General features: G+C 47.7%; 94 protein-coding genes, 2 pseudogenes and 1 riboswitch. Of the genes and pseudogenes, 80 read left to right on the top strand and 16 right to left on the bottom strand.

All coding sequences use genetic code 11. The features are described from left to right. Positions 1–457 precede the first annotated feature (457 nt). From CJP46_RS26435 to CJP46_RS26385, 11 genes are all read left to right on the top strand, one after another. On the top strand, positions 458–1,270 hold the full coding sequence (locus tag CJP46_RS26435) for an SDR family NAD(P)-dependent oxidoreductase (RefSeq protein ID WP_179281346.1): 813 nt from the start codon (positions 458–460) through the stop codon (positions 1,268–1,270). 402 nt (positions 1,271–1,672) lie between these two features. Beyond that, positions 1,673–2,701 carry a LacI family DNA-binding transcriptional regulator gene (locus CJP46_RS26430; RefSeq protein ID WP_179281345.1) on the top strand — a complete coding sequence of 343 codons (1,029 nt, stop codon included), beginning with the start codon at positions 1,673–1,675 and terminating at the stop codon, positions 2,699–2,701. A 2-nt stretch (positions 2,702–2,703) separates the two neighbouring features. After that, complete coding sequence (locus tag CJP46_RS26425) at positions 2,704–4,995, top strand: helix-turn-helix domain-containing protein (RefSeq protein WP_094598611.1); 2,292 nt, start codon at positions 2,704–2,706, stop codon at positions 4,993–4,995. A gap of 160 nt (positions 4,996–5,155) precedes the next feature. Next, positions 5,156–6,067 (top strand): ABC transporter permease, encoded by a 912-nt coding sequence (locus tag CJP46_RS26420; protein ID WP_256992539.1) that lies wholly within the window; start codon positions 5,156–5,158, stop codon positions 6,065–6,067. An 18-nt stretch (positions 6,068–6,085) separates the two neighbouring features. Continuing rightward, positions 6,086–6,982, top strand: coding sequence for a carbohydrate ABC transporter permease (locus CJP46_RS26415; protein WP_094598610.1), 897 nt, complete (start codon positions 6,086–6,088; stop codon positions 6,980–6,982). A gap of 31 nt (positions 6,983–7,013) precedes the next feature. Further along, the gene (locus CJP46_RS26410) at positions 7,014–8,657 is read left to right on the top strand and encodes an extracellular solute-binding protein (protein WP_094598609.1); all 1,644 of its coding nucleotides are present in this window, start codon (positions 7,014–7,016) and stop codon (positions 8,655–8,657) included. Positions 8,658–8,694: 37 nt separating this feature from the next. Beyond that, complete coding sequence (locus CJP46_RS26405; protein WP_094598608.1) at positions 8,695–10,125, top strand: sulfatase family protein; 1,431 nt, start codon at positions 8,695–8,697, stop codon at positions 10,123–10,125. Positions 10,126–10,328: 203 nt separating this feature from the next. Beyond that, the gene (locus CJP46_RS26400) at positions 10,329–11,771 is read left to right on the top strand and encodes a sulfatase family protein (RefSeq protein ID WP_094598607.1); all 1,443 of its coding nucleotides are present in this window, start codon (positions 10,329–10,331) and stop codon (positions 11,769–11,771) included. Positions 11,772–11,948: 177 nt separating this feature from the next. Further along, on the top strand, positions 11,949–12,926 hold the full coding sequence (locus tag CJP46_RS26395; RefSeq protein ID WP_094598606.1) for a glycoside hydrolase family 43 protein: 978 nt from the start codon (positions 11,949–11,951) through the stop codon (positions 12,924–12,926). Beyond that, entirely contained in the window at positions 12,926–14,449 is a 1,524-nt protein-coding gene (locus tag CJP46_RS26390) for a sulfatase family protein (protein WP_094598605.1), read from the top strand. Before CJP46_RS26395 ends, CJP46_RS26390 begins: the two co-directional genes overlap by 1 nt. Before the next feature lie 117 nt (positions 14,450–14,566). Continuing rightward, a complete protein-coding gene (locus CJP46_RS26385) occupies positions 14,567–15,031 on the top strand; it encodes a VOC family protein (protein ID WP_179281344.1) in 465 nt (154 codons plus the stop codon). A gap of 175 nt (positions 15,032–15,206) precedes the next feature. On the opposite strand, the gene CJP46_RS26380 is transcribed toward CJP46_RS26385, so the two are convergent. Together CJP46_RS26380 and CJP46_RS26375 are read right to left on the bottom strand one after the other, a co-directional pair. Further along, positions 15,207–15,698 carry a CPBP family intramembrane glutamic endopeptidase gene (locus CJP46_RS26380; protein WP_179281343.1) on the bottom strand — a complete coding sequence of 164 codons (492 nt, stop codon included), beginning with the start codon at positions 15,696–15,698 and terminating at the stop codon, positions 15,207–15,209. A gap of 395 nt (positions 15,699–16,093) precedes the next feature. Next, positions 16,094–16,942, bottom strand: a complete 849-nt coding sequence (locus CJP46_RS26375) for an SDR family NAD(P)-dependent oxidoreductase (RefSeq protein ID WP_094598602.1) — start codon at positions 16,940–16,942, stop codon at positions 16,094–16,096. A 166-nt stretch (positions 16,943–17,108) separates the two neighbouring features. Between CJP46_RS26375 and CJP46_RS26370 the strand changes: the two genes are divergently transcribed. Further along, the gene (locus CJP46_RS26370; protein WP_094598601.1) at positions 17,109–17,612 is read left to right on the top strand and encodes a MerR family transcriptional regulator; all 504 of its coding nucleotides are present in this window, start codon (positions 17,109–17,111) and stop codon (positions 17,610–17,612) included. Between the two features lie 228 nt (positions 17,613–17,840). On the opposite strand, the gene CJP46_RS26365 is transcribed toward CJP46_RS26370, so the two are convergent. The 3 genes from CJP46_RS26365 to CJP46_RS37660 form a co-directional block, all read right to left on the bottom strand. After that, positions 17,841–18,302: a hypothetical protein gene (locus tag CJP46_RS26365; RefSeq protein ID WP_094598600.1), complete on the bottom strand. Its 462-nt coding sequence runs from the start codon at positions 18,300–18,302 to the stop codon at positions 17,841–17,843. Next, complete coding sequence (locus CJP46_RS26360) at positions 18,277–19,098, bottom strand: hypothetical protein (protein ID WP_094598599.1); 822 nt, start codon at positions 19,096–19,098, stop codon at positions 18,277–18,279. The genes CJP46_RS26365 and CJP46_RS26360 overlap by 26 nt, the downstream gene beginning before the upstream one ends. A gap of 63 nt (positions 19,099–19,161) precedes the next feature. After that, entirely contained in the window at positions 19,162–19,614 is a 453-nt protein-coding gene (locus CJP46_RS37660; RefSeq protein ID WP_094598598.1) for a CBO0543 family protein, read from the bottom strand. A 386-nt stretch (positions 19,615–20,000) separates the two neighbouring features. On the opposite strand from CJP46_RS37660, the gene CJP46_RS26350 reads away from it, so the two are divergent. Then, positions 20,001–20,405, top strand: coding sequence for a hypothetical protein (locus tag CJP46_RS26350; RefSeq protein ID WP_094598597.1), 405 nt, complete (start codon positions 20,001–20,003; stop codon positions 20,403–20,405). A gap of 150 nt (positions 20,406–20,555) precedes the next feature. Here the strand turns inward: CJP46_RS26350 and CJP46_RS26345 are convergent, their stop codons facing one another. Continuing rightward, on the bottom strand, positions 20,556–21,575 hold the full coding sequence (locus CJP46_RS26345) for an alpha/beta fold hydrolase (RefSeq protein ID WP_094598642.1): 1,020 nt from the start codon (positions 21,573–21,575) through the stop codon (positions 20,556–20,558). 143 nt (positions 21,576–21,718) lie between these two features. Between CJP46_RS26345 and CJP46_RS26340 the strand changes: the two genes are divergently transcribed. The 3 genes from CJP46_RS26340 (at position 21,719) to CJP46_RS26330 (ending at position 24,889) form a co-directional block, all read left to right on the top strand. Beyond that, entirely contained in the window at positions 21,719–22,618 is a 900-nt protein-coding gene (locus tag CJP46_RS26340) for a LysR family transcriptional regulator (protein ID WP_094598596.1), read from the top strand. Positions 22,619–23,005: 387 nt separating this feature from the next. Then, on the top strand, positions 23,006–23,398 hold the full coding sequence (locus CJP46_RS26335; RefSeq protein WP_179281342.1) for a hypothetical protein: 393 nt from the start codon (positions 23,006–23,008) through the stop codon (positions 23,396–23,398). 63 nt (positions 23,399–23,461) lie between these two features. Next, a complete protein-coding gene (locus CJP46_RS26330; protein ID WP_094598594.1) occupies positions 23,462–24,889 on the top strand; it encodes a vWA domain-containing protein in 1,428 nt (475 codons plus the stop codon). A gap of 237 nt (positions 24,890–25,126) precedes the next feature. Here the strand turns inward: CJP46_RS26330 and CJP46_RS26325 are convergent, their stop codons facing one another. Then, positions 25,127–26,005, bottom strand: coding sequence for an aminoglycoside phosphotransferase family protein (locus CJP46_RS26325; protein WP_094598593.1), 879 nt, complete (start codon positions 26,003–26,005; stop codon positions 25,127–25,129). A 141-nt stretch (positions 26,006–26,146) separates the two neighbouring features. Between CJP46_RS26325 and CJP46_RS26320 the strand changes: the two genes are divergently transcribed. Next, positions 26,147–26,932: an alpha/beta hydrolase gene (locus CJP46_RS26320; protein WP_094598592.1), complete on the top strand. Its 786-nt coding sequence runs from the start codon at positions 26,147–26,149 to the stop codon at positions 26,930–26,932. 76 nt (positions 26,933–27,008) lie between these two features. On the opposite strand, the gene CJP46_RS26315 is transcribed toward CJP46_RS26320, so the two are convergent. After that, positions 27,009–28,472, bottom strand: a complete 1,464-nt coding sequence (locus CJP46_RS26315; protein ID WP_256992537.1) for an alkaline phosphatase family protein — start codon at positions 28,470–28,472, stop codon at positions 27,009–27,011. A 131-nt stretch (positions 28,473–28,603) separates the two neighbouring features. Here CJP46_RS26315 and CJP46_RS26310 point away from each other — a divergent pair, with 131 nt between their 5' ends. Both CJP46_RS26310 and CJP46_RS26305 read left to right on the top strand, forming a co-directional pair. Continuing rightward, positions 28,604–29,497 (top strand): phosphotransferase enzyme family protein, encoded by an 894-nt coding sequence (locus CJP46_RS26310; RefSeq protein ID WP_179281341.1) that lies wholly within the window; start codon positions 28,604–28,606, stop codon positions 29,495–29,497. Positions 29,498–29,754: 257 nt separating this feature from the next. After that, entirely contained in the window at positions 29,755–30,651 is an 897-nt protein-coding gene (locus CJP46_RS26305) for an RCC1 domain-containing protein (protein WP_094598640.1), read from the top strand. Positions 30,652–30,660: 9 nt separating this feature from the next. Here the strand turns inward: CJP46_RS26305 and CJP46_RS26300 are convergent, their stop codons facing one another. Then, positions 30,661–31,539, bottom strand: coding sequence for a LysR family transcriptional regulator (locus CJP46_RS26300; RefSeq protein WP_094598590.1), 879 nt, complete (start codon positions 31,537–31,539; stop codon positions 30,661–30,663). A 367-nt stretch (positions 31,540–31,906) separates the two neighbouring features. Here CJP46_RS26300 and CJP46_RS26295 point away from each other — a divergent pair, with 367 nt between their 5' ends. The 3 genes from CJP46_RS26295 to CJP46_RS26285 all read left to right on the top strand — a co-directional run bounded on the left by CJP46_RS26295 (position 31,907) and on the right by CJP46_RS26285 (position 34,779). Continuing rightward, positions 31,907–33,091, top strand: coding sequence for an alpha-D-ribose 1-methylphosphonate 5-triphosphate diphosphatase (locus tag CJP46_RS26295; RefSeq protein ID WP_094598589.1), 1,185 nt, complete (start codon positions 31,907–31,909; stop codon positions 33,089–33,091). 189 nt (positions 33,092–33,280) lie between these two features. After that, positions 33,281–33,850, top strand: a complete 570-nt coding sequence (locus CJP46_RS26290; RefSeq protein ID WP_094598588.1) for a YdhK family protein — start codon at positions 33,281–33,283, stop codon at positions 33,848–33,850. Positions 33,851–34,173: 323 nt separating this feature from the next. Continuing rightward, positions 34,174–34,304: riboswitch (cyclic di-AMP (ydaO/yuaA leader) on the top strand. Positions 34,305–34,308: 4 nt separating this feature from the next. Beyond that, positions 34,309–34,779, top strand: a complete 471-nt coding sequence (locus CJP46_RS26285) for a C40 family peptidase (RefSeq protein WP_094598587.1) — start codon at positions 34,309–34,311, stop codon at positions 34,777–34,779. Between the two features lie 77 nt (positions 34,780–34,856). Here the strand turns inward: CJP46_RS26285 and CJP46_RS26280 are convergent, their stop codons facing one another. After that, positions 34,857–36,467 carry a multicopper oxidase family protein gene (locus tag CJP46_RS26280; RefSeq protein WP_094598586.1) on the bottom strand — a complete coding sequence of 537 codons (1,611 nt, stop codon included), beginning with the start codon at positions 36,465–36,467 and terminating at the stop codon, positions 34,857–34,859. Positions 36,468–36,644: 177 nt separating this feature from the next. On the opposite strand from CJP46_RS26280, the gene CJP46_RS26275 reads away from it, so the two are divergent. From CJP46_RS26275 to CJP46_RS26245, 7 genes are all read left to right on the top strand, one after another. Next, positions 36,645–36,845: a copper ion binding protein gene (locus tag CJP46_RS26275; protein WP_094598639.1), complete on the top strand. Its 201-nt coding sequence runs from the start codon at positions 36,645–36,647 to the stop codon at positions 36,843–36,845. Between the two features lie 130 nt (positions 36,846–36,975). Next, the gene (locus tag CJP46_RS26270) at positions 36,976–37,668 is read left to right on the top strand and encodes a response regulator transcription factor (RefSeq protein WP_094598638.1); all 693 of its coding nucleotides are present in this window, start codon (positions 36,976–36,978) and stop codon (positions 37,666–37,668) included. Next, on the top strand, positions 37,665–38,744 hold the full coding sequence (locus tag CJP46_RS26265) for a sensor histidine kinase (protein ID WP_094598585.1): 1,080 nt from the start codon (positions 37,665–37,667) through the stop codon (positions 38,742–38,744). Before CJP46_RS26270 ends, CJP46_RS26265 begins: the two co-directional genes overlap by 4 nt. Before the next feature lie 258 nt (positions 38,745–39,002). After that, entirely contained in the window at positions 39,003–40,448 is a 1,446-nt protein-coding gene (locus CJP46_RS26260; RefSeq protein ID WP_094598584.1) for an MFS transporter, read from the top strand. A 181-nt stretch (positions 40,449–40,629) separates the two neighbouring features. Next, entirely contained in the window at positions 40,630–40,980 is a 351-nt protein-coding gene (locus CJP46_RS26255; RefSeq protein WP_094598583.1) for a metal-sensitive transcriptional regulator, read from the top strand. Between the two features lie 239 nt (positions 40,981–41,219). Further along, positions 41,220–43,655, top strand: coding sequence for a heavy metal translocating P-type ATPase (locus CJP46_RS26250; RefSeq protein ID WP_094598582.1), 2,436 nt, complete (start codon positions 41,220–41,222; stop codon positions 43,653–43,655). A gap of 117 nt (positions 43,656–43,772) precedes the next feature. Then, a complete protein-coding gene (locus CJP46_RS26245) occupies positions 43,773–44,021 on the top strand; it encodes a glutaredoxin family protein (RefSeq protein ID WP_094598581.1) in 249 nt (82 codons plus the stop codon). Between the two features lie 335 nt (positions 44,022–44,356). Here the strand turns inward: CJP46_RS26245 and CJP46_RS26240 are convergent, their stop codons facing one another. Continuing rightward, a complete protein-coding gene (locus CJP46_RS26240; protein ID WP_094598637.1) occupies positions 44,357–45,574 on the bottom strand; it encodes an MFS transporter in 1,218 nt (405 codons plus the stop codon). A gap of 292 nt (positions 45,575–45,866) precedes the next feature. Between CJP46_RS26240 and CJP46_RS26235 the strand changes: the two genes are divergently transcribed. Further along, positions 45,867–46,397, top strand: a complete 531-nt coding sequence (locus CJP46_RS26235; protein WP_094598580.1) for a GNAT family N-acetyltransferase — start codon at positions 45,867–45,869, stop codon at positions 46,395–46,397. A gap of 62 nt (positions 46,398–46,459) precedes the next feature. Continuing rightward, positions 46,460–46,921 carry an MEKHLA domain-containing protein gene (locus CJP46_RS26230; protein WP_094598579.1) on the top strand — a complete coding sequence of 154 codons (462 nt, stop codon included), beginning with the start codon at positions 46,460–46,462 and terminating at the stop codon, positions 46,919–46,921. A 53-nt stretch (positions 46,922–46,974) separates the two neighbouring features. Here the strand turns inward: CJP46_RS26230 and CJP46_RS26225 are convergent, their stop codons facing one another. Continuing rightward, on the bottom strand, positions 46,975–47,877 hold the full coding sequence (locus tag CJP46_RS26225; RefSeq protein WP_094598636.1) for a dihydrodipicolinate synthase family protein: 903 nt from the start codon (positions 47,875–47,877) through the stop codon (positions 46,975–46,977). A 306-nt stretch (positions 47,878–48,183) separates the two neighbouring features. On the opposite strand from CJP46_RS26225, the gene CJP46_RS26220 reads away from it, so the two are divergent. The 17 genes from CJP46_RS26220 to CJP46_RS26140 all read left to right on the top strand — a co-directional run bounded on the left by CJP46_RS26220 (position 48,184) and on the right by CJP46_RS26140 (position 66,939). Then, entirely contained in the window at positions 48,184–48,540 is a 357-nt protein-coding gene (locus CJP46_RS26220; RefSeq protein WP_094598578.1) for a winged helix-turn-helix transcriptional regulator, read from the top strand. A 99-nt stretch (positions 48,541–48,639) separates the two neighbouring features. Then, positions 48,640–48,939 carry an antibiotic biosynthesis monooxygenase family protein gene (locus tag CJP46_RS26215; protein ID WP_094598577.1) on the top strand — a complete coding sequence of 100 codons (300 nt, stop codon included), beginning with the start codon at positions 48,640–48,642 and terminating at the stop codon, positions 48,937–48,939. A 3-nt stretch (positions 48,940–48,942) separates the two neighbouring features. Beyond that, positions 48,943–49,569, top strand: coding sequence for an NADPH-dependent F420 reductase (locus tag CJP46_RS26210; RefSeq protein WP_094598576.1), 627 nt, complete (start codon positions 48,943–48,945; stop codon positions 49,567–49,569). Positions 49,570–49,957: 388 nt separating this feature from the next. Next, positions 49,958–50,287 (top strand): PadR family transcriptional regulator, encoded by a 330-nt coding sequence (locus CJP46_RS26205; protein ID WP_036714822.1) that lies wholly within the window; start codon positions 49,958–49,960, stop codon positions 50,285–50,287. A 14-nt stretch (positions 50,288–50,301) separates the two neighbouring features. Further along, entirely contained in the window at positions 50,302–51,165 is an 864-nt protein-coding gene (locus CJP46_RS26200; RefSeq protein ID WP_094598575.1) for a pentapeptide repeat-containing protein, read from the top strand. 182 nt (positions 51,166–51,347) lie between these two features. Further along, on the top strand, positions 51,348–52,592 hold the full coding sequence (locus tag CJP46_RS26195; RefSeq protein ID WP_094598574.1) for a serine hydrolase domain-containing protein: 1,245 nt from the start codon (positions 51,348–51,350) through the stop codon (positions 52,590–52,592). Positions 52,593–52,864: 272 nt separating this feature from the next. Continuing rightward, the gene (locus CJP46_RS26190) at positions 52,865–53,650 is read left to right on the top strand and encodes a nucleotidyltransferase domain-containing protein (RefSeq protein WP_094598573.1); all 786 of its coding nucleotides are present in this window, start codon (positions 52,865–52,867) and stop codon (positions 53,648–53,650) included. A 603-nt stretch (positions 53,651–54,253) separates the two neighbouring features. Next, positions 54,254–54,742 carry an NUDIX hydrolase gene (locus CJP46_RS26185; RefSeq protein WP_094598572.1) on the top strand — a complete coding sequence of 163 codons (489 nt, stop codon included), beginning with the start codon at positions 54,254–54,256 and terminating at the stop codon, positions 54,740–54,742. Between the two features lie 331 nt (positions 54,743–55,073). Next, a complete protein-coding gene (locus CJP46_RS26180; RefSeq protein ID WP_094598571.1) occupies positions 55,074–56,084 on the top strand; it encodes an aldo/keto reductase in 1,011 nt (336 codons plus the stop codon). 214 nt (positions 56,085–56,298) lie between these two features. Continuing rightward, positions 56,299–57,525 carry a copper amine oxidase N-terminal domain-containing protein gene (locus CJP46_RS26175; RefSeq protein ID WP_094598570.1) on the top strand — a complete coding sequence of 409 codons (1,227 nt, stop codon included), beginning with the start codon at positions 56,299–56,301 and terminating at the stop codon, positions 57,523–57,525. Positions 57,526–57,821: 296 nt separating this feature from the next. Beyond that, the gene (locus tag CJP46_RS26170) at positions 57,822–58,295 is read left to right on the top strand and encodes a DinB family protein (protein WP_094598569.1); all 474 of its coding nucleotides are present in this window, start codon (positions 57,822–57,824) and stop codon (positions 58,293–58,295) included. A 159-nt stretch (positions 58,296–58,454) separates the two neighbouring features. After that, positions 58,455–59,318 (top strand): alpha/beta fold hydrolase, encoded by an 864-nt coding sequence (locus tag CJP46_RS26165; protein ID WP_094598568.1) that lies wholly within the window; start codon positions 58,455–58,457, stop codon positions 59,316–59,318. Between the two features lie 835 nt (positions 59,319–60,153). Continuing rightward, positions 60,154–61,746: an extracellular solute-binding protein gene (locus CJP46_RS26160; RefSeq protein WP_094598567.1), complete on the top strand. Its 1,593-nt coding sequence runs from the start codon at positions 60,154–60,156 to the stop codon at positions 61,744–61,746. A 70-nt stretch (positions 61,747–61,816) separates the two neighbouring features. Continuing rightward, the gene (locus CJP46_RS26155; protein ID WP_094598566.1) at positions 61,817–62,779 is read left to right on the top strand and encodes an ABC transporter permease; all 963 of its coding nucleotides are present in this window, start codon (positions 61,817–61,819) and stop codon (positions 62,777–62,779) included. A 13-nt stretch (positions 62,780–62,792) separates the two neighbouring features. Then, positions 62,793–63,674 (top strand): carbohydrate ABC transporter permease, encoded by an 882-nt coding sequence (locus CJP46_RS26150; protein ID WP_094598565.1) that lies wholly within the window; start codon positions 62,793–62,795, stop codon positions 63,672–63,674. A 94-nt stretch (positions 63,675–63,768) separates the two neighbouring features. Beyond that, positions 63,769–66,135: an AraC family transcriptional regulator gene (locus CJP46_RS26145; protein WP_094598564.1), complete on the top strand. Its 2,367-nt coding sequence runs from the start codon at positions 63,769–63,771 to the stop codon at positions 66,133–66,135. 165 nt (positions 66,136–66,300) lie between these two features. Continuing rightward, positions 66,301–66,939 carry an HD domain-containing protein gene (locus CJP46_RS26140; RefSeq protein ID WP_094598563.1) on the top strand — a complete coding sequence of 213 codons (639 nt, stop codon included), beginning with the start codon at positions 66,301–66,303 and terminating at the stop codon, positions 66,937–66,939. A gap of 34 nt (positions 66,940–66,973) precedes the next feature. Here CJP46_RS26140 and CJP46_RS26135 read toward each other — a convergent pair. Then, positions 66,974–67,897 (bottom strand): annotated as a pseudogene (locus CJP46_RS26135) (AraC family transcriptional regulator). A gap of 279 nt (positions 67,898–68,176) precedes the next feature. Between CJP46_RS26135 and CJP46_RS26130 the strand changes: the two are divergent. The 15 genes from CJP46_RS26130 (at position 68,177) to CJP46_RS26060 (ending at position 89,009) form a co-directional block, all read left to right on the top strand. Continuing rightward, complete coding sequence (locus tag CJP46_RS26130; RefSeq protein ID WP_094598562.1) at positions 68,177–69,160, top strand: aldo/keto reductase; 984 nt, start codon at positions 68,177–68,179, stop codon at positions 69,158–69,160. A 24-nt stretch (positions 69,161–69,184) separates the two neighbouring features. Next, positions 69,185–70,036, top strand: coding sequence for an aldo/keto reductase (locus CJP46_RS26125; RefSeq protein WP_094598561.1), 852 nt, complete (start codon positions 69,185–69,187; stop codon positions 70,034–70,036). A gap of 235 nt (positions 70,037–70,271) precedes the next feature. Continuing rightward, positions 70,272–73,334, top strand: coding sequence for a 3-keto-alpha-glucoside-1,2-lyase-like domain-containing protein (locus tag CJP46_RS26120; protein WP_256992536.1), 3,063 nt, complete (start codon positions 70,272–70,274; stop codon positions 73,332–73,334). A 211-nt stretch (positions 73,335–73,545) separates the two neighbouring features. Next, positions 73,546–75,300 (top strand): cache domain-containing sensor histidine kinase, encoded by a 1,755-nt coding sequence (locus tag CJP46_RS26115; protein ID WP_094598560.1) that lies wholly within the window; start codon positions 73,546–73,548, stop codon positions 75,298–75,300. Beyond that, positions 75,287–76,921: a response regulator gene (locus CJP46_RS26110; RefSeq protein ID WP_094598559.1), complete on the top strand. Its 1,635-nt coding sequence runs from the start codon at positions 75,287–75,289 to the stop codon at positions 76,919–76,921. The genes CJP46_RS26115 and CJP46_RS26110 overlap by 14 nt, the downstream gene beginning before the upstream one ends. A gap of 129 nt (positions 76,922–77,050) precedes the next feature. Beyond that, positions 77,051–78,466 (top strand): ABC transporter substrate-binding protein, encoded by a 1,416-nt coding sequence (locus tag CJP46_RS26105; protein ID WP_094598558.1) that lies wholly within the window; start codon positions 77,051–77,053, stop codon positions 78,464–78,466. 93 nt (positions 78,467–78,559) lie between these two features. Further along, positions 78,560–79,459, top strand: coding sequence for a carbohydrate ABC transporter permease (locus tag CJP46_RS26100; RefSeq protein WP_094598557.1), 900 nt, complete (start codon positions 78,560–78,562; stop codon positions 79,457–79,459). A gap of 18 nt (positions 79,460–79,477) precedes the next feature. Continuing rightward, complete coding sequence (locus CJP46_RS26095; protein WP_094598556.1) at positions 79,478–80,380, top strand: carbohydrate ABC transporter permease; 903 nt, start codon at positions 79,478–79,480, stop codon at positions 80,378–80,380. Positions 80,381–80,637: 257 nt separating this feature from the next. Continuing rightward, the gene (locus tag CJP46_RS26090) at positions 80,638–81,648 is read left to right on the top strand and encodes a glycoside hydrolase family 130 protein (RefSeq protein WP_094598634.1); all 1,011 of its coding nucleotides are present in this window, start codon (positions 80,638–80,640) and stop codon (positions 81,646–81,648) included. 46 nt (positions 81,649–81,694) lie between these two features. Further along, positions 81,695–83,083: an FAD-dependent oxidoreductase gene (locus CJP46_RS26085; RefSeq protein WP_094598555.1), complete on the top strand. Its 1,389-nt coding sequence runs from the start codon at positions 81,695–81,697 to the stop codon at positions 83,081–83,083. Beyond that, the gene (locus tag CJP46_RS26080) at positions 83,080–84,087 is read left to right on the top strand and encodes an SGNH/GDSL hydrolase family protein (RefSeq protein WP_094598554.1); all 1,008 of its coding nucleotides are present in this window, start codon (positions 83,080–83,082) and stop codon (positions 84,085–84,087) included. The genes CJP46_RS26085 and CJP46_RS26080 overlap by 4 nt, the downstream gene beginning before the upstream one ends. 405 nt (positions 84,088–84,492) lie before the next feature. Next, complete coding sequence (locus CJP46_RS26075) at positions 84,493–85,029, top strand: DinB family protein (RefSeq protein WP_094598553.1); 537 nt, start codon at positions 84,493–84,495, stop codon at positions 85,027–85,029. 304 nt (positions 85,030–85,333) lie between these two features. Next, on the top strand, positions 85,334–85,600 hold the full coding sequence (locus tag CJP46_RS26070; protein ID WP_094598552.1) for a CD3324 family protein: 267 nt from the start codon (positions 85,334–85,336) through the stop codon (positions 85,598–85,600). Between the two features lie 135 nt (positions 85,601–85,735). Further along, a complete protein-coding gene (locus tag CJP46_RS26065) occupies positions 85,736–86,590 on the top strand; it encodes a GNAT family N-acetyltransferase (RefSeq protein ID WP_179281340.1) in 855 nt (284 codons plus the stop codon). 430 nt (positions 86,591–87,020) lie between these two features. Further along, entirely contained in the window at positions 87,021–89,009 is a 1,989-nt protein-coding gene (locus tag CJP46_RS26060) for a Na+/H+ antiporter (protein WP_094598550.1), read from the top strand. A gap of 98 nt (positions 89,010–89,107) precedes the next feature. Here the strand turns inward: CJP46_RS26060 and CJP46_RS26055 are convergent, their stop codons facing one another. Further along, the gene (locus CJP46_RS26055) at positions 89,108–90,322 is read right to left on the bottom strand and encodes an MFS transporter (RefSeq protein ID WP_094598549.1); all 1,215 of its coding nucleotides are present in this window, start codon (positions 90,320–90,322) and stop codon (positions 89,108–89,110) included. A 295-nt stretch (positions 90,323–90,617) separates the two neighbouring features. Here CJP46_RS26055 and CJP46_RS26050 point away from each other — a divergent pair, with 295 nt between their 5' ends. The 6 genes from CJP46_RS26050 to CJP46_RS26030 all read left to right on the top strand — a co-directional run bounded on the left by CJP46_RS26050 (position 90,618) and on the right by CJP46_RS26030 (position 95,233). After that, positions 90,618–91,145 carry a GNAT family N-acetyltransferase gene (locus tag CJP46_RS26050; RefSeq protein WP_094598633.1) on the top strand — a complete coding sequence of 176 codons (528 nt, stop codon included), beginning with the start codon at positions 90,618–90,620 and terminating at the stop codon, positions 91,143–91,145. Between the two features lie 64 nt (positions 91,146–91,209). Beyond that, positions 91,210–91,341 carry a hypothetical protein gene (locus CJP46_RS37440; RefSeq protein WP_306431092.1) on the top strand — a complete coding sequence of 44 codons (132 nt, stop codon included), beginning with the start codon at positions 91,210–91,212 and terminating at the stop codon, positions 91,339–91,341. Next, complete coding sequence (locus tag CJP46_RS26045; RefSeq protein ID WP_306431091.1) at positions 91,292–91,540, top strand: iron-sulfur cluster biosynthesis family protein; 249 nt, start codon at positions 91,292–91,294, stop codon at positions 91,538–91,540. Before CJP46_RS37440 ends, CJP46_RS26045 begins: the two co-directional genes overlap by 50 nt. 302 nt (positions 91,541–91,842) lie before the next feature. Then, the gene (locus CJP46_RS26040) at positions 91,843–92,520 is read left to right on the top strand and encodes a response regulator transcription factor (RefSeq protein ID WP_094598548.1); all 678 of its coding nucleotides are present in this window, start codon (positions 91,843–91,845) and stop codon (positions 92,518–92,520) included. Continuing rightward, entirely contained in the window at positions 92,517–94,334 is a 1,818-nt protein-coding gene (locus CJP46_RS26035; protein ID WP_094598547.1) for a sensor histidine kinase, read from the top strand. Before CJP46_RS26040 ends, CJP46_RS26035 begins: the two co-directional genes overlap by 4 nt. A gap of 188 nt (positions 94,335–94,522) precedes the next feature. Beyond that, complete coding sequence (locus tag CJP46_RS26030) at positions 94,523–95,233, top strand: N-acetylmuramoyl-L-alanine amidase family protein (protein ID WP_094598546.1); 711 nt, start codon at positions 94,523–94,525, stop codon at positions 95,231–95,233. 109 nt (positions 95,234–95,342) lie between these two features. Here CJP46_RS26030 and CJP46_RS26025 read toward each other — a convergent pair. Together CJP46_RS26025 and CJP46_RS26020 are read right to left on the bottom strand one after the other, a co-directional pair. Beyond that, positions 95,343–95,486: pseudogene (locus CJP46_RS26025) on the bottom strand (TipAS antibiotic-recognition domain-containing protein); the annotation flags it as partial. Positions 95,487–95,510: 24 nt separating this feature from the next. Further along, on the bottom strand, positions 95,511–96,356 hold the full coding sequence (locus tag CJP46_RS26020) for an SDR family oxidoreductase (protein ID WP_094598544.1): 846 nt from the start codon (positions 96,354–96,356) through the stop codon (positions 95,511–95,513). Positions 96,357–96,450: 94 nt separating this feature from the next. Between CJP46_RS26020 and CJP46_RS26015 the strand changes: the two genes are divergently transcribed. The 11 genes from CJP46_RS26015 (at position 96,451) to CJP46_RS25965 (ending at position 107,447) form a co-directional block, all read left to right on the top strand. Then, the gene (locus CJP46_RS26015; protein ID WP_256992535.1) at positions 96,451–96,690 is read left to right on the top strand and encodes a MerR family transcriptional regulator; all 240 of its coding nucleotides are present in this window, start codon (positions 96,451–96,453) and stop codon (positions 96,688–96,690) included. A 377-nt stretch (positions 96,691–97,067) separates the two neighbouring features. Beyond that, complete coding sequence (locus CJP46_RS26010) at positions 97,068–97,970, top strand: nucleoside hydrolase (RefSeq protein ID WP_094598543.1); 903 nt, start codon at positions 97,068–97,070, stop codon at positions 97,968–97,970. 261 nt (positions 97,971–98,231) lie between these two features. After that, positions 98,232–98,888 (top strand): response regulator transcription factor, encoded by a 657-nt coding sequence (locus CJP46_RS26005; protein ID WP_094598542.1) that lies wholly within the window; start codon positions 98,232–98,234, stop codon positions 98,886–98,888. A gap of 2 nt (positions 98,889–98,890) precedes the next feature. Continuing rightward, on the top strand, positions 98,891–100,327 hold the full coding sequence (locus CJP46_RS26000; protein ID WP_094598541.1) for a sensor histidine kinase: 1,437 nt from the start codon (positions 98,891–98,893) through the stop codon (positions 100,325–100,327). After that, positions 100,327–101,106 carry a hypothetical protein gene (locus CJP46_RS25995; protein ID WP_094598540.1) on the top strand — a complete coding sequence of 260 codons (780 nt, stop codon included), beginning with the start codon at positions 100,327–100,329 and terminating at the stop codon, positions 101,104–101,106. The genes CJP46_RS26000 and CJP46_RS25995 overlap by 1 nt, the downstream gene beginning before the upstream one ends. 280 nt (positions 101,107–101,386) lie before the next feature. Beyond that, positions 101,387–102,787: an ABC transporter substrate-binding protein gene (locus CJP46_RS25990; RefSeq protein ID WP_094598539.1), complete on the top strand. Its 1,401-nt coding sequence runs from the start codon at positions 101,387–101,389 to the stop codon at positions 102,785–102,787. Positions 102,788–102,855: 68 nt separating this feature from the next. Then, complete coding sequence (locus CJP46_RS25985) at positions 102,856–103,749, top strand: carbohydrate ABC transporter permease (RefSeq protein ID WP_094598538.1); 894 nt, start codon at positions 102,856–102,858, stop codon at positions 103,747–103,749. Positions 103,750–103,767: 18 nt separating this feature from the next. Further along, on the top strand, positions 103,768–104,637 hold the full coding sequence (locus CJP46_RS25980; RefSeq protein WP_094598537.1) for a carbohydrate ABC transporter permease: 870 nt from the start codon (positions 103,768–103,770) through the stop codon (positions 104,635–104,637). Positions 104,638–104,659: 22 nt separating this feature from the next. Next, positions 104,660–105,796 (top strand): efflux RND transporter periplasmic adaptor subunit, encoded by a 1,137-nt coding sequence (locus CJP46_RS25975; RefSeq protein ID WP_179281339.1) that lies wholly within the window; start codon positions 104,660–104,662, stop codon positions 105,794–105,796. Between the two features lie 38 nt (positions 105,797–105,834). After that, positions 105,835–106,716, top strand: coding sequence for a polysaccharide deacetylase family protein (locus CJP46_RS25970; RefSeq protein ID WP_094598535.1), 882 nt, complete (start codon positions 105,835–105,837; stop codon positions 106,714–106,716). A gap of 14 nt (positions 106,717–106,730) precedes the next feature. After that, positions 106,731–107,447 carry an N-acetylmuramoyl-L-alanine amidase family protein gene (locus CJP46_RS25965; protein WP_256992534.1) on the top strand — a complete coding sequence of 239 codons (717 nt, stop codon included), beginning with the start codon at positions 106,731–106,733 and terminating at the stop codon, positions 107,445–107,447. The last annotated feature ends 175 nt before the right edge of the window (positions 107,448–107,622 follow it).

The following is a 107,622-nucleotide window of genomic DNA, read 5'->3' as shown; positions in this document are numbered from 1 at the left end:
ACTGCCTTTTGCTTAAACTCAACGGAATATGTCTTCCGAATTTCGCCCATGAAAAATCCCCTCCAAGTAAACTTTAGTGCGCTTTCTTAGCACTTGTCTACTCGAAGGGGATAATATCAATTCTGGGGTGGCTTTTATTTTTATTCGTGAAGAATTTCTCGGCTAAGCACGTATAAGGCGGATGCGAATGATTAGTGAGTCGACATATATGAGAACGATCAGTAAAAATTATTCTTTACCATCCGTTCTCAATATGTTATAAATAATTATCGAAGGAGGGACTGAGGGAAGTGCCCAGAAACATGGAATATGATAAGGACGAGTTATTGCTGAAGGTGATGCTTAATGCCTAATTGGAGCGGCCGTTTTTTGTAAATATTAGAATGAACATTCTCGAATGTAGGAAACCAGTATCGAAGGAACTTCAACAAATTATCTAATGGGAGAGATGACAACGATGAGTAAAGTATGGTTTATTACAGGAACCTCGACAGGGTTTGGGCGGCAATTTGTGGAGCAGCTGCTCCAAGCGGGAGATAAAGTGGTTGCAACGGCACGGAAACTCGACGCGATCCAGGATTTTAAAGCGCTAGCGCCAGAACGTGCTCACCTTGCTGCTTTGGACGTCACTAACAAGGAACAAATACAATCCGCTGTTCAAGAAGCCGTTGATGTATTTGGAAAAATCGATATTGTCGTGAATAATGCCGGTTACGGATTGTTTGGCATGTTGGAGGAGTACACGGATGAGCAAATTCGGAAGCAGTTCGACGTCAATGTGCTTGGCGTATTGAATGTCATTCGTGCGACACTCCCCGTTTTCAAGAGCCAGGGATCGGGACATTACGTTAATTTTTCGTCCTTCTTTGGAGCTTGGTCCATGCCGCCATACAGCATTTACGCTGCATCCAAGTTTGCCGTGGAAGGCTTCTCCGAAGCTTTTGAGACGGAGTTCGCCAGCTTCGGGATCAAGACGACGATCGTGGAGCCATCCGTGTACGCTACCGCGTTTTTTGCAGATTCGTTGGATCAAACCGAAAAGAAGCAAGAGTACGCACCTTTGTATGAAGCTTACGAGAATGGTTTTTCGAACATGAAGATCGGCGACCCGGCCAAAGCGGTGCAATTTATCATTTCAGCTGTCAATAGTGGCAACCCGCCGCTTCGTTTGCCAGTTGGCTCTCAGGCTGCATACACGATTCGCGATGCATATACTAAACGGCTTGAAGAGATCAACACATGGATTGAGCGTTCTGCTGAAGCGGACTAATCAAGGAAAAATGCTCAGAACCAAAAGCATCGGTATACAGAATATCCCCGAATAAATTTTTGGGGATTTTTTGTTTTGGTGTTTTAGTCTGAAGTTCTGTATCACTCTTCTAGCAAATAATCCATACTCTCTAGTGGGTTTATATGGTAGAATTCTATGGGACTTCAGTGCCTCAGGTATCTAAGGAATCCAAAATTCTAATTTGATTTAACGTTAAACTAATCAAACTGACAACAAAAGAAGAACAACCCTCAGCAAGCCAATTCATCTACATTCCTTTTTCGAATTTTCCTGATGAATGTTTATTCATTGTCAATCGTCGTTCAATACGTGGTGGATTGGGCATTGTCAATTCCGAAAGCCGGTTAGCAGCCGGTCATGTCTTACTGTACTGGAGGGTCTATGGTAAAACTTAAGGATATTGCCGAACGGGCGGGCGTTTCCATGATGACGGTGACGCATGCCTTGCGCGGAACGGGCCGCATGTCGGAAGATACGCGCCGTTTAATCCGCGAAATCGCCGACGAGCTTCATTACTTGCCGAACGAAGTGGCGCGCGGCCTGCGCAGGAGAGAGACGAAGACCATCGCCTTTATCGTGCGCCATCTGAGCAACCCCCATTTTGCCTTGATGGCGGAAGCGGTTGAGGAGGCTGCCTGGAAGGCTGGCTACCGTGTCTACCTGTGTCAGTCGAGCGACCGGCTGGAACGGGAGGAGGAATATGTCCGCACGGCCATATCATCCAAGGTCGACGGAATTGTGATGACGCCGGTACAGGAGGCGGACCATCGGCATCTTCATTTGCTGCGCAAACTGGGCATTCCCTATGTGACCATCGGCCATCGTCCCGATCCGGACAACTTCCCGGGAGATCATGTCGCTACGGACAATCGGCAAAAGGCGGCCGAGCTTGCAGCCCATCTGTTTCGGCAAGGCCATCGGCGCATCGTTGTTGCCGATAACCGGGACAATTCCGTCACCTCACAGCGGTCGGACGGCTTTGTGGAGGAACTGCGCCGCGTCGGCTGCTTTGATGAAACCCTTCGAATCCGGGAGAAGCACGGACAAAAGCTGGTAGAGGAGATTTTGAAGCGAGGAAAGCCCTATCCAACGGCGATGCTGTTGACGCAACCATTCGCTGCGATCGAAGCCATCGAAGAGCTCTATCGCCGCGGGATGCAGGTTCCAGACCACTTGGCGCTCGCCTGCTTTGACGACTTTCCGCTGCTTGCCCGGATTCAGCCGCTGCTGACGGTGATGTCCCAGGATTCGGCGGGAATGGGCTCGCTCGCCGTAGAGCTCCTGCTGAAGCGCATTCGCGAAGGCATCCCATCCACATTCGAAACCATCGTCGTGCCGGCGCAATTGACGGTTCGCCAATCCTGCCGCTTTCCGAGCCAGGAGCTGCAAGCGGACAAGGAGGAGCGGTAAAGGTGCGCGCGTTGTTGAAGCCCCATACAAGGATTCTGCTCGATAACCTGATGCCATTTCTGATCATTATGGTGTTGTCGTCCGGGGTCGGCTATCTCATCTATCAGAAAACTTCCATCGTTTTGGAGAACGAAACCAAGCAATCGAATCAAGTGTTGCTACGCCAAAGCATGCAAGCGGTTGACAGCCAGCTCCGTTCGCTGGACGGCGTCTTGCAAAAAATCGCCGATGAGCCCGGGATTCAAAATTTGAATCGTCTGAACAATCCGTTGCAAGGCGAGCATCTGATCAAGGTGCTCCGAGCGAAGAAACAGCTGCAGGATTATTGGACGACAAGTGACTACGTACTCGATTTTTTTCTCTTTTTTCCCGACAACGGGCTGGTTCTGAACAACAATTTCGTCGGCAGCATGTCCAGGTTTCCGCAGATCTTCTCTTATCCCGAGGACAAGGATTTCTTCGACAAGCTTTTGGAGAACTACTATTTCCGTCAAACGCTTCCTGTCTCGAAGGTTGTTCTGGAATATAGAGACTACTTGGCGTTGACCTACCTGCAATCGTTCGGGTATAAGGATTACTCCAGCGGAACGGCTCTTATCCTGCTGAGGGAGGACAAGATCCAGCAGCTCCTGCGCGGGCTCAATATCGGGAACGGCTGGGCGTATATTGCCGATTCCGAAGGACGGCTGCTGATGAACATGCAGGGAGACGGGGCGAAGTCTGCCGTCCATCCCCTGTCCCTGCCTTCTTCCGATGGGGTACGGAAAGAGAAAATCGGCGGAGAGGAGATGATGGTCACTTACGTGACTTCTTCCTATAACGGCTGGGTGTATGTCGCGGCCCAGCCGAAGGCGATCGTGCTGAATAAAATTGTCTACATCAAAGAAGTCAGCATCACGATTCTGGTTCTGTTCATGATCGCTGCGGCGCTGATTGCGCTGCAGTTTGCCTACCGCAGCAGCAAGCCGGTTCAGGGGCTGATGAATGCCGTCGCCAAGCATGCTCCGGAATCGCTTCGCATGAAAGGCAATGCGCTGGGAGCCATTCAGCGGGCTGTCTCCAGCCTGGTCGATACTCATCTGGAGATGGAGGTGCGGATGAGACAACAGCTCCCGCTGCTGAGGTCATCGTTCTTTGACCGGCTGCTGCGCGGGCAATTTGCCTCCGAAGCCGAGATCAAGGCGCTCCTAGGCGAACTGAAGCTGGACTGGGGAGAGGGGGGCTTCAGCCTGGCGGCGCTGTTGATGCTGTCTACGGAATACGAAGAGAGCGACCGGGAGGATGTCGGCAGGCTGAATGAAAAGAAAGCGATCGTGCGCGATTACCTGCAGCACGAATCGCAGCCGTTCTGTTACGTGCATGAGACGGACGACGCCCAGCTGGCGCTGCTGTTCCATTTCGACGAGGAGGACGAGCGAACGCTCGCCGAACAAGTGGATCGGCTTCTACGCCAAGTACAACAGGAGCTGAAGGAGAAATTCAGCATCCGTACGCTCCTTTCGGCCGGAAGCTTCTGCCGGCAGCGCAAGGAGCTTGCCCGGTCCTTTCGGGAGGCGCAGCGGGCGGCAATCATCGGCAAGGACAGCGGCGTTCTGTGGCATCAGGAAACAACCCTTCAGAACCATGTGTATTATTATCCCGATAATGTCGAGGCAAGGTTGTTCCATTTGGTCAAATCGAGCAACGAGGAAGAGCTGGCGCTGCTGCTGGACGAGCTCGATCGGGAAAACTTTGAGAGCCGCGAATTGCCGAGGTATTTGCTGCAAGTGTTTGTAATGGATTTCGCGGGCAGCTTGATCAAGCTTACGGAATCGGGCGAGGTAATCGGTCTGGAAGGGCTGAGCGCAAACCTCGCCCGCGAGGAATGGAGCGGCAGCCCGAAACAGCAATTCCGAGCGCTGCGCCGGCTGCTTCTTCGCAGCTGCCGCCTGACCCGAGAGCGCAAGCAGCAACGGCAGCAGCAGGATTTTGAACAATACCTGCACTTTGTCGACGAGCAGTATACCGATCCGCAAATGTCCCTGACGTATTTGGCGGAATACTTCAATGTGACGGAAACCTATATGTCACGAAGGTTCAAAGAATACGCGGGAATCAATTTCTTCGAGTACCTGGAGAGGAAACGAATCGAGAGCTCCAAGCTCCTGCTGGCGGAGAAGAAGCTGGCGGTCGGGGAGGTCGCCGTGTCCGTGGGTTATCATTCCGCCAACACGTTCGGCAGGGCTTTCAAGCGTGTCACCGGCCTTACGCCCAAAGCCTACCGCGAGCAAAACGGCGCTCGATTCATGGGATGATGCAATATTTGAAGCGCTTGCAATTCTTGCATTCCACCCCTGTGATCAAGAATTGCAGGCTCTGCCGAAGACTCCTCTTTACCGCAGCCGCTCTTGCCGGCTATAGTAGGCCCAAGTCCTGGCCGGGCATGAAAGCGAACGATAGAGGGGGTGAGCATCAGTGTCCATTAAACGTGTGCTGCGAGGCTGGCAGCTGTATACGCTTCTGTTGCTGCCTCTGGCGTACCTCATTGTATTTCGGTATTTTCCGCTGTACGGCGCCCAGATCGCCTTCAAAAACTACAACCTGATCAAAGGCATCTCAGGCAGTGAATGGGTTGGCCTGAAGTATTTCAATCAGTTTTTTCATTCGTACGAGTTTTGGCGAATCATGGGCAACACGCTGGGCCTCAGTCTGTACCATCTCATTGTCAGCTTTCCGTTTCCCATCATTCTGGCGCTCAGCCTGAATTACGTTGTCAACACTCGCTTTAAAAATCTGGTTCAAATGGTGACCTATGCGCCCCACTTCATCTCCGTTGTCGTCATGGTCGGCATCATCATGCAGTTCCTTTCCCCGAAGACCGGTCCAATCGGCGCTCTGCTCGGTTTGCTGGGCGTGGACGCGCAGCTGCCGAATTTGATGGGAGAGCCGTCAGCCTTCAAGAGCATTTACGTCTGGTCGGATATTTGGCAGCATACGGGATTCTCCTGCATTATCTATCTGGCTGCCCTGTCGGCAATCGATCCGGCCCTGCACGAAGCGGCGGTCATGGACGGAGCGAGCAAGCTGAAGCGGATGTGGCATATCGATTTGCCCGGTATATTGCCGATGGCGATGATTTTGCTGATATTGGAAACAGGGCGGATGTTCGATCTGGGCTTTGAAAAAGTGCTACTGATGCAAAATCCGCTGAACATGAGAACGTCGGAAATTATTGATACCTACGTGTACAACATGGGTCTGAAATCCATGATTCCGAACTTTTCCTATGCATCCGCCATTGGGCTGTTCAAAAATGTACTCGCTTTCATTCTGATTATGACCGTCAACCGAATCTCGAGAAAGGCGGGTCAATCAAGCCTGTGGTAGGAAGGGGGAGGGAAGACGATGGAAATCGCCAAAATGAAAAATGCTAAGGGAGACCGCGCGTTCAGCTTCATGATTTACTTGTATTTGTCCATCATATTGGTCATCGTGTTGTATCCGATTATTTTTATCCTCAGCTCGTCCTTCAGCGCGAAGGATGCGGTCACGGCAGGTGAGGTGGTCTTGTTTCCGGTTGGTTTCAGCCTGGAGGGCTATAAGGCTGTCCTTGACGAGCCAGAGTTTCTGAATGCGTATTTGAGATCCGTTGGCTATACAGTCGTCGGCACCATCATCAATGTTGTCATTACGATTCTGGCCGCATATCCGCTGGCGCGAAAGGATCTGATAGGACGCGGACTGTTCATGCTGGTATTTGCCTTCACGATGTTTTTTAACGGCGGCTTGATCCCGACGTATCTGGTGGTCAAGGGGGCTGGCCTGCTCAATTCACCCTGGGCGCTTTGGCTGCCGGCGGCGCTGAGCATCTGGAACATGATTATCACCCGGACTTACTTTCAGACCACGATTCCGCATGATCTGCTGGAGGCGGCGCAAATGGACGGCTGCAACGACTACACCTTTCTGTGGAAAATCGTGCTTCCGCTGTCGGTACCGATCATTGCCGTTATCTCGCTGTTTTACGCCGTCGAGCACTGGAACCAATATTTCAATGCGCTGCTGTACTTGAACAAACCGAGTCTGTATCCACTGCAGCTGGTGCTGAGGGAAATCTTGGTGCGAAGTCAAATGAGCGCAGATTTTATGGGCGAAACGGCGGACTCTGCAAAGATGCTCGGTCTCGCGGAGCTGCTTAAATACTGTCTGATCGTCGTATCGACCTTGCCGATGATGATTGTTTATCCGTTTGTGCAGCGCTTCTTCGTTAAAGGCGTCATGATCGGTGCACTGAAAGGGTAGTTTGTCAAACTTATTCCATGGGGGGAAAAAGATGAAAAAAACGCTTGCTCTTTCGCTTGCGGTCGCCATGGCGGCCATGATCACGGCTTGCTCGAACGGAGACTCCGGGGCAGGTTCGGTGAATACCGAGAGTTCCAAAACCGAGTCGGCTCAAGCAGCAGGTACGTTTCCGCTGTCGAAGGAAAAGTCAACGCTCAAGGTGCTGGCTGTGCAAAGTCCTTATGTGCAGAATTACGAGACGAACGATTTCACGAAATATTATGAGGATTTAACCGATGTTCACGTGGAATGGAAGTTTGCTCCCCCGCAGGAAGCCCAGGAAAAGCTGAATCTGGCGCTCACCAGCGGAGACCTGCCGGATGTGATCGTCGGCTTCGGCGTCAGCTCGGCCCAGCAGATGGTGTACGGCCAGCAGGGCATCTTTCTGCCGCTGAACGATTTGATTGACAAATACGGTGTAGAGACGAAAAAACTGTTCGAAAAGTACCCCGAGGTCAAGCAGGCCATTACAGCGCCGGATGGCAATATATACTCGCTCAGTGGCATCGACCGCAATCCGCATACGCTGGCGCCGCAGAAAATGTGGATATATGAGCCGTGGCTGAAGAAGCTGAATCTTAACATGCCGACGACGACCGACGAATTCGAAAATGTGCTGAAAGCCTTTAAGACGATGGACCCGAACGGCAACGGCAAAAAGGATGAAATCCCGATGTCCGGCGGGGTGCAGGACAGCATGACGAATGTCGACAGTTTCCTGATGAACTCGTTTATTTTGCATAAATTGACTTCCAACGAGCTTCTGTTCGACGAGAACGGCAAGATCGACGCCGGTTTCACCAAATCCGGGTACAAGGAAGGATTGTCCTACCTTCACAAGCTGTACGCGGAAGGCCTGATCGACAACGAAGCGTTCACGCAAAACAACAGCCAGCTCAAAGCGCAGGTCGAGAACGGAGATCCGACGGTCGGCGTCGTCGCCTCCTCTTCATTTGCGCAGTTCACCGATGTGAGTAAGGACCGCTGGAAGGACTTTGCTGCGATTCCGCCGTTGAAGGGGCCGTCGGGGCTGCAGCAGACGCCGTATTTGTATTATAACAACTCCGGCGGAAATTTCCTGATTACGGGCAGCGCTAAAGATCCGGAGCTGGCCTTCCGCTGGGGCGACGCCCTGTTCAGCGACGATATCTCGCTGAGAGCGAATATCGGCACCGAAGGCGTCGGCTGGAAGAAGCCGGAGGAAGGCGCAAGCGGCTTGAACGGCGGGCCGGCCACCTGGGTTCGCCTGATCGGCTTCGGCACGCTGCAGAACAACTCCTGGATGCAGACGGCGCCGTATCACTTCTCGAAGGAAATGTTCGAAGGCCTTGCCGCGGATGAGGTGTCGGTGCCGCGTAAGCTCTATGACGCGACGGTGAACAATTATGAGCCATACAAGAGCTCCAAGGAGCAGGAGGTTCCTCCGATCTTCTTCAACGAAGCGCAGGCGGCGGAGCTGACCATGCTCCAGAAGACAATCACGGACTATGTGAAAGAGAGCAAGACCCGCTTTATTATCGGTGACTTGTCGCTGGACAAAGACTGGAACAACTATATCTCGACGCTGGACGGCATGAATTTGAAGCGGTATCTGGAGATTTACAACGAAGCATATACCGCCCAATACAAGAAGTAAAAACGATCGTCAAGTGGAATGGGGGGGACGAGGCCGAATGAAGCCGAATATTTTATGGATCTGCACGGATCAGCAGCGGTTTGATACGCTGGGCTGTTATGGAAACCCATGGGTTCAAACGCCGCATATCGATGCCTTGGCGCAGCAGGGGGCACTCTTCGAGAAAGCCTACTGCCAATCGACGATTTGCTCACCCAGCCGCGCCAGCCTTCTGACGGGACGTTATCCGAGAACGACGGGCTTCATGAAGAACGGACAGAGCATTCCGGAAACAGAGGTGCTCGTGACGCGTCTTCTACAAGAGGCGGGCTACACCTGCGGTCTGTCCGGCAAGCTGCATCTGTCAGCCTGCCATCCGTCCGTCAGCAAGGGAATGGAGCCGCGCATCAAAGACGGCTACGATGTCTTTTATTGGTCGCATCACCCGCAGGAGGACTGGCCGGTCAACGAATATTCCCAGTGGCTGCTAAGAAAAGGGAAGTCCTACGAAGCCCGTCCTTTGCCCGAATGCGAGCATGTCGTCTGCGGGCCGGACGCTGAAGACCATCAAGCGGCCTGGTGCGCGGAGAAAGCGATTGAATTCATCGAAGCGAATGCGCGGTTCGAACAGCCTTGGCTGTTTTCCGTCAATATCTTTGCGCCACATCATCCTTTTGACCCGCCGGAGAGCTATTTGAAGCGGTATTTGGATCAGCTGGACGCCATACCGCTTCCAAACTACGAAGAGGGCGAGCTGGAATGCAAGCCGGGCGTGCAAAGACGTGATCATAACGGGGCTTATGCCAATTCCAAGCTGTATCCGTTCGCCCGGATGAGCGATCAGGATCACAAGTATTTGCGCGCCGCTTACTGGGCAATGTGCGATCTGATCGACGAGCAGGTGGGCAGGATGCTGCAGGCGCTTGAGCGGACCGGGCAGCTCGATAACACGATGGTCATCTTCATGTCCGATCACGGAGAGCTGCTCGGGGATCACGGCATTTATTTGAAAGGCGCGCATTTCTACGAGGAATCCGTGCATATCCCGCTGATTGTATCGTATCCGGGCGTCCTTCAGGCCGGGAAGCGGATCTCAGCCTTGACGGAGCTGCTCGATCTGGCACCGACGCTGCTGGAGGTCGCCGGATTGCCCGTAACCCCCGGCATGCAGGGGAAATCGCTTTTGCCGTTGCTGACAGGAGCCGAGGCGGGCCATCGGCAAGATGTCCTGTGCGAGGTTGACGAAGTGCGGGTAAACGGAGAAGCCAGAGCCTGCGGCACCATGCTTCGTACCGAAACACATAAGCTTGTTGTGCACGGTCCGGCTCCGGAAGGAGAGCTGTACGACCTGAGTGCCGACCCGCAGGAACGCCGCAATCTGTGGAACGATGCGGCATCGGCTGGCGTAAAGCTGGAGCTGATGGAGCGTCTGTGCCGCCGGCTGGTGGATACGGCCGATCCGGGGCTGCTCAAGACCGCTCCTTGGTAGGGAGCGGTCGAGGTCTTTTTGGGGCCAATATCATCTTGCCGACAAACCGATTGAAATACGCGGAATCCGAACCTATTTCATAATACCACTAGCTGCTTCAATCAAGACGATATATAGATCAATACGGTTTTATTGATCTATATATCGTTTCGTTATCGCATGTTTAATCCATGATGAAATGGATTCATTAGGGAGGAATCAGCTTGAAGAAGCCGAATATTTTATGGATTTGCACCGACCAACAACGGCAGGATACGCTGGGCGTCTATGGAAACGAATGGGTAAACACGCCGCATATCGACCGCCTGGCCGCCGAAGGCGTATTATTCGAGCAAGCGTTTTGCCAGAGCCCGGTGTGTACACCGAGCCGCGCCAGTTTTCTGACGGGACGTTACCCGAGGACGACAAGATGCCGGGCTAACGGACAGGACATTCCCAACGATGAGAAACTGATCTCGCGGCTGCTTTCCGAGGAAGGATATATTTGCGGTCTTGCCGGCAAGCTGCATTTATCCGCCTGCCATCCCTCCGTCACCAAGGGAACGGAGCGACGGATCGACGACGGCTTCGATCAATTTTTCTGGTCACATCACCCGAGTTCGGAGTGGCCGACGAACGAATATACACAGTGGCTGAAAGGGAAGGGGAAGACATTCTCGCCGCAGCCGGTCGAAGCGTCCCGGTATGTGAGCTACGGCCCGGATGCCGAGGATCATCAAACGACCTGGTGCGCGGAGAAAGCCGTACAGTTTATCGAAACGAATGCGGACTATGATCAGCCGTGGTTTTTCCTTGTTAACCTGTTCGATCCCCATCATCCATTCGATCCGCCGAAGGAATATCTGAAGAGGTATTTGGAGCGGCTGGATGAAATTCAGCTGCCGAACTATGTGGAAGGGGAGCTCGATAACAAGCCGGTATATCAGCGCATCGATCGAGACGGTGCGTACGGCATGAAGGGGAATCTGCCCGCATCCAGCATGAGCGAATGCGATCATCGGCTGATACGCGCCGCCTATTGGGCGATGTGCGACCTGATCGACGACCAGGTGGGACGCATGCTCGATTCGCTCGAGCGCAGCGGGCAGATGGACAACACGATCGTCATCTTCATGTCCGATCACGGTGAACTGCTCGGCGATCACGGCATGTATCTGAAGGGACCGCATTTCTACGATTGCAGCGTGCGCGTGCCGCTGATCGTCCGCGGGCCGGGGATCAAAGGCGGCCGTCGCCTCTCTTCTTTGGTCGAGCTGACCGATCTGGCGCCGACGCTGCTGGAGGCATCGGAATCCCCGGTCTATGAGGGGATGCAGGGCAAGTCTTTATGGCCGCTTCTGAACGCACTGGAACAGGAGACGCCAAAGCATCGCGAGGATGTGTACTGCGAATCCTACGACGCTAATTTCCCGCATGGCGATCTTCGGGCATGGGCGACGATGGTGCGGACGGAGCATCACAAGCTTGTACTGTACCACAACGACAATTCCGGCGAGTTGTACGATCTGCAAACGGACCCCGGCGAAAATCGCAACGCCTGGGAGGATCCCATATACACTTCCATGAAGCTTGAGCTGCTGCAGCGCCTGTGCAACCGCATGGCGATGACCGTCGATCCGCTGCCGCTGCGCAATGCGCCGTGGTAGGAACATGACCCGAGAAACCAGCTTGTGGATTCGGCCGGCAAGCAAACTGACGGGAGGAGCGCGTCATGATATCGAGCGTACGGTACTGGTGCTTATCCATTCATTCAGAGTTATTTTGTAAAAGGCGTCATGATCGGTTCGATTAAAGGCTGATGTTTACAAAAGGAGGGATACCCTATGACCGACACCTATACCAACCCGATTGGGATACAAAAAATCGGCGATCCTTTTATTCTCAAAGCGTCTGACGGAAAGTATTACTGTTACCCTACTTCAGCTGTTGATGAAGGATTTAAGGCCTGGTCTTCTGAGAACCTCGTTGATTGGAAGGAGGAAGGCTTCGTATACGAGAAGAGCAAGGATGTGAAAGCATGGGGTTATAAGCAGTTTTGGGCGCCTGAGGTGGTAGAGTTCAAAGGGAAATTCTACATGTTCTATACGTCCCGTTGGCTCGAAAAGGACAGCTTGCGCATCGGTGTTGCCGTAAGCGATAGTCCGGTTGGACCGTTCGAGGACGTGTTTGACCGACCTATGTTCGATTTCGGCTATGCGGCCATTGATGCTCATGTCTTGATCGAAAAGGACGGGCGGGCTTTCATGTATTATTCCCGCGACTGCTCGGAGAATGTGGTGGAGGGTCGAAAGGAAAGTCACATCTATATCGCGGAGTTGAGTACAGACCTGCTGACTGTAATATCGGAGGGACAATTGCTGCTCAAGCCGGACCAGGAATGGGAATTCAAATCCGGAAATGAAACTCGTTGGAATGAAGGTCCCTTTGTGGTGAAGCGCGATGGACTCTACTATTTGATGTATTCGGCCAACTGCTTTGCCCACCGGGATTACTCCATCGGCTACGCAATTTCAAGGCAGCCACTCGGACCTTTCGTGAAGTATGAACAAAATCCTATTCTATTTGCGGATACGCCGGAAGTTTCCGGTCCCGGTCACCATAGTGTAACGGTGTCTCCGGACGGCTCGGAGCTGTTCATCGTCTATCATACGCACACGAATCCCGAAGAGGGCGGCGGGGATCGTCAGGTGTGTATGGATCGTATGAGCTTCCGTGAGGATGGCTCGATTGAGGTGTATGGACCGACGCTTACCGCGCAGCCGGCGCCGTCGCGGAACGGGAGCAAGAAGGGAGGTGCATAATGGATAACAGGCCCAATTTACTTCTCATTCAGACGGACCAGCAATCGGCGGAAACGCTTAGCCTATACGGGAACCCCGTATTAAAAACTCCCACGCTCGAGGGCTTGGCCAAACGCGGTGTTGTCTTTGAATTTGCTTTCTGTAATTATCCCGCCTGTTCACCGTCAAGATCATCGTTGTTTACGGGAAGGTATGCATCTACAATCGGAGTCCATGCGAACCACATGATGATTAATCCTGAGGAGGTTACGCTGCCTCAAGTACTTAAGGAGCATGGATATCAGACGGCTATCCTCGGGAAAAATCACGCGTTTATGGAGAACACCAAGACTTACTATCCGGGTGAAATCATCGATCACAAAAAGGCCAGCGTGCTGAGGGAAGTATTCGATTACGTCCGGCTGGCGGAGCATGGACATCTAGTTGACGGCTACAGGGACGATCCCGAGACCAAAGCGGCGCACGAGTGGTCCCATACTTGCTGGGTGAGCCCACTGGGTCATGGAACCAACCCTGCCCGTCCGGAAAAATGTGGGACTTACCTGCTTGGGGACACCATGCTGGATTACCTCGAAAATCAGCGTGATCCGGAAAAGCCCTTTTTCGCCTGGCTGTCTTTCCCGGATCCACATACGCCATATCAAGCACCGGAACCTTACGCAAGCATGATGGATCCCGCTAAGGTACCGCTTCCGCCAAAAGATAGCTTGGAGGGAAAGCCGGAACGGCAGCGTGTGGCTTATCTGATGGACGCGATGGATACGGCGGACGATGATCTGATTCGTCAGGTACGAGCGATCCATTACGGCATGATTCGTTTTATCGACGACACCCTTGCCCGCGTTTTCGCGAAAATGGAGGAGCTGTGCCTGACGGACAATACGCTCGTCGTTTTCACGTCAGACCATGGTGATTCAATGGGGGCTCATGGGCTGATTCAGAAGCATAACATGTTCTATGACTCTTTTACCCGCGTGCCGTTCATTGTCGCAGCACCGGGCTATCAGGGACCGGCGCGTACGGATCATCTGGCCGAGCTGGTGGATATTATGCCGACCTTTCTGGACATGGCAGGTATACCCATTCCACCGGGTGTTCAGGGCAAGAGCTTAGCGCCGTATCTGAGAGGCAAGGACTATGTGCCCCGCGAATACGTTGTCATCGAGAGCGGTGAAGAAGGGGAACCGCTGCGCGTATCTGATATTACCGTTCGTCCGGAGCACCCGCTCGATGACCGTTTTTTCGTCTGGTGCGCCTATCGGGAAGCATGGATAGGGAAGGGCAAGAGCATTCGCACTTTGGAGTGGAAACTGAACCTCTATGCGAATGGCGAGGGTGAGCTCTATGATCTGGCCAACGATCCGGACGAGCTGCAAAATCGCTTCGATGACCCTGCCTTCACGAGCATTCGTACAGAGCTTGAGCGCAAGCTGCTGTACTGGATGATGGAGAAGGAAGATCGTATTCCGCTGAATCCGACTGTGAACTTGAATTATGCGGAAGTAAAGGCCAAGCATGCTTAATGTTCCGCTGTGATTGGCAGGAAGGTTCGTTGAAGATAACGAATAGTTAGAAATTGTCTGCCCACTTGTGATCATTCCTGAAGTCCTAACCAGTTCAGAAGGAGCTGCATGTTGAATATGTTGAACCGAAAAACGAATGACGCTGATGTGATCGGTTATTGCTGCATGAGATTTCCAGTCACAAATTTGAAAAAATCGGTGGATTTTTATTGCGATGTGTTAGGCTACAAATTGATTTCAGCAGATTATTCGTTTGGAGAGGCACATATTGCATTGAAAAATGGAAATGGTCCGGGTATTTTTTTGATGGAAACGAAACCGGAAGATGTCACGCCGCTAAAGTTTGTATTTCCTCGTTCCTTTTTTATCACAAATCACACGGGGCACGTGACAATGGTTGAGTTATTAACGAATGATTTGCTGGCTCTGCATGAACGGATCCAACAAGCTGGAGCCCCTATTGATAAAGAACCTCTATTTAATAACGATTTTGGTTATTTCACCTTTTATGATCCCGACGGGCACTACATTCGGGCGGTCGAAGAAAGAGGCAGCTCCATCATCGCGGAAGACCGGGGATAATATGGCGGAATCACTGAAAAGAAGTTACAGAATATGACGGGCCGGTTGGGAAGGGGCAAGAGCGATAAAACGCAAAAAAGCCAAAGCGTCCGACACAGATTAAGTAAAAAGACAAGAACCCTGACCATTTGGTGTCAGGGTTCCTTCTTTTAGCGGGGGGCAATACACACTCTTATTATAGTGTCAATTTTCCGGAAGCCCGGCGGTTGGCGGCTCGCACGCGGAGAAGACAAATCGCAGCGATGGCGGCAATGGTGTCGGCGAACGCAAGAGTTCCCATAGCCAGCTGGCTACCATCCTCTTCGTTGAGCCAAAGGAGCATGCCGAGATTGATCAGCGCATGGACAGAAGCCGAGATGAGTAGTTGTCCGCCGCGAAGGCCGCGCAGCAGCTCGCCTAACAAGACGGAGATCGAAACAGCAGACAGCATGAATAAAGCGGCATAAGCCCAGCCTTCCGCGAATACGCCGATGTGCCATGCGCCCCAGAGCAGACCTACGATCATGGAAGCCGGAAAACTGCCCATTCGGGTTTGAAGCGCAGGCTGCAGGAAGCATCTCCAACCAATCTCCTCTCCCGCCGCTCCTATGAACTGGGCAATAACGATGAGCCAGAACGGATGTGTTAGCGTTGAGGGTGCCGTATAATCAAATACGTGTCCGGTCACGCTGTACCAGAGCCAAGAGAGGGCGAACGCCAAGACAATGAACAGCGCAGCCGCGAGCAAACGGGAGGCTCCAGCGGATTGAGATGCAGCTTCAGCGTAATAGGTGGTCTTGTGCGACGAGAGGTCATCACGATGATGGCCAGTACGCCAAGGGTTGGACCAAATTGTGATATCTGAATGACGACTTCTGGAATGCCGAGGAGAGGCTGGACCATCCCTAGGGCTAGCGCACCGACTGATGTCACAAGGTAATACACGATAACCGTAACCAACAAGTTAGGATTACGGGCGTTCAGGGAGCTGCTCACAATCACTTCTCCTTTCGTATGTATGGCTTGTGCATGCATTCAACCATATGGCAAAATTATCCTAATAGTCAAGTTATATCAAAAATTTCATTGTAAAAACTCACGTTCGTAAATCGCATGAATCCTTTCTAAAACGTGGCGTGCTTGATCTGTAAATTTTAAGTCTGCAACCTGGCCTTTCAGCAAAAACACGCCGGTCTCATTACGGTGTTCCCCAAGAGCGCCTTCATACAGCTTATCGGCGCCGTGAGTAGGCGGAGCGAAAAACAGCTTCATTAGCGGTTTAACATATAGGGGCAATCCGGAATTTTTTCCTTTTCTTAGCGTATTATTGCTGCCCGGGTCAACACTGCGGATCTTGATGCCCTCCTTGGCCAGCTGCGGCCCGATGGCCTGAGTCCACAGTGAAAGCGCAAGTTTAGAGGTGGCGTAAGGACCGATCAGCTTGCGGAAGGTTTTAGGGCGCTCCAGGATTTCGATATTAAACTCTTTCGTAAATTTTAGCGCTGAGGATGAGGTGTTGATCACCGTTTTTAAGCTGCTATTTTTGATAAGTTCCTTTAATTCCATCAGAATGATATAAGGAACGACTGTCAGCAGTTCATAGTGCTGCTCGCGGCCTTGTTTCGAATAGCGCAGCTCGGGAAAGGACCCGCCGGCGTTATTAAACAAGACATCGATACGCTGCTCCGAGCTTTTGATTTCTTCCAAAGATTTTTTCAAGCTGCCAAAATCGGCAAGATCAGCGGTTTTATAAATTCGAAGCCGTCCACTCTTGACTGCTTTTTGAATGATCATATCTTCGTCCGGAAAATCGGAACGGTTCAAAGCGACCACCTGCCAATCCTCCGATAGCAGTTTTCGGGTTAATTCCAACCCGATCCCGGCGCTCGCGCCTGTAATCAATGCGATACTTTCACGTTGGTTCATGTTCATCGTAAGTCTCCTTCTGATATTGGGGTGATAGCGCACATTCTATAACTTGGAGTCGACTCCAAGTCAAGGCAAGAAATCAATAGTTTTTATGTTGAAGGTGAGACTTGACTTGGCGCCAGCTCCAACATTTATAATGTACAGAATAACCATCTCCGGGAGGGTACAAATGAAGGAAGAGCAAACGTTTACAATAAAGCAAACCGCAGAGCAAACCGGAATTTCTGAAGATACGATCCGTTACTACGAAAAGATCACTTTGTTGTCCCGGCCAGACCGAAAGAGTAACGGGCACCGCATTTACAGGCAGGATGACATCAATACGATCCGACTGATATCGTGCCTGAAAAAAACAGGGATGTCTCTGGAAGAAATGCGGCCTTTTTTGGCTGTCTCCGCCGATGCTGACCCAGCGGAATATCCCGAACTGGTGGAACACTTAAGGAGCCACCGGGGAAATATCGTCAGCCAAATTGACTCTTTACAGCAGATCGTCGATTTCATCGACATGAAATTGGGGGAGGGGAGAATCCGACGGGACTGCTCAGATGAAATTCAGGAGGGCGTTGCACGAAAAATAAAGGAAGAAACGAAAACTAAGACTGTTTCACCTGTTCAGATGAATTATTTTTCCGTATCAGCTAAAGCGGACAAGCCAGCAACTTACCAATGAACATGAGCTGCATCAGGACGATTGCTGACCGTCAACTTAAGTTGACTAGTACAAGCTAATCCTTGACAGGAGGAATTTCCGATGGACAAGTGGAAAACCTCTGAGCAATTAAAAGGACTTCATTTGTCCTTCCCCGAAGATAAAGAATTTTTGTTGCAGTATGTCGATCAAAGACCATCGTGCTAATGGAGAACAGATTGCCGCTTTGTTGCGGCTTTTTGTGTTTTCTTACATGACTCGTGCTGTCCCAAATGCATAATACTGCCACAAAATATTTTCCACCGTATCGGCTTGCGATTCCCCACACTCAATGATAAGAATGACTTCTGTGTTTTTCCCACGTAACAGGCGTCGTTGCTTTTTGATGACCTTGTAGTAAAATACATCGATGCAAATTCCAAGGAGAAAACCGCCTGCTGTACCGATCAGTCCGCAATAAATCGGTCCCCATGCCAGTTTAAAACCGACGCTGGCTCCAACGACGGCAAAAGCAGTCCCAAGCGCTGCTCCTGTGCTGATCATTGAAATACCGTCCGCATTGTGAATGCTATCAAACAATCGTCTCTCCGTTTTGCGATTGGTTAGGGGTACAGCGAAAATATTTTCTTTTTTGATTCCGTTTTGCTCCAGCATCGTTATCGCTAATTCTAAGTTGGTGGAATGTTCAAACGTCGAAAAAATTTGTACCATCATCTCTTATCTCCACTTTTCCCTTTTTTACTTGAAATTTCGGGCTTTGGTAATGTTTACGCAGAAAGTCCTTTTGCTCGATGTTAAACAGCTTGTTGTTTTCTACAGTGTTTACAAACGAGTCGTACGCTGCAAATCCCCACATGGAAGGCATATACAGCAGCCATTGTATGTCAAGCGCGGCAGTTGACTCTGTAAGTTGACCAAGAAACAGGAAATGAATGGCAAGAAGCAGCTTCGAGAAATATACAAATGCGATCGTCCAAGCAAGTGCAAAAAATGCGGTGAGCAATCGATGGATGTGCAGCTGCCCAAGCCCTGGCATAAATAAGGACCATATGACCGACATGACGGGTTGTCGTCTGTCCAAATAATTGATCTCCAACGCCCCGATGGAAAATGAGTTGAATGGCGCATTTTCATGTTCCGCAAGCAAATATACTTTGTTCATATCGACGGAGGTCCGGTAACTGTCCCAAATACCAAACAGATACACCGGAATATACATGAGCATCCACCTTGGATCCAATACTTCTTTCGCTGCCTCCATATTTCCGCAAAACGAATACACCATGGCCAGGTTGATCTTTGCATTGTAATTTACAATTACTTCCCAGATAAACAAGGAGAGCCCCCGTAAATATTTACTTAACAGGAGGTGCCCAAAACCTGGGAAGGCCGCTGACCACCAAGCAATGGCATACGGATTGCGGATATGAAATTGGGTGGTACCCGCAATGGATATATGGGATTTGTACCGGCGGAATTTGTTTTCGACATTTCTGTAATTATCCAAGAGCTTCCCTCCTGCATTCACAAAAACTCGTATCATTCAAAAAAATTACGTGCGATATCGTTCTTACCTGTTTTCTGATTGCTTTCTCACGAGGATCAGATTACCGACAAGAATCAAGAAGATAAAGGGATATAATACAGCTGAATACCACAGTTTCCAACCATGGTAATAAAAGAAGTCAGTCTGCAAAGTCAGCCATTCAAAGCCGGTTGAAAATGCTGACCAGGCTAAGATATAAGTGATTTTGGACCACAATTTCTTGTGTATTGGGAAATAGTTCAAGAACAGAAAGCTAGTGGAGGGAGAATACATGATAATTCCCAACAAAGATAGCCACTGGAAGCCAGGGGCGAGATAACCATAAAGATTATAATGCAAGTCGAACACCACATCTGTTGTGAGACCAAACGCGTAGGCAAAAAAGGAAGTAGCGTAAATCTCGATTTTGCTTAGATGTTTAGGGGCTGCAAAAGATACAATGTTCAGCAATAAAAAAAATAAATATATGTAGACCATATGAATCGACCACTTCCCGTTTTTATCCGACGTAATCATTGCCTAATTCGCATTATTGGATTATTGGGAAGATAATAAACCTCAGTCAGCTTCGAGGCGATCTGCGGTGCCTACCCCGATGTCAGGATGAACCAAACTCTGAAATTATGATATACAACATCTAATATTAATATGGTGATTGAGCTATCGGGAAACGATAGCTCAATCCAAAAAGCAATGGCAGCCGATTGACTGCCATTGCTGCGTTAGTGGGGCTGATTTCGCTCATGAAGACACAATTAAAAGGAAGTGACTCGGGCGCCAAATAAGGAACCTTCACCCAAGCATGATTACAGAAACAGCATACACTAATAGAGTCAAGCTATGATTTAAAAGGAGGAGATATTATGCGGAAAAACAATATTCACGGCTGTCCGGCCCCACAGAATATTACATTGGTTCAGCGCCTGCAGTTACTTGACGGACGGACGGTTACGGTGTTCCAACCCGGATTTCCGAAGTTAACAAAAACGACAGGTAAGCTCTCCAATGTGACTAAATCCTCTTTTACAGTCGGATCAACGGTAGTTGCAATCCAAACTTCCTTCTATATCGTCACCAACGAAAGGGTTAAACGAACACAGCCTTTTGACGTTACGGCCACCGCGGAAGATATCGGCGAACTGGATGGAATGTTAATTCGCGTCGGTCGTGGCTTTGTCGAGTTTGTTCAGACTCCAGGCCGAAGAGTGCCTACGATTTTCCCATTGAATTTATTTACCCAGGTGACTTGCGAAAGCGAAGAGGAATAAGAACAAGGGGGGGAGATCGTAATAGAAAGTTATTCATAAAACAAGAAGGCAGCCAAGCGGATGCGATTGGCTGCTTTCTTTATGCTAACGGGCAGGATTATTCATTCATGAGAGAACCGTCCGACGAGGCACTCCAATGCTAGCGATGATCTATCCGTTTGGATTGAGCGCTAACAAGCGTTTTAGGCTGTCATCAATAAATTGATTATCGGCGGGGTTGATTCCGCGGCCGGCAAAATGGCCCCATATCGACTCGATCGGTTTAAAGACGGCATGCGGCATAAGCTCAGCCTCGTATTTGTTGTCGTCCGCCGGGCAGAAAAGATCCGTGCTCCCCGGCATGACGTAGGCGAGCGCTTGAATGCTTCTGAGCGCCTTCTCGAAGTCCCCGTTATAGGTGGGGTTCGCACTAATATCTGCATGTATTCCCGTCCCTAACATGGCCAGGACATTGTGCGGATCCATTTTCATAAAGCTATCCTCCCAAACGCCGGCCATAAAATCCGCCACTGAGTCAAATCCCAGCTCCCGATAAAGCCCCTCTCTGTAAAACGCCTGCGATAACCCCCATCCCGCATAAACATGGCCAACGGCGCGCATGTCAGCGGAAGTCAACTGGTTTAGCTTACTTGAATCGAAGCGGGCGGCTGCCATGAGCGGAGCCTTCATTCCCTCCAGGACCAAATACGTTTGCGGCCAAGTCTTGGCCATACCGGCGATAGGCGCCATTCGTTCCACCATATCCGGATAACTCGCCCCCCATTGGAACGACTGAATCCCTCCCAAGGACCATCCAACGACGAGAGCGATCTTTTGAATGCCGAACTTCTCAGTCACCAGCCGATGCTGGAATTGAACGTTGTCATAGACGGTGACCTGCGGAAAGTTTGCCCTGTCGAATGGGGGAGGCGTGTTGCTAGGAGAGGAAGATAGCCCATTGCCCAATAGATTCGGAACGATAATGAAATATTTCTGCGGATCCAATGCCATGCCGTCTCCGATCAACCATTCATTCTGAACATGCTGATCGCCAAAGGCAGTTGGATAGACGATGACATTATCTTTCTTTTCATTTAATTTTCCATAAGTCTTATAAGCCAGAACAGCGTTCGGTAACGTCGCTCCTGATTGCAAGGTTACGTCACCCAAATCAAAAATTTCATAATCCATCATGATGATTGCTCCCTTCAAAATGAAATCATTCATTAAGAATGCATTTCTTGTTGTTAGTATAGATCTGTGATACTCTCAATAAAAGTGAATAGATTTCATAGTAGTATTCAATAAAATTGAATGTAAAAGGGGATCGTATGATGGAATTGCGCCAACTAAACACGTTCCGCACGGTTGCATCAACATTAAATTTCAGCCGGGCTGCGGAAGTGCTGAACTACGTCCCCTCCAACGTCACGATGCAAATGAAGGCATTGGAGGATGAGCTTGGTGTTCGTCTCTTTGATCGCTTGGGCAAGCAGCTCGTTCTCACAACGGAGGGTAAGCGCTTTTTAACTCATATCCAAGACGTTCTAAACAAATTGGACGAAGCCCGAAGCGTCGTGCATGACAATGAAAATCTAAGCGGTACCCTGACGATCAGTGCCAATGAAGTTATTTGCGCCTACCGGCTTCCAGCGGTCTTTCAACGGTTTCGTTCGCAGCATCCGGGAGTTCGTTTGATCTTCCGCTCCGTTCCAAATCAAGAGCTCAAGCAAACACTCTTTGAGGGAACCGCAGATGTCGTCTATATGTTGGACGAACCCATTCGCTCGAGCGGACTTGCGGTGGAACCGCTGCTGGAAGAAACTTTCCGCTTGTTCGCTGCTCCAGACCACCCGCTCGCAAAACAAACTATGCTGCAGCTGGAAGATTTTCACGGAGAAGTGTTCCTGACGAATGAAAAGGGTTGTCCCTATCGAACAATGTTTGACCGGTCATTTGAGAAAGAGGGCATTGATAGCATTACGTATCTAGAGTTTCAAAGCGCCGAGGCCATTAAACAATGTGCCATTTCGGGGATCGGAATTGCCTTTCTTCCTGAAATCGTAGCGGAAGCCGAAGTTGAACGTGGAGAACTTGTTGCCCTTCCTTGGCAAATTCCGGACTTGCACGTATATACACAGATGTTGTGGCATAAAGACAAGTGGCTTTCACCCATCATGTTATCTTTCATAGAAGCAGCAAGGGGAGCTCTTGCTGTAGAGGAGGGTGAATAACACCGTTTAATCACTTCATTTGAAGAATCCTCGTCGAGAGAGCTGACATCGTTCGCATATTTGGATACTACCAGGTCATACACACGTAATAGCCGCATTGCTGCGGCTTTTTTTGTGTTGTAACGATATATGTTCCTGTCAATAACGGATGCTGAAGACTTGTACCGTTAGCCGAAAAAGATAACATACACGGGGAAGGCCATCAACCGTTATTACGATCTCCGCGGATGGGGTGGCGAATGTGGCGAACGGCAGTCCTGCATCGGACTATAGTGCAATTGACACAGGCGAAAAGACCAATATTTTATTAAATAACCAATTTAAGGTGTTGATGGATGGATTGTGGTGTATGATTGGAAGGATACTTGCTGTGGAGGGTGATGAACATTGATGAAGAATCCGGCAGTAGGAATGATCGCTGCAATATGTGCTATTTCCTTACTGGTTGGTTGTAATCATGAAAAGAACGAAAGGTTGAATTTAAAGGGGAGTTGGAAGCTTGCCGAGGAATCTCAATCTTCGCCAGGCTGTTTTTCCGCGATGAAGTTTTTAGATGATCCGACTTCGGATAGAGACCCGATATCGGTTCATGAAACAACAGGGAACTTTACGCAGATCTGGTTTGGTCTTTTCGAGAAAAATGGAAGCGATATTCGGGTGATGCTTCAAGAGCCTGAGGCAGAGCCTTTTGTTATGGCTGCCAAACGCGATGGAGATGAATTAAATCTGCAGTACGAATGGAAAGCGTCACCGTTGGTCTGCACGTACCAAACGGAGTAAATCAGCCATGTTATTGGAATTCATTCCATAATTTTAAGAAGGTGCGTAATTGGAGGTAACTTAATGATACGGAGATTGTTATTCATATTTGTAATGCTCATCATATTTTTAGCTGGCTGCAGTAAGCAGGAACAGAGTGATCTAACGAATCAAAATGCTTCAAATACAATCCAACAGAACGATCCGGAAAATATCAATTCATTCCCCCAGAAGTTACCGGATTCCGATCCCACCCTTGGTATTCAGAACCCCTCGGATTCAGATCAAGACCCTCAGCAGGACTCAGAACAAAACGATACGCAGACTGCCTTAACTGACGAAGAAAGATTATTGAAGCCACCAGGGTCATTTGCTGGATCCAACTACGATGAAGGGAAAGTTCAGGCAGCGTTGGATCAATTGCCCAGTAACTTGACGGCCGATCAATATAACGATGAATTGCTCCTCTTACTGGCCGAAGATTATCGTCCTTACGTCACAACCTTTATGAACTTTGATTCCGAAGTCAGAGTGGACAATGAACGACCTGAAGGCAAGATCACGTTACCTGAAAGCAGAAAGCTGCACGTCTCCATACTGCTTGATGCTAGCGGCAGCATGAAAGCACAGATCAACGGCAAATCAAAAATGGATTCGGCGAAAGAAGCTATTCAAAGCTTCGCAGATCAATTACCCAACAATGCAGAAGTTTCCTTGCGGGTGTATGGCCATAAAGGAACAGGGGATCAGAAAGATAAGCAAGCATCATGCAACAGTACGGAAGAAATCTACCATGGCCAGGGAGACCAGACGAATCAGATAAAAGCAGCACTCCAAGGCGTTAAACCGTCCGGCTGGACCCCGATTGCGAATGCTCTCAAATCTGTAAAAGAAGATATCAATCCGGAGACCACCGATTCGGTTGTTTATGTCGTAAGTGATGGAATTGAAACATGCGGCGGTAATCCGGCCCAAGTTGCAAAAGAACTAAATCAGTCCAAAGTGAAGACTGTGGTGAATATTATTGGGTTTGCCGTGGATAATGAAGGACAAAAATTGCTTCGGCAGGTTGCTGCTTCCGGTGGCGGCGAATTCACATCCGTGAATGATGACGAGGCTTTAAAAAATGTGCTGAATAAAGCATATGATCAATTGCGAGGCGAGTGGACGAGGTGGAAAGAAAAAGGAGAAGGGGACGCCAATAAACAGAAGGAACAAAAGCAAGGGGAGATCAATCGGGCACGAGAAACCATGCAAGGTCTGGCAAACAAAGAAAATTCGCATCTGCTGGCAGCCCTTAAATATTTGGAAACTAAAAACGATCAAGATTTCCCCAATACCGAACTTTCCCAAAAGGTCAATGAACGCAAAGGTTTTGCATGGGGTTATGCTCGGGATACAGGGAAGCGTTTATATGAGGCCGTTACTAAAAACGGGAATCAGGTTTATGGCGATATAAAAGATGAAGGAAATAAGAATATCGATGATTTGACCAATAAGACAGATCGCTGATGCAATCTTATTTAGAAATTTAAATTGGCGTACAATCATTCGAACTTGTCAATCATGGATCGAGAAGTATCCGTTGATTAAAACGGCGTATACGATTTTACCTTGTGTGGTCCATTCTGGATCACGAGGGATAACGGCAAGAACCAGCTGCCGGGGTGGGTGTTCCGGATTCATGATTGGACCGGCAGCGGTTATAAAACCCAGCTAATAAGCCGAATTCTCAAAAAGGGTCCTTCTTTATAGCTGTTTGTAATCACGGACGATGGTATCCACCACATGCTTTCCCCAATTGGAAGCTTCCGAGCCCTTCTCATTCCATTCGTAGGTGATAAGTGCTTTCCATAAGGCCCAGCCGCGAGCACGATGAATGGTATCCTCATCAAAATTCATGATTTTCAGGAACGTTTCGCGGCTGGCGTCGTCAAAAAAGTTCCAGGCCATCACAAGGTCACTCGACGGATCGCCTACGCCCATCGTTCCAAAATCAATCACGCCGCACAGTCGTCCATCCCTCACGAGCAAATTGCCTACTGCAACGTCACCATGCAGCCATAGCGGCGCCGATTGGTATCTAGTCGCAAGGGCAAGCTCCCATATCTCCGTTAGCGTCTTATGATCGTATTGGCCGGATAGCTTTTCGATGATCGTTCTTGTATCATCATCATATACCGCAAGACTTCCCCCTCGATGAAAGTTCTGGACGCCTGCCGGAATGCCGCGGCTTGCGTCGATCGCCTCCAACTCTTTCAGAAATCTCGCGAGGTCTTCAGCAAATTGGTTAAGATCGCGTACGTTGTCGTGCGTGACGGTGTCGCCGTCAATCCAACGGTTAATGGACCATGGAAGAGGATATTCGTCCGTGGGCTCCCCTTTTGCAACGGGCACCGGAATGGGCAAGGACAGGAGAGGCTTGAAAATAGGAAGCCACATCAACTCTTTTTCAACAGCCGAGGCGTAGCGTTCATGACTTGGTAGACGAATGGTCATTTCGCTGCCCAGCCGGTAGGTACGATTATCATGCCCGCTTTTTTCTACAGGTTTTATCTCAAGATTCATCCATTCTGGAAATTGGCTATTGATTAATCGGCGTACCCGTTCAACGGTAATCTCCATTATCTACTCACTTCTTTCTAGGAAATGGTAATAAAATTATATTCTTTCACCTAATGTATCACAAGTGTTTGAGAGACCCGTACAATAAACTCGTACAAAGGATTCCGTATAGTCATTAACTCGTAAAGGGAGTGGGGTAACTTAATGAAAGAACATAAGTGGATTCAAAGTAGAAATAAACGCTTATCAGCCATGCTTCATCAGCAGGAGGGAAGTCAGAGCCCGGCTATCGTTATTATTTGTCATGGTTTTACAGGGGAGAAAGTAGGAGGAAGTCAATTTTATTTGCATCTTGCAAACGCCATAGAGGCTGCGGGCTATGCAGTAATGAGATTTGATTACGCAGGGTCAGGTGAAAGCGAAGGGGGGTTCGCGGCAGATACAACGGTTACTGGCTGGAAAACGGATTTGAACAATGTAGTTGCTTGGGTTAGAGGTCAAGAAGCTTATGAACATTCTCCAATCTATATTCTGGGCCATAGCTTGGGAGGCTGCATAGCGTTACTACATGACGATCCAAAACATCTGATCGCCGGTCGTATAGCGTTAGCTCCGGAAGTCTTTCCTGAGGAGAATTATCGTAACACGATTTTAGGTCCGGCTCTTTGGAAAGAGTCAGAGAATGGCAGGACCATTTCTCATTTTTTTGGTAAAGGTTATTCATTGGAACCCGGCTTTGTACGTGACATGCTGGACGAAAATCACGACCCGATCGCAGCTAGCCAGTCCTACGATTGCCCAGTTCTTCTTATTCATGGTACAGAAGATCATGCTGTTCCAGTTAGAGGAACCAGGCTGTTTTACAATCAATACCCAGGTCCAAAAGAACTGCAGCTCATTGAAGGAGCAGACCATGGATTCTCGCATCACCTCACAGAGCTTAATGCGTGCATAATAAAATTTCTAAATGCCAACGAGCACCTTCGGTAGTCTGCTAATTCTTTCTGGTTTGCTCAGTAGAATGATACAGGAATACTCCGGGTTTCACTGCATGAGCTCTCGCAGCTCAGCCCTTTAAAATTTGAAGAAAATAAGATTTTAAATCAACGACCCGCAGAAACTCCGGCTTATGGTCTGTTCCAGCAATAATTAGGGGAACGAGCGACTCTGTTGGGCTTATTCCACCGTGCCCTGCGCCTCCTTTGTGGGTGGGTGAACTGCCATACTTGAATTCATATCCTGGTTTTGCGGTGACTACCATGTATTCGCCATGATGTGAATTTAATGCTGAGGACAACCGCCGGAGAACATCGGGATATTGTCCATAGTCAACGGTATGTTTGTGGATATTGATTTGTAAGTCCAGCACTTCCGAATTCTCCGCCAATGTCCAAGATTGTTTATAGGGATCAACCATGTCTCCACCGGATCGATAGGCGAATTCCTTGGATGATCCTGATCGAACAACGCGAATCCATTCTTTATCTTTCCACGCCAAAATATCGATTCTCTGGTCCGTCTTCAAAACGTCCGATATTTGTTCAAAAGAATATTGTGGGGTTAGCTTATATAGATAAGCCATTCTGTCATTTATGGCAAGAATGATCTCGGTTTGGTCCGTGACGGCGTCTCCCTGACGCAGAATGCGATATTCCTTCAAGGTTAGTCCTAAATCAATCACCGGTTGCTGATTTTTCGGGTGCACGTGAGTCATTCCGTTATCCCCCATAATGATGATCACGGCTTTTTTCAGAGCCTCTTCCCGTGAACCGAACGCCTGCAGCAAAGCCTGCAATTGGTTATCGGTACGGACCACGCCATCCAGATCCGAAGGTCCCTTTTTATGTATTCTAGGGTCCAGATCGGGGAAATAGACATACAGGAAATCAGGCAATTGCACATTCTGAATAAGATGCGTCACCATTTCGAGAGAATATCCATTGTTAAAGCCGAATTTGCCGATGGGGCTCACCGGCATATTTTTCACGCTTTTCAGCGGATTTGAAAAAGCCCCATAGGCCAACATATCCGGACCTTTTACCGTGATATTTTTAGGTAACACGGTCGGTTTATGAAGCCAAAAGGGAAAATTGAGCTGGTGATCTGTGCTACCCCGATAGATTAATCCATTAACGGACCCCGATTGTAACCCCATACGGGCCAATTCTTCAAAAATGGTCGGTACTTGCGGATTCAAGTGATCGGAGTTCATACGGATTAATGCATCATTCAGATATTGGTTAATTCCGTTCCTGTATATTTCCCAAAATCCGCTGCCATAATTAATGATTTTCTTGTCTTGCGTAGAATACCAGACCAGTCCTGGTACGCGATGTTCATCCGGATACGTTCCCGTCAGCAGAGTGCTGTCGATCGACACGGACATCGTTGGAAAAGAGGTAACGACATCCTTATAGTATTGTCCGTGTTCAATCAAGTACTGAAACGTTGGAAGTTTTTTTTGTTCGATTCCCTTATCAATCGATTGGCTCATTAAAGTATCGACACAAATGAAGATAATTTGCTGCAACCTTTTCACCTGCCAATTTTTTCTGCAAGCCTATGCTTAAGCCACATTATTTGCTTTCAGCATTCAAAATATTCGGCAAGCGGGATATCACGTATGCCCCATTGTCGCAAACGGATAGACGGAGGAAAAAAATGAACAATAATCCGGATTCGCTGCTGCCATTTGATCTGCTCTTCGAAAAGCTTAATATCAAAGTGGTCTCCCCGTTAGGAGGGAGACTCAATCAGCATTGGCTGGTGGACTTTAAGAGCGAGCGCCTTGTATTACGCCGCTGGTACAAAGAAACTCACATGGATGATATCGATTATGAGGTGAAATTGCTCAAATCCATTTCAGAGCTGGGATGGCCCGTTGCATCCGTCATTGAAGGGCCAATCGAGTTGGATGGGCATACGTGGGGGTTGTTCCCTTATCTTTACGGTGAACCGCCATCTGTCGACAATCGGGCGGCCGAACAGCGTTCAAGGGGACGGCTTATGGCTGAGTTTCACTCTGATCTTAAGAAACTCAGTGGAATTGGACAGCGTAAAGGTTGGCGGCGGTGTGAAGAGATTCTATCTGACTACGAGTTGGATCGACTGCTATCAGAACATGAAATGCAGAATCCAGAGGAAATACGAATTCTACGGTGGCACTTGGAGCGTGCGCGCAAGCGGGTGGAGGGAATGCAGCTTCATTCCAGGCCGGGGATCGTGATTCATGGAGATTTTACACCATGGAACTTACGATTCCAGGAAGGGAAGCTCTCCGGCATACTCGATTTTGAGCTTGCTCATTGGGATCATCGAGTAGGAGACTTTGCTCTCTCGTGGCGTGGAAAATACGACGAAGTTATTTATGGATATGATGAAGTATCACCTCTTGAACCTGTAGAGTGGGAACTGCTCACGCCAATGTGGTGGGCGGGATTGATTGAAAATGCATGTAAGTACATGAAGGAAGGCATTCGTGACGACGGCTGGATCATCAAGAAATTGTTAGAGCGTTCACCGCTGATGGGACAGGATGCTGCCCCGTATCGTTAGTTGTAAGGTGATAAGAACTTACGCACTAAGCCGCAGAGTTGCGGCTTTTTGTGATTTAACGATATAAGTTCTTGGCAATATAGTTGATCGAAAGCTGGGCGATACCATCCTTAAAGTCAAACCCTAAAGTAGATCACCAATATTATTAGAGACAATGGCTGACCACACAAGGATTCTTGGTATATCAAACGAAATCTTGCATGAATGTTATATGATCGAAGTTGGAATAAAAAATCGAGGTGGAAAACTTAATGGAAATGGATCACTTTGCTCCCAAAGAAGCGGCTTTCAAGGTGAAACGGTGGCCTAAAGATACGATAGCGGCGGGTCGTCGTCATACCGTTGCCCTTCATTCTGACGGAACGGTGATGGCTGTGGGCGATAATAAATATGGCCAATGTGATGTAAGCGGCTGGCGAGAGATGGTGGCGGTTGCGGCCGGTAATGTTCATATGGCGACGAACACGGGGAATGCCCATACCATCGGTCTTAAATCGGACGGTACTGTAACCGCTGTGGGTTGGAATACGCATGACCAATGCAATGTAAACGACTGGCGCGATATTGTAGCGGTTGCGGCCGGTTGGCGTCGTACCCTTGGGCTTAAATCGGATGGCACAGTGGTAGCTGTGGGCCGAAATCATGAAGGTGAATGCAATGTAAGCGGCTGGCGAGATATGGTGGCGATCACGGCGGGTGACTGGCATACCATCGGTCTTAAATCGGACGGTACGATGACGGCTGTGGGAAATAATCGGTATGGTCAATGTAATGTACACAGCTGGGACAACATCGTGGCAGCCGCCGCGGGTTACCTTCACACCGTCGGACTTAAATCGAACCGCTTGGTGGCGGCTGTGGGTTGGAATAAGTATGGCCAATGCGATGTAAGCCGCTGGCGCGGTATTATGGCGATTGCGGTGGGGAGTAGTCACACCATTGGCCTTAAATCGGACGGCACGGTGGCGGCTGTGGGCTGTAATGAGTATGGCCAATGTAATGTAAGTGATTGGCGCGATATTGTAGCGATTGCGGCAGGTTGTGCCCATAGCGTCGGGCTTAAATCGGACGGCACGGTGGTTGCTGTGGGTGATCATGAATATGGACAATGCGATGTAAGCAACTGGTGCAGCATTCAACTGCCCGGCCAATAGTTTTCAATATTAAAGATGCTCCTTTAAATATTGAATAAATGCCTGACTATACACATTTTCCTGATGATCCGGATGCATTAAGACCTGAAAAGGGCGGTGGATTGGAAATCCTTCCGTGTGCAATATGTTGAGGTTGGAACCATGCGAATCGCTTTCCATGATGAATTTGGACATGATAGCGATCCCCAGCTTGTCCAATACGGCAAGTCTGATCGCTTCCTGTTGATCCATCTCGATATAGTTAGTCGGATAGAAGTGGTATTGTTTGCACCAAATTTCAAATCGTTTGCGCGTGTCCGAACCCTGCTCTCTAATAATAAAACATTGATCCTGTAAATCCTCTATAGAAATTTTGTCTTGCTGAGCAAGGGGGTGGTCAGGACTGGCAACAAGAACAATGGAATCATTCCCGATCACTTCAGAACTCAAATTTGCATATTCCACTGGTGAAGCAATCACACCAATATCCGTTTTTCCTTCGAATAGTTGGTTCACGACCGTGTCTGAATTGCTTATGGAAAGGAAAAGGCGCGTTTCCGGGAAGGATTGTTGGAATCCTTTCGTGATCATGGGAAGAAGATAGGTTCCTGTAGACGTTGTGCTGATTCGAATATTTTTGCGTGTCATATCTTTCGTGTCATGAATCGCTTGCACGGCATTCCGATGAAGTTTAAGGATATCGGATCCATAATGCGAAAGTATTCTACCGGCTAACGTTGCTTGAACTTTACGCCCGTTTTGTTTAAACAGCATGACACCCAATTCTTCTTGCAGCGCTTTGATGCGAACAGAAATGGTAGGTTGACTGACATAGAGAAACTTTGCAGCTTCAGAATAACTGCCTTTATCCAATACGGCTTGAAAAGCTTCCAATTGTTTAAAATCCAAGTCTTTCGCTCCTTATGACCTCGAGATGGAACATCTATTAGTAAAGTTAATACATATCATTAATAAAAACAATCCAGTTAACCGTATTTTCACATAAAAACGACTTATTCAAAAACGATTGTGATGTATCATTGTAAATGGAGAATAAACTATTGAACTTGGCGAATTAAAGGATTATCGGGATTTTCAGATCCAAGAGTAGGGGATGGGTTGAACATTTTTTTGGGGAGAAATGCCGCTAAGAAGTTGAGTGATTCAACATGATCAATCGTATTTACGTATTAATAATTGTTATGAATATGTGGTGATCAAGTGTTGGAAAGCTCCGCGAACCTGTTATTCATGCAGCTATCGAGGAGGAAACAGAATGGGGAAACAGATGATTTATAACGGAATGATTGTAACGCCAGAGCGAATGTTTCAAGGGGTTTTGTTTGTTTCCGACCGAAAAATAGCAGAGATCAAAGAAAGGGACGGCTCTGTCATTCCACCTGGCTGGGAAGACGCACAGAAAGTGGATGCTTCAGGTTGTTATGTTTTACCCGGTATCATTGATCTGCACGGAGATTTTTTGGAGAAGGCTATAGAGCCTCGCAAAGGAGTCTTGATGCCGGTGTCGCTCGGACTTCACACGGTGCAGTCCTATCTACTGGCAGCGGGTATTACTACGATGTTTCATGGTATATCTTTTGTCGGCGAAACGGGAATTCGATCCAATGAAATGGGTTATGAAATTGCTTGCGAGATATACCGGCTGCGAAAGGGGAAGGAAGCCAAGCTGCGCCATCATCTTCATGTGAGGTATGAGCTGATCAACGATAAAGGAATCGATTGGATATTTCAATTGATGGACAAAGGAATGGTCGATCTTCTGTCGATTATGGACCATACGCCCCAGTACGGTAAATACCGCACATTGGACGAATATCGCTATTATGTCGAAAAAACGTATCAATTAACGGGGGAAGCGTGCGACCGCTTTATCGAAGAACAGCGAAAAAAGAGAGAGTTGATCGACCATCATGCGGAACGGAAATTAATTGAGCGTGCTTTAGCGGAAAAGATACCCGTAGCTTCACACGATGACGACACCCCGGCCAAAGTAGAGGAACTGAGAGGAAAGGGAATCACCATTAGCGAATTTCCATTGAATGACGCCACATGTCAGCATGTTCAGGATTTAGGCATGTTTGCCGTCGTTGGAGGCCCGAATGTGTACAGGGGATATTCTCATGAAAATCATATCTCCGCGCGACATGTCCTGCAGAAGGGCTGGGCTAATATTATTTGCTCCGATTATTATCCATTTTCCATTCTATCTGCCGTGTTTGAACTGTTCGATGAAGGAATGAGTTTATCCGAGGCAGTTTCTTTTGCCAGTTTGTTTCCGGCTCGCGCCTTGGGTTGGGAGGACAGGCTGGGATCCATTGAAACAGGAAAAGAGGCGGATCTTATTCTCGTAGACCGCTCAACCGGAAAGCATCCGTCCGTTGTCGGAGCCATGGTGAACGGAGAGTGGACCTTAATGAATGGATCGCAAACGAGAGACTAGGAATGAAATACTTAAATGAAGAATGTTGTTCTCTAAACTCTGCCCAAGGCAGAGCTTTTTAGCCTTTAGCTCAAACTAGGTATGAAGAGAGGAAGTCCGGGAAATCTTCATAAGTTCTTCACATGTATTGGGTAAGATGTTAGGGTGCTGGGCAATCCATCCAAATAATATGGCAAAGGTGTGTGATAAATGGTGAAACAAATATTTATTTTTCTTAGCCTTGCAGCAGTCCTGGTGCTAAGTGCGTGCGGAAACAATAATAACGCAAACAACGATACGAACATGGACATGGGCAGCGACCAATCGGGTATGGGGGATATGGGCAGCATGAACCATTCGGGGTCTGGTGAAGTCCCTGAAGGGTTAAAAGAAGCTCAAAATCCAACATATAAAGTGGGAGACGAGGTGGTGATTCATGCCAAGCATATGGAAGGCATGGATGGGGCAAAAGCGAAAGTGGTAGGTGCCTACGACACCGTGGTGTATGCAGTAACATATACTCCAACCGATGGAGGTAAACCCGTCCCTAATCACAAGTGGATTATCCAGGAGGAAATAAAGGACGCGGGGAGTGAGCCCTTGAAACCAGGAACGAAGGTGACAATGGATGCTGATCATATGGAAGGTATGAAAGGCGCAGAGGGTATCGTTGATTCTGCTGAAAAAACAACGGTGTATATGGTCGATTACACCCCGACTACAGGAGGAAACCCTGTTAAAAATCATCAATGGGTAGTAGAAAATGAGCTTTCTAAATAGAACATAAATAGAAAAGTTTTGCAGCAAAAGAGTGATGTCATGGGACATCGCTCTTTTGTGTATCGACATTCCAACCGGATCGCTATTCATATTAACAAAACTGTTATTTTTAAATTTCATATTGTATTCCTTTACCCGACTACCTAAGTATAAAGCAACCCGATTGTGAGATGCAGAATACGACAAACTCCTACCTAGTTTCACTATAACTACCATAAATCCAAAATATATCAATCATAAATATGCCGGTTTTCTGCATTTTTTTAAATAAGCATTGACAAAAAAACTGATTATATACTACATTATGTAGGGTTACATTTTTTTAATATTTATTGCCGAATTTCTTGAATTGAAAACGGGGGAACCATTTTTGGGTGAAATATTCTCATAGAAGAATAGAGGGAACCTTCTACCGAACCCTTAGCTAACTCCGTAGGCATCGGAAGGAGAACTACAGCGTGAAGAAAGTAATTTTGTCATTCGTAGGTGCGGCTATTGTTTTTTCAGCAAGTGCAACCAGTTCCTTTGCCAGTTCCGTTAAACTCGAAAGCGAGGTGGATAAGGTCGTAGGGACTCCTTATCAGTGGGGCGGCACAACAGCGGCTGGTTTTGATTGTTCCGGATTTATTTTATACATATTTGATAAATTCAATTTAGATTTACCACGCACATCTAAAACACAGGCTCAAGCCGGAACACCAGTCGATCGTGAAGACCTCAGAGCAGGAGACCTGGTATTTTTTAATACGGACGGTACGGGAGTATCCCACGCGGGTATTTATATCGGCAATAACGAGTTTGCACACTCTTCAAGCAGCAAAGGCGTTACCATTAGCAAATTATCGGATTCATATTATAAAAATCGGTATGTTACAGCACGCCGCGTCGTGAGTCAACAAAGTTACCTAAAAATGATCAGTGAACTTTGATCCAACCGGGACAAGCCATCTAAATCTAACAAGTTAAGCACCGTCTGATGTTATTATCAGCCGGTGCTTTTTGTTGTTTATTCAGGGACGTTGTTCACATTGGGATCAGGCGTATAATGATTTTTATAATCCTTATACATCACATCGGTTACCATACCGGCGGATGCATGGTGTAAATCGTGGCAATGGAACATCCATTCACCAGGGTTGTCTGATTCAAAAGCTACCACATACGTTTCACCAGGTTTAACGTTCAGCGTGTCTTTCATGATCGGAGAACCTTGGACGGGCTTTCCGTTTTTGCTCAAAACTTGGAAGAAATGACCGTGTAGGTGCATCGGGTGATCATCCATTTTGGATTGATTCACAAAGGTCAACTTTACCTGATCTCCTTTTTTTACGTTGATTTTATCCGTATCCGGAAAAATCTTTCCATTGATCGTGTAAACCATTTCTCCATTTCTCATTTCGGTATTCAGATTCATCGTCACATCTTGATCAAAGGTTTGATCCAAAGAAAATGCGGATGCAGACATGGTTCCATATTTCTCCAAATCAAAATCGGGAAGTTCTGCGGAGGCATTGGAAGGGTCGGGTTTCGCATTGGAACCATCGTATTGAATAACGGCTCTCATATTTTGTGCTCGATTATTCTCGGCATGTTCTTCAAACAGCCAGGATCCGGGATGATCAGCGGTAAATTCAATGTCATATCGTTCACCGGGAGCAATCGAGATTAATTGATCCTTGATCACAGATGGGTCATTCAAGGGCTGCCCATCGGATGCAACAACCTGAAAAGAATGACCGTGTAAATGCATCTTGTGAGTGATGTAGCCTGCGTTAATTAGCCGTAGTTTTACTTTTTCCCCCTTTTTAACCGAAAGCTTATCGATTGCGTCACCTGTTTTTCCGTTGATCGTATAAAGGTCATACATACTCATATCATGTCCTGCCATATTCATTCCATCGCCATTCATGCTCATATCTGATTCAGACATGCCCTTGTTTTCGTGATCCATATTCCCCATATCCATCTGCATGCTGCCCGAATCTCCAGGGGTGATGTTTTTTGGTTGATCCGCTTCACTCATATACATTTCGCCTGAACGCATCCATTCATCGAGCACAAGGGTGTAATCGCGGTCAACTGTCTCTTGGGGGTCTTCGACAACAAGAGAACCATACAAGCCTTTGTCCACTTGATTCACACTGTCTTGATGTGAATGGTACCAATAAGTACCCGGGACGGTGGCTTTAAATTCGTAGGTGAATGTCTTTCCGGGTTCGACAGCATCTTGTGTGACTCCTGGAATTCCGTCCATGTTGTTGGGAACCGGATAGCCATGCCAATGGATGGAGACCGGCTGCTTGAGTTGATTTTTTAAGTTTACTTTGACCGTATCCCCAACCTTTACGCGGATTTGTGGACCGGGAACCGAGTTATTAAATGTCCATACGGGAACGGTTTTTCCCTTTTCCACTTCGAGATGGCTTTCCTGTGCCGTAATAGTAAAATCTTTACCATCCACAACAGGTGTTGCTGTTGTCAGTTTAACGGGCGTGTTTGAACCCATATTCATTGTTGAATGATCCATGCCGCTCATATTACTTACTTTCGAGCAGCCAGCAGCAAAAATAGCTGCCGCGCTAGCGACGATCATTGTTTTTAATATCGCTGCTTTCATTGAAGAGCCCCTTCCTTTTCTTTTGATGTAAGCCTCATTCATCATAAAATAAACATGTATAGAAATGATGAAGATGGATGAAGGGTTCTGCGGCTTTCCGTGCCTTGTATAAAATTTTCCTTGAAAAATATACCATAGGGGGGTATACTAATGACATATCGAAAGGAGGAGTCGAAATTGAAAACCATAACTCTAAACGTAAACGGAATGAGCTGCCAACATTGCGTAAACTCCATTGAGGGTGCTCTTAAGCAACTAGGGGCTGGGGGAAAAGTGAACTTGTCCAACGGTTCTGTCGAAGTTCAATTCGATGAAACCAAACTTACGGAAAGCAAGATTAAAGAAACGATCGAAGAACAGGGTTATGATGTTGTTTAAGCAACTTTTGAAGGGATAGAAGAGGTACCAAGGAAAACTTGGTACCTCTCGCTATGTTAAGAACCTATGTGGAGAAGACGGTTTGAAGGAAAACCAGGACAAGTCATATCGGCAACGTTTGGAGGGACTCATGCGAAGGATTTTAGTTGTTGAAGATGAGGAGAAGATCAGGGAAGTCATCCTTGCTTATTTAAATAGAGAAGGATTTGAAGCGCACGAAGCGGAGACTGGAGATCGTGCATGGAATGAATTAGCCAATCAACCATTTGATTTGGTTTTATTGGATCTTATGCTTCCGGACATGAACGGAGAGGATCTATGCCAGAAGATTCGAACAACTTATCCCATTCCAATAATTATGCTGACTGCTAAATCGTCCATTGCAAATCGTATTCATGGATTGTCTGTTGGGGCAGACGATTATGTTGTGAAGCCGTTCGATCCTGAGGAACTCATAGCCAGGATTCGCACTGTGCTCAGGCGAACCAACCAGCAAGAACTTCTGGCCGATCGATTAGAATACGGCAAAGGACGTTTGACCATTGATAGCCATGCGAAACAGGTCTTCGTTCAACATGAGCCCATCAGTTTAACCCCATCCGAATATAAACTGCTTTTAGTCATGGCGAGAAACTCGGAGCGTACGTTCACCCGGGAGGAATTGATTGAACTCGTTATGGGGTTTGAATTTGATGGAGATTCACGTATTATTGATCAGCATATTAAAAATTTGCGTCAAAAAGTGGAAGAGGACTCCAAGAACCCCTTATTCATCCGGACTGTTTTTGGTGCAGGGTACCGTTTTAATGGGGGGAACTTATGAAACGTACATTATCTTTTCGTTTAAGCGCGGTTCTAATTTTTTATACCGGGTTTATTTTGGTGATCGCTTCGATTGCTCTGATCCATGCCACCCACTATCATTTTCAAATGTATGGGAGCGAAATGTCTGAAGCGCAGCATTCAGCCGGTTCACTGAATTCTCACTTGGAGCAAGCGATTATACAATCCATTGGCTTAACGATTGGGGGAGCTATAATCGTCTCATTTGTTTTAAGCGTGTATATCGCCAAACGGATCTCATCGCCATTAATCAGCATGAAAAATCTTACATTAATCATGGCCCGAGGTAAACGGGATGTCCGTCTCCCGTTGAAAAGCTTGCCCAAAGATGAGCTGGATGAATTGGCCGCATCGATCAATCACTTAGCTGAACAACTGGAGCATCAGGAAAAATTAAGAACCTCTATGACAGAAAATATTGCCCATGAGTTGCGGACGCCTTTAACTACATTGAATAGTTACCTCGCCGCTATTCAAGACGGCATATGGGAGCCTACCCCGGAACGGATTCAGTCCAGCCGCGAAGAAATACATCGATTGATTCAGCTGGTTCATGATTTGGAAGAGCTTCAAATCGTGAATTCCATCGATTTTCAATTCATGCTTGAGCAAGTCTCTTTAAAGAAATCCGTGAATCAAGTCATGGACCTCATGCGTCCTTCGTTTCAACAAAAAGGGGTTAACCTGGAGAAAAAGGATATTCCCGATGTTTGCGTGATTGCCGATGAAAGCCGGCTTATTCAAATATGGACGAACCTGTTATCCAATGCATTGAAATATACGCATGAAGGCGGTACTGTTGCAGTCAATGGCACCGTCCGATCAGGCGTGGTTCAAATAATCGTTTCAGATAATGGCATAGGTATTCCACCCATGGATCTTCCACACATCTTTGAGCGTTTTTATCGGGTAGATAAATCACGGAACCGTAAAATGGGTGGCGGAGGGCTTGGATTAGCCATTACCAAAACGTTGGTAGAACGCCACGGTGGGCAGATATGGGCTGAAAGTGATGATGGTGCACAATTTTACGTACAGTTTCCGATACAAAGGTGAAGATCATATAGCAGCAATCCTGACGCTCCTAATGGGGGCGTTATTTATTTTAGTTGCAGGCACCTAAGGATCCAACATGTATTGGTTTAGTTCGTATGCTAAAAATAAATCGCTTGACAATATAGGGTAGGGGGCTATACTATATTCTCATCAAGACCGGGAATTTATGGTAAGATACACCTCGTTCACTGACGGCCGTCACGAGTGTGGAAAAAGATAAAGGACCGGTTTTTATTTCTCTAAAGGAGGAACACGAAAATGCCGACTCAGGCTCAAGGTCTTTCCCAAGCTGATCCAAGGCGCTGGATGGCCCTCGCGTTGTTATGCCTTGCTAATTTTATGGTGATTATGGATACATCGATTATCGGAGTAGCTTTGCCAGCCATTAAAGAAGCGCTGGGGTATTCCCAAGAAAGTTTACAGTGGGTGTTTAATGCATATGTGATTTTCTTTGGGGGTTTTCTATTGCTAGGAGGCCGGTTGTCTGATCTGTTTGGACAAAAACGCATGTTTATGTGGGGGTTTCTTATTCTAACCGCAGCCTCGTTACTTGCAGGGCTAGCATGGAACGACACCGTACTCAATATCGGTCGAGCATTCCAAGGATTTGGGTCTGCGCTCATTGCGCCATCCGCGCTAACGATTGTTATGATGTTGTTTAGCGGGAATCCGAAAGAATTAGGGAAGGCACTGGGATTCTGGGGGGCATCCGCTGCTGCAGGAGGTTCCGCGGGAGTATTTCTGGGCGGTGTCATTACCGAGTGGTTAAGCTGGGAATGGACATTCCTGATCAACGTTCCCGTCGGTATTGTTGCCTTAATTTTGTCACCTGGGCTCTTATCGAAAGGAACACGCGGAAAAGGCAGCATCGATTTCGTAGGATCCGTGCTTGTTACGGCGGCCTTGGTTTTAATGGTGTACGGAATCGTCACTGCAGAACATAACGGATGGGGAGCACCGACGACGACCTGGACTTTAATCTCAGGTATAGCTCTGTTTATCCTTTTCCTTATTGTTCAGGCTGTTAAAAAGGAACCGCTTGTACCGCTTCGAATTTTTAAGGCGCCTAATCTCGCAGCGGGTAATATCGCTTTGTTAATGTTATCAGGCGGATGGATTCCGCTATGGTATTTCCTCAATCTCTATATGCAGCAGGTCTTAAAATTTTCAGCTTTTGCCGGCGGTGTTGCTTTGCTTCCGATGACCATTCTTATCGCCATTTTCATGATTGTAATTACCGGCAAACTCATCGCCAAGTTTGGAGTCAAAGCGAATATCGTGATAGGTTTGACTGCGTTAGGGGGTTCGATGATTCTGTTCTCCATGAATACACCAGAAGATGGAACCTTCTTGGCCAATGTGCTGCCAGCATCACTTTTAGGAGCGCTTGGAATGTCTCTGGCCTATATTCCTTCCATGATGAGCGCCATGAACGGAGCTAAACCTGAGGAAGCAGGACTTGCATCCGGGCTTGCCAATACGAGTTACCAGATTGGTTCAGCGATCAGCTTGGCGATCATGGTGGCCATTTCAGCCACAACGACTTCGGCTTATGCTGATGGTGATCCAATGGCGGCTCTGAACAGCGGCTTTCAGGCGGCATTCTTATGGTCAGGAATCGTCGCATTCGCCGGTGCTTTATTGGCACTAATCTGCATTCGTTCGCCTAAGAAGACAGGTCCAGACATGTCTAAATCGATGTAATCTTGTTAACTTCAGTCACTTCGTGGCTGAAGTTTTTGACTCTAAAGCTTAGTTAAGGGGATTTGACGCCTTGACTCATAGGGGTGGGGGGTATATAGTGATGACAAGAGAAAAATAATGCATGTGATGGAGTAGACGTAAAATCGTGTGTTGAACTTATACAGAATTGGAGGCAGGGACCATGAGTGTTGAATTGGAGACAGTAGACAATGGCTTCACCGATAATGCGGGGTGCTGCTCCAGTGAAGAACTGGGAAGAAAGAGCCATCATTCTGACAAAGAAAAAAACAATATGATATCCAGGTTGAACCGAATAGAGGGGCAAATTCGCGGCATCAAAGGACTGATCGAAAAAGACACTTACTGTGATGATGTTTTAAATCAGATTGCTTCGGTGCAATCGGCATTAAATGGGGTAGGTAAGCTTTTGCTGGAGCATCACATGAAAAGCTGTGTTATCGATCGGATCCAGGAAGGTGACACGGAGGTTTTAGATGAGTTATTAAAAACGATGAATAAACTAATGAAATAAAAAACCTTTAAAAGGCAGCCACCACGCTGCTTTTTTATTTTGATTATCATATAGGGTACTGGGGTACACAAAAAAAATCAAAAAAGTGTTGACTTAAAATAGGGTAGGGGGGTATACTAAATTCAAGGAAGCCGATTGGAATCAAAGAATCAAAAAATAAATCTCATGACAAAAAGCTATATCGTGCAATCTCTAAACCATGAATGCATTTTGCCATTATCCTCTAGGAGTGATGAAAGATGGAAGCCGTAACCGGAAAAGAAAGTAAGCAAACCACGCTGCAAATTACAGGAATGACTTGTGCTGCATGCGCCAATCGCATTGAAAAAGGATTGAATAAACTGGAAGGCGTCTCTTCAGCAAACGTGAACTTTGCCCTGGAAAAAGCAAGTGTAACGTTTGATCCAGGCAAGGTAGGCGTCGATAAGTTGGAGGAAACGATTAAAAAACTTGGGTATGATACGGCGAAAGAAGTCGTTGATTTTAACCTCGAAGGGATGACATGCGCTGCCTGTGCTAACCGCATAGAAAAAGGCTTGAGCAAACTTCCCGGGGTTACCAATGCATCCGTCAACTTTGCGATGGAAACGGCAAGAGTCGAGTATTCGCCAGCCGAAGTCTCCGTTTCTGATATGCAGAATAAAGTCAAACAGCTCGGATATAAAGCGATAACGAAGCAAGATAACAAGAAAACGGTCGACCACCGGAAACAAGAAATTAAGCATCAAAAACGATTGCTGCTTTTATCGGCAATCTTGTCCCTTCCGTTGCTGTGGAGTATGGTGGCGCACTTTTCGTTCACCTCGTGGATCTATATGCCGGAAATTTTGATGAACCCATGGTTTCAGCTCATTTTAGCAACACCGGTCCAATTTTATGTCGGAAAACAGTTTTATGTGGGGGCCTATAAGGCACTCCGAAACGGAAGCGCCAATATGGACGTGTTGGTATCGCTAGGGACTTCAGCTGCTTATTTCTACAGTCTGTACCTGACGATTGACTGGTTCACTGCAGGAGCGAACGCTCACCACGGTCCATCCCTGTACTATGAAACAAGTGCGATCCTGATCACTTTAGTCATCATGGGTAAGCTGTTCGAATCGCTGGCCAAGGGCCGGACTTCCGAAGCCATCAAGTCCCTGATGGGACTCCAGGCGAAGACGGCACGGGTTGTACGCGATGGTCAGGAAATTACGATTCCGGTGGATGAAGTGATTGTCGGGGACATGGTTCTTGTACGGCCCGGAGACAAAGTTCCGGTTGATGGCGTGGTGCTGGAAGGAACATCCTCGGTGGACGAATCCATGTTAACCGGTGAAAGCTTACCCGTCGAAAAGAACGCCGGAGATAACGTCATTGGAGCGACCATCAATAAAAATGGCATGCTCCGTATTAAAGCAACCAAAGTCGGCAAGGAGACTGCGCTGGCCCAGATTATTAAAGTGGTTGAAGAAGCCCAGGGTTCCAAAGCCCCGATTCAGCGGGTGGCAGACGTGATCTCCGGTATCTTTGTTCCCATTGTCGTAGGTATTGCGGTGGTCGCTTTCTTCGTCTGGTATTTCCTGGTCACACCTGGCGAGTTTGCAGAGGCCTTGGAAAAAGCAATCGCCATCCTGGTTATTGCCTGCCCATGTGCGCTCGGGTTGGCAACTCCAACATCGATTATGGCCGGGTCAGGTCGTGCTGCAGAACTCGGGATCCTGTTTAAAGGCGGAGAACACCTTGAACAAACTCATAAGATTGACGCCATTATCCTGGATAAAACAGGTACGGTAACGAAAGGTAAACCCGAACTTACGGATGTGCTCTCAGAATTGGACGAAGTGGACTTCCTTAGATTCGTCGGCGCTGCGGAGAAAAACTCGGAGCACCCTTTAGCCGAAGCAATTGTTACCGGCATTCAGGAACGCAATATTTCCCTTCCTGGAACAGAAGCATTTGAAGCCATTCCAGGCTATGGAATCCAGGCTGTCGTTGAAGGAAAAGAACTGCTGATCGGCACTCGACGTTTGATGGAAAAATACGATGTAGATGCTATGCATGCCTACGCTACCATGTCTAGTCTAGAAGAAACGGGTAAAACAGCGATGCTTGTTGCGATCGATAAACAATATGCCGGCATGGTTGCGGTGGCGGATACCATCAAAGAGACTTCTAAAGAAGCTGTCCAGCGCTTAAAAGGAATGGGTATTCAGGTGATCATGATCACGGGTGATAATGAGCGAACAGCCAAAGCGATCGCTGCCCAGGTTGGCATTGATCATGTACGTGCAGAAGTATTGCCTGAGGGAAAAGCAGAAGAAGTTAAAGCACTGCAGGCCCAAGGAAAAACCGTAGCCATGGTGGGTGATGGCATTAACGATGCTCCGGCATTAGCCACAGCCGACATAGGAATGGCTATTGGAACAGGTACAGATGTTGCTATGGAGGCGGCCGATGTGACCTTGATGCGTGGCGATCTGACGAGTATTCCGGACGCCATCTATATGAGCCGTAGAACGATGAGTAACATCCGCCAAAATTTATTCTGGGCGCTTGGTTATAACACTCTAGGCATTCCGATCGCCGCCATCGGGCTGTTGGCACCTTGGGTTGCGGGAGCAGCAATGGCTCTAAGCTCCGTATCCGTTGTACTGAATGCACTTCGGCTGCAGCGTGTAAAAGTACGCAGCTAACCATTGCCGCAGAAACAAGTACGACGAATCCAAATTGAACCTTGGAGATATTAAGGATGTTATCCGAAGCAAAGGGTATGAGGTCCTGAATTAATACTGGGAAAAGGAAGTGAGGACATGTCCGCTAACGTAAAAATCTACACGATTCCTACCTGCAGTGATTGCAATCATGCGAAGCGATACTTTACAGAGCAAAACGTTCCTTATGTGGAGTATAATTGCGAAGAAAACCTTGAATATGCAGTAGAGGTTAAAAAACTGACAGGAAAACAAATGGTCCCGACCATTCTTATTGACGATAAAGTGTTCGTTGGATTTGCAGAAAATTTCAGCGAAATTAGTAATTTGCTCAAAATGAATCTTTGATATCCAGCAGAGAACGATTACGATCTTTTTGACCATGGCCTCTTTTATAGAGAAAAATTATCCGGATAACGCCAAGTACCATTTCGTTCTTGAAAATATCATCGAGGAAGCTTACTGCCGTGTCCATCCAAGGATTTTCTCTCCGAGACCGATCAATTGGAAGTGAGGCATTTACGCAGATTTACGGAATATCTAGGCAATCAATACCGCTAAGAAGTGTTTCTGAAAGCGATGCACGTTAACGATAGCTCAATCAAAAAAACAACGGCAGCCGATTGATCGGCTGTCGTTGTTGCGTTAACAGGGGCAAATTTAGCTTATGATACGTATGATCATCAGGCCTCCGTCGAATACTTTTTCAGGTTCCGAAGAACAGGGAAAAGCCAGTACATCCAGATGACGGCAACGGCTAGGGTACCAAGGCCGCCGATGATGGTCGCCGGCACGGCTCCAACCAACCCGGCCATCGTACCGGATTCGAATTCGCCCAGCTGGTTTGAGGTACCGATAAACAGCGAGTTTACGGCATTGACACGACCCTGCATATCCTGGGGCGTGTTAACCTGTACGAGCGTTGAACGGATAACGACGCTCACGACGTCGGATGCGCCGATAAGGAACAACGCGCAGAGCGAAAGCCAGAGGCTGTGGGAGATGCCAAACAGGACCGTCGCCAAGGCAAAAACCACGAGCGAGGCAAACAACGTCTTGCCGATGGCTTTTTCAAGCGAAACACGCGTTAGGATCAGCGAAACAACAATCGCGCCAACGGCTGGCGCGGAGCGGAGCAGGCCGAGGCCGACCGAACCGGTCTTCAGGATTTCATCGGCAAAGATCGGCAGCAATGCCGTCGCGCCGCCGAGCAGAACGGCGAACAGGTCGAGCGAAATCGTGCCGAGGATGATTTTACGGGCGAATACGAACCGCAGGCCGCTGAAGAAGGTTTCTATGCCGACGGAATCCAGCTTCTTAACGAAATGGACGGTCTTGACGAAGAAGATCAACCCGACGGATACCAGGAGCGCGATCAGCGTTGTCATATAGGCGGTGGAGATGCCCCAGATGACGAGTACGCCTCCGAGCGACGGGCCGACGATCATCGCCGTTTGCATTCCCGAGGCGGACCAGGCGGCTGCCTGCGGAAGCTGCTCGCGGTCGACGATATCCGGCACGAGCGCGGCCGAAGCCGGACCTTCAAAGGTACGGCAAGCGCCGAGAATGGCAGCGGCGATCAACAAATGAATAGAGTGGATCCAGCCCTCCATGCTGCTGATGACGAGCAAGACGACGACGACGCTCTCCATCAGTTGGCAGATATAGACGATGGTACGGCGATCATATCGATCCGCTGTCTGCCCGGCCGGCAGCGTTAGCAGCAGCATGGGCAAAAACTGGGCAAGGCCGACGAGTCCGAGTTGAAAGGCACTGCCCGTAAGGGCGTACATCTGCCAACCAATGGCGACGGACAGGATTTGAAAAGCGCTTGCCGAGAAAATCCGTGCGATCCATAAGCGCAAGAACGAGCGGTTATGAAGCACGGACGAACTGTTCACATGCAATGCAGGTCATCCTTTCTTATTGGGAGGCATAAACGAGATGAAATGAAACCATGCTGAGTGCATAGCTCCAGAACCTCGAAGCTTTTAGGGTTATTAGTGCTAGTTTATTTTAAATGAAATAAAAAAAAGAAGGAAGGGAAGGATCAAAAAAACATCTGGGATTCTACTATCTATCCTGGCTGGAAAGTAATGTATTCCACGTTGAAAACGTTATAATATAAGTGAATGAAAATCATATCTGTGGATTAAATGAAAAAATGAAGGCAGCCATTCAAGGGGGAGAACGATGTACACCTATTTGGAGTTTGAAAATAATATGGTTGATGAATTAGTACAATTTTTAACGTCAGAAACATGGAGTTTTCATGGACAGGAGAGTCCTACTGAGGAGTCTATAAGAGAAAATGCAGCCAACGGAAATTATAACGAAAACGGGAACCGAACCTTTTGGATCATGGATCATCAGACAAAAATCGGTTTAATCAAAATTTTCGATTTAGAAGATCCCATATGTTTATTCGATTTGCGATTGAAAGAAAAGGTTAGGGGCAAAGGAATAGCGAAGCATGTCCTTCATTGGTTAAGTACTTATGTATTTAAAAATTACTCTCATATTGTTAGAATCGAAGGTCATACCAGATATGATAATTTTGCGATGAGAAAAACGTTCTTTAATAGCGGATTTGTAAAAGAATCTTACAACCGTAGATCTTGGAGACAAAACGGTCAATTATTTGATTCTGTTGGGTATGCAATGATCAGAGAAGACTGGGAGAACCATACCCAAACCATAATCGAAGATAACTTTCCGTACTAACATAAAGGCATCACAGATGAAGAAGTAACAAAAGAACAGCAGCAGCAGGGAGGATCAGGAAAATGAATATCAGCCTTAAAGCATCCAATTTACATGCCGGATTGATCCTGAACAGCTATCAGAGATGGACCGGAAAGCCGCTTCTTGATGAAGCGGTTGAACCGGGTACAGAATCAGACACACTATTCCGAGCTCCAATCGTATTACTGACGCATGGAACGGAGACGGATCCGATTTTAAACTACGGGAATCAGATGGCACTCGATTTGTGGGAAACCAACTGGGAGATCTTTACCCAGACGCCTTCAAGACTAACGGCAGAACCGATGGAGCGCGAGGAACGTGCGGCCTTCCTGAAAGCTGTCAAAGAAAATGGCTACGTCGATCATTACACGGGTATTCGAATTTCAGGTACCGGTAGAAGATTCTATATCATGCAGGCGACCGTATGGAACCTTATGGATGATAACGATGTGTTTCATGGACAAGCTGCTGCTTTTCGTCAATATCGTTACATTGAATGACCACAGCAGAAACGACGGCCGAATGATGGCGAGCATTTTACTAGTTTAAAAGGTTACCAAGATTCTTCAATCGTTTGAATGTCTTTAAGTATGGACTTCAGATGTTCCCTGACGGATTGATTCAGTGGCTGTAGAGGGAGAGGAAGACTCGGACTTGAAATCAAGCCGCTGATTTCTGCGGCTGCCGAAACAACGCGGAGGCTTCCGTATTGGCGAAATAACGACCAAATCGGTTCAAGCCGCTCCGAGATCCGTTCTGCTTCTTCAGCACAATCGTCCAGGGCAAATCGTGTCATTCTTAGGCATGTCCTTGGGAACAAGCCACCCAGAACGGAGTACCATGCTTCGCAGCCAGCATTCAAACCAGTGACAGCAAACGGGTCAGAGCTTACGCCGATTGATACATGGGATGGAATGAGCGCTCGCAGATGGCTAATGCGTACTTTGGCTGCTTCAGGTCCAGATGGTACTCCAGGAATCTTGATCGAACGAACCTGGGGGAGTCCAGCAATTCGACCGTGCAGCTCATCACTAAAATGAAAATGTGTCGTGACTGGATTATCATACACGCAAAGCGGAATCGAGAGTGAGCGTGTCACCTGTTCATACAATAAATATACCTCTTCATCCGTTAACGCTTGGTAAGAAACAGGAGCCAAAAGCACGGCGCTTGCTCCTGCTTGTTGTGCGTCTTCCGCTAATCGGAGCACGTCTAGCGTGCGCATCGCACTTATGCTTGTCATTACGGGAATGCCCTCGGCGGAACCGACAGCAAGCCTCAAAACTTGATAACGTTCTTCCCGATTGAGGTAGGCGTAATTTCCTGTTGAGCCCAGCGCACCGATGGAATCTACGCCAGCTGCAACCAATCGTTGGATCAGGTTCACGTATTCTTTTTCATTAATACCTGTCTCATTCACTGGGGTCAGTGGAAAAGCGGACAATCCATGGAACAACATCAAGATACACCCCTTTGATTGTTTAACCTTCATCAATTATAAAACAAATTATAAGAATCGATTGGACTTAATGAAAGGGCCAATTTTGATACAAAAAACTAGGCCAATATGATCGCTGAACAATGCCAAACTGGAGTTTTTCAGTGCGGAATCGTGATTACCACATTTAAAAAGGTATTATAACACGACAAGAACATACATGCTTACAAGGCCGCATCTTTGCGGCTTTTTGAATTTGAATTTCATGATGTTATATTCATTCGGGATACATTAAAAAAGTGCTGGTGAAAGGAGCACCGTGTTATGACCAAAATATATAACTGCCCAGTAGAAGTAACGTTAGATGTGGTAGGAGGGAAGTGGAAAACGGTAATCCTACGTCATTTGTCCAAGAAAACTTTGCGTTATAGCCAGCTTCAGCATAGGATGCCAAACATTACGCAGCGGATTCTGACCCTTCAGCTGAAGGAATTGGAGCGGGATGGACTCATTCAGAGATCCGTTTATGACGAACGATTAAGGAAAGTGGAATATTCGCTTACCGAGTACGGTAAAAGCATCGAGCCGATTCTTGAGCTTATGTGTGACTGGGGGAAAAGACGGATGCGGGAATACGACTTGCAAGTGAGAGAGGTGCTTGGATCAGACGACAGTGAGTAGTTGATAAGAGCAACGAACAAAAATGTGCCTTATTGTAAGACATCTAATACTCCCGTATTATTTTTTATAGAAAAATTTACTGAGGAGGCGCATCCCTTCATGGTAGTTGAAATTATTCGTTATCATATCGCATCAGAATCATCGGAGCATTTCGTACAAGCGTATAAAGAGGCCGGGGTGTTTTTGGAAAATTCGGAACATTGCTTATCTTACGAAGTCATCCGGGGTGTCGAGGAACCCGATCACTTCATCGTCAGAATCGAATGGGATTCGGTAGAGGGACACATGCAAGGATTCCGAACGAGTCCGGATTTTCAAAAATTCTTTGCATTGGTCAAACCTTTTTTTAATGCGATCTTAGAGATGAAACATTATAGCATGATTGACAAGGTGGTTTGAACCATGAACATTAGTGTAATTGGGGCTGGGAATGTGGGAAGTGCATTAGGTCATGCATTGCATGATGCAGGACATTGCGTAGTTTACGGCGTACGTGACCCTGAAAGCAGCCGCTATCAAGATTTGCGCGAATCAGGAAAAACATCTCTTACCACCATAGTTAAAGCAGTAGAGGACTCCACGGTGATCCTGTTAGCTGTACCCTGGCAGGCAGCAAAGGAAACAGTGGAATTGATCCATAACTGGGATGGGAAAATTTTGATTGACTGTACAAATCCCATCAAACCAGATTTTAGTGGACTGGAATTTGAACAGGGCCTTTCAGGAGCCGAACAAATCGCCTTGTGGGCGAATGGCGCACGTGTCGTAAAATGTTTTAACCAAACCGGTGCAGACAATATGATACATCCTAATTATCAGACCTCAAAAATGCTGATGTTTGCAGCAGGGGACGAACATGAAGCGGTTGAAACCGCCATAGAATTTGCTAAGCAGATCGGATTCGATGCGGTGAGTGCCGGCAAGCTACATATTTCCCGGCAGCTCGAAGAGTTGGCGTGGTTATGGATCCATCTCGCTATAAAAGAAGGTTGGGGCACTTCGTTTGCATTTGCCTTGATGAAGCGATAAAAGCGATCAAGCGTAATTTGTTCAATCTTCATGCAAAGAGTCTCATCGAGTCGATCGGGATGGACCAGGGTATCTCAGGGCTGCGTAGAGAGGCTCGTGCTGAATCAAAGCATGTAAGACGACAAGAACATAAAAGCTTAAAAGCCGCAGATCTGCGGCTTTTTGTGTTTAAACGATATTTGTTTTTTCCAAAACCGGAGGACTAGAACATATATCAGTGGACGAGCAAAGACATGAGTCTATTTGGTTAACCGTAATTAAATTATGTTAGCCGATGACTCATAACTGCATCAAACCGCAGGAGGGATATCAACTAAGTATTTTAATTAACAAATTACCTTGACAGTCAAAGTAATATGTCTTATCATGCAGATATGGAGGTGATTGTATGAGCGACAACAAAATCACATCCGACCTGCTGCGAGGCCATACCGACACGATGATTTTACGACTCTTATCCGAAGCGGACCGCTACGGCTATGAAATTGTTAAGCTGATTGCCGAGCGTTCGGGCGGTGAGTATGAATTAAAGGAAGCCACGATGTACTCCAGTGTTCGGCGACTTGAAGGGGACGGTGATATCGAGTGGTATTGGGGCGATGAATCGCAGGGCGGACGGCGCAAGTATTTTCGAATTACCGAGAAAGGCAAGGAAACTTATGAACGCAACAAAAGCAATTGGGAGTACGCAAAGCGTGTGCTTGAAGACCTATTATAAGGAGAGTTGATGGGATGAATGAGAAATTGACGAATTATCTGAACGGGGTTTTTGCACCATACGACGGAGTGAAGAGCGTCAGCGAATTGAAGGCGGACCTGCACTCCGATTTGCAGGAGCGTTTCCGTGAACTGAAAGCCGAGGGCAAGGACGATGAAACGGCTTTTGAGATGACCATTGACAGCATCGGCGACATTGAGCAAACCGTACTGGAAGTGTCGAACCTCTCTCGTTCACTGGAGCGGCAGGTGCTGACAAATCTCAGCGCCAGTAACTTAGTAGAGAGCGACTTTGCTGGCGTGACCGCGCATAAAGGGATATTTACAGCAAGTGCGCTGCGAGGATCCGACTTCACGAACGCGGATTTGACCGGCAGCACCTTTAAGAGCAGCGACGTGCGAGATGCCCGTTTCGACGGTGCAAACCTGACCGACTGCAACCTGTCCACCCTTGACCTTGCGAATGCAAGCTTCAATAAATCCATCCTTGTGCGCACCAGCTTCAGCAAATCGTGGCTGGCCGGAGCAAAATTCACCGGCGTAAAGCTGACTGACGTGAACCTGACGATGACCGCTCTCAGTACAACCGTCTTTGAAAACTGTACTTTTGACGGGGTGGACTTCACATCCAGCGATCTGACAGGGCTGCGTTTTGACGGCCAAACCTTCATCGGCGTCAAATTCGACAAAGCCGGGTTGAAAGAAGTTTCGTTCAAGGGCGCGACGCTCAAGAATGTGTCCTTCCAAGGGTCTATGTTGTCCAAAAAGTACTACCGTGCCATCAAAACCGTCTGCTTTGACGAGGCGACAATGGATAAGTTGACGTTTGCCGCGCTCAAGGGCATAGAGGCTGATTTGTCCAAAGTTACGGTTATTTAAAATGGGAGGGGATATACAAAACGAGCTGGTTACCTTAACCGCGGAAGCTATTCGCGCGCTATTGTCAGGTCACCCAGTAGGTAATGATGTATGAGCAGCTCTTGTATGAGCATCGGAATCACGTTCGTGGCATATATCTTTGCGATGAGGACTGATAAAAATAGTAAAGAGAGGGATACCCAATGAATCAGAGTATAACGGGTCAAAGGCATAACGGCTTCTCCGAAACAGGACTGCGCAGAGTGCGTGACGTGCTGGCACGGCATGTCGAGTCCGGAAAGATTCCTGGGCTAGTCGCCCTGGTCAGCCGGAACGGTGAGACTCATGTCGAAGCGCTCGGCACGATGCGTCACGACGGTGGCGCGCCGATGCGCCGGGACACGATCTTCCGGATGGCGTCCACTTCCAAGCCGGTCGCGATGGCTGCGGCGATGGTTCTGCTCGACGAGTGCAGGCTGCGTCTTGACGACCTGGTAGAACCGTGGCTGCCCGAACTTGCGGATCGGCGAGTGCTGAAGCGGGCCGACGGCCCGCTGGACGATACCGTGCCGGCGCGGCGGCCGATCATCGTACGGGACCTGTTGACCTCCACGTTCGGGCTCGGTATGGATATGACGTCACTGGGCACTCCGATCATGAACGCGATCTTCGAGCAGGGCCTCACGCCCGATCTACCGGAGCCGATGCCCGAACCGGATGAGTGGATGCGCCGCCTTGGTGCGCTTCCGCTGATGCACCAGCCCGGAGAACGCTGGCAATACCACATCAGCAACGATCTACTTGGCGTGCTCGTGGCCAGGGTCACGGGCCAGTCGTTTGAGACGTTCCTGCGCGAGCGCATCTTCGAGCCCCTCGGCATGAAAGACACGGGTTTCCATGTGCCCGCCGACAAAATCAACCGCCTGCCGCCTCTTTACGCACCCAACCCGCAGACCGGAGAGTTCATCGTGTGGGACGAAGCCGAGGGGGGACGCTACAGCCAGCCTCCGGCATTCCAGGGTGGTGGAGGCGGACTTTCCTCCACTGTTGACGACTACCACGCCTACTTCCAAATGCTGCTGAATCAGGGGATGCACGGGACGGAGCGAATCCTGTCCCGGCCCGCCGTCCAACTGATGACCACCAACCGCCTCACGCCCGAGCAGCAAGCCGCCCGAAACGCCATGGCCACCAACAACGTCCATGTGTCATTCGGCCAAGGACAGCACGGCGGCTGGGGCTTCGGGATGGCGGTGCGCACCTACCGCGGCGACTACGCGCCTATCGGCCAGTTCGGCTGGGACGGAGGAAGCGGTACCTCGACCTACGCCGACCCGGTCACCGGGCTCACAGGAATCCTGCTCACCCAGGTTGGGATGTCAACTCCGGATTCAGCGCGGCTTATCCACGACTTCTGGGCCACGATCTACCAGGCAATTGAAGACTGAGACACTGAGCCCGTAGTTCGTTGTTCGTTTAAAAAAAACGGTGAATCAATTAATATTTCCCAGTTTATTATCATATTTTGCGGGTAGTATCAGCTTCGCTGGTACTACCCCCAGAAAAGGCTCAGTGGGTGATGGAATGGTTTTCTTATTCGAATATCCATATGGACTGCTCATATCATGATCCCATTCAATATCCCTTTTGAATATTAGATGGGATCATGATATGATGGCGTAATACCCTTTTGGGGGTCATCATTTTAGGAGTGTTGTCAATGCCTTTACAAATGCATGAAGATTTTATTATCCAAGCAAAAGAAAAGCTTCGTCAGGACAATCGTATACGGGGTCTTCTTGCAGGAGGATCCATGATAACAGGTATTATGGATGAATACAGTGACTTAGATTTTATTGTTGTTTACGATGCTTGTTATAAAGAAGAGATCATGAAAAACCGTATGCAGATTGCAGAAAAATTAGGGCATTTGTTATCTGCCTTTACAGGCGAACATGTAGGGGAACCGAGGCTTTTGATATGCTTGTATGGACAACCGTTGCTGCACGTTGATTTGAAATTTGTTACTATTCAGGAACTTGAACAACGGGTTGAGAATCCTGTAATCCTCTGGGAAAGGGGAGAGGAAGTTAGTCATTTATTTCAAAGAACAGCTTCGAACTTTCCTTACCCTGATCCACAATGGATCGAGGATCGATTTTGGATATGGATACATTATGGTGCGTCAAAACTTGGCAGGGGAGAATTGTTCGAGCTCATCGATCACCTCAGCTTTATGCGTAACACCGTGATTGGGCCATTGCTTCATATCAAGAACGGTGAACTTCCAAGAGGGGTACGAAAACTCGAAGAATATGAGGGCGAAGAGCTTGATGAACTTAAAGAAACGATACCAAACCACAGTACGGAGAGTTGTTATCACGCTTTAAAAAAGACCATTCATCTTTATCAACGACTACGTCAGCATTTAGGGGATTTCGAATATAAAAGTGAAGCGGAGCAAGCTTCAATAGCTTACTTGGAGTCTGTTTACTCTTCCAAATAGCCGCGTACCTGCGGCTTTTTTTATTTTTACGATAAGTGTTTTTATCAAAACACGAGGAAAAAGTCTGAACTAGTAGAACATATCATCTTTTTCTTAAAGGCTTGTTAAACACAAACTTCAACGTACAGCTTTTTCTTGCTGAAGGGCAGGAGAGTTGGAATACTGTGATACAAGATAGAGGCTCTCTTTTGTGTTTTCATGTGTTATTATATGGAAATAAAACGAAAATGGGGGTAGATTTTATTGCAGAGGATTAAATTTATGTATAAACAATTCCTAAGAGAACCTCTGTGGTTTAAAATTCTTATTTTTTCAACTTTGCTCGTTGCGATAGTATTTAGCAATTCATTTTTTTCGGATAATGGATATTACCAAAGCGCGGCAAAATTTGCTGCGGCAATTTTTTTCTCTTCATATGGCATCAAATTCCGTAGAAATCCTCAACTTTCAGTTATCTTTTTCGCATTAACAATTTTATGTATATATCTGTCCTGGGACAATTTTAACCAAGCTCGCACGTCTTTAAGCTAAGGGCACAATAACCTACCGTCCTTCGAAGTAAGTGGAATAAATATACAAACGTACCGTATTGGAGGTCGTGAAATGGCGTTCCCGACGCATATTGTATCGGCAGGCGGAATTGTGGAAGATGGAAATGGAAATATCCTATTAGTCAAAGCCCATGACGACGGTTGGGTGTATCCTGGTGGGATAACTGAAGTTGGAGAAAACCTGATGGATGGCGTGATCCGTGAAATTAAAGAGGAAAGCGGAATAGACGCCACGGTTAGCCAACTCATTAATGTTGTTTCGAATACAGCGATCCATAAGTGGTATGACGGTGAAACGGATGTGCCTACGAAGGTCATGTTTGATTTCGTGTGTAAAGCTGTGGGCGGAGAGTTAGCGACCTCTGATGAAACGAGCGAATGCAGGTGGGTTCCAAAGGAAAATGTTCTGGATTTGATTACTTTACCTGCAATCCGCATGCGTTATGAAGCTTATTTGAACTTTAACGGCTCTGTGAATTATATAGAGTATGTCACTGCGACTACATCAGAATGTAACGTCAAGCTTCAAAGGTACGTTTAATCAGAGTCATCCAGGTGCAATGTGCCATCGAGGCACTTTGAGTATTCCTATTGAAAGACAATCTAATCCTGCTAGCTTCTGCAGCCGGTCCATTCCGACCGGCTGTTTTTGTGTTCAATGTAACAAAGGTGAGATTTTGTGGAGCTTTTTATTGGGTAGGACACTTTTTAGTTCCTATAGTACTTCAAAGTGCGTACTTCTATTTTATGTGTAGATGCTTCATAATCAATTGTTGTCAGCCGATGAAATAACATTTGTTGATTTAAATAGTCACTTATATCCATATTTATACACTGGGAAATTATATATATATTTTAGGAGGACATCATAGATGAGAAATATACTGCAAGGAAAAATTGGTTTTGGCACGGCACCACTTGGGAATATGTACCGCAATATCCCCGAAGAAGAAGCAATGGCAACCGTGGATGCTGCTTGGGAGAGTGGTATTCGTTACTTTGATACAGCTCCACTTTATGGTTCCGGCTTGGCCGAGATCCGTCTTGGTGAAGCACTGTCGAAAAGAAATCGTGATGAATATGTTTTAAGCACAAAAGTTGGTCGAACTATTTCAGATGAATTGGAAGATCCTTCTGTACGGGATTTAGGAGAAAAAGGGGGATTGTTCGAATTCGGCCGTAAAAATAAAATGATTAATGACTACAGCGCGGATGCAACCCTTCGCTCGATCGAGCAGAGTTTGAAACGTTTAAAAACCGATCGTCTGGACTTTGTTTATATTCATGATTTAGCGCAGGACTTTTATGGGGATGAGTGGATTTCGCATTTTGAGATTGCCCGAACTGGGGCATTCCGTGCGCTCACACGTTTACGTGAAGAAGGAGTTATTAAGGGTTGGGGACTCGGAGTAAACCGAGTAGAATCGATTGAACTCATGCTGGAATTGGAAGAAGCAAAACCAGATGTATCCTTGCTGGCCGGTCGTTACACATTATTAGACCATGAGCGTGCGTTACAACGAGTCATGCCTGCAGCTGAAAAACATCATATGGACATTGTCGTAGGTGGTCCATATAGTTCGGGTGTTCTTGCTGGAGGTACCCACTTTGAATATCAAAAAGCGTCACCAGAAATTATTGCAAAAGTTGAGAAAATCAAAAATATTGCAGATCGCCATCAAATCAGCATCAAGGCTGCTGCTTTACAATTTTCACTGGCTAATCCGGCAGTTGCTGCTGTCGTTCCTGGTGCTAGTCGACCTGAACGAATTGCTGAAGACAAAGCTGCATTGAACACAGTGATTCCGGCAGCATTCTGGGACGAAATGCGCGAACAGAAACTGGTAGCGCCTAATGCACCACTACCCATCAGCGTAAAATAAATAGGAGGCTTATTAAGGAGTGGCACAAAGTAGAAATTGGAACTTTGTGCCACTCCTTTTTTGCCCTCTATAATAAATAAAGTAATTCCGAACATCGATTGACCTGTTGAGCTTGTTACCAATTATTACATACCGTATAATTTCATTGTGCGACAATGCGTGCACAGGGACGTAAAGAACAAAGAACAAATTTAATAAGATAAGGAAGTCACCTATGAGAAAATTGTTAGTATGCACGCTAGCTATCATCCTTAGTTTAGCTGCGTTTACCCCCGCGATCTACGCTTCTGAAGTCCATGTATCCGTGGATGGGCGTGAAGTGCAATTCCCAGATGGGCACCCCTACGTCGATCAGAAATCCAACCTTACGATGGTTCCACTTGCTTTTGTATCCGACAAGCTTGGAGCTACTACGAAATGGAACGGAAATTTAAAACAAATCACGATCTCGCTTAACCGTGACATCATTATTTTGGTGATTGGCCATAATTATGCACTGGTGAATGGAAAAAGAGTGGATTTTGAGGGGGCGGCGGTGCTTAAAAATGGCCGCACGATGGTTCCACTGCGCTTTATCAGTGAAGCCTTGCACTCCATTGTGGATTGGCAGCCCACGCGCAATCAGGTGAGCATCATGTCTTCAGTGGCCCGTGTTCCGAAAGGAACATGGATATGGGACAGTTACATCCTGAAACAGGATCAAGATAAAATTATAAACTTCGCAAGAATAAAAGGTGTAACATCGATTTACCTTCAAGTTGATGTAGATCTAGATCCGGCAATGTATGAGAGTTTTATTCGAAAAGCCAAGGGCGAAGGAATCCAAGTGGAGGCACTTGAGGGTCGTCCCGAATGGGCCAAGAAGTCTGCGCAGGAGGATATTCAAAAATTTATAGCGTGGGTTAAAAGCTATAATTCCTCTGTTGGCCCGGAAGCGAGCTTTGCGGGACTGCATTTCGATATTGAACCTTATGGGCTAAGCGAATGGACGACGGACAATAAGAAGCTCCTTGAAAGCTGGATGGACAATTTGAGACTGATCGAGAACGAGACTAAAGGGAGCGACTTGAAAATTGCGATCGACGTTCCGTATTGGCTGAATACGATTAAAGTACCGGGGAAGAATTACAGCATGAGCGCATGGATGCTGGAGAAGTTCGATTCCCTCGTCATCATGAATTATCGGAATCATGCGTTAGGCGGCAATGGAATTGTGGAAAATGCGCAGGCCATGCTGAGAGAAGCCTCCACGCTGAACAAGAAGATTGTTATTGCTGTAGAAACGGTTAAAAGCAATGAGGGTCCGCGTGTATCATTCTATTCCATGAGCAGCGATGTGATGGACAAAGAGCTGCAGTCCGCCCATAATCAATTGGCGCACTATGCAAGCTACGCCGGCTTCGCTATTCACGATTTCAAAAGCTGGCAGGACATGAAATAAGAAGCTGCTTGTGTACATTCATATCCAAAAAGTGAATACCGTCTCCTGATAGAAACACCTCTTCATCGCTAAATTGTGGTTAGCAAGTAGCCCACTTAGGATGAGGAGGTGTTTTCTATATACGGTCGATTTAAGAGCGAAGCTTGCTCTGATCTTTATCCTTGAAGTGATGAAGAATAATAGTTATTATAGATCTGTTAAGTCTATATTAGAGGTCGTTATTCCGAACTTAACAGAAAAAAATTCTATGCCGCCGGGGAAGGCGGATCAATGAATGTCCAAAAGGGAGCGAGAAGATGGATATATTTGAAAGCCAGTATGAATTGGTCCAACGCACTAGGGAACCATTATTTCGTTATTGCGAAATGATGTCCCCCACTGATTATGTTAAAGAAGTTGAAACCTTAGGCGGAGTTTCTATCCGCAGTCTGCATGCTCATGTAGCCGATTGTTATAGGGTATGGCTGGGGAGTCGTGCCCTTGGAAAATCACTTCCCAATATAAAACCGGAATCCGTTGACAATGTACAGGAAATGCGTGAAGTGTTTAAGGAAACGGACGCGCTGGTTCATGAATTTCTGAATGAATTTAAAAATAAATGGGATCCTGCCATTCAAGCATCTTGGCAGAGTGACAGCGTAGAGTTAACCGAATTATGGCTTTTTACGCATACCATCACCCACGAATTTCATCATAGAGGACAGATTGTAAAAATGGGCAGGCAGCTTGGGTATATCCCGCCGAAAATGAACCTCGTTAAACCTTTGTGATTTCATGGAGATACATTCGGTAAGTTACGCAGTGCTCGACGATTTGATCCATATGTTTCATATCACCGCCGCAACGGCGTAATACCATGACAATCCGTTGTCAACTTTTGAATGCTATGATCGTGAGGTGATCAGATAATTTAAAAGGAGTGATAAGGTTTGTTTACACACAGGGAAGTTATTGTCAAAGAAGTCCCGATCCATGTGGTCGAAGCCGGTTCCTTATCAAAGCCGACGGTGTTTTTTATTCACGGTTGGCCGACCTGTTGGCTGGAATTTGAAGAAGTGATGAATAGGTTGGCCGATGAGTACCATGTTATCGCTATCGACATTCCCGGTATCGGGAATTCAGTAATTCCTTTGCAGTCATACAGCAAACGCAATATAGCAGAGTATGTTCGAGGGGTTATGGATTGTATGATTTTGTACGATGTCACTTTAGTAGGGTGTGATGCCGGAGGCCAGGTGGCGTATGCCTTCCTGAAGAGCTTTTCTGACAGGCTTTCGCGCGCGGTAATTATGAATGTCGCCATTCCTGGTGTTGATCCATGGAACGAAGTGAAAAGTAATCCTTATATCTGGCATTTTGCATTTCATAACGTACCTGAATTGCCGGAGATACTGATTTCAGGTAAAGAACTTCCTTATTTCTCCTATTTCTATGATGTGTTAGCCGGAAAAGGCAAAAAATTGAGTGATGCTCGCAGGAAATCATATGCCGATGCCTATTCCCGTTTAGACGCATTGAAAGCAGGGTTTGATTTATACAGAAGTTTCCAGGAAGATGAAAAAGATAATGCCGCGTCAAAAAATGATATCGTGTCAACGCCGGTTCTTTACTTGCGAGGATCGGATGAACGCACCAATATTGAAAAATATCTTGCTGGATTTAGAGAAAACGGCCTGCAAAATATCCATGCCAAGGTCATCGAGAATTGCGGGCATTTTTCAGCGGAAGAACAGCCTGAGCAAGTCGCAGTGGCAATAAAGGAATTTATTCAAAATACCATGCTAAGAAGCTAACGGGTTCTTGACCTTTACGCTGCGTCAACCTTTAAAATGGATTCAGAGGGAGTCGATTCAGATCCTTTCGATAATCATTCACGAAGGGGGGAGTCTATGCAGAATATAGTGCAGCAAGCTCAAAAAAAGGGCATAGAGTTGAAGGTTTTCTTAAATCTGCAAATGAGTCCATGAAAAAGTTCTCCAAAAGAAATAAGAGTGGAAGCCCATAATATAATCAATGAAAATGATAAAGCCATCTTCTTTAAAAAATTTGGGATTCCCGGATATATTCTTCATACACCAGGTCACTCGGATGATTCCATAAGTATTGTTATCGATGGGTTGGGTATTTTTACGGGTGATTTGCCCTTCAGTAACCATTCTAATGAGCAGGTTGTTACAAGTTGGTCACGATTAAGAAGTACAAACGAAACCGAGTTATTCCCTGGGCATGGTCAACGCATAATCCTTTGACATCCTCTCCTGATACAGCAATCTATAATACCCACACAATTAAAACCATGAAATAAAACAAGCCGAAAGTGAGGTTGACGAACTTCGGCTTGTTTTGTATGTTTTAGAACAAATCATCGCAAAATTCAATACTTTTCAATCTGCGGAAGGCACTGAGCAAAGCTTGATATTCAGGCTTTTTTTATTTCATGTTTTGTGTCATCAAATCATTCTTCAAGGTCTCCATTCTTTAATATGGTCGACTTAGTTTTATTTTCGCCAGTACATGATCTTAATAACGGCAACCCTTTTCTGATTTTGTGCGATTTCGGAAAAAACAACGATCCTTTATGCTGGATATGGCAAAAGCACATCTAAATTTGAGGAGGAGCTACGATTTATGCAGATGAGCAGGAAAATAATCAATAAGCTTGTGCCCGTTTTATGTTTGGGGCTAGCCGCCACAGCGATAGCCGGCTGCAGCAGTGATGAGATGCCAAAGGGGAGTACGAAATCCGCTGAGTCAACCCAACCTTTGAGCCACTTATCATATTGGAAAGAGATGCATAAGGACGCAGCGGCCATTATGAAGAGCTATGGAGAGATTACCGCTATTAAAGAAATCGAAAAAAACACCGGTGTCACAATCGATTACCAACACCCGGCCCAAGGCCAAGGCGGTGAACAATTCAACTTGATGATGGCCTCGAAATCGCTGCCAGACGTCGTTGAGTATTCGTGGAATAATTATCCGGGAGGCGCACAAAAAGCGATTCAGGATGGTAAGATCATTCCATTAAACGACTATTTGGATGATGCGCCTAACTTCAAAAAGCTGCTGGACGAGAACCCGGAATGGAGAAGGCAAGCCTCTACTGACAAAGGTGATATCATCGGCTTCCCGTTCATCCGCCCCGTTAGAAAACTGCAAACCCACGACGGCCCGGTTATACGTAAAGATTGGTTGGACAAGTTGGGTTTGCCTATTCCTAAAACCATCGACGAATGGTACACGGTTTTGAAAGCGTTTAAAGAAAAAGATCCCAACGGCAACGGAAAAGCGGATGAGATTCCGATCATGATCGGAGCAGGCGAGCTTGCTTTTACTGGCGTTTTTGGAATCCCGAACGGCTTCTATCACGAAGGAAATACGGTCAAATATGGCCCCATTCAACCTGAATATAAGCAATACCTGGAAACCATGAACCGTTGGTACAACGAGGGCCTGCTGGACAAAGACTTTGCAGCCAATGACAGCAAAATGTACGATGCCAAAATGACAGGCGATCAGGTCGGTGCGGCTGTTATGGCTGTAGGCGGTGGCTTGGGCAGGTTTATGGATTTAATGGAGCCTAAGGAACCGCAATTCAAGCTTGTTGCCACACCCTATCCGACATTAAAATCTGGCGATAAACCGATATTCGGTCAAATGGATAATCAGATTGTAGGCATCTTCACTGCGATTACCGGAAGCAACAAGCACGTCGCAGAAACCGTAAAATTCTTCGATTACTTCTATAGTGAAGAAGGACGAATGATCATGAACTTCGGTAAAGAAGGCGTATCCTATACGATGGATAACGGTTATCCGAAGTACACGGACTCCGTCATGAAAAATCCGGATGGATTGCCGCTTGCCCAATCCCTTAAAAAGCATGTCTTGTCCGCTGATGCCGGTCCGTTCTTGCAGGATGTACGCTATATGGAGCAATATGCGGCCAGACCGGAGCAGCAAGAGGCTTTAACAGTCTGGGCAGAACCTTCGAATGAAAATAGAATGCCTCCGATCACCATCGCCAGGGAAGACAATAGCCGATATGCCTCGATCATGAACGATATTGACACATACAAAAATGAAATGATCGTTAAATTCATTATGGGCTCAGAATCGTTAAATAAGTTCGATGAGTATGTCGCTACATTGAAAAGCATGGGAATCGATGAAGCGATCAAAATGCAGCAATCCGGATTGGAACGCTACAACAACCGCTAAAATGCCTACTAAACTGGTGACGGAAAGCTAGTGGCTTGCCGTTCACCAGTGTTCAAAGAAGGAGTAAGCCATGCCTAATGTGCAGGGAAATATCGTAACGACGGCAACGGGGAACCGGGCAGACACGAAATGGAGCATGATTAAAAGGGACATCATCCGGAACCGCTACATTTATCTTTTACTGCTGCCCGTTCTTGCCTATTATATCGTTTTTCATTACGGACCTATGTATGGTCTGCAAATTGCTTTTAAAGATTACGGGCTTGCAGACGGAATTTGGGGAAGTCCGTGGGTTGGTTTCGACCATTTTAAAAGCTTTTTTGGAAATTACTATTTTTGGAGACTGATTCGGAATACCTTGTTGATCAATATTTATGAATTGCTGTTTGCATTTCCCGCTTCGATTATCCTTGCGTTACTGCTGAATGAAATTCGCAAGGGCTTTTTTAAACGGATCGTACAGACGATAAGCTATCTCCCGCACTTTATCTCCATCGTCGTTGTGGTAGGGATGATGATCGATTTCTTTGCGCGCGACGGTCTGGTTAATAACCTTCTCTCCATGATTGGACTTAAACCGATTGCCTTCATGCAGGAGCCGGGTTGGTTTCGGTTCATGTACATTTCCTCGGGCATCTGGCAGGGAATCGGATGGGGCTCTATCATCTATCTCGCATCCATTGCCAATATCGATCCGACGCTTTATGATGCGGCCCGGATTGACGGAGCAGGACGATGGAAACAAACCTTGCATATTACCTTAACCGGAATTATGCCAACCATTGTGATCATGCTCATCCTCAATATTGGATCCATGCTTTCCGTCGGGAGTGAGAAAATTATCCTAATGTACAATCCGATAACCTATGAGACCGCCGATGTCATCTCCACCTATGTATACAGGAAAGGTATCCTTGGAGCCGATTTCGGTTATACCGCTGCCGTTGGGCTGTTCAATTCGGTCATCAGCTTCATTCTGATCGTACTCGCCAATTCCATTAGCAAACGAGTGAGTGAACATAAATTATGGTAAAAGGAGGAACGGTATGCTTTACAAACGCAGCCTGGGTGAATGGATATTTGCCGGCGTCAATACATGCTTCATGATTCTGCTTTGCTTCGTCACGCTTTACCCGTTCCTTTACGTATTATTCGCCTCTTTGAGCGATCCTGCAGAAATGGCCCGATTTCGCGGCATGCTGTTTTACCCTACCGGATTTAACTTGGAGGCATATAAAGCCGTAATGAATAATCCCATGATACTGACCGGTTACCGAAACACTATTTTTTATGTCGCTGGCGGTACAGCAATCAACTTATTCATGACAACGCTTGGAGCCTATGCCCTTTCTCGCCGCAACGTCTATTTCAACAATTCCATCATGTTCATCATCGTGATCACGATGGTGTTCAATGGGGGGCTCATACCAACTTTTCTGCTGATTAACAGTCTCGGCATGCTGGATACGCCTTGGGCACTTCTCTTGCCTGGGGCTGTCAGTTCATTTAACTTAATTATTATGCGAACCGCATTTCAAGCGGTACCCGTAAGTCTGGAGGAATCCGCGCGGATCGACGGAGCGAATGACTGGACCATTATGAGCAGGATTATTGTTCCTCTCTCGATGCCCGTTATTGCCGTCATGATTTTGTGGTATGCGGTAGGACATTGGAATTCGTACTTTAGCGCATTGATTTATTTGCGTGATCGGGAGTTATTTCCCCTGCAGCTAGTGCTCCGTGAAATTCTGATCTCGAACAGTACGGACAGCATGACGACCGATGCAGCAGCCTCAGATCGGTTGGACATCGGGATCACGATCAAATATGCGACGATTATCATATCCACACTCCCGATATTATGCCTGTATCCGTTTCTGCAAAAGTATTTTGTGCACGGTGTCCTGATCGGTGCGTTAAAAGAATGATCGTCACACGAATCGGTCATCCAACGAAGGGAGTAAGCTTGCTCTTCCCGAATTATAGGGATTGAGCAAGCTTTTCTATACTAGGAGGATCGCAATGTTTTCAATCATCCGAAAAAAGAATGCCGGAAGCAAAAGAAGAAGCCTATTCATCAGGATGCTCGTATCCAATTGTCTTCTGCTCCTGCTTCCCATCATCATCTGGTTTGTTTTCTATGCCAATATTGAACATATCATGAAAGCAAATGCGGAACGCTCCAATCTCGGCATGCTGGAGCAAATGCGTCTTAATATAGACAGCAATCTTAAAGATATTGAACATTTATCCAATCAAATTATACTCAATCCTAAGCTGCGGTATTTATTGGATACGGAAAACAAAGACTTATCCGAACGATATCATTTGGTCCAGTTTTCAAGAGATTATTTGAAAATGTATTCGAACATGACCAACAATTTTGTGTACGACTTCTATATTTTTTTAGATCGTAGTGATTCTGTGATCAAACCGAACCTCGTGGCCGATTCGCACAACTTTTACGATAAATATTACAGCTTTGATCATCTTACCTATGAAGAATGGCGTAAGCAGATGATCAGCTACCATAGTCAAACTTACCTGCCGGCTTCCACCTTACAGCGAAACGGCAGTCTGAAGAATGACCCTATGAAAGTGATTACCTTTATGCAATCGCTGCCTGTCGAAGACACCTCCACGATTAAAGGGAGTCTAATCGTTCTGATCGATGAAACCAAAATTCACGAAATGACACGAAAAATCGAGTTCGCAAACGGGAGTTCCGTTTATATCGTGAACCAGAATCATGAGCTCATCAGCAGTACACCCGGCGCAACTCCTTTATCAAACTCCATATTGAATGAACTGAAGTCTAATTCCGGTTTACTCAATACCAATTTGAACGGTCAAGATGTAATGGTATCATTCACCACCTCGGGACAAGTCGGATGGTACTATATTGATGTGATGCCTTTGAATCTATATCTGCATAAGATGAAACAAATGGAGCATCTCGCGCTCTGGGTCCTCTTGTTATGCATCCTTGTAGGGAGCGCAGCTGCATATGGAATCACGTATAAAAATTATTTTCCAATCAAAAGAATTGTAGAGGCGATATCGGCCGGAAAGTCCCATCCACGTAAACCTGCTGTGAATGAAGTTGACTACATCCTGGAAATGATGAAGATTTCCTGGGATGAAGAAAGGCATATTAAAAACAAACTGACTCAACAACTGCCCTTACTTCGTTCTAATTATTTGCATCGTGTGCTTCAAGGCTATTTTGAGCCCCCGGAGCAAATGAAACAATCGCTGGAATTTATGGGCATCCAGTTTCCGTTTCCTCATTTTGTCGTTATTCTCATTCAAGTGGACGATTTGACCCGGTTCGCACCAAACCAAAGCGAAAAACAATGGGCATTGGTGCGATTTATCATCTCCAATCTGGCTGAAGATTCAATCTACGAATGGCATACGATACATACAATAGACTTGGAGAAAGACCGGCTGGCCCTGCTTGTTAATCTCATGCCGGATCAGTTGGGTCATCCGACTTGCCGAGTTAAGGACATCGTCTCCGAACTGCATCGTATTCTGGAGACTAGGTTCAAGCTGGAGATCAGCATAGCCGTAAGCGGCGTTCATAAGGGCCAGCATCAGATTGGAGAAGCTTATTTGGAAGCGGCTGCCGCCTTGGAGTACAGGATGGTAAATGGACAGATGTCGATCTTTTACTATCATGATATTCGCCAGCACAAGCTGCAATATTATTACCCCGTCGAAACCGAGCTGCAGTTAATCAACTGTGTTCGAGGCGGCAACAAAGAGCAAGTTGTCCTGCTGCTTAAACAGCTGTTCGATAGAAACTTTAGCGACGATTCCATAACTCCGGAACTTGGGAGATGCCTATTATTCAGTCTTGCCAGTACCCTGCTGCGTATCATGACTTCGGATACTCTGGCCTACCGGAGGCTTACAGAAGGTGACATACACCCTGTGCGTTTCCTGCTATCCTGTAAAACAACCGGTGAAATGTTTGAAAAAGCGAAGGACCTTTATTTATCGGCCGCCGAATCGTTCAAACTGGAACGGAGCGACCATAGCGAACAGCTCCTTCTGCAAATTCAAGAATGCATTCAAGCGAATCACGCGGATCCAAATATGAGCTTAAATTTATTATCTGAACACTTGCAGATTACGCCCCAATATATTTCACAATTTTTCAAAAAGATGAGCGGACGGAACCTGAACGACTATCTAACGGTCGTACGCATGGATCACGCAAAGGAACTGATGTCGGATCCTGGGCTGACCAACGCACAGATTGCCAAGATGGTTGGTTATACGAGCGACAGCGTTTTCATTCGGGTTTTCAAGAAGATAGAAGGCATTACTCCAGGTAAATATCGAGAGAGCATTTCGAAATGTGCTGGATCAAATGAATAAGAAGAAAAAGCGCGCGCTGGAATATTCAGATTAGCTTAAGGGGATACTGGAAGTGGGCAGGAGATCATTGATTTGATCGATCATGATCATAGAAACACCCGCATTGATCTCCAATGAATGAAACCCTAGTATAAGTTTAACGACATAAATAGGGGGCTTTTAGCGATGTCAATGTCAATCGCGGATATTAAAATACCCGATAGCAAACTGGCCTTAGAGGCGGCTGAATTATTGCGGGAACATGCCGATGAATTACTGTGGAACCATTCGAACCGGGTATTTCTTTTCGCGGCGATCAACGGTAATCAGCATCAATTGAAGTATGATCCGGAATTGCTTTATATCAGTTCTCTTTTCCACGATTTAGGCCTGACGCCTGCATTCCGCAGTCCGGACAAGCGGTTTGAAGTCGACGGCGCAAATGCCGCTCGCGATTTCCTGCAAAGTCGAGGCGTCCCGGAGGAATCGATCCGGCTGGTATGGGATGCCGTGGCCCTGCATACGACGACCGGAATCGTTGAGTATAAAGAAACCGAGGCGGCTCTGATGAATTTTGGCGTCGGTTATGACGTCGTAGGGAAAAACTTCGACCTGATCTCGGAAGAAACTCGCAGGCAAGTCGTTGATGCCTTCCCGCGCAACCGATTTAAGCACAACATCCTGCGCGCTTTCTTGGAAGGCTTTAAGCATAAACCGGAAACGACCTACGGAACGATTAACGCAGATGTATGCGAGCTGTTTCTGCCGGGTTATAAACGGCCTAATTTTTGCCAACATGTGCTTCATTCCAGGTGGGATGAGTAACTAAATTTATGATTCATAAGAAAAAGCATCGTCTTTAAAAGACGATGTTTTTTTCTTGGTCAAAGGTCTCCTTCAGATTTTTTATATCTGCTTTTGGTGGAGCTCCAAACATTCGGGAGTACTCCCGGCTAAATTGCGAAGGACTTTCATAACCAACCCGGAAGGCAACTTCGGAAGCATCCGCTGATTCGGTTAACAGAAGTCGCCGGGCTTCTTGTAATCGAAGCTGTTTCTGAAATTGGAGAGGACTCATCGCCGTGATTTCTTTGAAGTTGCGATGAAAGGAGGAGATGCTCATTTTCGCCATATCGGCAAGTTCTTCTACACGAAGAGGCTGGTCAAAATGATGAAGAATTTGGTTGATCGCGTCCCGGATTCGGTATACGTTGCTTCCTTCCAACGCGATTTGTGCCAAGGAAAACCCGAACGGTCCTTGAAGCAACCGATAAATGATTTCCTTTTTAATAAATGGAGCAAGATAAGGAATATCTGTTGGATGATCCAGCAATTGGACTTACCGGAGGGAAGCATCTAAGAGCGGCGATTCGATTTGGCCGACAAATAAAGCCCGTGCTGCAGTTTCTTTTGGTCGTACTCGAACAGGGGCTTGATTCAATACTTCCAAAATTTCATGATGCGTAAACTCAAGCTTTATGCTTAAAAACGGGGCGTCCGGTGAAGCTGTAATGAGCTTCCCAACCACAGGAACGTTCATCGATGTAATAAGGTAATTGGAAGGGCCGTATTCGAAACGCTCATCCGCTAGGAATACCTCCTTAGACCCTTGCGTAATCAGACAAAAGGAAGGGTTATATACACCATAACCAGGCTCGGATACACGATCGTAACGAATGAATGATAAAGAAGGAATTTCGCTTTTCAATGCTCCGTTTTGGAGCGAATGAATCTCAATCAGCCTAGATAGCTCGTTTTGACGCTCTCGCAGTTCCTCAGACATAACTTCCTCCCTATAAATGATTGCTTCTTCTGATGTCGATTATAGATCAACCACATCGGTATGTTAATGGCAATAAGAGTATTAGGCAATCATTTAAGACAATTGAGATAACGGTCATCTTATAAAATCATACATAATAAAGCCACATTCAATGCGACGCCATTAGTTTTCCCCACTGGATTTCAGTTTAAAGGAGATGCTATTCAGAATGTCCAACATTCAAGATCAAGTCATGGTGTCATGTTCATGAGCTAATTAAATCGAAAGGGTGACCTTAACATGGAAAAGCGTATTTTAGGTAATCTTGGTTTAGAAGTTTCCGCTATTGGGCTGGGGTGTATGGGAATGAGTCATGGGTATGGTCCAGCATCAGATAAAAAAGAGATGGTTTCTCTGATTCATGAAGCAATTCACTGGGGCGTGACATTCTTTGATACTGCTGAAGTGTATGGACCTTATCTAAATGAGGAATTAGTGGGTGAAGCACTGGCTCCATTCAAAGGGCAAGTTGCCATTGCGACTAAGTTTGGCATTCAAATGGAAAATGGCAAGCAAATACTCAATAGTAACCCAAAGATCATTAGACAATCTATTGAGGGTTCCCTCAAACGGCTAAAAGTAGAAACCATTGATCTTTACTATCAACATCGGGTAGATCCAGAAGTTCCGATTGAGGAAGTAGCCGGAGTCGTGCAAGACCTTATTAAAGAAGGCAAGGTGAAATATTGGGGACTTTCTGAAGCAGGTGCTGCAACAATTCGGCGTGCTCATGCCGTACATCCCCTTTCCGCCGTTCAAAGCGAGTACTCCATGATGTGGAGGAAACCTGAGGAAGAGCTTCTTCCTACGCTGGAAGAACTCGGAATTGGTTTCGTTCCATTCAGCCCTCTTGGAAAAGGATTCCTTACTGGAAAAATTGATAAATCTGCTAGATTTGATAGTTCTGACTTCCGTAATATTGTTCCCCGTTTTCAACCGGAAAATCTTGAAGCGAATCAGGTGCTAGTAAAACTAGTAAGTGAGATTGCCGTTGAAAAACAGGTAACGCCGCCTCAAATTGCATTGGCATGGGTCCTTGCGCAGAAACCATGGATTGTTCCGATTCCCGGCACACGGAAATTAGAGCGTTTAAGTGAGAACTTAGGTGCAGCAGATGTTAAATTTACTGTTGAAGAACTCAATAATTTGAACAATGCACTTGGAAAAATTACAATCTCAGGTGATCGCTACCCTGCTGAGTACGCCAATAGAGTAGGAAAATAAAAAAATGCGAGAGGGGGAAACCTTATGGAATTCGTAACTTTAAACAATGGCGTTTTAATGCCTATCCTTGGGTTTGGCGTCTATCAAATTCGAGATCTTGATCAATGTGAACAGTGTGTTCAGGATGCCATATCAGCGGGCTATCGGCTTATTGATACAGCAGCCTCCTACCAGAATGAAGAAGCTGTCGGGAGAGCAATAAAACTTAGTGGTGTGTCAAGAGAGGATTTATTTATTACAACAAAACTCGCTGTTCAGGATGCAGGCTATGACCGTACAAAAAAGGCTTTTGAAGCTTCGCTGAGAAGACTTCAACTGGATTATTTAGATTTGTATTTAATTCATCAACCGTTTGGCGACGTTTACGGTTCTTGGCGTGCCATGGAGGAATTGTACCGTGAAGGAAAAATCAAGGCGATCGGCGTCAGTAATTTTCGGGATGACCGTCTGATTGATTTAATCCTTCATAACGTGATTATTCCTGCGGTTAACCAGGTTGAAACACATCCTTTCTGCCAACAGATTGAAAGTGCCGAATTCATGAAAGCGAACCAGGTAACAATCGAATCTTGGGGACCTTTTGCTGAAGGAAAAAACAACATGTTTCAAAACGAACAATTAGTATCTATAGCCAAAAAGTATAATAAATCTGTTGCTCAGGTGGTTTTACGTTGGTTGACCCAAAGAGACATTGTTGTGATACCAAAATCTGTACGTAAAGAAAGGATTATCGAGAACTTCGCTATCTTTGATTTTAAACTGAGTCAAGAAGATATGGAGCTGATTGCACTGCTTGATACTAAACAAAGCCTTTTCTTTTCACATAACGATCCTGAAATTGCAAAATGGATGGGTACTCGTAAACTTGATATCTAATCTGAAAAAGTCCGGGATTCAACATTTACCAAGTGCATGGAGAACAATTAAAATGTATCCCTGGAGAGTGGGGTTGCCCCACTCCTTTCTTTTTGTGCAGGGATTATAATCCAATTCGACAGTGAAAAGTTTTAATGGAGGGGGACTTAATCGGCATAAAATGGGGTGGCTTGTTTTCGAAAAAAATGTTAGCGCTTTCGCCATCATTAATCTTGAGGAGGTATTTATGCTTACCATGACAAGAAAAGCAGTTAGTCTGTTGATCATGCTTGCCGTTATGATCACGGGATTTGTACCCATAATTGCGGATGCGACCGAGATGGAGAGCTATACAGTTTCTTCAATGGATATGACGGATGCCACTGATCCGTCATCTATGGCACAGACAGACAGTGCTCCGGCTACGATTCAAAATTACCCGATGCCATCCATCTATACCGCATCCAGCGTGTTTTCATTGAAAGCGGGTAACGAAGCGGTTCCTGTAATCAGCTATCTGCCTGACTATGACTACGCTGAGTTTTCTTTTTCCGGCACGGTCCATATCGAAGTTACTGTAAATGAGCCGATTACCTCTTATTCTATCAGTCCACAGGCTAAAAACATCGCGGGTACGGTCAACGGGAACAAGCTGGCGTTCTCGCTTTCTTCCTCAACCTATGCGATCGTCAAAATCAATAACCTGAAGAAGATTGTGATCGCAGCAGATCCCCTGGAGACGGATATTCCTCCGTCCACAGGCGCCGGTATCTATAATGTGACAGAGTCGCCGTACAACGCGGATAACACGGGGACATTGATGGCATCGGACGGGATTCAGCGGGCGATCGATGACGCCAATCAAGCCGGCGGCGGCGTTGTATTCGTCCCGGCCGGCGTCTATAAAAGCGGGAACCTGACGCTAAAAAGCAATGTGACCTTTTACCTGGCCGGAGGCGCTGTCATTGTCGGCACGGGCAAGGGTGAAGACTACGTGATCGATTTTCGCAAGGATTCACGAAATGCGGATGGCACGTATTTTATTCGTACGGCCGTAGACTCCAGCAATATCACGATACGGGGACGGGGAACCATTGATGGAAAAGGCATCGCGATGCGGGAGCGAAAGATGCCGGCGCCGAATAAAGATGAAGGGTTCCTGAATAACCTGCTGGTTCCGATCGCAACCACAAATTTTACGTTTGACGGTTTAATACTGCGGGATGGCGGTTTCTGGTCGTTCATGGTTGTCCGTTCCGACAATGTGACCATAAAAAATCTCAAGGGATTCCAGGATTTATACAAAATCGAGAATGACGTTATCGATATCAATGAGAGTCAGGACGTGCTTGTTAAACATGCCATTGGAATATCGGATGATGACACTTTTTCGACTAAAACCTGGCTGCAAACGGGGATGTCCAAGGGGTGGCCGGGCGCGCTTGAGCATTTGGAAAATGTAGTCTTCGATGACGCTTTTGCATGGACAAGATGCGCGGCTTTCAAGATCGGCATGGGAGTAGCCCAGCCGCAGATCGGCGTGACCATCCGGAATTCGTATGTGTATCAAAGCGCCAGAGCCTTGCTTATCGATCATGGTTACCAGTACAATACGCTTCCGGAGGAAGGTTACGCCCAAAACATTACGTTTGAAAATATCGATATCGAACGAGTCGGTATCAATCAATTCGGGAATTATTGGTTTGCGGTTTCAACCAGTACTTCCGGCGATGTAAGCAATGTAATATTCAAGAACATCAACGTTCGTGAGACGGGATCCCAGAAATCCAGGCTTTCCGGAAATGACGCCAAAGGCGGAATGGTCAACGGCGTCACGTTCGCAGATGTTTATGTTGGAGGCAAGCTCGCAACAAGCCTGAACGACTTGAATGCGACCGCTAATAGTCATGTAAATGGCATCCTTTTTGCCAATTCCAAGCCGCCGCTGTTCAGCGACAATTTCGAAGACGGAGATACGGCGGGCTGGACGTCCGTGACCGGCGGCTGGACCGTACCGACAGACGGCACGAATAAAGTGCTGTCCAGCGGAAACCAGACAACCACATCCCTGATTACCGCTAATAGCGGTGGCTTATGGACGGATTATGCGTATGAGGCCAGGATGCGCATGCCCATCACCAATGCAAACGCAGGCATGGTTTTCAGGGTGAAGGATGCAAACAATTATTATATGTATCGAATCAATTCATCGAATCAAAAGCTGGAGTTGTACAAATCCGTGAATGGACAATTGACGTCTATAGCCAGTTCCCCGTTCACAGCCCAGGAGAAGCAGTGGTATACGGTTAAGGCGGTTGTACAAGGGAACACGATTGCCTGTTATGTGGATGGAGAATTAATAATGGAATGGACCAATCCTGTAACCGAATTGACAGCAGGGGGGATCGGATTCCGGACCACCTCGGCGGGCGTCCATTTTGACGATGTCATGGTTTCACCGATCAATAAAGCGCCTGAAGATGTTGCGCTTTCGCATAACAGCGTAGTTGAAAACACAACTGCAGGAGGCATGGTCGGCACCTTTTCCACGACCGATCCTGATGCGGGAGAAACATTCGCTTATATGCTGACAGCAGGAGCCGGGGATACGGACAACAGCAGCTTCACGATATCTGACAACAAACTGTATCTTGCGGTAACGCCCGATTACGAAGTAAAAGACAGCTACAGTATCCGGGTGAGAAGCATAGATTCTGGCGGACTGTATGTTGAGAAGACTATTACGATCCATGTCACGGATGTGAATGAAACGCCTACGGATCCGATTCCTACGGTCACCCGGTTCAGCGACGATTTTGAAGATGGGAATACGGCAGGATGGACGTCTGCTTCCGGTTCCTGGAGTGTGGCAGCAGACGGGACGAAAGCCTTGTTCCAGAATGCTTCAGCCACTGGGCTGATTACCGCGGGGGATTCATGGACGGATTATACGTATGAAGCCAAAGTGAAAATGCCCATCACCAATGCAAATGCAGGCATTCTATTCAGGGTACAAGATGCGGATCATTTCTATATGTTCCGAATCAATTCCGCAGCTAAAAAGCTGGAATTGTACAGATCCGTGGACAATATCATGACCCTCGTATCCAGTACTCCGTTCACAGCTCAGGAGAAGCAGTGGTATACGGTGAAGGCTTCCGTTCAAGGGAACACAATGAAATGTTATGTGGATGGAGAATTAAAAGTGGAATGGACCAACCCTGTAACGGAATTAACCGCAGGGAAAATAGGATTCCGGACCACCTCGGCAGGTGTAGCCTTTGATGATGCCGTGGTTCTGGCTCCTGCCCCGATTTAGCTAGTCCAGCGTTCTGTGCCGATCCAAAAGAGCTGATCTACAGGTCGGTCAGCGTAAATGGGATCATACGAAGGAGCTGCCCCAACAGCCGTAAAATGGCTGCTTGGGACAGCTTCGTTTTTTAACTTATTCTTGGCGTCGCTTATTGTCGAGTTGGGGTTTCCAGTGACATAATCGAAGGATAGAGACTATAACGGGAGGCGTAAGAAGCTTGGGCTACCTTCGCAGGCAATCGTTCCGCAACAAACTCAAAATCGCATTTCTAGCCGTCATCCTGCTCTCCGTGCTGATGACCGGAGGGCTATCTTATTATATTTCGGCTGCCACCCTGGAAAAAAACGCGCTGAAGCTCACGCAGGATACGGTGGTCAGGTCCGCGCAGATCGTGGATGAGAAGCTGAACAAGCTGATGCTGATTATGATGACGTTCATGATCAGCCAGCCTTTTCACGACATGCTGAAGGATGCCGCCTCCGGGGACTCCAGCAAGTATTACACGCATCTGAACGATCTTGACAACGTTTTCTCGCAGGCGCGGATTGCCGAGCCGCTGATCCAGTCCATCTACGTGACTACGCCGATTGGCGAGTTCTATCCTTCGTCCTTGAACCGCAACCGGCTCACCGCGTTTGAGGATACTTTTCTGTATGACCGCATCGAAAAGGAGAAAAAGAACCTCTGGGTGGAGGGCCATGAGGATATGCTCTTCTCCGGCAGAGACCGGGTCATCTCGCTAATTCTGGAGCCGATCTTTGACATTCCGGTCAGTGATGTCTATATTGTCGTGAATATCCGCGAGGACGGCTTCCGCAAGCTGGTGCAGGGAGACACCGGGACAGGGGCGTTGAGCTTTTTGCTGAACGCAAAAGGAGAGACGGTTTACCCTGGGAAGGAGCCGCTGGTCCAGCAGGCGGTAGAATTAGGGAATCTGAGGAATATGATGAACCGCCCGGAAGGCAGCCAATCCTTTGAACTGGACGGCAAAGCTTATTTGCTCAATTATGCCCAACTCGGCATAGCGGATTGGACGATGACCACCATCCAGTCTCAGGCCAGCGTGCTGAAAGACATGGTATATGTGAAATGGCTGATCGCCGGGATTGCTCTGACGGCATTTACCGTAACAACGCTGATTTCCGGCGCGTTTACGCGCTATCTGCTGAAGCCGCTGCAAGGGCTGCTGAAAGTGATGAAGCGGGTGGAGAACAATGATTTGTCCGCCCGTTTTGAGAGCGGCAGCGGAGATGAGCTGGCACAGGTGGGCTTCCGGTTCAACCGGATGCTGGAGCAGATCGTGGTGTTGATTGAAGAGGTCACGGAGGCGCAGACGCATAAGCGGTCTGCGGAGATCAAGGCGCTATCGGCTCAGATGGACCCCCATTTTCTGTATAACACCCTGAACACCATTTACTGGAAGCTGAATTTGAGGCAGGTCGGACCTTCGCAAAAAATGGTCATGTCGCTTTCCCGGCTGTTCCAGCTCGGGCTGAACAACGGCCAGGAAATTACGACATTGACGAAAGAACTGGAGCATGTGCGCCAGTATCTTGAGCTGCAGGCAAGCTGCTATGAAGGGTTGTTCTCCTATGACATTGATGTCCGCGAACCGGAGCTGTCCTCGCTTTCGATTCCGCGAATCATTCTGCAGCCGCTGGTAGAGAACAGCATTCTGCATGGTTTTCGCGACCTGGTGAACGGCGGCTGGATCGAGATCGAGATTGCCGGAGACGGGGAACGCTGGACGATTGCCGTACGCGATAACGGCAGCGGCATGGACCAGACCCAAGTGCGCGCACTCTTTTGGCGCGAATCGGAGAAGGGGTATGCCGTGTCCAATCTGATCCAGCGGCTACAGCTCTATTACGGGAACAGTGCGGAAATTCATGTAGACAGTACGCCGGAACGCGGAACGGAAGTACGGATTGCATTACCTAAGAAGGGGGAGCATTCGGATGAGCAATCATAAGGCGGTCACTCTCTGTATGATCGACGATATCAAAAGCGTGGTGGACGGGCTGACCGCGATGAACTGGGAAGAGCAGGGGATTCGGGTCGCGGGGGTATCGAACAACGGGGAAGAGGGGCTTAAGATGATCAATGAGCTGCGGCCGGATCTGATCATTACCGATATCCGGATGCCGAGAATGGACGGGCTGAGCCTGCTGCGCGCAGTTTTGGAAGAGAACCGCAGCTGCAAGGTCATTTTGATCAGCGGCTATGCCGACTTTGAATATGCACAGCAGGCCGTGCAGCTAGGTGCGTTTGATTTTGTGGTGAAGCCTTTTTCAGAGGAAGATATCATGTCGACGGTGCTGCGGGCCAAGGCGGATATTATGGAAGAGAGGTCCAAGCGCTTAAGTCTGAGGGAAATGGAGAATAAGCTCCGCGAGAGCATGCCGGTGCTGCGGCAGGAATACTTTTCGCTGCTTGTGAGCCACCGCACTTCATGGGAAGAGGCTTCGAGGCGGTGGGATTTTCTGAATATTGAGCTGGAACCTCAGGGTTTCGTAGTGATGCTGATCGAAATTGACCGTTTCCAGGAGCAGGCTGCCGAGCTGTCCATCCACGAGATGGAGCTGATCCGTTTCTCACTGCTGAATATCATGCAGGAGACACTGGACGACTATGCGCGCAGCGTCGTTTTCCGCGCCCGTCATGACCGGTACCTGGCCGTACTGAACGCTGCAGGTGTATCTGGTCCGTTCAGTCCGATCGAAATTGCCGAGTTGTGCTGCCGGAATATTGAGCAGTATACCAAGTTTACGGTTTCGGTCGGGGTCGGCGGCAGAGTGGAGGAGATCAGCGAGCTGCCCGATTCCTACCGCCAGGCTCATCGGGCGCTGTCCCATCACCTGTTCACCGAAGGCAATGCGGCCATTATGTACGACGATATTCATCAGAGCGGAAGCCAGGAGCCGCTGGCGCTGGAGTACAAGGATGAGCTGCTGCTTGCCCTTCGTTCCGGGAATGTCGGCCGGACGGGCGCCATTCTGTCCGCGATTTCGGAAACGCTGCAGAATCTGATCTCCCGGCAAAATCCGGATTACCTCCTCAGTTTGTACGATGAGCTGGCCGCTTCAGCCATTCGCACCTTTTACGAGATGGTTCCGTATCCGGACATCCAGCCGCTGATCCAGAGATTCAGGGCGGTTCAAGGGGCAGCGGGGGTGTCGCTGCCCTCTCTGCAGCGACAACTGCTTGCTTTATGCACAGAGGGAGCCGAACTGGTACGCCGGAACAGCTTGTCCGAAGGACAGCGGGTGATTTATGAAGCCATCGACTATATCAAGAGCCGCCTGTCCGACGATATTACCGTAGGCGAATGCGCTGCCCATGTTCATCTCAGCGCGAGCTACTTTTCCAGCCTGTTCAAGAAAGTGACCGGGATGACGGTCACCCAGTATACGACCTCGGAACGCATCCATAAAGCGAAGCTGCTGTTGGTAGAGGGGGCGCAGGTGCAGGAGGTGGCTTCGGCAGTAGGCTACGAGGAGCGCAGATATTTCAGCGAGATGTTCAAGAAGAGCACCGGTCAGACGCCATCGGAGTTCAGGGCGGGCTATCACCCGGACCGGCCGGAGGCATGAGGCTCGTGCTGTGCAGACCATAGAATACTGTCCCTGGAGAGTGAGTCTGCCGCACTCCTTTTTCGAGGACAGAGATCTATAATAAAAGGCGAGTTCACAATATAAATGCTAATCAAAGGGGAAAAACGTATGCGAAAAAAATGGTTAGGTCTCAGCCTGAGCCTCATGCTGGCTGCCGGGATCGCAGGCTGCGGTGGGAACGGCAACAACGGCAATGGCGATACGGCGAATGATGCGGCGGGCGGCGGCACAGCGGCTCCCGCAGCTGAAACGGGCGGCAGCGCCAGCGAGCCTGTAAGGCTTAAATACTGGACTGATGACCGTCATGACCAGGAGTATATCAAGGAATTGATCAACAAGTTTAATGAGACGAACGGCGACCATATTCAGGTAGAATTGACGGTGATGTCTGAGAACTACACGCAAAGCGTCGACATCGCCTTTTCCAGCAACCAGGCGCCGGATTTGCTGCGCCTGAAGAGCGGCAACACGGCCGAGTTCGTCAAAAAAGGGTACCTGGCACCCATTGACGGTTATCTCACCGATGACATGAAAACGGAGTTCGGCAGCCTGGTGTTCGACAATGTCAACCGTTTTGACGGCAAGCTGTACTCCTTGCCCAATACCGGCCTTACCTTGCGTCTGGTCTACAACAAGGATCTCTTTGCCAAAGCGGGTATCGCGAATCCCCCGGCATCGCTGCAGGAAATGGTCGACGATGCCAAAAAAATTACCGCGGCCGGTAAATCCGAAGGTATATACGGCTTCGCGTTGAACTTCAAAAGTCCGAAGTCGGCGTTCGAGCGTTCCATCCGGGAGATTCTCTCCTTGAGCGGCTATCAGGGACTTGGCTTCGATCCGAAAACCGGCCAATTCGATTTCGCACCTTACTCGCAGGTTGTCGAATACTTCAAGCAAATGTATCAAGACGGAAGCATTCTGCCCGGCGCGGAGACGCTGGACATCGACCCGCTTCGCGCCCAATTCGCCGCAGGTAAAATCGGCATGTATCTTTCATTCTCGACGGAGCCGGGCGTGTACATGGATCAATTCCCGACGGAAATCAATTGGGGGGGAGCCTTAGCCCCAACGCTGGACGGACAGATCAAGGGAACTTCCGAAATCGTGTCCGCCGGAACCTGGCTCGGCATCAGCGCCAAGTCGGACCACCAGGACGCGGCCTGGAAATTTATGCAGTATATGTACGGCGACGAAATTTTGAAGACCTATCATGAAAAAGGCTTCGGGATTGCCATTGTGCCAAGTATTGTGGAACAGGCTAAAAACCCTGAGATCAATGGGATGGAAGGTTTCCTGGTCGGAGAACACGACTCGCTCTGGCCCGCTTCGCCAAGCGTTACTCCGGAAGGTTCCAACTATGGGGATGCCTTCTTCAAATATATTCTCAGCGGGGGAGATTTGAAAGCGATCACAGCGGATTTGAACACCAGATACAACGCAGCCTTGTCCAAAGCCGTGGAGAAAGGCGAGATTACCGTAACACCGGACCCTGCTTTTGATCCAAGCAAACCGCAGGGAAAATAACAGGGAGGATGGGGCTGACGCGCACTTCTTGGCGGATGCCCCTTTGCTTTTCCTGAAGAAGTCCTTGCACTTAAAAGGAAGGAGGAACGAATCATGAGCTTTAAATGGAAACGGCTCGGGGAGAATTCTCTGTTCCTGGTCCCGAGCATCATTCTGACTGCTGCTTTAGGCATCTATCCCCTGCTCTGGATGCTGCGCTATATGTTCTATGATTATGCCGGTTACGGCGATGCGCTGTTCATTGGCCTGGACAATTTCCGGCGGTTGATGCGCGACGGGTTGTTCTGGGAATCAGTGGGTAATACCTTTATCTTTGCCGGAGGCAAGCTGCTGCTGACGCTGCCGTTGTCCCTGCTGTTGGCAGTCATTCTGAACGGCAAGCTGCGGGGTGGAAATCTGCTGCGGAGCATTTATTTTATGCCGACGGTCATCAGTACCGCAGTCATATCCGTTGTTTTTTATAATATCTTCAATTCCTATAACGGGATGGTTAACACCGTTCTGATGAAGCTGCACCTCGTTTCGCAGCCTATCGACTGGCTCGGACCGAAGCATGCGATGCTCACGGTCATTCTTGTGGCGGTATGGGGCGCGGTCGGTAATTATATGCTGCTGTTCCTGGCCGGACTGCAGAGTATTCCGCAGGATTTGTACGAGAGCGCAGCCATTGACGGCGCGAATGCCGGAAGTCGATTCTGGAACATCACGCTTCCGATGCTGGCACCGGTTGCTCAGATGGTCATGATGCTGGCGATTATCGCTTCCCTGAAAGGCTATGAGAGCATTATGGTCATCACGGAAGGCGGACCGATCGGCAAAACCGAGGTCATGTATTTGTATCTGTACAAATTACTGTTCCCGGTATCTACGGGTTCACCCGTAACACAGCAGCTTGGTTACGGCAGTGCCGTAGGCTTCGCAAGCGCAGTAATCGTCGGAGCGGTCACCGGCTTATATTTCTTCTTGAGCCGTAAAATGAACAAAGTGTATTAGCGTACAGGAGGTCCATCAATGAACGAACAGATGTTATCCCCACAGCCGAACGGGCGCGGGAAATTGGCTGCCCGCCCGATTTCCGGCCATGCAAGCAGAGTTATGGCCCGTACGATCATGTGGCTGTTTTTATTGGCAACGGCGATGCTGACTTTGTTTCCCCTGCTTATGACATTATCCGGCTCTCTCAAGACCGGCGCCGAAATGATGACCGGCGGCAGCCTGCTGCCGGCCAAACTGCAATTCGCCAACTATGCGGAAGCCTGGAAGCAGGCTAATTTCGCCCGCTATACCTGGAACAGCGTGTTTGTCAGCATTATGGTTACAGCAGGCACTTTATTGGTTGCTTCCATGGCGGCATATGTAGTGGACCGGCGGGATTTTCCCGGTAAAGCCCTGTATGTTACGGTGCAGGCATCGATGATGTTTATATCCGTCGGCGCCATTGTGCTGCGTCCGCAATTTGACCTGATGGTGGCACTGCACTTGAATACCACGCTGTGGGGAGTCATCCTGATTCTGATCAGCGCCCATTCCAGCACGTTTTTTATGCTGCAGGGCTTCTTCAAAGCCATTCCCCGCGAGCTTGATGAAGCGGCAATGGTGGACGGCTCCGGGTTCATCCGCACCTTCTTCCGGATCATCCTGCCGCTCCTAACACCGGGTCTGGGCGTGGCCGGGCTGTTCGCCTTCCGGCATGCGTGGAACGAATACATTCTGCCGCTCGTGTTCACGATGACCAATCCGCAGCTGCAGACGCTTACCGTCGGGCTGGCGAATCTCCGCTACGGATCTTCCGCGGCCATGCAGATCCATCTGATGATGGCGGGAGCATGTTTGTCGATACTGCCGATGCTGATTGCCTATATTCTGGCAAACAAGACGTTTATCCAGGTGACGGCGGGTTCCGTCAAAGGCTAGATTCAATTTCTTATAGTGCGAGTTCAAAAAGTCGGGTTTACAGGACCGAAGCTTATGCTTCCGAAGTGCGTTTTTTCAAAACGCTTGAGTTGGATGAAGCCAGGGACTGAGGAGCGGAGCGTACGTTTTGGGTACGTGAGCACCGGAAGTTCCGGCTGAGTTCAAGATTCGACGTCGAATCCACTCCTCGAACTGCTTCGTCATGGGAAGACGACTTTTTGAACATCCTCTTATACAAAGGAGTATTATGCATGCATATGAGTGACTTTACAGTGGGACCCTTGGTTTCCAGCCCGGTGATCGCCCGGTATTCAGCGAATCCAATTCTGTCGCCAGGCGATGTACCTTACGGTCCGGCAATGGTCTTTAATGCCGGGGTCGCCAAATTTAAAGGCAAATATGTGATGGTCTTCCGCAATGACTACGGCGATGAACGCAAGGGGATCGTTGCCCCCCATCATACAACCAATCTCGGATTGGCCTTCAGCGAAGATGGAGTAAAGTGGGAGGTTCAGCCGGGTCCATGCTGGTCGTGGCATGATGAAGAGGTCATCCGCGTGTATGATCCGCGTCTGACGGTGATCGGCGAACAATGCTATATGTGCTTTGCGGTAGATACGAAGCATGGACTGCGCGGCGGCATCGCCGTAACGGAAGATTTCAGCTCCTTCGAGGTGTTGAGTCTGTCGCTGCCGGACAACCGTAATATGGTATTGTTCCCGGAACGGATCGGGGGCAAATATGTGCGGCTGGAACGTCCAATGCCCGTATACAGCCGGGGCGGCAGAGAACGCTTTGACATGTGGATGAGCGACTCGCCCGACCTGAAATATTGGGGCAACTCCAAGCTGATGCTGGCGGTCGAAGACGTGGCCTATGCCAATGACAAGGTGGGCCCGGGCGCTCCGCCCGTCAAAACGGACAAAGGCTGGCTGACCCTGTTCCATGCCGTGGACCTTGACCGCAGCCGGGGGAAAAACGGCTGGGAGGATAGCTGGAAGAAACGCTATACCGCCGGCATTATGCTGCTGGATTTAGCTGATCCCAGCCGGATCATCGGCAGGGCGGCGGCGCCGCTGCTCGCGCCTGAGGCAGAATATGAGACCAACGGGGGCTTCCGGAATGATGTCATTTTTCCCGGAGGCATGATTTTGGAGGAATCCGGGGAAGTCAAAATTTACTACGGCGCCGCCGATACGGTGGAATGTCTGGCTACCGCGCATGTGGATGATCTGCTGCGTCTTTGTCTTGAAGGTACGGTCAAATAAGCTGAATCGGAAAGTCTAAACCTATACAGATTTGGAGGAGCTTACTATGAATGATGGACATATAACGCTGCCTTCCGCCAGCATTCCGGTTGCCCAGAGCGTGGATGTGCTGGTCATCGGCGGCGGCGCTTCCGGCATCGCCGCGGCTATTGCCGCGGCGAGAGGCGGAGCAAGCACGATGCTGGTGGAGCAGCGAGGGTTCCTTGGCGGCATGGGCACCGTTGCGCTCGTCCCGGCCTTCTGCCCCTTTACGGATAAGCGGAAGCCGATTATCCGCGGCCTCGGCCTTGAACTGATGGAGCGGATGAAGCAGGCGTGCGACGCCGGGTACCGTGAGGAATATCAAGAGCTGCTGGATTGGGTACCGATCGATCCCGAGGTGCTGAAACGGGTCTATGACGATGCCATTCTGGAAAGCGGCGTCACGCCGCTGTATCACACCTTTGTCTACGATGTCGTACTGTCCGAGGATCGCAGAACGGTTGAAGGTGTCATTGTCGTCAACAAAACCGGACGTTCCTTCATTTCCTGCCGGTATATCATCGATTGTTCGGGAGACGGGGATATCGCTGCGCTGGCGGGAGTCCCTTTTCAGAAGGGCGGGGAAGCGGGCGAGCTACAACCTGGCAGCATGTGCTATCTGCTTGCGAATGTGGATCGTTCGAAGTTCAGACGGTTCCTGGAGGAGAGCGGGGACACGGGCCAGCTGCACAAGACGGTGGAGCTGGCGATCAAGGACGGAGCGCTGCCGGAGGGCCGCAAGTCGATCTCCGGGCTTGCCTGGGTCAGCGACTATCTAGTGGGCGTCAACTTCGGCCATGTATTCGGCGTCGACGGAACGCTTGCCGAAGATTTGACGCGGGGGGCGATTGAAGGACGCCGCACGGCGGAGCGCCAGCTGCAATTCTTCCGCCGCTATGTACCGGGCTTTGACCACGCCCATATGGTGGCGAGCGGAGAGCAGCTCGGCATTCGAGAGACGCGGCGCATCGAAGGGGACTACATCCTAACGGTCGATGATTTCCTTGCTGCGCGCTCCTTTCCGGATGACATTGCCCGGAACGCCTACTACATCGACATCCATCTCGCCAACAGCAAAAGCGATATGACCTTCAACCATTTGCCTCCGGGAGTTTCACACGGCGTACCGTACCGGATCCTGCTGCCGGTCGGCATCGACAACCTTTGGGTCGCCGGACGTTCCGTGTCCTCGGATCGTGCGGTCCAAGGCTCTCTGCGGGTGATGCCGAACTGCTTCTCCATGGGGCAGGCCGCGGGGACGGCGGCTGTTTTGGCGCTGCGAGACGGTACCGGCTCGCGCGGCATTACCGTAGCCGAGCTTCAGCAGCGGCTACTGGAGCAGGATGTATGGCTGGGCGAGGATCTCATACCGGCTGAGGAGACAGGGCGCAAGAAAGAAGGGAATGCACCGTGAAGCAGCTTCCCTTGACGGATGAGTGGTTTCACGGTGCCGTTTCGCTGGAGCACCGGGAGGAAGGAATCAAGCCGTGGCGCATTCCTTACACGGATTACGACCTATATCCGCCGGAGGGGATCGGGGGCAAGGCGGAGATTTGCGCCGGTATCCGCCTGCGGCTGCGCACGGATGCCGTAGAGGTCGCGATATCGTTCAAACCGCTTGCGGATGCCGCCGCTATGGATTGCCTGGTAGGGGGAGAATTGTTCCAGACGCTCCGCCTGCCCGGCGCAGCAACAGATGCCTTGTTCAGTGGATTTCAAAGCGGAGTCAAGGATCTGGAGATCTGGCTCCCGCAAAATATAGGAATGACCGTCACCGGCCTGCGAATTGGCGCCCAAGACGTCGGAGTCCCGCTGCCGGACACCCGGCCCCGATGGATCACTTACGGCAGCTCCATTACCCAATGCGTCGCGGCTTCCAGCCCCTCACGCGCTTGGCCGGCCATTGCTGCCGAAGCCTGCGGTTTCAGCTTGACCAATCTCGGCTTCTCCGGCAGCTGCCACATGGAACCGATGATCGGGCGGCTCATTCGCGATTTGCCGGCCGATTTCATCTCCATATGTGTGGGCGTGAACATCTATGGCGCAGGCACTGTAAGCCCGCGCATGTTCAAGCCGCTGCTGATTGGACTGCTGAAGACGATACGCGAGAAGCATAGGGAGACCCCGCTGCTTGTCATTTCCCCGATATATGGCACCATCCGTGAAACGGAGCTCAATTTGCTGGGCTTCACTCTGCCCATGATGCGTGAAGCCATCCGCGAGACCGTGGAGCTATTGCGAGAGCGGGGCGATCGAAAAATTTACTACCAGGATGGCCTGGACTGGCTTGGCCCGGAAGATGAAGCCTATCTGACGGACGGCCTGCACCCTGGAGCCGAGGGATATGAGTTGCTAGGGCGGCGTTTCGGCGACCTTCATGAATTTGCGTTCCGAGCTGTATATCGATTTGGGGATTGATGAATTCATACGATTTTTTAGTTTATACGTTGAAAAAGAAGGCGGATTTTAAGTCTGTTCAAAGCAAAACCGGCCGCTGCTTGCGGCCGGTTTTACTTTTCCCTGCTGCGGGATCTGGAACGGTACTGCTGTGTACAGGCATTTCCTGTCGGAGCCATAGGGACGAAGCGGGACAAGCTTTGAAGCGTTACAACAAAGGCAAATAATAGTACGACATGAATTTGAGCTTACGATAGTGAAACTAGTGGAAAATTTTTACGTCTAAGTAGTGACTGAAGTCCAATCTAATGCTGATGCCTTTTATTGTTTTGCATTAAAATAATCTAGAAGTTTTAAAGGAACAGCTGACGATAGTGATCTTGTTTGGAGAACCTTAAATATGAATACCTTGGAGTGAGCAGGCAAATGAACCTAAAACCGATGGATATTTTTCGCATGCAATATGACTTTATTTGGGATACCGAGACCTGGTTTTTACCCATAGAATCTGCCCTTAAGGGTTTAAATTCCGCAGATGCAAGCTGGCAACCCCCTGGTGGAGGGAATACGATCTGGCAAACTGTGAATCATCTTAATTATTACAACGCCTTACTTGTTAGACAACTCAATGACACAAATCCTGGAAAAAAGACATATAATCACAAGATCACATATGGAGATATCGGGGAACCTCCAAGTTCCAAATGGAAGGCTATCTTCGCAGAGAATACATTTGGAGATACCGGGGACCCGGCAGATTCTGAAAAATGGGAGGCAACCGTGGCAGAAACACGCCAAATTTGTGAAGATCTTCGAAAATCACTGGCACAAATGAATGACAGTCAGCTGGAAGAGGAACATGTCGGGGTTCTGTCTCGTCAAATTTTGCACAACGTATACCATATAGGGCAAATTGTATTCATTCGTAAACAACAGGGCTCTTGGCCAAAGGAGCGAGAATAATAATAGGAGGCTGTTCAGCATCGTTCCAAACATTTACATGAGGTGCAGGAATCAGTTCAAATATTATCGAATGTAATATTGAGAATAGAATTGGACACTGAGATTTTTGAAAGTGAGGTCTCAAAGGATGGGTAAATCTACGATCTGCTCCATGCAAAGTCTTGATCTATAAACAACGGCGGTTGTTTGTATGGAGCTAGGAATGATTTAATTTTACCGCCTTCATATCAGCGTTTGTGATTATTGTTTATAGGATAGGCTTTGCACCCTTAAATTTCATTTCATTTTAAGGAGCAGAGCTACCATGAAGTATGTAAACGCAGATATCATTTTTCCAGAAGAACTTTTAAAGGAAATACAGAAATACATCCACGGAAGCATGGTTTACATCCCAACTCCTGAAGGCCAACGAAGGAAATGGGGCGAAAATTCAGGAAGTCGACAACATTTGAGTCTCAGAAATGAAACCATACGTCAACAATATATCGAAGGTGCAACGATCGATGAACTTTCTGATCAATTCTGTCTTTCCCACGATAGTATTAAAAAGATCATTTATTCAAAAGCATAGGTGACAGAAATCACATCAGTTCTCTGGATGTGATTTCTTTTTGTGTAATAAATGATTCTGAAATATCTTTTATATAGGTTTAAAGCAGTTCCGTTTGCTACGATTGGAAAAACACCTTTCAGGGAGGGAACTGGGATGTCATTACAAGTTCGTCCATATTGTGCTGAATTAGAGGATACCGTTAAAAATTTAAGTCACAAAGCATGGATCCTTTTTAAGTACAATAAAGATTACGATCATCAGAGGATGAGTTGTATTTTTAATGAGGATGGTCATTTAATTTGTGTGGGTTACTTGCGACATGGAATAGCAGATGATCATGATGTATTCGAAATTGAGATGCCCACGAATGAATTAGCTTCAAATCGCATGGACGAGGTGAGAGAGGCTCTTTACCCAACGTTCATAACTACCTGTCAAAAGCTGCGTAATCCAAACAAAAAGACAAAGTTGGTTGCGTGGAAAGACTTTTATGGGGACAGAGCATTTTATGAAGAGAAAGGTTTTATCCCTTATCAAACCTATTACATAGCAAAACGTTCACTTGAAAAAACCATGCCTGAAGTCAGCACGCCTGTCGGAGTTCATGTCATATTCCATCCGATGGAATTCAAAGAGGAAAGAATCAAATATACCGAATTAGAAAATCAATTCTATCAAGGTGTTGTATACAGAAGTGTAAATATGTTGGAATGGATGATGGGTGGTCCAGAGTTACATACCATTTCTGCATTTGAAGGTAATGAGCTTGTAGGCAGCGTGATGTGTTGGCAAACTGGCGCAGTTGAACGATTATTCGTCATTTCTCGATGGCGTAATAAAGGGCTGGGTAAGTTTCTCATAACAAAGGGTTTTGAGTATCACCTGAAGAACGGTCGAAACGAAGCTGAGACGCTGGTTAATGAACAGAATAAGGATGCTATGTTGTTGTTAGAGTCCATGGGGTATACCTTTCCTGTACGATTAGAACTCATGTCAAGAGATATTTAGCAAAAAGCTTAAAGTGCAAATCGTAAACCGAGCAGTTGGTCGTCCAAATTGCAGCCGGTCATACCAACCGGTATAAAACGATAAGAACATACGCACCAAAAAGCCGCATAGCTTCGGCTTTTTGTGTTTTAACGATACATTTTCATATCAAAACCAGGGACAAGAAATAACTATAGTTAGCCCAATAAGTCAAGAACATGAGTATTTATGCTGACCCACTGAATAACAAATTGAAAAGTAGGATGTGTTAATGAAGCTGTCGGACATTCCGATAAAAATACCTATGGGAACTATAGAATATGGCTCAGGTCTCTAGTGCAAAGCGATTCACATCCAGTTCATAAATTTATTTTACAATAAGGTGAATTGTTGTTAGTAACCTGTTTTTACGAAAAGCTGCTGATTGCAGATCTATGGAGGTAAGATTCGTTTGGAATTGTTTGAATTTATTTTGCTGATGCTTACGGCTGTCGCTGTATCCAATTTGGTGAACCGGTTTATTCCATCGGTCTCCGTGCCTATTATTCAAATCGTGCTGGGGATGCTGATTACTTGGCTGCCCTTGCACTTTGAACTGAAATTAAATCCGGACCTGTTTTTGCTTCTGTTCATTGCCCCTTTACTGTTCAATGATGGCAGGCATGCGGATAAAGAAGCGCTCTGGAAGCTGAAGAAGCCTATCCTTTTGCTGGCGCTGGGCCTAGTGTTCGTAACGGTAGCCGTGATGGGTTATTTCCTGAACTGGCTGCTCCCGGTCATCCCGCTGGCGGCATCCTTTGCACTGGCGGCCGCACTGGCGCCTACCGACGCTGTTGCCGTGGGTGCGCTGGAGCAGAAAGTAAAAATCCCCCACCGGACGATGCAAATTCTCGAGGGAGAATCCTTAATCAATGACGCTTCGGGGCTGGTCTCATTTCAGTTTGCCGTAGCCGCTATGGTCACCGGCGTGTTCTCTTTCAAATCTGCCAGCCTCAGCTTTATTTCCATATCTCTTGGTGGTGTGATATTGGGCCTGCTGCTCACACTTGTAAAATATGGGGTGGTGAAATGGCTGCGGAAACTGGGGATGGAGAATGTCACGCTCCACATGCTGATTGAGATCCTGACTCCCTTTGTGATTTTTATGGCGGCCGAGGAATTAGGGGTTAACGGTATCCTGGCCGTCGTCGCCGCGGGAATCGCCCATTCTTTCAATTACAAGAAAATGAATCCCGAGGTGGCCAAGCTGAGAGTCGTATCCAAAAGCACCTGGTCGGTCATTATCTTTGTTTTGAACGGCCTGGTTTTCCTTCTGCTCGGCACGCAGCTTCCTGATATTATTCAGACGATTTGGAACAGTACGGAAATAGGGAATCCAAAGGTAATTATGTATACCCTATTGCTGACTTTGGCTGTACTTGGCTTGCGCTTTATCTGGGCGATCCTGATGGATATCTTCGCAAGGCACAAATTGCGCAGCTCTTGGCAGACCAGGCTCAAGCAGGCGCTTATCCTCAGTCTATCGGGAGTCCGGGGAACGATCACACTGGCGAGTACGTTGTCGCTGCCGTTTTTTCTTGATGATGGCACCGTATTTCCGGCCAGGGATCTGATCATTTTCCTTGCGGCTGGAGTTATCCTGTGGACCCTTCTGGCCTCCAACTATCTGTTGCCGCTTATATTGGGGAAAGAAACGCAAACGGAGCAGGAAGAGGAGGAGACTCAGGCAAAAATTGAGATTCTGAAGAATGTGGTTAACGGATTAAACGATCTGACCACAGAGCAGAATCGGCTGGCGACGGCCCAGATCATTAATACGTATACTTCCAGAATCAAATCGCTCAGGAAAGATGAAAAGAAAGATAACGAACAGCGAGCCGTGGGCCTGTCTATCCTGAAATGGGAAAGAGAGAACACGCTGCATTCGCTTCAAAAGAAAGAAGTGAATCCATACACAGCGTATAGCTACCTTAATAGAATTAACCAACTGTTATTTATGCACACAGGAGATGTCCGTTATAAAAAAGAGCTTTTCCCTGTGAAGCAATGGATCGAAGTGTTCGGAATGCTGCATCCAGCCCAATTAAGCATCCGAGAAAGACGCGCCGAATTAACCACGCTCAGAATTCAAAATATTGCTTATGTCATTAAGCAGCTAAATGCTCTGCTTGCGGAAGGCCAGCCGGATATGGAGACGGTCAGCTCGCTGATTCTGCAATATGAACATACGCTGCTGCGTCTGACCAGAAAAGAATCGGACACCTACAACCGGAAAGATTTCGATATATCGATGCAGGAACTGGCCCGGATCGGAATTCAGCTGGAGAGAGACAACATCCAATCCATGTTCGAGACGGGGCGGATTTCTAGACAAGGCATGAAGGAAATGAAACGAGATATTCTCTTCATGGAGCATGATTTGAGAGAAGAGACGAGTTGAGCGTGATCCCGGACTAACGATATATGTTCTTGTCAAAAACGCAGGACAAGAACATATATGGTTCTCCATTTATTCCTTAGGTTGAAGGGATGGTGGGACTATTGATTTATGCTGCCCGTTAACGGATCTGAAGACGCGGATGTCGAAGTTTTATTCAATTTCCTTACCGAGACTAGGCTGCTTGCAAGCAGCACGAATGCACCAAATAGATAAGGCAAGTCGATATGGACTTCATACAAAATACCTGCGAGTAACGGTCCAAAGATCGTACCAAGGCTCGTATAGGCATTATTCATGCCTGCCACGAATCCTTGTTCCTCACCAGCTTCTTTGGATAGTAGTGTATTGATGGTTGGACGCAAAATATTATTGAAAGAAAAAAATAGCATGGTGATAATCATGACATAGTAGTAATTTCCTGAGAAAAGCAGGGATGCGAGAGTGAGAGCAGATAACAATAGCATGGCGACGATAATCCGCTTTTCCCCAAACCGGCGGGTTATCCGGTCGGTCAGAAGGATTTGGTTCAGCGTGCCGATTAAAGAACAAACGGTAAGTAAAATGGCAATTTGCTGCGTAGTGAAGCCATAACCCTGAACCACAAAAAGCGGAAAAATCGCTTCAAAATGCGTTAGACCAAAAGTCATGGCGAAAACAATAAGCAGCAAGATAAAATAACGGGAGCGTACGGAAAGCCCAATTTGACGAAAAATATTGTCTTTCTTTTCCTGCACAGACTGGCGAAGGCGGCGGATATCAGGCGACAGCGGTTCGGGGAGCATCCACATACTGCATATCATCGCCAGCAGTCCAACGGATGCGGAAGCGAAGAAAGGCATTTTGATACCCCACTCCGCAAGCAATCCTCCTACACCCGGCCCGATAATAAAACCCGATGTCATCGATGCGCCTAACCACGACATGGCCTTGCTGCGCTGGGCATCTTCTGTAATATCCGCAACATAAGCAATAATCGCAGGGACCAGGGCGGCTGACCCTATTCCGCCGATTAGTCTCGACACGAATAATAAGGTTAAATCGCCTGCAAACGCCGCCAGTAAATTAGAAACTGCAAACAAAACCAACCCTGTGATGATCATCGGTTTACGACCGTATCGATCGGACAAATTTCCTGCAAAGGGTGAGAATAGAAACTGAGTCAAACCGAAGCAAGAGACGAGATAGCCGGCGGCTTGTCCGCTTGCTGAAAACATCTCAAGGAGTTCCGGCACGATCGGAATGACGAGCCCCATGCTAAGATTGGCGAGAAACATATTCAATAGAAGTAATGGAAATGCTGACCTTGGTAACATCAATGCTCTCCTCTATACCCAAAAATATATACAATGAATATGGGAACAGGATAGATCAGTTCCCATTCATTTATGTTAGCATGCGTCAGTCCGCTTGAATAATATGAATAATATTTACGATAGGAATCATTTTTATATAGATGGCCCTACTTATCATCATGAGTTCTTCAGATCGTTTTGCGTAAGCGATGATTTTTGATGGTATAAGAATGTATGTTCTGGTATGATTGGACTGAGAATAGTAAATCACGATTATATTAATGAGGTCGGGGATATAAAAAGTGGGGTGAGTGACATGACGGAACAAAGGAATATGCCAGAGGTAATCATTAAGCTTTGGGACGACGGGGATCTGGGTTTGCTTCGCCAATTAAATTCGCCGGAGATGACCGTGCATTTTGGAGGTCCGGAAACTGAGGAGAAAATCCTCTCTCGTCATAAGCGCTACTATGAAATCGCCCAAAAAGGAACCGGACGAATGTTTAAGATCCTCCTGCTTCCGCAGCTAGAAGTTGTGGGTAGTGTAGGCTATTGGGATCAGACTTGGCAAGGAGAATCTATTTATGAGATAGGCTGGAGTGTTTTGCCGGCATTTCAAGGTAGAGGGATAGCGACAGAGGCAACAGCGAAGGCCATAACTTCTATCAAATCTGAAAAGAAACATAGATTCATTCACGCTTTTCCTAAAATCAACAATCCCGCTTCTAACGCCATTTGTCGCAAGCTCGGCTTCTCATGGATCGATGAGTGTGATTTTGAATACCCCATAGGGACTATCATACGATGTAATGACTGGAGATTGACAGTCGGGGAGAATGAATAATTGTAACAAAACAACATTGTAGCTGCTGTACCGATAGAAGACGATGTTTGTGGGAGGCCAGAAAGTGATCATTTTAATTGATCCTTATACGGAAGAAAAACTAGTGAAAAGTTTGGCCGGACGCCCCGGTTTTTTCAAGCTTTTTTATGATACCGAAAATTGCGGGTGCAACGGGGTGTTGGCCATCGATTCTTGAGCAACCGCTTGACACTGATATTAAGATTACTGTAAAAACCTTTACTTTTCTGGTCGACAGGCAGCAGGAAAGCTTGTTCGACAACGTGTTGAAGCTGGAAGCGGATCGATCATACCCGTCGTTCAAAGTGACTAGTGATTCGTCTTTATACAGTTCCAATGTCAGAATCAAAGACGTCAGGGATATCGATGATAAGTAGTGCTGCAATTTGAAAATTTACTGGAAAGATTGAATGAACACCAACGCCGCAAGGGTTATCCTTTTTGTGAGAAAAATGGTAAGACGATAACACGCTTATAAGCCGCAGCTATGCGGCTTTTTGTGCTTAAAGGATCTATATTCGTGTCAAAATCGGATTACAAGAACTTGAAGCCCATCATACGAAGCAAGTATGGCATTTGATCTTGTGTTCGATAACATGTTAGGATCCAATTTATACGCATGCAGCAATTTCTAGAGGTTTGAAGAAAAGGCTATCGGAAAACGTTGAGAGGGTGTCGTATGTCAAGAACAATATTGATTGTAGAAGATGAACATATTTTACGGGAAATCATGAAAGATTATTTGCTGGAAGAAGGATATGAGGTGCTTGAAGCGGGCGATGGGAAACATGCTCTGGCGTTATTTCAAGATCATGAGGTGGATCTGATCATACTCGATATCATGCTCCCTGAATTGGACGGATGGTCTGTATGCAGACGTATCCGTAAGATATCGAATGTTCCGATTATTATGTTGACCGCCCGTTCGGATGAAGATGATACATTGCTTGGTTTTGAACTAGGTGCCGACGACTATGTAACCAAACCGTACAGTCCTCAAATCCTGCTGGCCCGGGCGAAACGGCTTTTGGAAACGAGACAGATCCGGGAACAGGAGGAAGATACGTTGTCCAGCAGCGGTATTTCGATCCACTTTCCGTCCCGCACCGTTTCAGTTGATGGGGAACATTGCAGTTTGACGCATACGGAATTTGAAATTTTGGCTTATTTGATGAAAAACAGAGGGATTATTATAACCAGAGAGCAGCTGATGACAAAAATTTGGGGATATGATTTCGTCGGCGACGATCGAACGGTGAACAGTCATATCCGCAATTTGCGTTCCAAGATAGGTGAGCATGCCAAGCATATAGTCACGATCGTTCGATCAGGTTATAAATTCGAGGAGAAGCTATGAAAAAAGGCATCGTTCTTAAGCTGTTTCTACTCACGACGGGATTATGCTTGTTCATTCTTGCCGTCATGTTTGCCTTGCAAACCGTATTTTTCAAGCAATTCTATGTTCATCAGAAAGTGAAGAGCGTTAACGAGGCGCTGCAGGCTTATGAACAAAGCGACTTGAATCGTGCCACGAACGCCCAAGAGGCGGCAAAGCTCGAGCAAGACTTCTATCAAAGAAACAATACATGGATCGCGACGCTGGACGCGCGAGGGAATTTGAAATATACCGAGGATTATATCATGGAAATCAAGCTGGAACATTCGGATGATGCCATGTTCTCCAATAAAACAATGACCATCCCCTTATACAGTGTAATCAACGTGGAGGACTTCGGCAGCGATAATACGTTCCTCACGCCTTGGATTCAGGAAGGGGGAGAGATCGCCATGGAAGGCTTGATTATGAACAATCAGCCGGTTATCCAGCGAATGGGGAGGAGCAGATCCAATTTGAGGGATGAATCCCGGCTGGAAAATCGTGAGATGGTGAACAAAGAGTACGAGGTCCTCAATCGATCGAACGTGACCCAATATCGTGAAAAATATTCCACATTTCTGGTCAAAGGAACCATTACGAAAGTTCGGATACCGGAAGGGGCGGGAGTCTCGCGTTACACCAATCACTTGTTTCTGGACCGTATCAAAGCTTTCCAAGCGGATCTATTGTACGGCGACTTTGAGGATGCCACGAACGCAAATCAGATCGTAGATTATGAAGAAAATCGCGCGAACTACAAAATTTTCGTGAACCGCATTCAAGATCGCGACGGAAATCCCGCATACCTGTTCGCAATGACGTCACTCCAACCGGTCAATGAAGCAGCAGGGATGATCAAAGATTACTATGTGTACATCATAATTGCCACTCTGCTTCTCGTGGTGCTGGCATCGTTCTATTACTCCCGCCAGATCGCTCGGCCTCTGCTACGGATCAACCGAACCACCCGGCAAATGGCCGATCTCGACTTTTCGGAGAAAATCCCCATCACAACGAAGGATGAAATCGGAGACTTGTCGCGCAATATTAACGACCTCTCCGAGCGGCTGCACTCCCATATTCTTAGGCTTGAGCAGGACATCGAGAAAGAAAAGCAGCTGGAGCACACGCGAAAAGAATTTATATCCGGCGTATCCCATGAGCTGAAGACTCCGTTAAGTGTCATTCAGAGCTGCCTAGCCATTTTGAAGGACGGGGTGGCAAGCCATAAACGGGATTATTATTTTCAGGCGATGGAGGACGAGGTCAAAAGGATGGATCTGCTGATCGTGGATATGCTGGAATTGGCAAAATATGAATCCGGCACGTATAACATGGTCATGGAACCTTTTGATATCGACACTGTTATCGAGCGGATATGCGCAAAATTGGCTGCCGATATCAAGGCAAAGCAATTACATCTGTACACTTCACTGAATCATGTCGAAGTTGTGGCGAATGAGCTGCGGATTGAGCAAGTCGTCGTCAATTTCCTCACCAACGCGATTCGTTATACACCGGAGCAGGAGTCCATTTTCATAACCACCTTGGAGGATCAGGACACCGTTAAAATTTGTATCGAAAATAAAGGAACCTCCATCCCGGACGAGCAACTTGAGAAGATTTGGGACCGATTTTATCGTGGCGAACCTTCCCGACAACGGTCAACGGGAAGTACCGGTCTCGGTCTGGCCATTTCCAAAAAGATTCTGGAGATGCATGGGGTACCTTTTGGGGTATCCAATACGTCTGATGGGGTCATGTTCCAATTTCATTTGAATAAAAAAGCGTAGAACTGCGGTTCTGCGCTTTTATTTCATCTGCACTTTTTCTGCATCTCTCCCTATTATTCTTTCTGTAATAGAGAGGGGATGTTCTACTCATCATTGCTGACCGAATCTATAAATCGATTTGATAGGATCTGCACTTCATCTTGATCTCCTGAGCGTAATCTCTTTTTCAGAGGGAGGAGAGAGAGAGTATGAGAAAAGCCGTACTGTTAGTCGCATTTTTGTTGTCCGTGGTGATCGTCTTGCTGTACAGCATCCATTCGGAAGATGGCGCCGCAAGCCGCGGCAAGACCGAGCAAAGCTATCGGATGATGAGCCTATTAGGCGAAAACAGAGGTGAATCCCATCTGCCGGGGACGCCGTATAAAATCGTCATCGATCCCGGGCATGGCGGCAAAGATCGCGGGGCGACGGGAGCTAGCGGAAGTTCGGAGAAGGATTTTACGCTGCAGCTGGCGCTCAAGGTGAAGGAGCTGGCGACGCAAGAACCGCAAATTCAGGTGTATTTGACCCGAACGGACGACCAATTTATATCCTCGATTGACCGGGCAAGGCCGAAATTTGCCAATGATCTTGGTGCCGATTTGTTCATATCCATTCACGGCAATACCTATGAGGACCCCAACATTTCGGGTACGGAAACCTACTATTATCACGAAGATTCCTTGTCCTTGGCTGAAATTATGCAAAAGCATATGATACAAACCAGCGGATTTCGGGACAGGGGAGTGAAAAAAGAAAATTATTTCGTCGTAAAGGAAACGAACATGCCGGGTGTCTTGATCGAGACGGGATATTTAACGAATCCTCAGGAAGAAAAACAAATGCTGAGCGACGAAGTTCAATTCCGGATGGCCAGCTCCATTCTGGACGGAATCAAAGAATATTTGGAACTAAGGTAAAGAGAGGAAGATGGATATGAACAAAGGGACATAAAGAGGCTGATCAATTGGAACATGCGTTTGAAGCTCAACCCGAATCGGGTGAGCTTCAATTTTAATTTACAGGAAATTAAGAGTTGTTATCCGCGTATACAGACATCACATTGTGCATGAATTTAGACAGGCAGTCCCCGAACCGTTCGATGCTTTGAGTGAATCCTTCATCATCTACATACAACTGCCCTAATCCTTTGAACGCTTCAAGTGAATAATGATAGCCTTGGCACACGTTCCTTTTTTATGCAAAATAATGCCCTTCTTCGAGATCGGCGATTAGTCCGGGCTGTATCGGTTTCCACCCCAGAAGCTCCCGTGTTGCCAGACTCGCTTCTGCAGTGTTGTACAAGCTTGTGATGTCGAATGCCGCAATGGAGCCAAGAAATCCGAAATGGGCGGCAGCTTCTTCAGGCGTTATACTGACTGCCGGCATGTTCAATTGCCGTCCGATGACCGCGGCGATCTCGCGGAGCGGAATGCCTTCATCGCCAGCGCCTAGCAGCCGTGAGCCCGCCGGGGCGGATTCCAGCGCCAGACGGTACAGAACCGCCGCATCCAGGCGGTGAACCGCCGGCCAGTGGTTCGTTCCGTCGCCGATGTAGGCGGCGAAACCCTTCGCCCGAGCGATGTTGATCATCATCGGCACAAAGCCCTTATCGCCTTCGCCGTGCACGGACGGTGCAAGCGAGACGATCGATGCCCGAATACCCCGCTCTGCCATCGCGAGCACGGCTTGATCCACGGTATGCCCATTTGCGTGAGCCGTGGTAATGAACGGCTTCCCGGAGCCTTCGAGCGCCGCTCCCATGACTTGGACGGCCCGCAAATCCAGAGCCAGCGCACCTTCAAAGTCGGAAAAATCGTTGGTGAACGCCAAATGAATCACGCCGTCCGCAGCCGCGGCGGCTCTGCTTAGAGTATCGAGATCGTCCAGCGTGCCGTACAGCGGTTCGGCTCCCGCCGCCCTTAATCCCGCGGCTTTCTCTTCAGAACGGCAAAGACCCGACACGGTATGTCCCGCGCCGATCAGTTCCCGGACGACCGCGGAACCGACATACCCTGTTGCTCCTGTAACAAAAACATGCATAATCATTTCCTCCTTCATGAGTTGACTGCTTGAACATATTAAGCATAAACTATGAAGTGAACTCTAGGGCAAGCGGTCCAAAGGAGAAATGTTTATGAAAATTCAGGAACTGGCGGATAAAATGGGATTAACGATTCATACGATCCGCTTTTATGAAAAGGAAGGCTTGCTGGATGATCGGCATGTCCGGCGAGAAAGCAACAATTACCGCAACTATTCGGATGAGGCTGTCGAGCGGTTGAAGCTCATCAAGAAGTTCCAGTCCATCGGCTGTTCGCTGGCTGGATTTGGATACGCCAGCAAGCATGGCGATATCCTGCATTTTCAAAGATAGGCCCCCTTAGTTGTTAAATAAGTCAAGTTTAGTCCTCAGCTCAACAACTTGCAATATTGTAACTAAACTTTATGGCGAATAAACTAAACAAATAATAAATATTACTTATTTTTAACTGAATTATCGTTGACTGGTGGGGTGTAGCATGATAATTTAGAATTGCTTCCGATAAAAATAGGGAACACAACTAAACTGTTTAGATGCGTTTACAGAAATCCACGAACGAGTTTGATCGGTGGCTCCCAGGCGGCAAATGGCATATTAAGTCAATTGATCAAATGAAAGCGCTTGTTTGGCAAACGCTGAAGTAAGCCGGCATCTGGAGCGTTACCTGCATTAAGAGCCGGAAGAAAACAGAGTCTAAGGGAGGAATCAATATGGAGATTCGAATTCCTAATGAGAAGAAAACAAGAGTGATCATCAATACCGATGCGAAAAACGAAGCGGACGATCAATTTGCCATCGTGCATGCCGTGCTGACTCCATCGTTTGAATTGCATGGGATCATTCCAGCACATTTCGGTGATCGAAAATCAAAAACAAGCTTAAAGGAAAGTCATGATGAAACGATGCTTTTGTTGAAACTAATGGGTCTGGAAGAAAAGTTTAGGGTTGAAGACGGCGCAGAATACGCCATGCCGAATGAACAAACACCAGTTGATTCTCAAGGAGCTAGGCTTATTATTGAAGAGGCTATGAAAGAGGACGATCGACCGCTTTATATCGCTTTTTACGGTCCCCTAACAGATATGGCGTCTGCATTATTGCTGGAACCGCGGATTGCCGAACGAAACATCAAGGTGATTTGGATTGGTGGTGGCGAATGGCCTGTTGGCGGCCCAGAGTATAATTTGTCTAACGATATTCATTCGGCAAACGTTGTATTTAAATCGAAGCTTGAAGTGTGGCAAATCTCCCGCGCTGTTTACCGGCAAATACCGGCTGGTTACGCGGAACTGGTCGAAAGAGTTTACCCTAATGGAGAAATTGGGAAGTATCTTGTAGAGCAATTAATTGAATTTAACAATGCGAGTGTTCAAGGACCGGCCGAATATCGTGTGTTGGGAGATTCGCCGGCGGTTGGTGTCATTATATATCCGGATTGCGGCCGGTGGTCATGGAAACCTGCGCCTGAATTTGACCAACAAATGAAGTATATACATAACGGAAAGCACCGCCCGATTCGAGTTTATGAAACGATAGATCCTCGCTTTATTTTGGAAGATTTTTATGCGAAGTTGGCTCAATTCCATAGAAAGTTTGGTCGGAAGAGACAATAAACAACAGGGTTTACATAGAGGAACAACGTGATCGACTAGGTAGGATACTTCAATCTATACACACAAATATAATAGAGGAAGTAGATCGTACATTTCGGGCCAAACCCGGGATATGAACTTTCTCGGGCACTCTGAAGCTACCGCCAAAGGCGGAGCTTTTTTTGTGTGTTCATCTTTATCCGATATAATATATGTTGAACTAGTTATCAATTGTTCAATTTAGATAGATGACCACTAATGAACTACAGGAGCAGAAGACGTATGACAAAGAAGATCCTAATTGTTGAAGACGATATCCATATCTCGAAAATTATCAAAATGAACCTCAATCTGGTGAACTATGCTACCACAGAGGTCTATGACGGCCTGGCTGCGCACGAAGTGCTGAAGCGGGAGAAATTCGATCTGATCTTGCTGGATGTCATGATCCCGCATCTAGATGGCTTTGAGCTGATGGAACGCATCAAGCCGTATGGCACGCCTGTAATTTTCCTGACTGCTAAAAACTCTGTATACGACAAGGTCAACGGACTAAAGCTGGGGGCTGATGACTATATGGTTAAGCCCTTTGAAGCGATCGAGCTGCTGGCGCGGATTGAGACGGTCTTGCGCAGATATGGCAAGGAAGAGCGAATGATGGAGTTTCAGCATGTGCAGGTAGACCTCGACAAGCGTGAGGTCCTGATTCAGATGGAGCCAGTGGAATTAACGCCGAAGGAGTACGATTTGCTGGTCGTTCTGCTCAAAAACAAAAATATCGCCCTGACACGAGAGCAATTTCTGGACAAGGTCTGGGGCGGGGATTATTACGGAGAGACCCGGACCGTGGATATGCACATCAAATCCCTCCGCAAGAAGCTGAACTTGCAGGAGCAGATCAAGACGATTTATAAAATCGGATATCGCCTGGAGGATTGAGCATGAAATTGTGGCAGAAAATTTATCTCCTGTCACTGCTCGTGTTTGTCTTGATCTTCAACGGTGCTTCGGTGATGGTCATCGAGCGCACGCATAACAGAATGTTGAATCAGACGATCGAAGTGGCACTGAGCCAGAACATGAGTATTCATTCCAGCGTAGATGCGATCGTACCGATCTTGCGGATTTATGATTCATTGGATTACGAGAAAACCGTGCTGACGAGCATGGCTAAACAATTTGTAGCGAAGAACAGCGGCCAGGGCATTTATCTCGATATTACCGATGATGCCAGTCGGACGATTTTCAACAACGCTGATTTCGGGATGCCGCAAGCACGCCGTGAGCTGGAGAATCTGGACAATAGCAGCATTCATTATATTTTGCGGGATGTCGGCGACCGGACCATCTTGTTTACTGTGAATAATACACAGATTAATCAGAAGAAGTATGTGTTCACCTATATGAAGGATCTGACGCCTGTCTATCAGGACAGGATCGAACAGTACGGCTTTTTTGCCAAGGTTGATTCGGCGGCCTGTATACTGTTTATGATCGTCATGTTTTTCGTGAGCCGTGGACTGACCCGGTCCATCGAACGACTGAATCGAACGTCGCAGATCATTGCACAGGGGAACTTTTCGGAACGGGTCAAGGTGAAATCCCGGGATGAAATCGGCATCCTAGGGTCGAGCTTTAACGAGATGGCGGAGGTTGTGGAGGACAAAATCAATGAACTGGAGCGGAACAATGATGAGAAGCAGCGGTTCATCGATAACTTTACCCATGAGCTGAAGACACCGTTAACTTCGATCGTCGGTTATGCCAATTTTCTGCGGACGACCAAATATAACGAAAAGCTGTTTCTCGACGCACTCGGCGTCATTTATGACGAAGGGAAGCGGCTAGAGGCACTGTCGCTGAAACTGATGGATCTTATCATGCTGAAGAAGGTGCAGTTTCAGATGGAACGTCAAGAGATGCGGGCGTTGCTGCTGGAAATGAAACCGACACTGGAGATTATGGCGAAGGAGAAAGAGGTCAACATCAAGCTGGATTGTCAGGAAGGCCGTCTGGAACTGGAGCGCGATCTTATCAAGGTATTGGTCTTCAATCTGGTAGACAATGCACTGAAGGCATCTATCGCGGGAGGAACCGTTACGCTCCGCACCTACTGGCGCGAGGCGGCATATGTACTGGCCGTTATCGACCAAGGGATCGGAATTGCCGAGGAGCATCTGGATAAAATCTTTGAACCGTTCTATATGGCGGATAAAGCCCGGACAAGAAACAGCAATGGGGCTGGCTTGGGACTTGCGCTTTGCGGAAGCATTGCCGACATTCATCATGCAGTCATACGGGTGAGCAGTCAAGTGCAGCAGGGAACGACGATCGAAGTGGTCTTTGCAGCAGAAAAAAGGGGAGGCGGACCGGAGTAATGAAGCGGTATTATGGGATCACCATGAGCTTAGTCAGCATGCTTCTGATATCAGGTTGTCAAGGCTGGTTCAATGCCGTTCCCAAAGATACGGTGATGGTGAAGAAAATCGTTCAGGAACAGAAGCCGGATGAGGTCGATTATGAAGGTGTCTTGTCCCAGAGTGCGGCGGAATCCCTTGGTCTGAATGCAGTCAATAAGTATTTTGGCCAGAATCTGCAGATGGAGCAGGTCCAATTCGAAGTTTCCATGATCGATCAGGTGAAGCTGAAGGAACTGTTCAAAGAGGCGAGTACAGTTGCAGTAATGCCCGCTCAGGCGGAAAGCACAGATTCCGGAAGAACAATATTGACCAGCGACATCTCTGCGATCACCAAGGGCCTATATTATGTAACGCTGACCACGAGCACCGTTCCCTTGGAGAACTTTGAGGTTGTGCTCAATGCCAAGGATGGCGATGTACTCAGGATTCTTCGGTCGATGAGAGCGCCAGAAATCCGGCCGCCACAGCAGGACTCTACATTCATTGATTTAGCGAATCGTTTTATTGAGAAACACGGAAGCTACCCCTTGTCGGAGGTGAAGTATCAGCCTCAACTCGACCGCTCAAATACGAATCTTGAATTGTATTATACCAGCAAGGATAACAAGACGATGCGGTACTGTGTTGTGATTAACCCCAAGCGCAAAGAGGTTGTAGGTTTTAGCAAGAATGTCATGGCGTTCTTCAGCTACACGGCCAAGCAATCCGCTGAAAGTGCGCCTTCTCCCGCGTTTTAACTTTTAATAGATAGATTGAACTCAAGTTTCGAATTGAAACCCCTGTTGTAATGGCTTATCCAAATCATTCAACATGAACTTCTTGAGTTCATTCTATATAGATCGTCCCCTTTCAGGCTTGGTGAACAGGTTTGGAAGGGGATTTTTTGTGCTCAAGTTCTCTCTTCTGCAAACTTTACAACTTCTATATAAGTCCATCTAACTTATCATATATCCCCCTTCTATACTGAGATGGTCAAGACAAGCACGCGATAAAGAGATGGAAGGGAAGTTACATATCATGAAAAAAGCAATCCTGATGATGATGTCCGCACTGCTCGCGATGAGTGTCACAGCCTGTGGTGCAGGTACCTCAAATAGCAGCAGTGGAAACAGAGCTCCGGCCGGCCCGGACTCTACCCCGGAACACAAGGAAGTGATCGAACCTCCGTCAACCACGGAGGAGAAGACGGTTGTCTTCTCCACTTTTTTTCCTAGTGATTACTTCAAGGAAGCGAAGAAAAAATACGAAGCCAAGCATCCCAACATCACCATTGAGCTGAAGTCCCTCTCAACGGATGACGCTCATCTTGAAGATAATCTGGAGAAGTTCGTGAAGACGACGGGCACCGAGATGCTGTCGGGCAAAGGGCCGGATCTGCTTGAAATGGACCAGCTTCCGAGCGGCGATTATGTAAAGAAGAAAATGCTAGCCAATCTGGGTGACATGATGGACAGCGATCCAAGCTTCAAACAAGAAGAGTATTTTACCAATATTCTAAACGGGATGAAGACCAATGGCGGATTATACGGTCTGCCTATCGGCTTCTTTGTCTACGGTCTCATTGGCAATGAAGATGTGATCAAGAAGAGCGGAGTCACTTTCGATGACACCAAGTGGGGATGGGAGGAGTTCGTTAACGCGGCCAAAGAGATGGCTAAAAACAGCGGAAAGGATCAGTTATCTGCACTTGGCCAGATTCCTCCTGAATATATGGTGAACCAATTTGTAAACCAGCGGTATTCGACCTTTATTAATGAGGAAAAGGGTACGGCCAACTTTGACTCGAGCGAGTTCAAAGGGGTGCTGCAACAGGTGAAAACACTGTTTGATCAAAAAGTAGTAGGGGAAAATCCGCGTATGCCGATCTTCTATACTGCTCAAATTAATTCGCCGAGTGATTATATTCGGGAATTGCGGCAGAGCGAATTTATTTCTGGCGGCGACGCGCACACCTCAAAGCTGTATTTGAGTCCCAATGCCGATGCGCAGCATCCAGGAGTTTCCTTCAGAACATATCAAACCATCGGACTTAACGCGCGTTCGACTGTGAAGCCCGAAGCGTGGGACTTCCTGAAGTTCCTGCTGTCGGATGAAATGCAGGTCAAGCCGGATGGAGCGGGTTTCCCGCTGAACAAAGCCTCATATGCGAAAAAAGTGAAGGAGCTGCTTGAAATAGGAAGCGTGAAATCGGATCAGCCGGTCGGACCGATGAAGGGCAAATCCTTCCCTATTACGCAAAAGGATATTGATGACCTATCCAATTTCTTGAGCAGAGCCTCTTATCCGCTGCAATTCAAGACTTCCAAAGTGGATGAGATGATTACAGAAGAATCAAAGGCCTACTTCACCGGGCAGAAATCAGCGGATGATGTAGCGAAGCTGATCCAGAACAGAGTAACCACATACTTGAATGAATAGTTTACAGCCGGTAATAAGCCCTGAATATCTATTCGGGGCTCACCGCCGGATTAGGGAGGCAGCACGACATGACAGATTCAGGATGGCGGGTTAGACTTGCGCGATCTTCTCGCCGGGAATGGACAGCGGCCCTGTTGTTTCTGGCCCCGAGCTTGATCGGATTCGCCCTGTTTTACCTCATTCCGTTTGCGATGGGCGTTATGTACTCGTTTCAGGACAGTACGATAGGGGGCCGCTTTGTAGGACTGGATAATTATGAGGCGGTGCTGGGCAGCAGCTCATTTCGCAAGGCAGCCGTTAATACCCTGCTTTTTACAGGAATCAGTGTGCCGCTCATTGTCTTACTATCACTGTTGTTTGCTCATCTGTTGAATCAGCGGTTGTTTATGCGCAATTGGCTGCAGACTGCTTTTGTACTGCCGCTTGTAGTACCGGTCGCTTCGATAGTTATGACGTGGCAGATCCTCTTCGACTGGAACGGTACCGTGAATGTCTGGCTGCAGCATTGGCATGCGGGACGTGTTGACTGGATGAAATCGGACTGGTCCATGATGGTGTTGATCGTTGTATATGTATGGAAAAATGTGGGCTATAACATTATTTTATTCCTGGCCGGTCTGCAAAGTATTCCGAAGGATTACTATGAGACGGCAGCGATTGAAGGTGCGGGACGGCTGTATAGGTGGATTCATATCACCTGGGTCTACTTGACCCCGACGACGTTTTTTGTCGTGCTGATGTCCATCATCAACTCCTTTAAGGTGTTCCGTGAAACCTATTTGATCGCCGGGGATTATCCGCATGATCGGATTTATATGCTCCAGCATTATATGAACAATATGTTCCTATCCCTGGATGTGCAGAAGCTGACGGCAGCTGCGGCACTGATGGTTTGCGGCATTCTTCTTCTGGTAAGTGCCATGCTCATGATCGAGCGATGGTTCCGGAGCTTTATGGAGTAAGGAAGGAAAGTGAGAACGATGAAGTGGATGCGTAAGCTGGTACTCACCGCCGGGATGGGGATATGTGCTTTGGCCATGTTGTTTCCGATTATCCTGACTTTTACAAATTCATTGATGACGGAAGCAGAAATTGATGATAACTACCATTTGATAGGCAAGCTGGTTAATGTCGCTGCAGGAGAGAAGAACACCTTTATTCATTTGAAGCTGATCCCGGATTGGGTATCCTTCGGCCAATATGCTGAAGTACTGGTACAAAAGCCCGTATTTTTGCATATGTTCTGGAATTCTGTTTTTATCGTTGTCCCAATCATTGTCGGACAGGTGATTGTAGCCTCACTGGCTGCCTATGCGTTCGCCAAGCTGAGGTTCCCGGGCAGAGAGAAACTGTTCGTGGTATACCTGATGACGATGCTGATGCCGTTCCAGGTAACACTGGTCCCCAACTATATTATTGCAGATAAGCTGGGGCTGATGAACACGACCTCCGCCATTATTTTGCCAGGGATCTTCAGCGCGTTCGGGGTGTTCATGCTGAGACAGTTCATGCTGCATATTCCGTATTCCTACGTTGAGGCAGCCAAGATTGATGGAGCCGGTCAGCTGAGAATTTTCTATTCGATTATGCTTCCCCTGATCCAACCGGGTATGGCGGCACTGACCGTACTGTTGTTTGTGGATAACTGGAATATGGTGGAGCAGCCGCTGATTTTTCTGGAGGATGCCTTCAAGCAGCCGTTGTCCTTGTACTTAGCACAGATTAATGAAGGTGCCCGGGGTGTGGCTTTTGCCGCCGCTGCGATATACATGGCACCGATGGTACTGCTGTACTTGTACGCCGAATCATATTTTACCCAGGGCATTCAGCTTTCGGGAATCAAAGGGTAGTTCTTTTACGGGGTGATTGTCATTGGGAATTGAGCAAGCAAGACGCAAAAAGAGTATCGCATGGATCGCCGGGATTTTCATCTTGCTGTTGATCCTGTTCACCTTATTCAGTAATACCTTGGCTGCCTTGACGCTGCCGAAGGTTGCTGTTGCTTCAGTGGGCCGTGGTGACCTGAGTCATGAATATCACGGAACAGGTGTCCTGGAATGGAAGGAGGAAACGGAGCTGAGCGGCACTTCGGGTTGGAAGGTGAAGGAGGTTAAGGTCAAAGCAGGAGATACCGTCAAAAAGGGACAAACGCTGGTTACTTATGACGGCAAGGAAGTCCAGCAGCAGATTTTGGACGAGCAGGGTACACTGGCCAAGCTGAAAATGTCAGCCGGCAGTCTGAAGTATGCACTAATGGAAGCGATGCAGGGTGGGGATGAAAAAACGATCAACGATGCAACGAATGCCTATAAAAGCAGTGGCATCGATATGGATACCCAGGAGCGGCGGATTCAGGTGTTGCAGGACAGCTTGAACGAAGGCGGGAAGCTGGTTGCCCCTTTTTCCGGCACTGTAACCAAAGTCAATGCGAAGGTGGGCTTTGCTGCTGCTGGGGCACCTGATGTCGTTCTATCCGATCACAGCCAGGGATTAGGTCTAGAACTGTCGCTGCCGGCTCAAGCTGTGACTGATCTCAAGACCGGAAGCGAGATTGACCTTCAGCTGGATGGAGAATCTGCTGCACAAGTGAAGGGACGGATTGAGAGTATTGCCGACAGTGATGCAGTCAATGCGAATTCAGGAAATGGGGGTGGGGATACCGGCAATGCGGGGAATGCGATCGTTCAAATGAAAAAGCTATCCATTGCCGTCCAAGACCCTGCAGCGAAGAATGGTACGACGGTACAAGTGGACCTGACACAGTCGCTGAAGGATGTGGTACTTGTTCCGAATGAGGCTGTACATGACGAGAATGGCAAAAAGTATGTCTTTGGGATTGAGCCCAAGGAAGGCCCGCTTGGCAATGCCTTCTATGTCCGTAAAGAGTACATTACGGTAGTGGACAGCAATGAGACGCAGTCTGCTGTGACCGATGGGATTTTTGATCAGGAACAAATCATTATGGAGAGCAGCAAGCCTTTGCAGGAGGGTGACAGAATTCGCATGTAACTTATTTAACTAACCTAAGTCAAAATGAGGTATCAACGATGAAAAAATACATCATGAGTATAGCAATGCTTTGTCTGATACTATTGTCTGCTTGCAGCAGCGGTCCGCTGGCCAATCAGCGGGCTGCTGAACCGGAGGCAGAATCACGCAATACCAGCGGAATGGACTCGGTCTCCACCGCTGGGGCTAAGTCGGGTGCTGCGGCAGCGGAGAGGAGCGATGGAGGCGGCGATCAGTCGGCAACTTTACAGCCAAGGCAGCCCCAGAAGCTCGGTCAGGAACCTCCGCGGTACCATTCCGGAAAGAAAGTGATCTACCTGACCTTTGACGATGGCCCGTCTACAGCAACACAAAGTATTCTGGATTCGCTCCTTAAGTATGGGGCACAAGCGACCTTTTTCATGCTGGAACCCCGGATAAGGGTCGAGCCGAATATAGTCAAGCGTATCGTGAAAGAAGGTCATGCGCCAGGATTGCACGGGGTCACCCATGACAAGAACAAATTCTACGAGTCCCCGCAGTCGGCTGTGAATGAGATGCTGAAAGATCAGCAGACACTGGAGAACATTACCGGAGTACATTCTCAGTTGATTCGCACGCCCTATGGCAGCATACCTTATTTGACAGAGCCTTTCCGGGCGGCGCTTAAGCAGCAAGGTTTTCAGTTGTGGGATTGGAATGTGGACAGCAGCGATTGGTCCAATGGTCAATACCTGACCACAACTATCCATCAGATTCAAAAGCAAACGGCGGCCGGGATTATCCCCATTGTACTGATGCATGACAAACCAGAGACGGCTGAACACTTACCAGAACTGCTGAAATATTTGGAGCAGAACGGGTTTGCAGCAGAACGGATGGAACAGAGCACAACGCCTTACAACTTCACCTGCTACAACCGTTGTTATCCGGTGGCGTGATGAGAAGATCGTCATTGATTTTCATCTATATGGTGTTGGTTGTGGCGGCGCTGACGGCGTGCGGCAGTTCTCCCCGGTCGGGCGGAAAAGCCATCGGTGGAAGTACAGATCAGGGAAATGCGGCGGAGGCAGTTCACAAGAAGACATCAGATCTCTCCTCCCGTGAAAGGACGCCTCCTTCAAGAAATGTGTATACAATCGTGATTGATCCCGGGCATGGCGGGGAAGACCCCGGCGCGACCGCTGTGAATGGGCGATTCGAGAAGGAATTTACACTGAGTATGGCTCAAGCCCTTGCCTCTCTACTTGAGAAAGACTCGCGCCTGCAAGTAAAGTTGACCCGAAGTGATGACACCTTCATTTCCACACAGGATCTGTTCAGACCGAAATTCGCCAATGAGCAGCGTGCGGATCTATTTATATCGATTCACGGAAATACGTTCGGTGATCCCTCCGTATCGGGTACTGAGTCCTTTTACTATCATGACCAATCGCTGGATTTAGCCAATATCATTCACAAGCACGTGGTTATGGCTACCGGCTTCAATGACCGCGGTGTAAAGAATGCGAATTATTTTGTATTGCGGGAGACCCAGATGCCGGCGGTGCTGCTGGAACTGGGATATCTGACAAACCCGGAAAATGATGAGAACATGTGGACACCTGATTTTCAGCAGTCGGCAGCTTCCTCCATATATAAAGGAATTAAGGAGTATCTGAAACTTGGCTGAAAGACGCACTTTTTTGAAAATTTACTATAGGTAGCATTCTGGCGTATGTTAAACCGGAATTTCGAAAGCCCATGAGATAAAGGCCATGTGCTGGAGCAGTGGAATCAAGAGATGAAAAGCACCTAATCCCTGGCGCTTTGCCGGGGCTTTGACATGATTAATTCATGAATAAATG

The organism is Paenibacillus sp. XY044 (assembly GCF_002257645.1).
Lineage (GTDB): Bacteria > Bacillota > Bacilli > Paenibacillales > Paenibacillaceae > Paenibacillus_AQ.
This window is presented reverse-complemented; position numbering and strand designations above follow the sequence as displayed.

What these genes read in the sequence shown, in the direction of transcription:
- CJP46_RS26130 (WP_094598562.1), top strand. Translation starts at nt 68,177, where the DNA reads ATGGAAAAGCGTATTTTAGGTAATCTTGGTTTAGAAGTTTCCGCTATT.
- CJP46_RS26250 (WP_094598582.1), top strand. Translation starts at nt 41,220, where the DNA reads ATGGAAGCCGTAACCGGAAAAGAAAGTAAGCAAACCACGCTGCAAATT.
- CJP46_RS26100 (WP_094598557.1), top strand. Translation starts at nt 78,560, where the DNA reads ATGAGCTTTAAATGGAAACGGCTCGGGGAGAATTCTCTGTTCCTGGTC.
- CJP46_RS26075 (WP_094598553.1), top strand. Translation starts at nt 84,493, where the DNA reads ATGAACCTAAAACCGATGGATATTTTTCGCATGCAATATGACTTTATT.
- CJP46_RS26350 (WP_094598597.1), top strand. Translation starts at nt 20,001, where the DNA reads ATGCGGAAAAACAATATTCACGGCTGTCCGGCCCCACAGAATATTACA.
- CJP46_RS26385 (WP_179281344.1), top strand. Translation starts at nt 14,567, where the DNA reads ATGTTGAACCGAAAAACGAATGACGCTGATGTGATCGGTTATTGCTGC.
- CJP46_RS26255 (WP_094598583.1), top strand. Translation starts at nt 40,630, where the DNA reads ATGAGTGTTGAATTGGAGACAGTAGACAATGGCTTCACCGATAATGCG.
- CJP46_RS26295 (WP_094598589.1), top strand. Translation starts at nt 31,907, where the DNA reads ATGGGGAAACAGATGATTTATAACGGAATGATTGTAACGCCAGAGCGA.
- CJP46_RS26235 (WP_094598580.1), top strand. Translation starts at nt 45,867, where the DNA reads ATGTACACCTATTTGGAGTTTGAAAATAATATGGTTGATGAATTAGTA.
- CJP46_RS26330 (WP_094598594.1), top strand. Translation starts at nt 23,462, where the DNA reads ATGATACGGAGATTGTTATTCATATTTGTAATGCTCATCATATTTTTA.
- CJP46_RS26410 (WP_094598609.1), top strand. Translation starts at nt 7,014, where the DNA reads ATGAAAAAAACGCTTGCTCTTTCGCTTGCGGTCGCCATGGCGGCCATG.
- CJP46_RS26230 (WP_094598579.1), top strand. Translation starts at nt 46,460, where the DNA reads ATGAATATCAGCCTTAAAGCATCCAATTTACATGCCGGATTGATCCTG.
- CJP46_RS26395 (WP_094598606.1), top strand. Translation starts at nt 11,949, where the DNA reads ATGACCGACACCTATACCAACCCGATTGGGATACAAAAAATCGGCGAT.
- CJP46_RS26185 (WP_094598572.1), top strand. Translation starts at nt 54,254, where the DNA reads ATGGCGTTCCCGACGCATATTGTATCGGCAGGCGGAATTGTGGAAGAT.
- CJP46_RS37660 (WP_094598598.1), bottom strand. Translation starts at nt 19,614, where the DNA reads ATGGTCTACATATATTTATTTTTTTTATTGCTGAACATTGTATCTTTT.
- CJP46_RS26000 (WP_094598541.1), top strand. Translation starts at nt 98,891, where the DNA reads ATGAAATTGTGGCAGAAAATTTATCTCCTGTCACTGCTCGTGTTTGTC.
- CJP46_RS26270 (WP_094598638.1), top strand. Translation starts at nt 36,976, where the DNA reads ATGCGAAGGATTTTAGTTGTTGAAGATGAGGAGAAGATCAGGGAAGTC.
- CJP46_RS26415 (WP_094598610.1), top strand. Translation starts at nt 6,086, where the DNA reads ATGGAAATCGCCAAAATGAAAAATGCTAAGGGAGACCGCGCGTTCAGC.
- CJP46_RS26005 (WP_094598542.1), top strand. Translation starts at nt 98,232, where the DNA reads ATGACAAAGAAGATCCTAATTGTTGAAGACGATATCCATATCTCGAAA.
- CJP46_RS26035 (WP_094598547.1), top strand. Translation starts at nt 92,517, where the DNA reads ATGAAAAAAGGCATCGTTCTTAAGCTGTTTCTACTCACGACGGGATTA.
- CJP46_RS26220 (WP_094598578.1), top strand. Translation starts at nt 48,184, where the DNA reads ATGACCAAAATATATAACTGCCCAGTAGAAGTAACGTTAGATGTGGTA.
- CJP46_RS26195 (WP_094598574.1), top strand. Translation starts at nt 51,348, where the DNA reads ATGAATCAGAGTATAACGGGTCAAAGGCATAACGGCTTCTCCGAAACA.
- CJP46_RS25985 (WP_094598538.1), top strand. Translation starts at nt 102,856, where the DNA reads ATGACAGATTCAGGATGGCGGGTTAGACTTGCGCGATCTTCTCGCCGG.
- CJP46_RS26175 (WP_094598570.1), top strand. Translation starts at nt 56,299, where the DNA reads ATGAGAAAATTGTTAGTATGCACGCTAGCTATCATCCTTAGTTTAGCT.
- CJP46_RS25995 (WP_094598540.1), top strand. Translation starts at nt 100,327, where the DNA reads ATGAAGCGGTATTATGGGATCACCATGAGCTTAGTCAGCATGCTTCTG.
- CJP46_RS26045 (WP_306431091.1), top strand. Translation starts at nt 91,292, where the DNA reads ATGATACCGAAAATTGCGGGTGCAACGGGGTGTTGGCCATCGATTCTT.
- CJP46_RS26345 (WP_094598642.1), bottom strand. Translation starts at nt 21,575, where the DNA reads ATGGATTATGAAATTTTTGATTTGGGTGACGTAACCTTGCAATCAGGA.
- CJP46_RS26180 (WP_094598571.1), top strand. Translation starts at nt 55,074, where the DNA reads ATGAGAAATATACTGCAAGGAAAAATTGGTTTTGGCACGGCACCACTT.
- CJP46_RS25980 (WP_094598537.1), top strand. Translation starts at nt 103,768, where the DNA reads ATGAAGTGGATGCGTAAGCTGGTACTCACCGCCGGGATGGGGATATGT.
- CJP46_RS26260 (WP_094598584.1), top strand. Translation starts at nt 39,003, where the DNA reads ATGCCGACTCAGGCTCAAGGTCTTTCCCAAGCTGATCCAAGGCGCTGG.
- CJP46_RS26010 (WP_094598543.1), top strand. Translation starts at nt 97,068, where the DNA reads ATGGAGATTCGAATTCCTAATGAGAAGAAAACAAGAGTGATCATCAAT.
- CJP46_RS26370 (WP_094598601.1), top strand. Translation starts at nt 17,109, where the DNA reads ATGAAGGAAGAGCAAACGTTTACAATAAAGCAAACCGCAGAGCAAACC.
- CJP46_RS26145 (WP_094598564.1), top strand. Translation starts at nt 63,769, where the DNA reads ATGTTTTCAATCATCCGAAAAAAGAATGCCGGAAGCAAAAGAAGAAGC.
- CJP46_RS26040 (WP_094598548.1), top strand. Translation starts at nt 91,843, where the DNA reads ATGTCAAGAACAATATTGATTGTAGAAGATGAACATATTTTACGGGAA.
- CJP46_RS26055 (WP_094598549.1), bottom strand. Translation starts at nt 90,322, where the DNA reads ATGTTACCAAGGTCAGCATTTCCATTACTTCTATTGAATATGTTTCTC.
- CJP46_RS26125 (WP_094598561.1), top strand. Translation starts at nt 69,185, where the DNA reads ATGGAATTCGTAACTTTAAACAATGGCGTTTTAATGCCTATCCTTGGG.
- CJP46_RS26155 (WP_094598566.1), top strand. Translation starts at nt 61,817, where the DNA reads ATGCCTAATGTGCAGGGAAATATCGTAACGACGGCAACGGGGAACCGG.
- CJP46_RS26265 (WP_094598585.1), top strand. Translation starts at nt 37,665, where the DNA reads ATGAAACGTACATTATCTTTTCGTTTAAGCGCGGTTCTAATTTTTTAT.
- CJP46_RS26110 (WP_094598559.1), top strand. Translation starts at nt 75,287, where the DNA reads ATGAGCAATCATAAGGCGGTCACTCTCTGTATGATCGACGATATCAAA.
- CJP46_RS26030 (WP_094598546.1), top strand. Translation starts at nt 94,523, where the DNA reads ATGAGAAAAGCCGTACTGTTAGTCGCATTTTTGTTGTCCGTGGTGATC.
- CJP46_RS25970 (WP_094598535.1), top strand. Translation starts at nt 105,835, where the DNA reads ATGAAAAAATACATCATGAGTATAGCAATGCTTTGTCTGATACTATTG.
- CJP46_RS26085 (WP_094598555.1), top strand. Translation starts at nt 81,695, where the DNA reads ATGAATGATGGACATATAACGCTGCCTTCCGCCAGCATTCCGGTTGCC.
- CJP46_RS26140 (WP_094598563.1), top strand. Translation starts at nt 66,301, where the DNA reads ATGTCAATGTCAATCGCGGATATTAAAATACCCGATAGCAAACTGGCC.
- CJP46_RS26365 (WP_094598600.1), bottom strand. Translation starts at nt 18,302, where the DNA reads ATGGTACAAATTTTTTCGACGTTTGAACATTCCACCAACTTAGAATTA.
- CJP46_RS26210 (WP_094598576.1), top strand. Translation starts at nt 48,943, where the DNA reads ATGAACATTAGTGTAATTGGGGCTGGGAATGTGGGAAGTGCATTAGGT.
- CJP46_RS26150 (WP_094598565.1), top strand. Translation starts at nt 62,793, where the DNA reads ATGCTTTACAAACGCAGCCTGGGTGAATGGATATTTGCCGGCGTCAAT.
- CJP46_RS26020 (WP_094598544.1), bottom strand. Translation starts at nt 96,356, where the DNA reads ATGCATGTTTTTGTTACAGGAGCAACAGGGTATGTCGGTTCCGCGGTC.
- CJP46_RS26320 (WP_094598592.1), top strand. Translation starts at nt 26,147, where the DNA reads ATGAAAGAACATAAGTGGATTCAAAGTAGAAATAAACGCTTATCAGCC.
- CJP46_RS26280 (WP_094598586.1), bottom strand. Translation starts at nt 36,467, where the DNA reads ATGAAAGCAGCGATATTAAAAACAATGATCGTCGCTAGCGCGGCAGCT.
- CJP46_RS26245 (WP_094598581.1), top strand. Translation starts at nt 43,773, where the DNA reads ATGTCCGCTAACGTAAAAATCTACACGATTCCTACCTGCAGTGATTGC.
- CJP46_RS26305 (WP_094598640.1), top strand. Translation starts at nt 29,755, where the DNA reads ATGGATCACTTTGCTCCCAAAGAAGCGGCTTTCAAGGTGAAACGGTGG.
- CJP46_RS26215 (WP_094598577.1), top strand. Translation starts at nt 48,640, where the DNA reads ATGGTAGTTGAAATTATTCGTTATCATATCGCATCAGAATCATCGGAG.
- CJP46_RS26205 (WP_036714822.1), top strand. Translation starts at nt 49,958, where the DNA reads ATGAGCGACAACAAAATCACATCCGACCTGCTGCGAGGCCATACCGAC.
- CJP46_RS26065 (WP_179281340.1), top strand. Translation starts at nt 85,736, where the DNA reads ATGTCATTACAAGTTCGTCCATATTGTGCTGAATTAGAGGATACCGTT.
- CJP46_RS26105 (WP_094598558.1), top strand. Translation starts at nt 77,051, where the DNA reads ATGCGAAAAAAATGGTTAGGTCTCAGCCTGAGCCTCATGCTGGCTGCC.
- CJP46_RS26430 (WP_179281345.1), top strand. Translation starts at nt 1,673, where the DNA reads ATGGTAAAACTTAAGGATATTGCCGAACGGGCGGGCGTTTCCATGATG.
- CJP46_RS26050 (WP_094598633.1), top strand. Translation starts at nt 90,618, where the DNA reads ATGACGGAACAAAGGAATATGCCAGAGGTAATCATTAAGCTTTGGGAC.
- CJP46_RS26090 (WP_094598634.1), top strand. Translation starts at nt 80,638, where the DNA reads ATGAGTGACTTTACAGTGGGACCCTTGGTTTCCAGCCCGGTGATCGCC.
- CJP46_RS26310 (WP_179281341.1), top strand. Translation starts at nt 28,604, where the DNA reads ATGAACAATAATCCGGATTCGCTGCTGCCATTTGATCTGCTCTTCGAA.
- CJP46_RS26120 (WP_256992536.1), top strand. Translation starts at nt 70,272, where the DNA reads ATGACAAGAAAAGCAGTTAGTCTGTTGATCATGCTTGCCGTTATGATC.
- CJP46_RS26405 (WP_094598608.1), top strand. Translation starts at nt 8,695, where the DNA reads ATGAAGCCGAATATTTTATGGATCTGCACGGATCAGCAGCGGTTTGAT.
- CJP46_RS26375 (WP_094598602.1), bottom strand. Translation starts at nt 16,942, where the DNA reads ATGAACATGAACCAACGTGAAAGTATCGCATTGATTACAGGCGCGAGC.
- CJP46_RS26160 (WP_094598567.1), top strand. Translation starts at nt 60,154, where the DNA reads ATGCAGATGAGCAGGAAAATAATCAATAAGCTTGTGCCCGTTTTATGT.
- CJP46_RS25990 (WP_094598539.1), top strand. Translation starts at nt 101,387, where the DNA reads ATGAAAAAAGCAATCCTGATGATGATGTCCGCACTGCTCGCGATGAGT.
- CJP46_RS26015 (WP_256992535.1), top strand. Translation starts at nt 96,451, where the DNA reads ATGAAAATTCAGGAACTGGCGGATAAAATGGGATTAACGATTCATACG.
- CJP46_RS26290 (WP_094598588.1), top strand. Translation starts at nt 33,281, where the DNA reads ATGGTGAAACAAATATTTATTTTTCTTAGCCTTGCAGCAGTCCTGGTG.
- CJP46_RS26170 (WP_094598569.1), top strand. Translation starts at nt 57,822, where the DNA reads ATGGATATATTTGAAAGCCAGTATGAATTGGTCCAACGCACTAGGGAA.
- CJP46_RS26435 (WP_179281346.1), top strand. Translation starts at nt 458, where the DNA reads ATGAGTAAAGTATGGTTTATTACAGGAACCTCGACAGGGTTTGGGCGG.
- CJP46_RS26095 (WP_094598556.1), top strand. Translation starts at nt 79,478, where the DNA reads ATGAACGAACAGATGTTATCCCCACAGCCGAACGGGCGCGGGAAATTG.
- CJP46_RS26190 (WP_094598573.1), top strand. Translation starts at nt 52,865, where the DNA reads ATGCCTTTACAAATGCATGAAGATTTTATTATCCAAGCAAAAGAAAAG.
- CJP46_RS26200 (WP_094598575.1), top strand. Translation starts at nt 50,302, where the DNA reads ATGAATGAGAAATTGACGAATTATCTGAACGGGGTTTTTGCACCATAC.
- CJP46_RS26070 (WP_094598552.1), top strand. Translation starts at nt 85,334, where the DNA reads ATGAAGTATGTAAACGCAGATATCATTTTTCCAGAAGAACTTTTAAAG.
- CJP46_RS26390 (WP_094598605.1), top strand. Translation starts at nt 12,926, where the DNA reads ATGGATAACAGGCCCAATTTACTTCTCATTCAGACGGACCAGCAATCG.
- CJP46_RS26340 (WP_094598596.1), top strand. Translation starts at nt 21,719, where the DNA reads ATGGAATTGCGCCAACTAAACACGTTCCGCACGGTTGCATCAACATTA.